The following is a 111,037-nucleotide window of genomic DNA, read 5'->3' on the forward strand; positions in this document are numbered from 1 at the left end:
ATCCCGGCGATCATCTGCTCGATCTCTGCCGTCGACTGCTGGGTCCGGTGGGCGAGGGCGCGCACCTCATCGGCCACCACGGCAAAGCCGCGACCAGCCTCACCAGCGCGAGCCGCTTCGATCGCCGCGTTGAGCGCCAGCAGGTTGGTCTGCCCGGCAATCGCGCCGATCACGTCCAGCACGCGGCTGATCTCGTTGGCGTTGCTGGCCAGTTGTTCGATCTCGGTCGAGGTGCCCGTCACGTCATTGACCAGATGCTGGATCGAGGCCAGGGCCTGGTTGACCTGATCACGGCCATCGCGGGTGTTCTGGTCGGCGCCTTTCGAGGCATCGGCCGTGCTGACCGCGTTGTTCGCCACTTCTTCCACCGCCGCGGTCATCTGGTTGACGGCGGTGGCGGCCTGGTCGATTTCCGCGCTCTGCTGGTGCAGGCCACGGCTGGTGTCTTCGGTGACGGTGTGCAGTTCTTCCGAAGCCGAGGCCAGTTGGTCGGAGGAGGCGGCGATCTTGCGGATGGTCTCGCGCAGGCTGTTCTGCATGCGGCTCAAGGCGCGCAGCAGCAGGGCCGGTTCGTCGCGGCCGACGACACGGATGTCCTGGGTCAGGTCGCCGGTAGCCACGCGCTCGGCCACGGCGACCGCATCGGCCAGCGGTACTACGATACTGCGGGTGAGTACGGTGGCGATGGTAGCCAGGGCGAGCATGATGATCACCAGCGAGACGATGATGGCGGTGAAAGCCTCGTCGGCGACATCGCTGCTGCGCTGCGAGGCATCCTCGGCACCTTTGCCGTTGTAGGCAATGAGCGCGACCATGGCCTTCATCATGCTATCGGCGTACTGGGTGAGCGGGCCGCTGATCTGCTGCTTGGCCTCGTCCATGCGACCGGCAGCGATGTCCTGCACTACCCGTGACTGCAGGTCGAGGTATTGCTGGTGGGCACCCTCGAAGGTGTTGAACAGAGTGCGGTCATCAGCGGCGATGATGGTGTCCTCGTAATCCTTGAGGCGATTTGCGAGCTGCTCGTTGATGCCCTTGAGCAGGTCGATGTTGCGCGCACGCTCGCTTGTGTTGTCATCCAGCGCGGCGCGCAGGGTGAGGGCGCGGGCACGGCCGAGGTTGGTGCTGATTTCACTGAGGGCAACCACGGCGGGCATCCAGGTGACACGGATTTCGTCCGTGGCCGCGTCCATCTGCCGGGTTTCATAGAGTGTGATAAGGCCCATGGCCAGAACCAATGCGCCCAGCAGGGCGAAAACGCTGGTAGCGCGGGTGCCGATCTTCATATTCCGTAACTGCATGGAATGCTCCTTGACGTTGGCGTGCAGGCGTCAAGAGCATGGTCGGATGGCCGGGCCACCAGGGAATGGCGCCAGGCTCTCGATGCGCTGCAGATTTAAGTGTGTGCCTCACCCTCTTGTATGTTTTTTTGATTGCGATGATGCCATATTGCCATCAATATTGACCAGGCATTCAATGTAACAACATCTTCTGAAATATCCGTCATTCTTTGACGGATCTGTCAGGAATTTGCAGTCAAAGGATCACCAGCAGCGGCGGGGGATTCCGCGCTACCAGGTCAGAATGTTCCAGCCTGTTGCCGCCGATAGGCCCCGGGCTGCACCCCCATGGCCTTGGCAAACGCCCGGGTAAAGGCCGCCACCGACTGGTACCCCACCTGCACCGCCACTTGTTCCACGGTATTGCCCGCCTTCAGCAACCGGCACGCATGGCGCATGCGCAGCGCCAACAGCACTTGCCCCGGCGACTGCCCGGCCAGCTCATTGAAGCGCTTGAAGAACGCCGAGCGCGACAACCCGGTGCAGGCCGCCATGCTCTCCAGCGTCCAGGCCTGCCCAGGCTGCTCGATCAACTGCTCCAGCAACCCGGCAAATGCCGGCTGGCGGGCGAGGGCGACCAGTCCGCCCAGCGATTGCCCCCCGTGCACCTGCTGGCGTAGCACATACAGAAACAGCAGTTGGGTCAGGCGCTCCAGCATGATTTGCGAGGGCGAGCGCTGGCACTCCTCCAGAATCAGCCCGAACAACGCCCGCGCCGCATGGCCGGCCGGCTCATCGGCGCGCAGCACGATCCAGTCGGCTAGCCCCTCGACGATCAATGACGACAACCCGGCGCGGAAGTCGAAAAACCCGCATACCAGGCCCACCCCATCGTTCGCCGTCGCATCCAGCGCCTGCATCTGCTGGCGTGGCTGGTCGCAGGCTGTGATCGGGTCCTGGTCGCTGGATAGCCGATAGCTCAGGTCGCGCAGCAGGAACACGGCATCGCCGGCCGCCAGGCGCACGGCCTCGGCGTGGCCATCGAGGTGCAACCAGCAATGCCCTTGCACCACCAGGTGAAAGCTGGCACGGCCCATGCCTTGGGTGCTGGCATGCCAGCCGCCGCAATAGCGGCCGACATGGAACAGGCTCGCGTCGAGTTCGAGGCCTTCTAATAACCAATCGACAAGATGGCTGGATGAAATCATCTAATGCAAAGACTCAGGAGCAAGGAAAGGCGACTGATGAATATGGAGGGTAATTCTTATAACCAACAGACTGTAGCGACACACATCAAAAGGAGACCACTCCATGTCCTCCCGCATTACTCTACACACTCTGCAGAGCGCCCCGGAAGCGGCCCGCCCATTCCTCGAAAACGCCCAGAAGAACTCCGGCTTCATTCCCAACCTGCTCGGCGTGCTGGCCAACGCCCCGGCAGCGCTGGAAACCTACGTCACTGTCTCGGCCCTGAACGGCAAATCCGAGCTGACCCTGGCCGAGCGTGAAGTGGTACAACTGATTGCCGCCACCAAACACGGTTGCGACTTCTGCGTCGCCGGCCATACCGCCGTGGCCCTGAACAAGGCCAAGCTGCCCGCCGAGGTGGTCGAGGCCCTGCGTGCCCGTGGCGAACTGCCGGATGCCCGCTACGAGACCCTGGCCGAATTCGCCCGTGAAGTCATAGCCACCCGCGGCAATGTCAGCGACGCCACCTACCAGGCCTTCCGCGCAGCCGGTTTCACCGAGGGCAACGCCCTGGAAGTGATTCTTGGCGTGAGTCTCGCAACCCTGTGCAACTTTGCTAATGTGTTCGCCCAGACGCCGCTCAACGACGAGCTGAGCAAGTACCGCTGGCAGCCAACTGCGTAATTGACGCCTGGCGCTGGTGGCGCCTGCGATTTCAAAAGGAGTAGGGACATGCTTGATGCTGCATTTCGTCAATGGCTGGATGCCAATGCCGAGGCAATCGACCAGGGCCAATGCGACCCGCAGCTGGTGCTGGCGCACATCGCCGAATCGCAACTGCTGCGCGTAGGCGTCGCCCCGGCACTGGGTGGCAGCGGGGGCGCGGTCACCCATGCGGTCGAAGCCATCGCCGCCATCGCCAGCCGCTCGCTGGCCGCAGCCTTTGTCTGCTGGGGCCAGCGCGCATTCATCGAGTACCTGCTGCAAAGCCCCAACCAGGCCTTGCGCGAGCGCTTGCTGCCCAGACTGCTGACTGGCGAGCTGGCCGGTGCCACCGGATTGTCCAACGCCATGAAGTTCCTTTCCGGGATCGAGGCGTTGCAGGTGCGTGGCCGCCCCGAGGCGGCGGGCTGGACGCTGGAAGGCCGCCTGCACTGGGTGACCAACCTGCGCAAGAGCGGCTTCGTCGTGGCGGCGGCCATCGAGGACGATGCCGGCGGCTCGCCTTTCGTGATGGCGATTCCCTCCGACAGCCAGGGCCTGGAGCGTTCTGACGACCTGGAACTGATGGGCCTGCAATCGAGCAACACGGCAGCGCTGGCGTTCCATCAGGTGGAATTGAGCCGCGACTGGCTGCTGCACGAAAACGCCCGCGAATTCCTGCCCAAGGTGCGCCCGGCGTTTCTCGCCCTGCAGTGCGGCATGGCCATCGGCCTGGCGCGGCGCTCGCTGCACGAAGTACACGAACATCTGCACGGGCGCCTGTCGTTCCTCGAAGAACACCGCCAGGTGCTCAAGGAACGCCTGGAAAACACCGTGGCCGAGCTCAAGCAAGGCCTGCTCGAAGGGCGCTTCCAGGGCCAGCCGGCGGCGCTGTTCAAACTGCGCATCACCCTTGCCGAAAGTGCGGCCGATGCCGTGCAGCTGGAGCTGCAGGCCAGCGGCGGCAAGGCCTACCTGGATGAGTTCGGTGCCGGCTTCGCCCGCCGCTGGCGCGAGTCGGCGTTCGTGCCGATCGTCACCCCAAGCCTGGTGCAACTGCGCGCCGAGCTGCATCGCCAGGCCGCCAGCGCATGAGCCAAGCGTTACTCGAAGCCCGCGAGATCAGCCTGGGCTACCCGCGCGCGGGCGGCTGGCAGGAGGTGCTGGCGCGCTTCGACCTGCAACTGGCGCCAGGCGAGGTGGTGACCATCCTCGGCCCCAGTGGTGTCGGCAAGTCCAGCCTGCTGCGGGTGCTGGCTGGCCTGCAGCAGCCACGTGGCGGCCGCGTGACCCTGCATGGCGAGCCATTGCAGGGTCCCCATCCGCGCCTGGCAGTGGCCTTCCAGGACCCGAGCCTGCTGCCCTGGCTGAGCCTGGAAAAGAACGTTGCCTTCGGCCTGGACTTCGCCCGCCAGCCCAAGCTGACCGCAGCCGAGCGCCGTGCGCGCATCGACCATGCCATCAGCTCGGTGGGCCTGGCCCATGCGCGCAACCAGTATCCGGCGCAGTTATCCGGTGGCATGGCCCAGCGCACCGCACTGGCCCGCTGCCTGGCGCGCCAGCCTGAAGTACTGCTGCTCGACGAGCCGTTCGGTGCGCTCGACGAAGTGACCCGCGCCGACATGCAGCAATTGCTGCTGCAACTGATTGCCACCCACAACACGGCGGCGGTGCTGATTACCCACGATATCGACGAAGCCCTGTTGTTGTCCGACCGAGTGCTGCTACTGGGCAACCACCCGGCGCACATCCTTGGCCAATGGCACATCGACCTGGCGCAACCGCGCACGCACCGGGTCGAGGAGCTGGGCGCACTGCGCATCGAGATCCTGAAAACCCTTCGGCGGGCAAGCCGCACGGCTGAACCTTCCCCTACCTCATTGCCTTCGGAGCCTGCACATGTGCATGGATGACTGCTGTTCCGCCACTTCGCGTCGTGATTTCCTCAAGCTCAGCGCCATGCTCACTGCCGCTGGGGCGATGCCATTGCTGTCCAGCCTGCAGGCCCGCGCAGCCGCCGAACCCGACGCGCCGGTGCGCATCGGCTACCTGCCGATCACCGACGCCACGCCGCTGCTGGTGGCGCACAACAATGGCCTGTTCGAAGCCGAAGGCATCAAGGCCGAGCGCCCGGTGCTGCTGCGTAGCTGGGCGCAGGTGATCGAGGCGTTCATCTCGGGCCAGGTCAACGTCATTCACCTGCTGTCGCCGATGACCGTGTGGGCACGTTATGGCAGCAAGGTGCCGGCGAAGGTGGTGGCCTGGAACCATGTCGGCGGTTCGGGCCTGACCGTGGCGCCGGACATTACCGACATGAAGCAGCTGGGCGGCAAGACCGTGGCCATCCCGTTCTGGTACTCGATCCACAACGTGGTGCTGCAGCAGATGCTCAACGACAACGGCCTGACCCCGGTGTCGAAGCCCTCCAATGCCCAGCTGGCGGCCAACGAAGTCAACCTGCTGGTGCTGCCGCCCTCGGACATGCCGCCGGCCCTGGCGAGCAAGCGCATCGCCGGCTACATCGTTGCCGAACCGTTCAACGCCCTGGCCGAGAACCTCAAGGTCGGCCGCGTGCAGCGCTTTACCGGCGATGTCTGGCGCAACCACGCCTGCTGCGTGGTGTTCATGCACGAGCACGACCTGAACAACCGTCCGGAATGGTCGCAGAAGGTGGTCAACGCCATCGTCAAGGCCCAGCACTGGACCCGCGAGCACCGTGCCGAAGCAGCGGCGCTGCTGTCCAAGGCGGGCCCCAACAAGTACACCCCGCATGAACCGGCAGTGCTGACCAAGGTACTGGCCCCGGCCGCCGAAGACCGCGCCAGCTACATTGCCAGTGGCGCGATCCAGCATCAACAGTGGGATGAAAAGCGCATCGACTTCCAGCCCTACCCATACCCCAGCTACACCGAGGAACTGGTCAAGCGCCTGAAGCACACCCTGATCGAGGGCGAAAGCGGCTTCCTCGCCGGCCTGGACCCAGCGCAAACGGCCCGCGACCTGGTCGACGACCGCTTCGTGCGCAACGCCATTGCGGCAGTCGGTGGCCCTTCGGTGTTCGGCATCGCCGAGAACTTCCAGCGTAGCGAGGAGTTCGCGGTCTGATGCGCAAGCACGTCGTCCATGCCGGCCTGGGTTTGGCCGGCCTGCTGGGGTTGCTCTTGCTGTGGTGGCTGGGGGTGCGGTTGTTCGGCGAGGCCGACGGCCTGTCGGCGCGCTTCTCGCCCCAGGCGACCCTGGCCAGCCTGGTCGAGCTGCTCGGCCAGGGCGAGGTCTACGGGCATGTCTGGGTCAGCCTCAAGCGCATTCTGGTTGGCCTGCTGCTGGCGCTGCTGATTGGCGTGCCGCTGGGGCTGCTGGTCGGCAGCTACCGGCATCTGGAGGCGGCGACCACGCCAGCGTTCCAGTTCCTGCGGATGATCTCGCCACTGTCGTGGATGCCGGTGGTGGTAATGCTGATGGGCGTAGGCGACCAGCCGATCTACTTCCTGCTGGCCTTCGCCGCGCTGTGGCCGATCCTGCTCAACACCGCCGCTGGCGTGCGCCAGCTCGACCCGCGCTGGCTGCAGCTGAGCCGCAGCCTCAGTGCCACGCGTTGGGAAACCTTGTGCAAGGTGATCCTCCCTGGGGTGATCGGCCATGTACTGACCGGTGTGCGCCTGGCCATTGGCATCCTGTGGATCGTGCTGGTGCCGTGCGAGATGCTCGGGGTGAGTGCGGGGCTGGGGTATTTCATTCTCGATACCCGCGATCGCCTGGCGTACTCGGAGCTGATGGCGATGGTGCTGCTGATCGGCGTGTTGGGGTTCATGCTCGATGCCCTGGCTCGCGGGCTGCATCGGCGTTGGGTGCATGCCTGACCGGCCAGTTCTGTCTCTTCGCGGGGCAAGCCCGCCCCTACAGGACGGTGCGTTCCTGTAGGAGCGGGCTTGCCCCGCGAAGAGGCCGCACGATCAATGCACCGACTTGCGCTCCCGCACACAGGCCTTCGCCTGGGCGGTCAAATCATCCAGCCATTCATCCCGCTGCTGCTCGGCATCGAGCATGGCATCCTCACCCTGCTGATTAAGCAGGTAAGTGTGAATCTGCAGCACCTCGGCAGTCTGGTAGATCGGCGCAATATCCAGCCGGCCGATCAGCGCACCACTGGCCTGGCCGGTACTGCTCATCAGCACCTGCGGCCCGCTGGCGGCGACCACCTGCATGCCCATGCTTTCGAACCAGGGCACCTGATGGGCAAAGGCATTCAGCTCGACGCTGGCATAGCGCGCCTGCGCATCACCCAGCAGGGCACGGGCAATGCCTTGGCGGCGGTGGCTGGGCGCCACGGCCAGAAACGCCAGGGCGCAGGCCTGGGGGTTGTCCTGGGCCGGCAAGGTCAAGGCGAAACCGAGCAACTGGTCTGGGGCGTCGGCATCCAGAGCCAGGGTCAACTGCACCGCCAGGCCACGGGTGCCGTCAATGGCCTGCAGATACTGGTGCACCTCCATGCCGACACCGTACTGGTACAGCGGATAGAGCGGGTTTTCGGCACGAATGGCGACGCTGCTCAGGTCGCCGACGTTGTGGATCACCAGCTCGCGGATCTGGTTCTGGAAGGACTCGGGCGGCACGCTGTCGAGGCGGCTCAGGATGAACATCGGTGGACGGGCTCCGGCTGCGGTTGGCTCACCGCGCCGGGTTGGCGCGGGGTGCACAGTCTAAACCCTTTTTAGCCGCGCATCGCGGCAAGCATCAGGTCGAGGTTCTGCACCGCTGCGCCCGAGGCTCCCTTGCCGAGGTTGTCAAATACCGCCGTCAGCACCACCTGGCCGTGCTCGGGGTTGGCGTACAGCGCCAGGCGCAGGTCGTTGCTGTCGTTCAGCGCCTCAGGGTCGAGCGGGGTGGCCGGACCTTGCTGGTGCAGGGGCATCACCTGCACATGGCGGGCGCCCTGATAGTGCTGTTCCAGGCAAGCTTGCAACTGTTCCGCGTCGGGCTGGCCAGGCAACAGGCGCAGTTGCAGCGGGATGCTCAGGACGATGCCCTGGCGATAGGCCGCGTAACCCGGCAGGAACATCGGCCGTGCCGACAGGCCAGCGTGCAGCTGGATCTCCGGCACGTGCTTGTGCGCCAGTTCCAGGCCATACAGCTGCAAGGTCGGGGCGTGTTCAGCACCCGGGGTCTCATGCCGCTCGACGGCTGCGCGGCCGCCGCCGGAATAGCCGGAGATGGCATGGATGCTCAGCGGGTAGTCGGCAGGTAGCAGGCCGGCCTGGACCAGCGGGCGCAGCAGGGCAATGGCGCCAGTGGGGTAGCAGCCAGGGTTGCTGACACGTTTGGCTTGGGCGATACGCTCGGCTTGTTGCCCATCCAGTTCTGGCAGGCCGTAGACCCAACCTGGCGTGGTGCGGTGCGCGGAGCTGGCATCGATGACCCGTACCGCCGGGTTTTCGATGGCCGCAACAGCCTCGCGGGCGGCGTCGTCGGGCAGGCACAGCAAGGCGATGTCGGCGCTGTTGATGGCGTCGCTGCGCCGCTGTGGGTCCTTGCGCTCGGCTTCGGGCAGGGTCAGCAGGCGCAGGTCGTTGCGACCTTGCAGGCGGGCGTGGATCTGCAGGCCGGTGGTGCCTTGGTCGCCGTCGATGAAGACAACTGGTTTGTGCATGGTCGGGAGTCCGGTCAGGGGAGGGGGTGGCCTATGCTCGCCTGTGGCCTTGAGAAAGAAAATTTGAATATCATGATGCTGAAATTCAGTTTTGATGAATCAAGGATCGCCGCCCATGCGCGAAATCAGCCTCGACCGCCTGCGCACCCTGGTAGTGATTGCCGACCTGGGCTCCTTTGCCGAAGCCGCCCGCCAGCTCAACCTGGCGCCGCCCACCATCAGCCTGCACGTGGCCGAGCTGGAAGCGCGGGTCGGCGCGCCGCTGCTGACCCGCAACCGCAACCAGGTGCGCCCCACGAGCATCGGCGAGACCTTGCTGGCACGCGCTCGTCGTTTGCTGGCCGATGCCGATCTGGCCCTGGACGAGGTGCGTCGCCAGGTCGAAGGTCTGACTGGGCGGGTGCGCCTGGGCGCCTCGACGGGGGCTATTGCCCATCTGCTGCCCAGGGCCCTCGAACACCTGCGGGTGGCGCACCCGGGCATCGACGTACAGGTTCAGGTGCTGACCTCCCAGGCTTCCCTGGCGCGCTTGCGCGAAGGCAACCTGGATATCGGCCTGGTAGCGCTGCCACAGGTGGCTGGCAAGGGCGTCAGGCTCACGCCCTGGCGGCGTGACCCGATCCTGGCGTATGTGCCGGCCGACTGGCAGCCGCCGGCAAAGGTCACCCCCGGCTGGCTGGCGCAGCGTGCGTTGATCCTCAATGACAACAGCACCCAGCTGTCGCGGGTGACGGGTGAGTGGTTCGCGGCGGCGGGTTTGTATCCCGAGCCGCGCATCGAACTGAACTACAACGATGCCATCAAGAGCCTGGTGGGCGCCGGCTATGGCGCGACCTTGTTGCCGCAGGAAGGTGAGGCCGCCGAACTGGACCGGCGCATTGCGCGCCGGCCGCTGCGGCCAGGGTTGTGGCGCCAGCTGGGAATTGCCTGCCGGGAGGGGCAGGTGGAGCGGGCCACCGGGTTCGTACTTGAGGCGCTGGAGCGGTTGCGGCAATAAGGGCAGCAAAGCCCACGCGGTACCTGTGGGAGCCGCGCTTGCCGGCCAAAGGGGAGCAAAGCGCCCCAGCGTTCAGCCCCGCTCTCGCAGGCGAACTGCCGTCACGGTCTCGCCGCCAACCCCCCAGTTGTCCGTCGGCACTTCCTCGATCACCACGAAGGTACTGGCCGGTGGCTTGCCCAGTACCTGTTCGAGCAACTGCGTGGTGCCCTCGATCAGCTGGCGCTTGTGTTGCTGGGTCACCCCCTCATCGGTCACCCGGATATGAACGTAAGGCATGGCTGTTCGCTCCTCGGTTCAGTGCCAGGTGCCGGCGGTGCTGCCACCGTCCACGGGCAGGATGACGCCGCTGACGAAGCGCGCATCGGTCAGGTACAGCACGGCATCCACCACATCCTGCGGCTTGCCTGTGCGACCGCTTGGTGACAGCCCGCCAAGCCCTTCGACGTTGCCGCTGTGCAGCGGTGTATCGATGATCCCCGGCGCCACCGCATTGACCTGCACACCGCTGGCGGCCAGTTCCAGAGCCAGGCCTTTGACCGCCTGGTTGAGCCCGCCCTTGACCAACACTGGCAATAGCGCCGGCACGCGGGTATCCGGCTGCAGGGCGATAGAGGCAGTGATGGCGATGATCTGCCCGTGGCCTTGTGCAGCCATGACCCTTGCCGCTGCCTGCGACGGATAGAAAAAGCCCTTGAGGTTGGTGCCCACCAGCGCGTCGACGTCAGCCTCGCTGTACTCGGTAAAGGGCTTGGGGATGAAAATCCCCGCGTTGTTGATCAGGATGTCGACGCCGCCGAAGGTCGCCTGTGCCGTGGCGATCAGGTGCTGGGCAGTCTTGGCTTCGGCGATGTCGCCGGCCACGCCGGCGAAGCGCTGCGGGTGACCGAGGCGGGCGGCGGCCTGCTCCAGGCGCGCTTGGCTGCGGGCATTGCCGACCACGTTGTCGCCGCGCTCGAGGAAGGCCTCGGCGAGGGCGAAGCCCAGGCCGCTGGAGGCCCCGGTGATGATGACGGTTCTTGGCGTGCTCATGGTTGCGTTCTCCGAAAGTGAGCCGGTTGGCTCGTGGTGGAGATCACTGTAGGGCGCAACGCCTGCTTGAAAAATGAGCCGGATGGCACTTCAATCGATACACCATGTAATTAATCGAGCCGCCATGACCCGCTACTTCGACGACTTGCAACTGGGCAGCCTGGAGTTGTTCTGCCTGGCAGCCGATACCGGCAGTTTCACTGCTGCGGCCGCCGAGGCCGGTGTCACCCCGGCAGCGGTGAGCCGCAGCGTGGCGCGTCTGGAGGAACGCCTGGGCGTGCGCCTGTTCGTACGGACCACCCGGCAGATGCGCCTGTCCGACGCCGGCCAGGCCTATTACCAGCAATGTCGACAGGCGCTCGGGCAGTTGGTCGAGGCGGAGCGCCAGGCCACCGGTGGCCAGGCCGTGCCCAGTGGCCGCCTGCGCATCAGCGCGCCCACCCCTTATGCGCATCACCGTCTGCTGCCGTTGTTGCCGGCGTTCCGTCAGCGCTATCCACAGGTGCAGGTAGACTTGCATGTCAGCAATCGCAACGTCGACTTCGCCGAAGAGCCCTTCGACCTCGCTATCCGTGGTCGCGAGCCAGCCGATTCGCGGCTGGTGGCGCGGCGTCTGGAGGATGCCGAATTGGTGGTGGTGGCGACCCCGGGCTACCTGGCCCGCATGGGTACGCCGCAGGTGCCGCAGGACCTGGCCGGGCATGAGTGCATTCAGTTCGAACTGGCCAGCAACGGCCGCCGTTCGCCATGGCGTTTTCGCATCGAAGGCCGCGAGGTTGAAATGGATACCGACGGTGGCTTCACCTGCCTGGGCGACTTCCTGGCAACCGCGACACTGGTGCGCCATGGGGGTGGCCTGATGCAGGCCTACCGCTTCACCGTGCAGGACGCGCTGGCGAGTGGCGAGCTGGTCGAGGTATTGGGCGCATACGGCGGCACCTCGCGTCCCTTCATGCTGATCTACCCCCAGGCCCGACACATGCCATTGCGGGTACGGGCGTTCATTGACTTCCTGTTTGCCGAGGGCGCTCGACCGCTGATCTGAACCGACACACTGGGCCTGCGCCGACTATGCTCTTTTCTGCGTCGAGCCATTGTCTCTCGATGATCATTCCGATTGCCCAGGAGAACGCTCCATGAAATCCATGAAATTCGTGCCTCTACTGGTGATTGCCTCAGTGTTGAGCTTTACCGCCCATGCCGACGCTAAAAGCAACTGCGCGGCCAAGATCAGTGAGCTGGAAAGTATCCATAAAGCCGATGGCCCGGGGCTGCATGGTGGTATGGCACACGACTACAAAGAGCACTTGAAAACAGCCAAGGACGCGCAGGCGAAGGGGGACTATACCCAATGCCAGGCCTCGGCTGACCAAGCCAAGACCATCTACAACAAGGCCCGCAGCAAATAGTTACATGGCTGTACGGCTTCTTCGCGGCGACGTACGTGAAGAAGCCGGCACAGGCATACCCATCCAGGCTGCCAGCTTTCAGCCAGACGAAATCCCCACCGGATCGAGCATCAGAACCAGCGGTCGTTCTTCTTCCGGCCGCGGGTCAGCGCCGGCAGGATCAGCCCCGCCAGCAGGCCAGCGCCGGCGATGCTGCCGCCGTACACCATGTAGCGCATCATCACCTGCTTGTTCTCGTCGCCCAGGCGTGCCTGTGTATCGCGCAGGCTCGATTGGCTCTGGTCGAGCTGTTCGTTGAGTGCCTGGTTACGGGCTTCCAGTTCATCAATGAGCTTCTTGCGCGAGTCGAGGGTTTCCTGCATGCCCTGCACGCGGTTCTTCCAGCTGTCATCGATGTTCTTGAGCTGCCCGGACAGCTCCGCCACCTGTGCGTCGAGCTGCGGCAGGCGCTCGTTCTGGCCCGGTACCGACTGCAGGTCGCTGGTGAGGATCCACACCAGGTCGCCATTTTGCCCACGCACCTGGCTGTAGTTGCCCTGGCTGCCGATCAGGGTGAGTTTCTGCCCGGACTTGAGCGTGCCGACGATGCGGTGGCCATCGGTCGGGCCACTGCGCACATAGGTGCTCAAACTGTCGCTGACCCAGCGCGCATCGCTGGCCGGCTCTTCGGCATGCGCGGGGACGGCAAGAGCCACCAAGGCGGCGAGCAGGCTGCCGCGCAGGGCAGGGAGGGCAAGGGAGGCTGGGCGGGATTCAGGCATTTTGGGTCTTCGCTGCAACAGGAAAAATAGGCCCGGTAACTGTAGATCAGCGACGGAGCCGGCGAACCGGTCGGTGAATTGACCGTCAGGGACAGACCGCATTTTTGTAAGCAGGTTCACTGCTGAATGTAGGAATTACCAACAGAATGTTGCAAGTGCCGGGCTAGAGGCGCTGCGTGCCCATGACACGATTGTAATGCTGCGATCACCTTGGCGTTATCCGCCAGGCCCCACTCTCCGACTCCGCCAACACAATAAAAAACCTCCCCAAGGAGCTTCGGATGACCCGAACCGCACCCCTGTCCCTGGCTGCATGCCTGGCGTTGTCTGGCGTCATTGCATCGGCAAGCGCCGCCCAAGAAGCTGGCGAAGGTTTCATCGAGGGCAGCACGCTCAACGTGCTCAACCGCAACTTCTACTTCAACCGCGACAACCGCGACGGGCCGGCCCCGGTGCACAACGCTACCAAGCCGGCCAGCAATGGTTATTCCGAAGCCTGGGCGCACGCCATCATCGCCCGTTACGAATCTGGCTTCACCCAGGGCACGGTGGGTTTCGGCCTGGACGCCTTCGCCATGCTCGGGCTCAAGCTGGACACCGGCAGTGGGCGCAACGGCGGGCGCAGTTCGTTCGATGTGCTGCCGGTGGACCACGACGGCCAGGCGCGTGGCGAGTACACCAAGCTTGGCGGTGCCGCCAAGGTGCGATTGTTCGATACCGTGCTCAAGGTGGGCGATGTGTTCCCGGCCAACCCGGTGGTGGCCGCGGGCGATTCACGTCTATTGCCGGAGAGCTTTCGCGGCGTGACCGTGGAGAACACCAGCCTCAAGGACCTGACCCTGCAGGCCGGCCGCCTGCACGCGATGAGCCAGCCGGTCTCCAGCGACATGCGCGAGAACTTCGTGACCTTCTACGGCGGCCCCGTGGACTCGCCCTGGATCGCCTATGGCGGTGGCGACTACGACCTCACCGAGCACATCAGCGTCAGCCTGTTCAGCAGCCGGCTCAAGGATGTGTGGAACCAATACTACGCTGGTACCAGTGCCAGCTGGCCGCTCGGTGAAGACGTCGCACTGATCGGTGGCCTTAATTACTACAAGGCCGTCGATGAAGGCCGGCAGCGCCTGGGCGTGTTCGACAACGATATCTGGAGCGCGAAAGTCGGGGTGCGCTTCGGCGCGCATACCGTGGCGCTGAGCCACCAGCGCAACAACGGTGACGATGACTTCGACTACCTGCGCCAGTCTGATTCGATCTTCCTCGACAACTCGATCCAGTACAGCGACTTCAACTCGCCCAAGGAGCGCTCGTGGATGCTGCGTTATGACCTGGACATGGCGGCCTATGGGGTGCCGGGGTTGTCGTTCATGACGCGATACGCAAAAGGTACCGATGCAGATTACTCCAACGCCAACGCCTTCTACATGCGCCGCGACGCGGACGGTAACCCGCTGACGGAACAGAAGCGCTGGGAGCGGGATATCGAGGTCAAGTATGTGGTGCAGAGCGGCGCGGCCAAGGACCTGTCATTGCGGGTGCGCCAGGCGACCAGCCGGGCCACGGCGTTCGAGTCGGACCTGGACGAAGTGCGGCTGATCGTCGAGTACCCGCTGTCGGTGCTGTGAATTCACCTTTGGAAGCGTTCAAGCTCCTTTGGTCAAGGTGGATGGTTTGGCGCCCCGGTCGGGGCGCCTTTTTTGATTTTTGCCCCATGCCAACCTTGCTATCCTCGTCGGCACTCACCGCAGCGAGCCGAGCATGCCAAGACCGAAGAAGCACGACCTCACCACCGTAGACAGCTGAGCAATGGCATCGACGACCAGTACTTCCGCCAGCTCGGCGAGGCCCGTGATACGGCTCACGCCCGCGAACTGGTTGCCGACCTGATTGACTTCGACGAGAAGACCGCGCGGGTGCTGGATGCGCTGATCGAAGGTTTCACCATCCACAATGCCCTGAGCAAGACCACGGTCAGCCGGGCCGACATACTGGCGTTGATCGAGGCGATTGCGTGAAGGCAGCGCTGCCATCGACAGCCGAGCCAATCACTCAACCTCCCGCTCTTGCTCTTGCTCTTGCTCTTGCTCTTGCTCTTGCTTTTGCTTTTGCTTTTGCTTCTACGCGCGCGATAGTCCAGGCGACGCAGAGTGCGACTTCAGGAGGCCGAACGCAGGCGTCTGGAGGGCCAGGGTGCGTAGCACCCCTTCGGCGTAGCCGAAGGCGCGAGATGTAGACTTGCGTAGCAAGTCGTAGGCCGCGCGGGCCCGGAAGACGCCGGAGTGAGGGGACCCCGGAGCGAAGCGCAGGGGCCGGATGATGGGAGCCGGGGTTTTTGGTTACTTTTTGCCCAGTCAAAAAGTGACCCGCCGTAAGGGCGGAAAGGTGACTCAGCGCCACCTTGGCAAATGAATGTTGACCCGATTCAAAGGCCCACTTCTCCAAAAAGCCAAAAAGCCAAAAAGCCAAAAAGCCAAAAAGCCAAAAGCTCGACTGCGGTGGTTTTGACTCAGTCGAGTACATTCATTTGCCATGGCGACGCACAGTCACCTTTCCGCCCTTACGGCGGGTCACTTTTTGTCAAACGCGACAAAAAGTAACCAAAAAACGCTGGCTCCCATCATCCGGCCCCTGCGCTGCGCTCCGGGGTCCCCTCGCTCCGGCGTCCTCCGGGCCCGCGCGGCCTACGACTTGCTACGCAAGTCTACATCTCGCGCCTTCGGCTACGCCGAAGGGGTGCTGCGCACCCTGGCCCTCCAGACGCCTGCGCTCGGCCTCCTGAAGTCGCATTCGGCGTTTGCTGAGCTACCGCGCACTTAGAAGCAAAAGCAAAAGCAAAAGCAAAAGAAAAAGCAAACAGCGCTAGCTAACGTGGTTACTGGCTGGAGTCTCTCCCTGCAGGCGATTGCGTTCCTGCAGCGATAAGGCCAGCACGTAGGCGACAGCCACCAGAGCCACTTCGGCTGGGGTCATGGCCATGCCGACCAGCGCGCCGTGCGGATGTACGGCAAAACCGTACGGGCGTACGAGGCACGGGTCAATGCCTGCTGCCGGTGGCGGCTAGGTCGCTACCAAGGTCCTGGCCAGGCAGTCCTTGCAATTGACGACGGTTTCCCGAGGCCCTGGCTGCACGTGTACCAGGTTCGACCCGCACATGGCGCAGAACAGTGTGCAGCCATGGGCATTCGCACTCCCTGGCAGTTCTGCGATGTAGTCGCTGACCTTGCGGCACAGGCCATGGTCATGCTGTTGCAACAGCACGTCGAACAGCGCCTGGCTGAAGCCTGAGCGCGGGGCATGAGTGTCGTAGCGCGATACCGTGAACTGCCAGTGCTCACGGATGGCGCGCTCGCTCAGCGAAAGCAGGCTCCCGGGAATGGTGTTGGCGGCATGAAGTTTGTTGACCTGGGCGCGAGCCACGAATGACAGGGCTCCACGAATGGCAGTGTTGGTCAGAGACCAGATGTGCCGTACGGGGTGCGCATCGAGCAGCTGCGCTGCGACTTCCGAGGCTTTCTTCCTGGCCTCGAAGGGCAGGCCGTGTTCTGCGCTGCGGGTGGCGATGTAGGCACAGACTTCTTCATTGCAAAGCAGCTTGATGGCCGCGACGAGCTCGTCATGCCATTGCGGCTGTGGGCCATTGGACACTGCCTTGTGCAGCGCGCGATACAAGGGGCCAAGGTCGGCCCGCTGCGGCTCATCCAGGCTGACATTGGCGATCCAGCGGACTTTGTTCTGCCAGGCCTTCGGCGTTGGGTCGTCGCTGAAAGCATCCAGCGGCGATTCGGGGTCGACCAGCAGGACCTGGTCTTCGTGCAGAGCAAGCAACATCGCCGAATCCATGCTCGGCGAAGGGCTGATGCGTGCGTCTGCGAGGGTCTTTTCCGCAGCCTGGATGCAACCCTTTTGCGCATCCATGCGTATTTCGAGCACGGCCAGCAACTGCAACTGGCGGGTGATCGACAGCGTGTGCAATGGCACTGGCAGGCGCTTTGCCAAGGACCAGTGCTCGTTGATGCGTTGGCGCCGCTCCACGGCCTTTGCCTGCCTGGCCCGTTCTCGCGCCGCCAGGCAGGGCTGGCAGGCGCAATCGCGTTTCCATGGGTTGCGCCCAGGGAAGTAATGGCGGTGGGCGCAGTTCGGGCAGTAGGCCAGGTTGTCGTTCCAGCTGTTGGCCGAGCGGCTTTTGCGCCGTTCGTACAGGCTGACTTCGCAGTAAGGGCACTCGAGTTCGGCGCAAGGTACCGGGGGAAAGGCCTTGATCAGGCTGCTGGGGGCGATGTCGATGGCGTAGCGTTCGAGCAGTACCGCGATCCTTTCACCGCCGATGTATTCGCTGTACAGCGCCTCGATCTGCTCAGCGCTGAGGTGCTGCAACTTTGATTTGAAGTCCGACAAACCTGTATCTCCCTGCGAATAGTCGCTTGTGAGGTTTTGTCGGCAATGATGCAGTGCTGTGAATCAGGTGGGTTGTGGGAAGCTTCTTTTGTGCTGGTAGGATTTTTCTGACTGTTGGTGTCACACCGAAAATCGGCCGTGTGTCCGTCGCCCCGGGGCCTGCCCAATGTCGCGACCAACGGTCGCTTGTGCGGCCCACGCCTGCAGCAGGCGCTTTGCGACCACCGTCAGCCCCACCCACGATCGACGGTGAGCGACCAGGCGCTGGCCGTGGCCATCGCCAGCCAGGGCTGAAGGGCTAGACTCAAGGCTTTCTGTTCTCCCATGGAGCCTTGCCATGACTGCCAAGAACACGATCTGCCTGTGGTTCGACAAGAATGCCGAAGAAGCGGCGAATTTCTATGCCAGGACCTTCCCCGACAGCAAGGTCATCGCGGTGCACCCGGCCCCTGGCGATTACCCTTCAGGCAAGGCTGGTGAAGTGATCACCGTCGAGTTCACCGTGATGGGCATTCCCTGCGTGGGGCTCAACGGTGGCGACACGTTCAAGCATTGCGAGGCCTTTTCGTTCCAGGTCAGCACCGAGGACCAGGCCGAAACCGACCGGCTCTGGCACGCTATCGTCAGCAACGGCGGCAGCGAGAGCGTTTGCGGCTGGTGCAAGGACAAGTGGGGCATCTCCTGGCAGATCACTCCGCGCATCCTCATCGAAGCCATCGCCAACCCCGACAAGGCCGCCGCCAAGCGGGCGTTCGACGCCATGATGAACATGGGCAAGATCGACGTAGCGAAAATCGAGGCGGCGCTTAAGGGATAGGGCCGCCTACCTTCGTCCCAGGCGCTAAAACCCTCAAGCCTGGCACCTCCAAGCACCTACCCCCGGGTCAGGCGTATGATCTGCCGCGCACAGAAGGCCCCGGTCAGAATCACCCCGAACAACCGCAATGTCTGCATCGCCAGCACCAACCCGACATCGGCATGGGTCTCGACGGCGATGATCGCCATCGCATCCAGCCCGCCCGGGCTGGTCGCCAAGTACATCGACAGAAAATCCGTGCCCATCGCCAGGGCCAGCACGTAGGCACACGCGGCGCATAACACGATCAACGCCACCGCCCCGGCGATCATGGTCGGCAGGCGTTTCCACACGTAGCGCACGGTCTGCCGGTCGAAACGCAGGCCGATGTAGCAGCCGATGGCACCGTAGGCAACCGCCAGCAAGGGCTCGGGCAAGCTGATGTTCAGCAGCCCACTGAGTTGCAGGGCGCCGCCGAGCAGCAGCGGTATCAGCAAGGCACCGGCAGGCAGGCGGTTACCGAGGGTGATGCCCACCAGCACCACGCCCAGGCTGAGCAAGCTGTCGATCAGGTGCGGGCCTTCCAGCGCCGCGGGTGCATGGGCCGCCGTACTTGCGCCTGGCGCGGCACCGAGCAGGTGACTGACCAGCGAGCCGATCATCACCACGCACACTACCCGCACATATTGCATGGTCGCCACCACGCGGCCGTCGGCGCCATTATCCTCGGCCATCGACACCATTGCCGACGCCGCCCCCGGCGCGGTGCCCCAGGCGGCGGTGCTGCCGGGGATGCCGCCGAAGCGTACCGTGCCGAGGCCGACCAAAGCGCTGAGCACCACCGTGATGAAAGTGGCAACCAGCATCAGGTGCCAGGACTGGGCCATCGACACCAGCACCGCCCAGGTCACCGAGTGGGCGACCAGCAGGCCGACGCAGCCCTGACCGAAGCGGAACACCTGGCGGTGCAGGTGCAGGTATGCGCCTGATACGCCGAAGACGATGGCCACCAGCATGGGGCCGAGGAACAACCCTGCCGGTACGGCCAAGGCATGCAGCAACTGGCCGAAGGCACCGGCGCAGATCAGCAGGGCGAGCCACTGGAAGAGGGTTCTGGAAGAAGCGGGTAGGGCGGTCTGCAACGTGGGTACTCCTTGCGCAGCGATAACGCGGGGCTGGCAGCGCCAGCGGAGAAAATTATCGACGGCGCAATCGATCAAGTCTATTTTCTACTTTCGATGAATCCATAACTGAAATTCATGAATCATGGACCTGCGTGACCTCACCTATTTCGAAACCATCGCCGAGCTGGGCCACCTGGGCCGGGCGGCGGAGAAGCTCAACCGCAGCCAGCCGGCGCTGAGCAAGAGTATCCAGCGCCTGGAGGAATCCCTGGGTACCCGGTTGTTCCAGCGCGATGGCCGCCGTATCAAGCTCACCGATGTCGGCAAGCTGCTGCTGGCGCGGGGCAAGCAGCTGCAACTGAACATCGCCGAGACCGAGCGCGAGGTGCGCGATTTCGCCAGCGGGCTGGTCGGCAACATCCGCCTGGGCTGCGCGGCGAGCATGGCCGATCATCTGCTGCCGCATCTGACCGCAGCGTTGCTGGAACGGGCACCGGAAGTGACCTTGAAGCTGTCCATCGCCCAGGACGATGTGCTCAAGGAATCCCTGCGCGCCGGGCGGCTGGATGTGATCATCTCACCGCAGATCGCCATGGACCCCGAGTTCACCACCTATCCCATCCTCGAAGATGAAGCGATCGTGGTGGCCAGTGCCGAGCACCCGATCTTCGCCGGCCCCATCACCCTGCAGTGCCTCTGCCAGTACCGCTGGGTGCTGGCGGGGCCGACAGTGACCGCCCGGCGCTGGATCGACAACGTGTTCATCGCCCACCAGCTGCCAGCGCCGCAGGTGCAGATCGAGACCAATGCCATCTCGCTGCTGCCGCGCCTGATTGCGCGCACTCAGTTGCTCAGCTTCGCTGCCCGGGAAACCCTCGAACATGGCTTGGGCATGTCCTGGCTGCGTGAGGTGCCGCTCAAGCAGACAACCATGCGCCGCACTGTCGCGGTGTCGGTGCGCACGGACGGCTACCTGTCGCCGGCGGCAGGGGCGCTGGTGACGCTGCTCAAGGAAAAGGGCAGCAGCTTCTTCGAACGTGACTAGGCCAAAGGCTCATTCACGGCCTGCTGGGCGATCAGTGCCAGGCAGCGTTGTACGATCGGGCTGCTGTCGCCCTTGCGCCGGCTGAGGATGATCGGGCTGACCGCGCTGCGGTCGAGCAAGCTGGCGTACTCGATATCGGTACGGTGCTGTTGTTGCACCGACTCCGGCACCAGGGTCACGCCCAGCCCGACGGCGACCAGGCCGATGGCGGTCTGCAGTTCGTTGGCCCACTGGCTGACCTTGAGGCTCATGCCGTGGTGGGCGAACAGCGCGAGGATGTGGTCGGCGTAGCTCGGCCGGGGGTTGGCCGGGTAGAGGATGAACGCTTCCCTGGCCAGTTGCTCGAGGGTCAGCGGCGCGCCAGCCAGGGCATGGCCCTTGGGCAATACCGCCACCAGCGGGTCTTCGCGCAGCACTTGCTGCTGGATCGCCGGGTCGTCGATGCGGATGCGGCCGAAGGCGATGTCGATGCGCCCGCTTTTCAGCGCCTCCACCTGCTGCAGGGTGGTCATCTCGCTCAGGCCCAGCTCCAGCTCGCTGTCCTTGCGCAATTCGCGGATCAGCTCCGGCAGTACCGTGTACAACGTGGAGGGGGCGAAACCGATGCCCAGCCATTGGCGCTGCCCCTGGCCGATGCGCCGGGTGTTGTCGCTGATGTTCTCCAGCTGCTGCAGCAAGGTGCAGGACTGCTCGTAGAAGAAGCGCCCGGCCTCGGTCAGGCGTAGCGGGCGCTCGCGCAGCACCAGCACGGTCCCGAGCTGCTCTTCCAGCTGGCTGATTTGCCGGCTCAGCGGCGGCTGGGCGATGTGCAGCAGTTCGGCGGCGCGGGTGAAGTTCAGGGTTTCGGCCAGGACCTTGAAGTAGCGAAGGTGGCGCAGCTCCATCAGACCTCCTGGGTATGGTGGGAGATTCATTTGATATTGGACGGCGCTCAGGGTCTCGCGCAATGCTTGAATAATCAAGTAAATGTAGTATCGGGTCTGAAGCTTGTGGCCTGATTTGACGGGACCTTCGAACCATGACAAACGCACTGATCGAGCGCATCGACGCGATCATCGTCGACCTGCCGACCATCCGCCCGCACAAGCTGGCGATGCACACGATGCAGCAGCAGACCCTGGTGGTGCTACGCCTGCGGCGCATCGCCGGGCACTACGCCAACTACAGCGTGTTCGACGTGCCCAGCGTCGAGGCATTGCACGACACGCTGATGCAGCTGCCGCTGTTCCCGTACATGGACATCGAGGTCGACGGCCTGTGCCGCCACCCGTCGTCGATCCACAGTGACGACCGCTGATTCACCTTTGAACCGCGACTACCTGACAAGAACAATTCGAGGTAAGCAGAAATGACCGTGAAGATCTCCCACACCGCCGATATCCAGGCCTTCTTCGAGCAAGTGGCCGGCCTGGGCCAGGCCGAGGGCAACCCGCGCTTCAAGCAGATCATCCTGCGCGTACTGCAGGACACCGCGCGCCTGATCGAAGACCTGGAGGTCAGCGAGGACGAGTTCTGGCATGCCGTCGCCTACCTCAACCGCCTCGGCGGGCGCAACGAGGCGGGCCTGCTGGCGGCAGGCCTGGGCATCGAGCACTTCCTCGACCTGCTGCAGGACGCCAAGGATGCCGAAGCCGGTTTGACCGGCGGCACCCCGCGCACCATCGAAGGCCCGCTGTACGTGGCCGGCGCACCGTTGTCGGAGGGTGAAGCGCGCATGGACGATGGCACCGACCCCGGCGTGGTGATGTTCCTCCAAGGCCAAGTGTTCGATGCCGATGGCCAGCCGCTGGCCGGCGCCACCGTCGATCTGTGGCACGCTAACACCCAGGGCACCTACTCGTACTTCGATTCCACCCAGTCCGACTACAACCTGCGCCGGCGCATCGTCACCGATGCCGAGGGCCGCTACCGTGCCCGCTCCATCGTGCCGTCCGGTTATGGCTGCGACCCGCAGGGCCCGACCCAGGAATGCCTGAACCTGCTCGGCCGCCACGGCCAGCGCCCGGCCCATGTGCACTTCTTCATCTCGGCGCCGGGCCACCGTCACCTGACCACGCAGATCAACTTCGCCGGCGACAAGTACCTGTGGGACGACTTCGCCTACGCCACCCGCGACGGCCTTATCGGCGACCTCCGGTTTGTCGATGACGCCGCGGCGGCGCGTGACCGCGGTGTGCAGGGCGAGCGCTTTGCCGAGCTGTCGTTCGACTTCCAGCTACAGGCCGCCAAGGCGCCAGAAGCCGAGGAACGCAGCCACCGGCCACGGGCGCTGCAAAACATCTGAGCCCTGACTCGACCTCTGTAGGAGCTGGCTTGTCCCGCGAAGCAGGCACCGAGGTGGATGGCACCGGCTTCGCCGGTGTTCGCGGGGCAAGCCCGCTCCTACAAAGGGGAGAGAACCGGCTGAAAATCAAGTAATCGCCATACACCATTCCAATAACAATAAAGGTCCTTGGTCATGCGTAATCCCGCCCTGCGTGCGCTCGCCTGTTACTGACAGGTCACTGCCTTGTAATCCCTTTCCAGGCTGTCCCTTCAGGAATTCGCGAGCATGAATACCCTCACTCAAGAGCAACACCTCAAGCAGCATAACAAGCGCTATTTCTACGAATGGTACGTGGTCATCCTGTGCATGGTGGCCTACATCTTCTCGTTCGTTGACCGGCAGATCCTGGCCCTGATGATCGAGCCGATCAAAGCCGACCTGCAGCTGAGCGACACCCAGTTCAGCCTGCTGCACGGCCTGGCCTTCTCGCTGTTCTATGCCTTCATGGGCATGCCCATCGCCTACCTGGCCGACCGTTTCTCGCGCCCGCGCATCATCGCCGTCGGGGTGATCTTCTGGAGCTTCGCCACCGCCGCCTGCGGCCTGAGCAAGAACTTCACCCAGATGTTCCTGGCGCGCATCGGCGTGGGTGTCGGCGAAGCGGCGCTGTCGCCGTCGGCCTACTCGATGTTCAGCGATATGTTCCCCAAGGAAAAGCTCGGCCGCGCCGTGGGCATCTACTCGATCGGCTCGTTTGTCGGCGGCGGCATCGCCTTCCTGGTCGGCGGCTACGTGATCACCTTGCTCAAGGATGCGCAGACCATCGAGGTGGCCTTGCTCGGTGCGATGAAGGCCTGGCAGCTGGCGTTCTTCATCGTCGGCCTGCCCGGGGTGATCGTCGGCCTGCTGGTCTGGCTGACCGTGCGCAACCCGCAGCGCAAGGGCGCGCAGCTGGATGCCGACGGTAACGTGCGCAAGGTCCGGCTCAGCGATGGCCTGCGCTTTATCGGCCGCCATCGGGCGACCTTCGCCTGCCATTACCTGGGCTTCTCGTTCTACGCCATGGCGCTGTTCTGCATGATGAGCTGGACCCCGGCGCTGTACATCCGCAAGTTCGGCATGAGCCCCGAACAGGCCGGCTTCATGCTCGGCACCATCCTGCTGCTGGCCAACACCACCGGCGTGGTGTTCGGCGGCTGGCTCACCGATCACCTGGCCAAGCGCGGGCGCAGCGATGCGGCCATGCGCACCGGGGTGATCGGCGCGGTGGGCATGATCGTGCCGGCGGTGCTGTATTCGCAGGTCGACCAGCTGTGGCTGTCGGTGACCTTGCTGGTGCCGGCGATGTTCTTCGCCTCGTTCCCGATGCCGGCCTCTACCGCAGCCATGCAGATCCTCTCGCCCAACCAGGTGCGCGCCCAGGTGTCGGCGGTGTTCCTGCTGATCAGCAACTTGCTCGCGCTGGGCCTGGGCACCACGCTGGTGGCGTTGATCACCGACCGCTACTTCGGCGCCCCGGCCGCGGTCGGTTCGTCGATGTCGATCGTCAGCTTCGGTGCCTCGCTGCTGGCCATCGTGCTGCTGGCCAAGGGCTGCAAGTGCTTCCGTGACAGCATGCGCCGCGAACACCCCGCCGAGGCCTGAGATGCTCGCGGACATCCAGCTGCTGGAGCGTTTTCCGCTGTTTCACTCGCAGGATGTGGCAGAAATGCAGGTGCAGCTGGCCCGCTATCTCTGCCCGCATCGGTTGCGAGTGCTGGACGATGCTGCGCCGCAACTGCAGGTCAACGGCGTCGAGTTTGCCGGCGTGCGCTTGCTGCAGTTGCACTACGACGCGCCTGTGGAAGTCAGCCTCGAGGGCACAGGTGCGCAGTACCTGTTCCGCACCACCTTGCAAGGGCAGTGCGAAGTCAGCCACGGCCAGACGCATGCGGCCGTGGCGGCGGGCGGGCTGAGTGTCAGCTCGCCGTTCGCCAGCAGCCGTATCGTGACCGGCGGCGCCTGCCGCAATGCGGTGCTGAGCATACCCCGCGAGGCGCTGGAGCTGCATTTGCAGCAGCTGCTGGGGCGCAGCCTGGGGCAGCCGCTGGCATTCGATGTGCCGCTCGCCGCCGACCACCCGGGCGTGCATGCGCTGAGCCTGACCCTGGATTACCTGTGCCGGCTGTTCGCCCTGCAACTGAGCCTGGCGCCCTTGCGCCAGGGCCTGGTGGATCACCTGGTGCAACTGCTCCTGACCCAGTTGCCGCACAACTATTCCGCCGCGCTGCTGCAACCGGCAGGGACCCCGCTGCCCAGCCATGTGCGCCGGGCGCGCGAGCATATCGAGGCCAGCCTCGACCAGCCGCTGGCGCTGGCCACCTTGTGCGCGCTCAGTGGCGTTTCGGTGCGCACGCTGCAGAACGGCTTTCGCCAGTTCCTCGGGCAGACCCCGGTCGAGTACATCCGCGACCGGCGCCTGCAGGCGGTGCACCAGGCGTTGCAGCAAGGCGAGGGCAGCGTGACCGAGGTACTGCTGCGCTTCGGCATCAACAGCCCGGCGCATTTCACACAGCAGTACCGGCAGCGCTTCGGGTGCCGACCCTCGGACACGCTCAGGGGCTGAAAGTTGCGCAATCGGTAGCCTGCCTGCGCGATCCGCAGCGCCGGGCAAACGCGTGATGGCTAGCATCGGCCTACCCTACACACGCGGAGCTCCACCCATGCAAATCACTGTTCTTGGCGGCGGTCACGGCTGCTATGCAGCGGCTGTCGAGATGGCCGAGCGCGGCCATGCCACTCGCCTGTGGCGCCGTGACGCTACGGCCCTGAAAACCCTGCAGGCGATTGGCAGCCTTACCGTGCGCGATTATCGCGGCACCCGCCAACTGGCCCTCGGCGACAACCTGCACCTGGTCGGCGACCTGGCCGAAGCGCTGCAGGGCGCGGACCTGGTGATCATCCCCTTGCCGTCGACCAGTCACCCGGCGCTTGCCGCCGAAGTCGCGCCATTGCTCGGCGCTGGCCAGGTGGTGTTCCTGCCGCCCGGGACCTTTGGCAGCTATGTGTTCGCCAAGGCCATGCGCGACTGTGGCAACCACGCCGAGGTGGCCTTTGCCGAAACCGGCACTTTGCCCTACCTGGTGCGCAAGCATGGCGCCGACCAGCTGGTGATCAGTGCTTACGCCACGCGCCTGCCGACCGGCGTGTTGCCCAGCCGCCTGTCGGCGCATGCCTTCAGCGTGCTGCGCGAGGCCTACCCCAGTGTCGAGCCGATCGAAGATGCCCTGAGTGGCGCATTGATGAACGCAGGGCCCGTCATTCATCCGCCGCTGATCCTGATGAATGCCGGGCCGCTGGAGCACTTCGAGTCGTGGGACATCCACAACGAAGGCACCCAGCCGTCGATCCGCCGGGTGACCAATGCGCTGGATGCCGAACGCATGCGCGTGCGCGAGGCGCTGGGCTACCCGGCGCCGCACTTCCCCTTGGCCGACCACTACAACACCGACCAGGGCGATGAGTGGATGTATGGCCGCGGCGCCCATGGCAAGCTCACCGACAGCGGCGACTGGCGCGAGATGATCGACCTGCAACAGCACCGCTACATGCTCGAAGACACCCGCCTGGGTCTGTCGCTGCTGGTCTCGGTCGGGCGCTGGGCCGGCGTGCCGACCCCCGTGGCGCAGGGCTTGCTGGCCTTGGCCTCGGCAGTGACCGGGCGTGACCTGTATGGCGAAGGCCGCACCTTGGAAAACCTCGGCCTGGCGGGGCTCGACCGCGAGCGGATGGCGGCCGTGCTGCGTGACGGTATCGCGCCATGAGCGGGCCATTGCGGCACATCGCTGTTGTCGGTGCCGGGCGGATGGGCGAGGGCATCGCCCTGGCCTTTGCCCAGGCCGGCGTCCAGGTCAGCCTGATCGACCTGAAGGCCCGGCAGGCGCAAGCTCAGGCCAGCTACTTCGAGGTGGTCAGGCGTAACCTTGGCGTCGAGGCGCAAAGCCTGGTGGCCCTCGAGCTGATCGGTACGCAGCAGGCCGAGCGGCTGTTGTCGCGGGTTCAACTGCTGACACGGGAGGAGGGCGGCCAGGCGCTGAAAAGTTGCCGGTTGGTGTTCGAGGCGGTGCCTGAAGTGCTCGAGGCCAAGCGCGAGGCGTTTGCCTGGATCGACCGGCAGGTTGCGGCCGACGCGATCATCGCCTCGACCACGTCGACTTTCCTGGTGACCGAGCTGGCCGACATGGTCAGCGCGTCCGGGCGCATGGTCAACGCCCACTGGCTCAACCCTGCACACCTGATGCCGCTGGTGGAAGTCTCGCGCAGCGCCGCAACCAGCGAAACGGTGGTCGCGGAGCTGCTGGCCACCTTGCAGGCCATCGGCAAGGTGCCGGTGTTGTGCAACGCCACCCCCGGCTTCATCGTGCCGCGCCTGCAGGCGCTGGTGATGAATGAGGCGGCACGCATGGTCGAGGAGGGCGTCGCCAGCGCCGAGCAGATCGACCAGGCCGTGCGTACCGGCTTTGGCCTGCGCTTCTCGGTATTGGGCCTGCTGGAGTTCATCGACTGGGGCGGTGGCGACATCCTGCACCACGCCTCAAGTTACCTCAGCCGCCACTTGGGCGAGCGCTACCAGGCGCCGGCGTCGGTGCTGGACAACATGGCCAGCGGGCGCAACGGCCTGCGCGATGGCGTGGGGTTCTACGACTACCGCGAGACCGACATCGACGCCTACCGCCATGGGCGCCTGGCGAGCCTGGTGCAGCGCCTGCACCAGGGCGGGCTGGCGCCGCGCTTTGCCTCAGGCCTTGAAGCGCTCGATCAGCCCCTGTTGCTCTGACGCCAGGTCGTTCAGCTGCTGGCTGATCGCCGAGCGCCGAGCGCTCGGCCTGGCCGGACAGCGTACTTCGTCGGCGACCACGGCAAAGCCAGCAGCCCGGCGGTGCTGACGATGGCGATATCGCCCTGGCCGTCGTACAACGCTGTGGCGGCTTTCTCGGCGTCGCGCCGTAGGGTCGCCAGGTCGATGTCCAGGCCGATCACCGCGACTACACGGCCTTGGTCGACCAGCGGCAGGGTCAGGCTGGTGACCAACCGCCAGCTGGCCGGGGAAGTCGGCATCCTTGCCGTCCAGCGCGTTGGGCTCGAAGGTGATGAACAGCCCCAGCAGGTCCGGCGGCGCTCGATCTCACAGGCGCCACAAAACCTAAGGCATGCAAAAAAGCCCGGACCCTCCCCGCACGGAAAGGCCCGGGCAAAACCGGAGCAAAACTAGCCTTTGGCCTGTGGCTTGATACTGATCACCGCCAGGGTGGTAATCGCCCCCATCACTACCAGCATCACCGATACCGGCCATGCATCCTTGTACAAACTGAACAACGCCGTCGCCGCCAATGGCGCCAATCCCCCGGAGAAGATCGAGGCAATCTCGTGCCCCATGGCCAACCCGGAATAGCGCACCTTGGGCGGGAACAGCTCACCCATCAACGCCGGCTGGGTGCCGATCATCGCGCCATGACAGAAGGCCATGCCCAGCAACGCCGCCAGGTACACCCACACAGGCGAGTGGGTATCGAGCATCCAGAAGAACGGAAAGGCCAGCACCATCAAACCGACCGAGCCGATGGCATACACCACCCGCCGGCCGATGATATCCGACAGCCAGCCCCAGAACACGATGGTGCCGGCCTCGACGATCATCGCCACCATCACGCTGGCCAGCACCAGTTGGGTGTCCAGCCCGGTGAACTTGGCGTAGGCGATGGTGAAGGCCAGGAACAGGTAGGCGCTGCCGTTCTCGGCAATGCGGATGCCCATCGCCTGCAGCACCGCCTTGGGGTGCTTGCGCAGCACTTCCATGGCCGGCATGTGCTCAGGCTTGTCCTGTTGCGCCTGTTCTTCGACGAATTCCTTGCTCTCCGGCAAGCGCCGGCGGATGTACACGCCAACCCCGAAGATCAGGATGCTGGCCAGGAACGGCACACGCCAGCCCCAGCTCATCATGGCTTCATCGGGTAGCATCTGCACCAGGTAGAAGGCTGCCGCCGACAGCACGAAGCCGCCCGACACGCCCAGCTGGCTCCAGGCCGCATAGAAACCGACGCGGTCCTTGGGGGCGTTCTCGCTGAGCAGCAGCACGCCGCCGCCCCATTCACCGCCCGAGGCTACACCCTGCAGAACGCGCAGGATCACCAGGCATGCCGGGGCCAGGTAACCGGCCTGCTCGAAGGTGGGCAGCAGGCCCATGGCGAAGGTTGCCGCGCCCATGATCGCCAGGGTCATCACCAGGGCCTTCTTGCGCCCGGCCTTGTCGCCGATGTGGCCGAAGATCAGGCCGCCCAGCGGGCGGGCGAGAAAGCCCACGGCAAAGCCTGCGAACGAGGCCAGGGTGCCGAGCACCGGGTCGGTGCCGGCGGGGAAGAACAGCGGGGCGAAGATCAGCGCCGCCGCCGTGCCATAGAGGAAGAAGTCGTACCATTCCAGGGCGTTGCCCAGCACCGAGGCGATGACGATGCGGCGCAGGGTGCGTGGGTCGGTATCACGGCTGATGCTGGTGTTGAGGTTAGTCATGAGTCATCTCCATGCGGGCCACTCACCAGAACTTCCAGGTGTAGGAAGTGATGAAACGGTATTCGGTGTAGTCGTTGCCGTACTTTTGCTGGGTACGCATGTTCTTCAGGTCGAACGACAGGTCCTTGAGCGGGCCGCTCTGGACCACGTAGCTGAGCATGATGTCGCGCTCGCTTTCCTGGTCGCGAGCAAGGCCCGGGCCGCGATCGACGTCGGTGCCCTTGATGTAGCGGGTGAATAGCTTGAGGCCGGGGATGCCGATGGCCACGAAGTTGTAGCCGTAGCGCACCGACCAGCTGCGCTCGTCCGGGCGGATGAAGGGGATGCTCGCCCAGTTCGGCAACCACAGTTGCGGCACGTAGCCGTTCAGGGTCGGGAACACCGTGTCGCCGGTCATACGCTGGTAGCTGGCCCCGATCATGTGGCCGCTCTTTTCCAGGGTCACCAGGCCGAAGTAGGCGCGGTTGTCCACCGGGCCGCTGCGCGCGGCGCCGTCTTCGCGGTTGTTGAAGTAACCCATGTCGGTTTTCAGCTGGTAGCCGTCGGCGAACTTCAGGGTGTGCTTGATGCCGCCGTAGTCCTGTTTGTAGATGTCGTTGAGCACGCCGTGGAAGTAGCTGCCTTGCAGGTCCGGGGTGAAGTTGTAGGTGGCACCGGCGAAGTCCAGGCCGTCGCTGTCCAGGCTGTCGTTGGTGCCATACCGGTACAGGCGCTCGTGGTTGGACGACTCGCGGGTGACGATCGACCAGAAGCGCCCGCCGACCAGGGTCAGGTTGTCGATGTCGCGGGATTCGATCACCGCGCCCTGGTAGATGGTGTCGAGCTGGCGGCTGGGGTCGTTGGAGGCGACCGGGTAGAACGGCTTCTGGTCGCCGACCTTCACCTGGGTCTTGGCGTATTTGAGTTTCAGTGTCGCGCCGCCACGGCTGTAGTCATCGGCGGCCTGCTGGCGGTGCTGGCTGAACGGCAGCGAGCCATCGTTGCCGGTGGAGTCCAGGCGAAAGGCATATTGGCCATTGAGATCAAGGCCGACGGCCAGCGGAGTATCGGTATAGCCCGACTCGAACTGCAGGTCGAAGCCCTGCGACCAGTTGCCGACCTTGGACACCGGTGCACTGGAGTTGGTGAAATTACGGTTCAGGTAGAGGTTACGGAAGTTCAGCGACAGGTGGCTGTCATCTACCACGTCGGCGAAGCTGGTCAGGGGTAACACGGTGCCCACACACAAGCACAACGTTTTCGCACGCAACGGCCATTTGAGTTCCATGGGGTAATCCTGGAAATGTGATCAGTACAAGGTCTGGGCAGTCGTTCAACTGGGCAGAGGTGCTCTGCAGGTCTGTGGCCCGCTTGCCTGTCACGTATTGTTTTTGTTGTTTTTAGATATCCAGTACCGGGCGCTTGCTACGCGCCCGGGAACAGCACAGGGTGAAAGCGTGACCTCAGAGGATGTAGCCGATGCCGGCGAGGGCATCGTCGCTGTTGATCAGGCTGATCACCTTGCGGTGGATCTTGAAGCCGCCTTCGGCACGGACCAGGGTGTAGGTCAGGTCAGCGGTGTAGTGCTTGAGGCTTTCCTTGCGGAACTCGCGGATGTTCTGCGCGGCACGCACGGTGACGTTGACGCCGTCGGCGTCGAACAGCGCCGGGTCGGTGTACAGGGAGGTATGGACGCGGTCGGGCTGCACCAGCTCGGCCGGGTCGACCGTCAGGTTGACGGCGGGGATCAGGTTGGTCACGGCATGGTCCTCGAATCAGGCGCGCTGGATGATCAGTTCGCGGCCGACACGGGCCTCGACCTTGGCGTAGCGCCACAGCTTGTACGGCCCCTCGCCCACGGCGGTGGTGCGGAACAGGTTGCAGGCGGCGTGCACGGTCTCGATGTCCGGCACGTCGGCCAGCAGGTAGGTGGTCCAGGGGAAGCCGTCGGACGGGCCGACCATGCTCTGGTCGTCATCCATATTGCCCAGCACGTCGACCCCCGCCAGGTCGTGGATGCCGTTCCACATCGCGCTGAACGCGGCCCACACCTGCAGTTGCTCCTCACGCGGGGCGTCGAAGAAGTTCTGGTTGATGCCCATGCAGAACAGCACGCGCAAGGCTTTCTTATCGCTCATGTCAGTAATCCCGAAAGTTACAGGTAGCCCGGCAGGGGCTGTTTGCCGAAGAACATCGCCCCGGCGTTCTGGTAGGTGACGTCGCCCATGAAGGCGTGCTGGGTGACCACTTGCGCGTCGTTGACGCAGCGGGCCAGCGGGCTTTCGTTGTAGATCCCGGTCATGCCCGAGAGCATCTGCGCGCTGCGCGCCACTTCGGCGGCCACACGTGCGGCATGGGTGGAAGACAGGCGCAGCAGGTTGGTGACCTCGACCGGTACCGGGTCGCCAGCCAGCACGTGTTCCCAGGCCTGCTCGATGGACTCGTAGAAGAACGCCCGCGCCGAACGCAGCGCCGCCTCGGCCTTGGCCACGTCGACCTGGGCCAGTGGGCGGTCGGCCAGCGCCGGGGCCCCGGTGACCGAGATGCGCCCGCTGGCCATGCCCGACAGCTCGTCCAGCGCGGCGCGGGCAATCCCCAGGCCGACCACCGAAAGCACCTGGGTGGCAAACGACAGCGACGGGTAGCGGAAGAATGGCTCGTCGAGGTTGGGCTTGCCGCCACGGACAAAGGTCCACTGCTCGCCGACCACCACGTCCTCGACCAGCAGGTCGTGGCTGCCGGTGCCGAGCAGGCCGACGGTGTCCCAGGTTTCCTCGATGCGCGCCTGGCTGCGCGGCAGCACCGCCAGGCGCGGCAGGTCGAGCTTGTCGCCGTTGCGCGGAGCGATGCCGACACCGACGATGTCGGCGCCCATGGAGCCGCTGGAGTACTTCCAACGGCCATTGACCTTGAAGCCGCCCGGCACGACCTCGGCCGGTTGTGGCGGGAAGATGCCACCGGCAAACACGGTGTCGGGGCTGTTGGCGTAGATCTCGGCGATGGTCTCCAGCGGCAGCGCCGCCAGGTACACCGGGCTCATGCCGAAGCTGGCGACCCAGCCGGCCGAGCCGTCGGCATGGGAAATGCGCTCGATCATTTCGCAGAAGGCACCCGGCGAGCATTCCAGCCCGCCAAAGCGTTTCGGTACCAGGGCGCGGTATACGCCGTGGGCCTTGAAGGCATCGATCACGTCGCGGGAAATGTGGCGCTGGCGATCGAACTCGCCCAGGCGGGCACGCTCACGCACCCCGTCAAGCAAGGCCTCGAAGGCAGGTCCAGAGGCGAGCGCCGACACAGGCGCGGCACGCAGGCAAAGCGAATCCATGGACATTCTCCGTCTCAGGCGCGTTTTTTGTGTTGTTTGGCAGGCGGCGAAATGGCCAGGCTCGGCGAAGACGAGCAGCGGCCACGCAGGGGGGCAAAGGCTGGGTCGGGCGGCATGGTTCTGTCTCTCTTGTTTTGGGTGCCGGTGACAAAAATTTGCGGTCGATTACGTGAATTGTCAATTGAATTTTCACGCTAAAGATCGTCACAACTGCCTCGTTTAGCATCCTGTAAATAAACAAAAATTCACTTAAATAATTGATTGATAACGATTTTTAGAGCCGTGGAGGGCCACGAGAAACCGACGAAAAAAACTAACCATCCACGCTGATATACCGAAAAATTTTTAGTCGACTTTTCACATGATTCCGGAGAGAAAAAAGCTGGTGTAGGATGGCCAGGCAAGGAGCGCCACAAGGCCGGCCACCAGAGCCGACCCCATAAAAACAACAGCAAGCGCCCCGCCAGGATCGATGGGGACATGCCAATGCCTGCCGTGATTACCCCGAGGTCGAGGCCATGCCCACCCGCCACATCGACTTGCAGGACCATCGCCTGCGCTATCTGCACCTGAGCCACGCCAAGGGCTCCATGCGCGCCGCCGCCGAAGCATTGGGCGTCGCCACCTCGTCGGTCAGCCGGCAGATCGCCCGGCTGGAAGAAGAACTGGACATCGAACTGGTCCGCCCCGGCACCCACCGCATCAGCCTGACGGCTGCCGGCGAGGCGGCCGTGGACTACTACGTCGAGCGCATCCGCCAGCACACCCAGCTGGTCAATCGCCTGGATCAGCTGCGCGGTCAGCAGCAGGCGTCGACCGTGATCGCCATTGGCGAAGGCCTGCTGGGTGCCCGGGCGATCAATTCGCTGCAGGGTTTTCTGCATGCCCATGGCGCGCACAAGGCCGAGATCATCAGTGCACCCTCGCTGGAAGTGCAGCGCCGGGTGCTGGCCGACGAGGCGCACCTGGGCGTGATCTTCGCCCCCAGCGCCACCGCCCGCCTGACCCGCCTGTACAGCCTGGCCCAGCCGTTGCGCATGATCGTGCACCGCGACAGCCGCCTGGCCGCGCGGACCACGGTCAGCCTGGAGGAAGTGGCGCGAGAGTCGCTGGTGCTGCCGGGCGCCGACTTCCGCGTGCGCGAACTGGCGGATGCGGCGTGCAAGGACCAGCCATTCGCCATCGTGCCCACGCTCACGTCCAACTCGCTGGCGGTGATTCTCGACTTCGTCCGCTCCGGCATGGGCGCCACCCTGCTGGCCGAACTGCCGATCATCGATGAGCTCAAGAACGGCACGTTCAAGGCACTGGCGATCGATTGCCCGGCGATGAATGCGACCGATATCCAGATCGTCACCCGCCGCGGGCGCACGCTGGATGGGTTGAGCCGCGAGCTGGCGACAGAGATGGCCAGGGCGGTGCGCATGGCGGCTAACACCTGACCGGAAGCTGGCGCGAAACCCTGTGGGAGCCGCGCTTGCCTTTTAGAGTTGTTGCACATAACGCAACGACATTGCCCGCGGCTGTCATTGAGCCCATCCCCCCTGCCCTTTACGTTGCTCCCATAAGAAATCGCCCTGCATAGGTGACCCCCGTGAGCAACCTGATCCCCGCCGTCAACCTGACGGTCGACCCGGCCGAGCTGGTGCAGCCCGACCGCGTCCATACCTCCCTGTACACCGACCCGGCGCTGTTCGACGCCGACGGCGTCAACGTCACCGTGCGTGCCGCGCAGAACATCCGCGAGTTCCGCAAGGAAAGCCTCAAGCACTACACCGCTGACCTGACCTACACCCTGGTCCGTGGCGAAGGCGGCTTCAAGATCCACCGCAAGGTGATCAGCCTGATCAACAGTGACGATGCCCTCGCCGGCATCGGCTACATCCTCTGAGGAGCACGCCATGAACCAAGTCGCATTGGTAACCGGCGCCGGCCAGGGACTGGGCCAGCGCTTCTGCTCCCGGCTGCTTGCCGCAGGCTTCGATGTGGTGGTCTCGGACCGTGACCTGGCGCTGGCCCAAGCCACCGCCAAACAGCTGGGTGGTCGTACCTTGGCAGTCAAGCTCGAAGTCGGCAGCAAGGCCGACTTCGAACAGGCATTGGCCCAGGTGCTGGAGCATTTCGGCGCCTTGCACGTTGTGGTCAACAACGCCGCCGTGACCAAGACCACACCGCTGATGCAGATCAGCCCCGAAGAGTTCGACGCCGTGGTATGCCTCAACCTGCGCAGCGTGTTCCTCGGCTGCCAGGTGCTCGGCGCGCATCTGGCCGAAGCCGGCTACGGGCGGATCATCAACATGGCCTCGCTGGCCGGGCAGAACGGCGGCACCGCCACCGGCGCGCACTACGCGGCGAGCAAGGGCGCAATCGTCACCCTGACCAAGATCTTCGCCAAGGAGTTCGCCGCCCGTGGCGTCACCGTCAATGCCATCGCCCCTGGCCCGATCGACTCGCCTGCGGTACACGCCGCAGTGCCGGCCGAGCGTATGCAGGGCCTGCTGGCGAACATCCCGGTGCAGTGCCTGGGCGATGCGGATTTTCTTGGCGACCTGATCGTGCAACTGGCGCGGCCCGAGGCCTACTTCACCACCGGGGCGACCTGGGACGTGAACGGCGGCCTGTTCATGCGTTGATATTTTCCGGGGCGCCCACGCGCCCCTCTGTTAGGCGGGACACCGGCCATGAATGAACAACTGTTGAACGTAGTCGTGCGCAAGCGCGAGATCCAAGGGGCCGACGTGGTCGTGCTCGACCTGGGCCGGGCCGATGGCGCGGCGCTGCCAGCCTTCGAGGCGGGCGCGCATGTGGACATCCATGTCGCCCCGGGCCTGGTGCGCCAGTATTCGCTGTGCAGCGACCCGGCCGATGCCTCGGTGTATCGCCTGGGCGTATTGAAAGACCCGGCCTCCCGCGGTGGCTCGGTGAGCGTGCACGACACCCTGCTGGAAGGGCACGCGGTGCAGATCAGCACCCCGCGCAACCTGTTCCCGCTGGCGGCCGATGCCCAACGCTCGATCCTGCTGGGTGGCGGCATCGGCATCACGCCGATGATCGCCATGGCCCATGCGCTGCATCAGCAGGGCGCTGAGTTCGAATTGCATTACTGCGGGCGCTCGCGCAGCCGCAGCGCCTTTCTCGATGCCTTGGCCAGCGCACCGTTCGCCGCCCGGGTGTTCACCCACTTCGACGACGAGGATGCGGCCCAGCGCCTGAACCTGGCGGATGTGCTCGGCAGCGGCACGCCCGGCACCCATATGTACACCTGCGGCCCTTCGGGCTTCATGGACTGGGTGATCGCCGGCGCGCGGCAGCAAGGCTACAGCGAAGAGCACATCCACAAGGAGTACTTCCAGGTCGAGGTCGACGCCAGCGGCGCCAGCTTCGAAGTGGTAGCCGCACGCAGCAACAAGACCGTGCAGGTCGCCGAGGGCCAGAGCATTCTCGATGCCCTGGCGCAGGTGGGGATCAAGATCGACATCTCGTGCGAGCAGGGCGTGTGTGGCACCTGCATGTGCGAAGTGCTCGAAGGCGAGCCGGACCACCGCGATGTGTACCTGACCGATGAAGAAAAGGCCGCGAACGACCAGATCCTGGTGTGCTGCTCGCGGGCCAAGTCGAACAAGCTGGTGCTGGATATCTGAGGAGCATGACCATGGTAGACGTATCGCAATTTCGCAACGCAATGGCGCTGCTCGGTGGCGCCGTATCGGTCATCACCACCGATGGCCCCGCCGGCCGCTTCGGCTTCACTGCCTCGGCAGTGTGCAGTGTGACCGACTCGCCGCCCACCTTGCTGGTGTGCATGAACCGCTCCTCGTATTCCAACGAGCAGTTCAAGGCCAATGGCGCGCTGTGCGTGAACGTGCTGGCGGGTACCCACCAAGAACTGTCGGGGGCGTTTGCCAACCGCAACCTGAACATGGACGAGCGTTTTGCCGTTACCGACTGGACAGTGCTGGAGAGTGGCGCACCGGTGATGCAGGAAGCCCTGGTGAACTTCGACTGCCGGATTGCCCAGGTGCATGAGGTGGGTTCGCACAGCATTTTCTACTGCGAGATCCAGGATATTCGCCACGGCGGAGCCGATGACGGACTGGTGTATTTCAACCGGGCCTATCACCGGGTGTGCGAGTCTTCAAAAGCTTGCTGAAAGCAGGGGCCGCTTGGCGGCCCCGGTAATCACAAGGTTTCGAGGTTGTGGAACACCACTTCCAGCATCTTGTTCAACCGCTGCACCTGCGCCTCGGTCAACCCCTTGAAGCTGCGCTGGAACAGCTCGCGGGTCACATCCTGCATGCGCTCGATGTTCTGCAGGCCGACCTCGGTGATGCGCACCTGGGTCACGCGCCCGTCTTCAGGGCTGGGCGCGGTGTCGACCAGGCCATCTTCCTTCATGCGGTAGACGATCTTGGTGATGGTCGACAGCTTGGCGATGGCGTGGGTGGAGATCTCGGAAATGCTCGATTCACCGTTCTCGTTGAGGATCCACAGCACGCGCCAGCGCGGCACGTCGAGGTCGACCTTCTTCAGCAGACGTTCCATGTTCTGGGTATAGCGGCCGTGCACACGGGCCAGCCAGTAGAAGGGGAAATCTTCCTTGCGAAATTCATCGCTGGCCGGGTCGTGATGGCTGTGGCCTTTGTTTTTCGAAGTGCTCATCGATTCACTACTTGTGCGGAAATAGTCGCGACATCATAGACCTTTCCGCGCATTTGACCACCGCAACCGTGCCAGGGATTACGGGAATGTTCAGTTGACATTTCCAGTAATTGATACGCATGTTCATGGCTGGGCCACGGTCCGGCATCCATTCTTGAAAAGGGCTCCACGAAAATGACAATCATAGTAGAAACCCTTGATCTGGGCGGCAGCGGCCCCCGGGTCGTGGTCAAGGACACCATCGACGTCGCTGGTACCGCGACCCGCGCCAGCAGCCAGGCGCTGGAGCACGCACCGCTGGCCGAACGGCATGCCGAAGTGGTCAGCCAGTTGCTGGTCAACGGCGCGCGCCTGACCGGCAAGGTCAGCCTGCATGAACTGGCGTTCGGCACTACCGGCATCAACCACTACACCGGCACGGCGGCCAACCCACGCTTCCCCGGGCGCATTCCGGGTGGCTCGTCCAGTGGCTCGGCAGCAGCGGTGGCTGCCGGCCTGGCTGACTTCAGCCTGGGTACGGACACCGGTGGCTCAGTGCGTGTACCGGCCTGCTGCTGCGGCGTGTTCGGCCTCAAGCCGACCTTTGGCCGGGTCAGCCGCAAAGGCGTAATGCCGGCACACACCAGCCTCGACTGCATCGGCCCGTTTGCCGCGAGCCTGCCAATGCTGGTGCGGGCGATGACCCTGATCGACCCGACCTTCACCCCGGCGCAGGTCCCGGCCAGGGCCCGTATCGGCGTGCTGCGGGTCACCGCCGAAGCGGCGATCCACAAAGTGGTGCAGGGTGCCCTGACGGCCAGCGGCCTGCCCCTGGGCAATGTCGAACTCAAGCATTTCGGTGCGGCCTACGAGGCTGGCATGGTGGTGATCAACCGCGAGACCTTCGCCGGCTGCGGCCACCTGCTGGAAACCGGCAAGGTCGGCGCCGATATCGCCGGGCGCCTGGCAGCAGCCGGGCAGACCACCGACACGGCGCTGGCCGAAGCCGAAGAAGTGCGCCGACGCTTCACTGCGGAAGTCGACCAGGCCCTGGCCAGATACGATGTGCTGGCGTTGCCGACCATGCCGGACTTCCCGCTGCGCCTGGAAGACGCCGCCGATACCCGTGCCGTGCTGGGCATGACCTCGCTGGTGCGGCCATTCAACCTGTCGGGGCACCCGGCCCTGAGCATCCCGCTGGGCAGCGAAGCCGGCCTGCCGGTCGGCCTGCAACTGGTGGCGGCCAAGGGCGCCGACGAGAAGCTGCTGGCCGTGGCCGAGCGTTTGCTGCTGAACCTGTACTGAGGTGGCGATGACCGATATCCATGAACTGCAGGCCCGCCTGCAACGCTTTGAAGACCAGCAGGCCATCCGCGTGTGCATCAACCGCTACATGGAACTGTGCGACCAGCTCGACGCCAGCACACCGCTGGACGAGCTGGCCGGCCTGTTCACCCGCGAGGCCCTGTGGGAAGGCAAGGGCGCCAAGTATGCCGCGAGCTTTGGCGGCTACCGGGGGCGTGAGGCGATCCGGGCGATGTTCGCCACCTACATGAAGACCCCGGCGCACTTTGCCTTGAACGTGCACTTCCTGACCAGTGAGGTAATCGAGGTGGACGGCGGGCAGGGGCTGGGGCGCTGGGTGATGCTGCAGACCAGCACCTTTGCCGATGGTACCTCGCACTTGAATGCGGCGCGCCTGACGGTGCGTTTCGCGCAGGAAGAAGGGCAGTGGCGGATGGCGCATTTCCAGACCGAGAACCTGTTCAGCCGGCCGGTGACGGCCTGGAACAGTGAGGCGCCGTTGCCGGTGCCTGAGCGGTCGGTGCGTTGACGCAGCCGGGTGTATGACTTGGGTTTTGTAGGGGGGCATAGATCGAGCGCCGCCCGCGCGGCGCATCGCGAGCTGCGCTCGCTCCTACGTTTGTTTCGGGCCAATATCTCCTGTGGATTTTGCGCGCGAACGCCTTGGCGCATGCCTCGATATCGCGTCGTACCAACAAGGCGGTCGCGCGCGCCTGCCACAGGCGTTACTGGCCAGAAACAAACGTAGGAGCGAGCGCAGCTCGCGATGCGCCGCGCGGGCGGCGCTCGATCTACGCCGCCCTACAACTCTCAAGCGCACACAAGCGAACAAGCCTCAGAAGGTACTGACGAACACCACCTGGCTGTAGAGATTGCGGTTGTCATTGCCAAGCTGCGTGCCACCTTGCTCGGCACTGTGATCCGGCTGGTACAGGCCCACCAGCGGCACGATCATCAGGTGATCATTGATTGTCCACTCCGCATACAGATCCACTTCATGCCCGTCGGCATTGCCCAGGCTGCGGTCGATGGTGTCGAAGTCGAAGCCCAGGATCCCGACCTTGAGCGACTGGGTCGGGCTCACCGTCAGCCCCACTTTCTGAATGCGCGCATTGCTGTTGAACGGCCCGGCATAGTTGCCGGCCACTTCACCCTGGAACCAGGTGCCCAGGCCGCGGCCCAGCCCGTAGAACAAGGTGTCATAGCCTTCGGAAAAGCGGCTGTAGCGGTAGCTGAGGTTCGGTTGCCACGGCACGTCGGCGAAGGTCCAGCCGGCTTCCAGGTACCAGGCATCCTCGGTGGCGGTGTGCGGTTTGTCCTGCTTGGCGTACTCGCCGGACAGGAACAGGTTCTCTACCCCGGCATTGCCCTGGCCTCGCAGGCTGTAGGTCTTCATGCCGTCGCGTTCCAGCTGCTGCGGCGAGGCAAACGCTTTATCTACGTGGGTGGTGTCGATGTAGGTCAGGCCGACCGTGCCGGCATCGGCCACGTGCTCCAGGGTGGCAACGTGCATTTCGGTCTTGGCCTGGGCGCGGTTGTCTGACTGCAGCCACATCAGGTCGCTGCGCCAGCCCTGCTTGCCGCCCAGGCGCAGCACGGCGGTCTTGTCGAAGCTCTTGCGCGCCGCCAGGTAGTAGGCGCCGCCGCGGTTGAACTGGCCATCGGCCAGGCCGTGGCCCACGTTGAGCGAGTCGCCCTGGATCAGGAAGCCATCACCGACCGCGACCGTTTGCTTGCCGAACGACAGGTCGATGCCGTCCTCGCCCAGCGCTGGCACCAGGTTGCCGGACTTCCAGCCCAGGTAGGCATCCTCGATCTTGGTGGTGCGTTCGCTGCCGTCACTGAAGCCGGCGGCGTCGCCATCGCCCCAGGTGCCGGAGCTGAGCAGGGCGAAGGCGCCATAAAGCGAGCCGTTGCCAGCCAGGCGCTGATCGCCGCTCAATCCGTATTTGATGTAGCCCTCGCGCCACGAGGTGGAGCCGGGCTGGTCGCGGGCGATGGCGTAGCTTTCTTCACTGTGGAACACACCGAACACGGCCTCCACATTGGCATTGAGGTGGCGCTCGTCATCGCCGTAGAGCTCCTGGGCTGACGCCTCCAGCGAGGCTCCCGCCAGGACTGCGGCGAGGACCGCGGCCAGGGTGAGACGGAACGGACGGTGGTGCATGGTCTGGCTTCCTTTGTTATGGGTTTGGCAGAAGTTCCGAAGACATGCCAAGGATCATGCAGGAAGCCCGGGGGCCGGCTTTTGTGCTGGCTGCCAGTTGGTTTGGGTGCTGTGCCAAGGTGACAGCAGGGCGCCAATGCAGGAGGCCCCGTTGCGGGGCCAGCTGTGTTTACTCGGTTTGTCAGTTGGCGTGGCGCTTGCGGTACTCGCCGGGAGTCATGCCGAAGCGGCCCTTGAACGCGGTGCTGAAGTAGCTGGAGTCGGAAAAGCCCCAGGCGTAGCCCAGTGACGAGACTTTCTGGTCCATGGCCGGGTTGCGCAGGCTCTCGGCGCAGAAGTCCAGGCGGCGGTTGCGGATGTACTGGGCGATGACCAGCTCGTGCTTGGCAAAGATGCGGTACAGGCTGCGCATCGAGATGCCCACTCCACGGGCGATGAACTCGGGGCAGAGGCCTTCGCAAGTGATGTTCTGGTCGATCAGTGCCAGGGCCTTGCGGAACATGCGCTCGTGGCTGCCCGGTATTGCGTCCTGGGCAATGGCGGGGCGCAACACGGTGACCAGGGCATCCAGCACCGCCTGGCTTTCGTGGTTGGCCATGTGCTGGGTGCGGCCGGCTTCGAGCATCATCAGCCGGGCGATGCTGGCCAGGGGCGTGGTGGCCTCGATCCGCCTGGCGCAGGCCACGCCGACGCCACGGGTGCCGCTTTGCACCTGGCTGCGCGGCAGGATCAGCGACAGCTGGCGCGAGCGCTGGTGGAAGTGCATGTCCAGCGGGGTGCTGGCATCGATCAGAGTCAGGTCGCCGGCCTGCAGTTCGATACAGGCGTCCTGGTGCTCGATGCGCGAGGTGCCGGCCATCTGCAGCACGGCATAGTAGTGGTCGGCACTGCTCGCGCGGATTTCCCGCTGGCCACGGAACAGGTTGACCTGGGTCATGTCGACGATGCTCATGGATATCTGGCCCACCTGGCACTTTTCCAGCTGGCCGATGAAACCGGGGTCGAGCTTGCGGCCGTTGAAATGGCCGCAGGCTTCATTGACCTGGCTCAGCCAGGCCTGGAAGTGGTCGTCGGAAATGCGGTTTGCAGGGGTCATGGATGCCTCACGCAGTAGAACTTGGCGCGGATCGCTCGGGCGAACTCTTGGTCTTAGGGCTTGCATTACAAATCACTTGAATATTCAAGCAAAAAGCAGGCCTGGAGACCTCCGCGATTATCCTGACTACGAGGTAAGGCATTGATAAAAATAGATTAATTGGTGCGTTTTGGTCGCTTGGAGCGCACCCGTCATGCGGCAAGCGCCCTGATGGCGCTTCGAAATGTAGCAATTTGAGACCGCAGTGTTTCCACCTGCGCCTCAGGTGTGTGGCACTGCCTTGGCCGCCGGCGTGCCGGCAAACTGAGGCTTCAGATGGCCCTGCTCATCGAGCAGATAGGCATCCATGACTTCGCGCACCACCGGCCCGGCAACGCGGCCGCCGGCCTCGCCGTTCTCGATCATCACCGCCACCACCATGCTCGGGTGGTCGGCCGGGGCGAAACCGACGAACAGGGCGTTGTCGCGGTGTCGCTCGAGGGTCTTGTTGCGGTTGTAGCGCTCACCTTGCTTGATCGCCACCACCTGCGCCGTGCCGCTCTTGCCGGCGATGCGGTACTGTGAGCCGGCCGCAGCGGCGCGGGCGATGCCGCGCGGGTCGTGCATGACCATCTGCATGCCGACGTTGACCTGGTCCCAGGCGTGCTTGTCGCGCAGCACGATGTCGGGCATCGGGTTGGGGTCGACCGGGGTTTCGCCACCCACGGTCATGGCCAGGTGCGGGCGATGCCATACGCCCTTGCTGGCCAGCAGGCTGGTGGCCTGAGCCAGCTGCAGCGGGGTGACCTGCATGTAGCCCTGGCCGATGCCGAGGATCAGCGTCTCGCCCGGGAACCAGGCCTGGCGGCGGGTAGCGCGCTTCCACGCTTGCGAAGGCATCAGCCCGGGCGCTTCCTCGAACATGTCCAGCGAGACCTTCTGGCCCAGGCCGAACTCGGCCATGTAGTCGTGCAGGCGGTCGATGCCGAGCTTGTGCGCCAGGTCGTAGAAGTAGGTGTCGTTGGAACGCATGATGGCGGTGTACATGTCCACCCAGCCATCGCCGCTGTGGTTCCAGTTGCGGTACTTGTGGTCGTAGTTGGGCAGCTCGTAGTAGCCCGGGTCGAACACCCGGCTGCCCGGGGTGATCACGCCACTGTCGAGGCCGGCAATGGCCACTTCCGGCTTGACCGTCGAGCCGGGTGCATACAGGCCGCGCAGCACGCGGTTGAACAGGGGGCGGTCGATAGAGTCGCGCAGTGCGGCGTACTGCTTGAAGCTGATGCCCTTGACGAACAGGTTGGGGTCGAAGCTCGGGTTGCTGACCATCGCCAGCACGTCGCCGTTGGCCGGGTCGAGCACCACCACCGAGCCACGGCGGTCGCCCAGGGCCTTTTCGGCGGCCACCTGCAGGTGCGAGTCAATGCTGAGGACGATGTCCTTGCCGGGGATCGGGTCCTTGTGGTTGAGCACGCGCATCACTCGGCCCTGGGCGTTGGTTTCCACTTCTTCGTAGCCGACGTGGCCGTGCAGCTGGGCTTCGTAGAAGTGCTCGATGCCGGTCTTGCCGATGGACTGGGTGCCACGGTATTCGGTGCTGTCGAGGGTCTTGGCTTCTTTTTCGTTGATGCGCCCGACGTAGCCGACCGAGTGGGCGAAGTGTTCGGCCAGCGGGTATTCGCGGATGAACTGCGGTTCGACGTCCAGGCCGGGCAGGCGGAACTGGTTGACCGCGATCAGGGCGATCTGCTCTTCGGTCAGGCCGACCATCAGGGTGACTGGCTCGAACGGTTTGCGGCCGCGGCGCAGGTCTTTGTCGAACTGCTTGCGGTCGTCTTCGCCGAGGCTGAGGATCTCGGCCAGGCTGTCGAGCACCTTGGCCGAGTCACCGGCGCGCTCGCGGGTCATGGTCAGGTCGAAGCTGGGCTTGTTGTCGGCCAGCACCACGCCGTTGCGGTCGTAGATCAGCCCGCGCTCTGGGGCGATGGGCAGGATATGCACGCGGTTGTTTTCCGAAACCGCGCTCTGCTGGTCGTGCTGCAGCACCTGCAGCACGTAAAGGCGGCCCACGAGGACGGCGCACAGGCTGAACACCAGGGCGGCGCAGGCCAGGAGCCGGCGGTTGACCAGGTGTTTTTCCTTTTCGTGGTCCTTGAGGGGGATCGGTTGCGGCATGGGGGCTCTGTGTAGGAGCGGGCTTGTCCCGCGATTGGGCCGCCTAGCGGCCCCAGGGCCGGCGATGCTACGCAACCCGGCCCCGCGCCTCAAGGCATGCGCGACCCGCCCACAGCCCCGGATGGCTGGAAGGGCGGGCTGGCGTTGTACCTCTATGCCTACCTGTTTTCCGTGGCCTACCTGCAGTTGGGGGCCGGCGTCGGTGCCCTGGTGCTGTTCGGTGCTGTACAGATCACCATGTTCGCCGTCGCCTGGCTCAGGGGCGAACGCCTCAGCGCACGTACCTTGCTGGGCATGCTCATCGCGTTTGCCGGCCTGGTCCTGCTGCTGTTGCCCGGTGCTGAAGCGCCCCCGCTGCTAAGTGCCCTGGTGATGGCGGCATCCGGCGTGGCCTGGGGCGCCTATTCGCTGCTGGGTAAAGGTTCGCCCAATCCGCTGGCCGACACCGCCGGCAACTTCGTCCGCAGTCTGCCCCTGCTACTGGTGCTTGGCGTGGTCATGCTGGCACTGGCGCGCACCCACGTCAGCCCGGCAGGGTTGTTGTATGCCCTGGCCTCTGGGGTGCTGGCCTCCGGCGCGGGATATGCGGTGTGGTACGGGGTGGTGAAGCAGGTCAGTGCCCAGCAGGCGGCGACGATGCAGCTCAGTGTGCCGGTCATCGCCGCGCTGGGCGGGGTGGTGCTGATCGGCGAGCCGATGTCGCTGCGCCTGCTGCTCGCCTCGCTGGTGGTGCTCGGTGGCGTGGCAATGGCGCTGCTACCAGTCAGGACACGTTAGAAGAAGCTGCGCTGGGCCTTGAGGGTGACCATGCTTTCGCAGTAGGTGTTGATGCCGGCATAGGCGTCGCAGCCGCTGCCGCTGAGGTCAGAGTTGCTGTATATCAGGTTGAGGTCGATGCCCAGCCATGGCCGCGACAGCTCCAGCGACCAGTCGGAAAACCCGTTGATCTGGCTGCCGTCACCGATGGTGAAGGGGGTGCCCAAGCGGTGGTGGGCGAGCTTGACGGTCAGGTCGACATCGAACAACGGCAATTGGCCAAAGTCGGCGAACAGCGTGCCGGTGCGGTTGTCCGGGTTGTCGCGCCAGGCGCCGCCGAAACGGCTGCCCAGTACCGAGATGCCGCCGTACAGGGCAAAGCTGTCGGCGCCGGCGATATTCGGCTGGCTGTAATGGATCAGGCCCACTTCGTAGCCCAGGGTGCTGTCGAAGTGGTGCTTGTAGCCGGTGTAGCTGTCCAGGCGCAGGGTCGAGTCGGGCGTCACGCCCATGCTCGGCGCGTACTGGCCGAGGTACCAGCCGTTGGGATGGCTGAGGTCGATGCCGCCGTGGAAGGTGCCCACCGCACTCGGCGAGATCAGCCCCTGGGCCATGCTGCGCGAGGGTGTGGTGCCGAGCTTGAAGTCGAAAGCGCCCAGTTGGCGCTGGATCTGTTGCGCGTGCAATGGCGGGCTCGCGAGGAGGGCCAGCGTCAGCAACAGCAAGGGCCTAGTCATGGTCACCGTCCTGGAAGGCTTGCGCTTGAGCAGCTGAGGATACCTGTGTTGGCCGCCAGGAGGCTACCGGCGGTGGCCATTACTCGACCATTGGTCAGGGCAGTTCATACCCCGAGTGGTTCGGCGATTTCGATCAGATTCAGGTCAGGGTCACGCACGTACACCGAGCGGATCGGGCCGGTTGCACCAGTGCGTGCAACAGGGCCTTCGATGATTGGCCACTGCACCTTCTGCAGGTGAGCGATCACCTGTTCCAGGCTTACCTGGCTGATGAAGCACAGATCCAGAGCGCCGGGTACCGGTAGATGTGCTTTGGGCTCGAACTCATGGCCGCGCACATGGATGTTGATTTTCTGGTTGCCGTAACGCAGCGCCAGGCGGTTATTGCCGAAAGTTTCCAGCTGCATGCCCAGCACACGCGTGTAGAAATCGGTGCAGGCTTCGACATCGGTGGTGGTGAGGACCAAATGGTCCAGGTGATCGATCATTGGCCAGCCTCGGTGACAGGGACTGAAGGCGATCAGTCCGGCCAGGGCCATGATAGTGCGCTGATCCGGTCTTTCAACTCAGCCTTTGATCGCAGGCTGAGCCTCGGCGACATCAGTGACCGCCTGCTGGCTGGTGGAGCGCTCGATGACGCGTTTGCGCAGCTCGTATTCGTCCAGTGACAGGCTCTGGCGCTGGATGGACTCGAGTTGCAGCTGGCGAGTTTCTTCGGCGGTGTAGGGGCGCAGTTCAGGGTGGCTGGCGCAACCGGTGAGCGCGGCGATCGCGGTGGCGCAGAGGGTAGCGAGCAGCAGGCGGGCCGTGGTGTTCATCGGGGGAAGCTCCAGGATTCGGGCGGTGGAAATCGATGGAGCCAGGTTATTGATTGCTGACGATGGGTAGAAATTGGTGTTGTCGATAGTGACTATCGAGGCTTCTGCAAGTCGCAGCGCAGTGGTTGAAAGCTGACCCTTTGCTACCCTTATCGCACGGCGTCGACTGCCCGCGTTGCAAGTCTTTCATTTCACGTATCTTGACCAGATGGGGAACTGCGATGCGCCTGCCATTGTTATGCGTCCTGTCGTTGGTGTTGTGCCTTGACGGTGTTACCAGCCTGGCGTTGGCCGACGACCCGCCAGCACCTGACCCGGCACCTGCCGAAGCCAAGCAGGCGGTGTTCAACCAGGAGCAGCTCGACCAGATGCTCGCACCGATTGCCCTGTATCCCGATGCGCTGTTGGCCCAGGTGCTGATGGCTTCGACTTATCCGGGCGAGGTGACCGAGGCGGTGGCCTGGTCCAAGGCCAACCCCAAGGCCCAGGGCGATGATGCGGTCAAGCAGGTGGCCAAGCAGACCTGGGACCCGAGCGTGCAGGCACTGGTGGCGTTCCCGCAGGTGCTGGTGGTGCTCGGCCAGGATCCGGTCTGGGTCCAGCGGTTGGGGGATGCCTTCCTGGCGCAACCCGATGACGTCATGGCCGGCGTACAGCGCTTGCGCCATCAAGCCCAGGCGGCTGGCAACCTGACCAGCAACCAGTACCAGAACGTCACGGTGCAGGCTGCGCCCGCAGCGGCTCCGGCTCCGGCCAACTCGGGCGGTTCGCAGGCCGCACCTGCCAGCAGCTCTTCAACCAGCACCATCATCATTCAGCCGGCCGACCCGCAGGTGGTGTACGTACCCACCTACAATCCGACCACCACTTACGGCACCTGGGCCTATCCGGCCTCGCCACCGGTGTATTACCCGCCGTCGCCGATGTACTACGCGGGCACCGCGCTGATGGCCGGGTTGGCGTTCGGCGCCGGTGTGGCAATCGTCAACTCGCTCTGGGGCGATTGCGACTGGGGGCACGGTGACGTCGATATCAACGTCAATCGCTACAACAACATCAACGCCAACAACCGCATCACCAACAACCAGAACAAGTGGCAGCACAATGCCGCACACCGTGATGGCGTCCCGTACCGCGATAACCGCAGCCGCCAGCAGTACGGTCGCCAGCTCGACGGAGCAACCCAGCGCGCCGCGTTCCGCGGCGATGATGCCCAGCGCACCCAGGCGCGTGACCGCGCCAGGGCCTCGATGGACCGTGCAGGTATCGAGCGCCCGGCCACCAGTAACCGCGAAGCCCTCAACAGTGCGCGCGAAGCCCGGGCCGAAGGCGGCGTGGGCAACCGCATGCAAGGCGGCGCGAACAACGTGCGCCCCGCCGATCGCCGCACAGAACCGCGCAATACCCGTGACAACCAGCAGGCGCGCAACCAGCTCGAGCAGCGCCGCCAGGGTGAAGGCCAGGCCAGGCAGGCCGTGCAGAACCGCTCGGGCAACAGTACAGGCAGGGCCCGCAACAATGCCTTCGACGGGGTACGTTCACCGTCGCGCACCGTGGCCCAGGCCAACCGTGGTCGTACCAGCCAGTCGTTCGCCCAGCGGCCCAACGCCTCGCGCGCAGCGGGGCATCAGATATCCCGGCCCAGTGCGCCGGCGCGTCGCGGTGGTGGAGGTGGCCGTCGATGAACAACAAGACAACGATTGCTGCGTTGCTGATCGGCCTGGGCCTGGCCTGGGCAAACTTGGTCACGGCGCAGGAAGCATTCCCGACCCCCGATAAAGCGGTCGAAGCGTTCGTCCAGGCGCTGGGCGTCGAGCATGCCGACGAAGCGCGCCTGGGGCAGTTGCTCGGTGATGACTGGCGCACCTACATACCACGTGGCGGTGTGCAACGCAGTGATGTCGATACCTTCCTGGCGCAGTACAAGGCCGAGCATCAGATCGACAAGCAGGGCGACAACAAGGCCATCCTCGCCGTGGGCCCCGATCACTGGACCTTGCCCATTCCGCTCACCAAGGCGACCAACGGCTGGCGCTTCGACCTCAAGGCCGGCAGTGCCGAAATCCGCGCCCGGCGCATCGGCCGCAACGAACTGGCCGCCTTGCAGTCGGTGCTCGCCTATCACGATGCACAGATGGACTACGCCTCGAAGGACCGCAACGGCAACGGCGCGCTGGAATATGCCCAGCAGATCTTCAGCACGCCCGGCAAGCATGACGGGCTGTTCTGGGAAGATGAAGAGGGCGGCGAAGTCAGCCCGCTGGGGCCGCTGTTCGGCAACGATGTGGTGGGTGATGCCTGGTACGGCTACCACTTCCACATCCTCGATGCCCAGGGCCCGTCGGCACCAGGTGGCGCCTATAGCTACCTGATCGGCAACCAGATGAGCCGTGGCTTCGCCCTGGTCGCCTGGCCGGCGAAATACAACGACAGTGGTGTCATGAGCTTCATGATCAGCCACGACGGCCAGGTGTTCGAAAAGGACCTGGGGCCGCAGGGCGACAAGATTGCCAAGGCCATGAAGCGCTTTGACCCGGATGACAGCTGGAAAGAAGTAGACGTCAACGCCAGCGAATGACGGCCAGCGCGCGCACCGCCGGCTGGGTGAAAACTACCCAGTGCTGTTCCGCTTTGGTGCGCGTGCGCCTCAAAACAGGTCTTGACGCACAGATTGCATTCTTCAAGTCGATAAAAAGTGTGCAGAGCGAACAGGGATGGTTGTGCCGGTTGCCCGCAAATTTTCCGTTTTTCGCGGTTAGCAAAAGCGGCTCGCATATTGCTCCCCCTAGTCGCAACGACAACCCGGAGCACCGTGCCATGAGCTCACCTACCGAATTTCCGCTATGCGAAGCCCCGCCATCGTCGCGCAAGGGGCTGCTGCCCATTGCCATGGTGCTGTTCAGCTTTACCTTCTTCACCGGCACCATGTTCGCTGGCGGCAAGCTGGGCATGGCCTTCAACTTCGTCGACATGCTGTGGGTCGCCGCCATCGGCAACACGCTGCTGGCGTTGTACGCTGCGGCCCTGGCCTTCATCGCCTCGCGCAGTGGCTTGAACACCGTACTGATGGGGCGCTTTTGTTTCGGCGAGGCGGGCAGCCGGCTTTCCGACTTTATCCTGGGCTTCGCCGAGCTGGGCTGGTACGCCTGGGGCACCGCGACCGTGGCGATCGTGTTAGTCAAGTTGCTGGGCTTGGCGGGCGGGTTCACCGTACCGCTGATGGTGCTTTTCGGCCTGGGCTTCAGCATCACCGCGATCATCGGCTTCAAGGGCCTGGACTTGCTGTCGCGGGTGTCGGTGCCGCTGATGTTCGCGCTGCTGCTGGTGTCGATGTACATCGCCACCGCCGATGCCGGGGGCTTTGCCGGCCTTGCGGCAGTGGTACCCCACGAAACCATGACCTTCTCGGCAGCGGTGACCATGGTTTTCGGCACCTTCGCCAGCGGGGCCACCCAGGCCACCAACTGGACCCGGCTGTCGCGCAGCGGGCGGGTGGCGGTAGTGGCCAGCATCGTTGCCTTTTTGCTCGGCAACGGCCTGATGGTCGTCGCCGGGGCATGGTGCGCGATGGTCTACCAGCAGGCCGACATCGTCGAAGTGATGATGCTGCAAGGCCTGTCGTTCGCGGCGGTGGTGATGCTCTGCCTGAACCTCTGGACCATTCAGGGGCCGACCATCTACAACGTCTCGGCAGCTGCCTGCCACTTGCTGCGCAGCGAGCGCCGACGCACCGCCACGCTGGTCGCGGCAGCCGTGGGTATCGTGCTGGCGATCGGCGGCATGTATGAAATGCTGATCCCGTTTCTGGTGCTGTTGGGCTCGATCATTCCGCCTGTGGGCGGGGTGATCATGGCCGACTTCTGGTATCGCCACCGCGGCAAGTACCCGGCGCTGGCCTCGGTGCAGCTGCCGCGCTACAACCTCCTGGGCCTTGGGGCCTATGCGCTGGGTGCGGTGCTGGCCTATGCCTCGCCGTGGGTCGCGCCACTGGTGGGTATTGGCGCCTCGGCCCTGTGCTACATCGTCCTGCTTGAAATCAGCGGCCGGCGCCGGGCGCTGGGCCAGGCGGGCGTCGAGCCGTGAGCCTGGCGCTGGACGAGATCCTGCACTTGCCGGGCCTGCAGGAGATGACCGTGCGCGCCGGTGCACGCAACCTGCAGCGGCGGGTGCGCTGGCCTTACGTGGCGGAGAACGAAGGCATCGCCGAGTGGGTAATGGGCGGCGAACTGGTGTTCGTCACCGGCATCAACCACCCGCGTGGCGAGGCCAACCTGCTGAGCCTGGTCGAGGACGGCGAGGCGGTGGGCATTGCCGGGATGGTGATCCTCACGGGCGGCACCTTCATCCAGACCATCCCGCCGGCAGTGATCGCCCGTGCCGAACAATTGGGCCTGCCATTGATCGAGCAGCCCTATGCCCTGAAGATGGTGATCGTTACTCACCTGATCGGCACGGCCCTGGTGCAGATGAGCCAGGTGCGCCGGTCGCGTAACGACATCCTCGGCCAGTTGCTCAGCGGCGACTACCCGAGCCTGGCCATTGTCCGCCAGCGTGCGGCGCACCTTGAACTGGCACTGGATGAGCCGCGTCGCGTGGTGGCGCTGCGTTTGCTGCACGTTGAGCCGTTGTTCGAGCGCCATGGCCTGGCCGAGGGCGAGCGCCTCTGGCAGGCTACCCGCCAGGCCCTGGAAGACCGGCTCGAGTCCTGGTGTCGCGAACGACCGGGGACGGTCACCGCGCAACTGCCAGGCGACCTGCAGGTGCTGCTGCTGGTGGATGCCGCCGACTTGCCGATGTGCTTGGCCACACTGCACCGACAACTGAGCGCGGTGGTGGGCGAGCTGGCGCTGTACATGGGCCTGTCGAGCCTGGCTGCCGATTGCGCACACTACCGCCAGGCGCTCAGCGAGGCGCGACAGGCCCTGGAGGTGGCGCAGCACCTGCACCCGGCCAACGGCTTCTGCGATTTCAGCGAGCTGGGTGTGCTGCGCCTGCTGCAAGGCATCGTCGACCGTTCGCTGATCGATGACTTTGTCGCCCAGACCCTGGGCCCGCTGATCACCCCTGGGCGCAAGCAGCCGCATGTACTGGTGCATACCCTCGACGCCCTGCTCAAGGAAAACGGCAACGGCCTCAAGGCAGCCCAGCGCCTGGGCCTGCACCGCAACACCATCAACCAGCGCATTCAACGTATCGAACAACTGAGCGGGCAGTCCCTCGACGACCCGCTGTTTCGCATGAACGCTTCTGTCGCCATGCTTGTGTGGCGCATGAACGAAGACCACGGTAAGGAGTAACGCCATGAACATCATCAACGCCCGCCTGCGTGGCAAGAACGGTCTGTTCCGCATCGAACTGGACGGCGAGCGCATCGCCGCCATCGCGCCACAGGCCGACCTGGCCGCGCCGGCCAGCCCGGAAGACCTGGACGCCCAGCAGAACCTGGTGGTGGCGCCCTTCGTCGAGCCGCACATCCACCTCGACGCCACCCTCACTGCCGGTGAGCCGAAGTGGAACATGAGCGGCACCTTGTTCGAAGGCATCGAGCGCTGGGCCGAACGCAAGGCAATCACCACCCACGACGACATCAAGACCCGCGCCAAGAAAACCATCGGCATGCTGGTGGATCATGGCATCCAGCACGTGCGCACCCATGTCGACGTCACCGACCCCAAGCTCATCGCGCTCAAGGCCATGGTCGAGGTGCGCGAGGAAGTGCGCCATCTGATCGACCTGCAGATCGTCGCCTTCCCCCAGGAGGGCATCGAGTCGTACGCCAATGGCCGGGCGTTGATGACCGAGGCGGTGGCCATGGGCGCCGACGTGGTCGGCGGCATTCCGCATTTCGAGAACACCCGCGACCAGGGCGTGTCGTCGATCAAGTTCCTGATGGACCTGGCCGAACGTACCGGCTGCCTGGTGGACGTGCATTGCGATGAAACCGACGACCCGCAGTCGCGCTTTCTCGAAGTGCTGGCCGAAGAGGCACGGGTGCGCGGCATGGGCGCACGGGTGACCGCCAGCCATACCACGGCCATGGGCTCGTACGACAATGCCTACTGCTCCAAGCTGTTCCGCCTGCTGAAGATGTCGGGCATCAACTTCGTCTCGTGCCCCACCGAAAGCATCCACCTGCAGGGTCGCTTCGACAGCTACCCCAAGCGCCGCGGGCTGACCCGCGTGGCCGAAATCGACCGCGCCGGGATGAACGTGTGCTTCGGCCAGGACTCCATCGTCGACCCGTGGTACCCGCTGGGCAATGGCAATATCCTGCGCATTCTCGAAGCCGGGCTGCACATCTGCCACATGCTCGGCTACGAAGACCTGCAACGCAGCCTGGACCTGATCACCGATAACAGTGCCCGCACCCTCAACCTTGGCGAGCGATATGGCATCGAGGTCGGCCGGCCGGCCAACCTGCTGCTGCTGTCGGCGCCGGATGACTACGAGATGGTCCGCAGCCAGGGCCATGCGCTGGTGTCGGTGCGCAACGGCAAGGTGTTGATGCGCCGCACGCCAGCGCAGGTCGAACGCTTTGCCTGACAGTTTGCGCGAGCGGCAATCAAGCACGCATTGGTGAAATACACGAGCGGCAAAGCCTGTGATAATGGAGGGGAATCACAAGGGCCACGCCATGCTGACCATCTCCAATAACGTGCATCTGCCCGATGCCGAAATCGAACTGAGCTACATCCGCGCGCAGGGCGCCGGTGGGCAGAATGTCAACAAGGTGTCCAGCGCCGTGCACCTGCGCTTCGACATTCCCGCTTCGTCGCTGCCCGCGTTCTACAAGGAGCGGCTGCTGGCGCTGCGGGACAGTCGCATCACCGCCGACGGCGTGTTGATCATCAAGGCCCAGCAGTATCGAACCCAGGAGCAGAACCGCGCTGACGCACTGGCGCGCCTTGCCGAGTTGATCATCACGGCCGGCAAGACCGAGAAGAAGCGCCGCCCCACCAAGCCGACCCTCGGCTCGAAGACCCGCCGCCTCGATGGCAAAGCCAGGCGCAGCACGGTCAAGGCGGGCCGGGGCAAGGTGGAGTTCTAGGCGCATCAGGAAAAATGCGGCGACCTCGCCTAGCGCCCCAGCAGCTGCCCCACCAGCCACTGCCCCGCGGGCCCCAGCGCCCGCTGGCGCGACCAGGCCACATCCATGGCCACCCGCCGCGGGTAACCGGCCATGGGCAACTCCACCAGGCCACTGCCGAAGCGCGCCACCAGCGCCTTGGGCAGTTCGGCCCAGCCGAAGCCGCGCACGGCGAACTCCAGCAAGGTCAGGTAGTCCGGCGCCGACCAGGCCTGGCCGTGGCCATGGGGCAGGCTCGGGGCGTAGGTCTTGATGTACAGCTGGCGTTCGTTTTCCAGGTGCTGCGGTTGCAACGCCGGCAGCTTCGCCAGCGGGTGTTCGCTGCTGACATAGAGGCAGAACTCCGCCTGCTCGGGCAGCCGCGCCACGCTGACATCTGCAGGGTAACGGTCCTGCGCGGCGAGGATGCCGATGTGCGCCAGGCCTTGCTGCACCAAGTCGATCACGTCGGCATCTTCGGACGGGCCGCAGCGCAGCTCGGTGTGCGGGTAGTGTTCGGCGAAGCGGCCCATCGCCGCGCCCTGGAAGGTCACGCTGTAGCTGTCGGACATCACCACTGACACCAGCGGTTCAACCTGGTCAGCCAGGCGCACGGCCAAGGCATCCAGTTTGGCGCTGGCATCGAGGATCGCCTCGACGTGGTTCAGCACCTGATGGCCGGCGGCATTGAGCGTCGGGTGACGACCGGCGCGGTCGAACAGGGGGCAACCGATGTCGGCCTCGAAGTTGGCGATGGCGATGCTGATGGTCGACTGGCTCTTGCGCAGTTTGCGTGCGGCAGCAGAGAACGAGCCGAGGGCGGCGGCTTCGACAAAGGCGACGAGGGCTTCGGGGGAGTAGCGCATGGGTATCGATAAAAACCATGGATGAATGGCCATGAGTATCGATCCGGTCAACGTGCGAGGCAAGCATGCGCTTGGCAGATGCCCACGTTCCCTGCGGAAGGTGGGCATCGCAGCGCTACGGCCAGGGCTTACTTTGCGCCTGCCACGCTAGCGGCTTCAGCCTGCTCGCGCTGGCGCTTGCGGCCGATCACCAGTACACCCATGGCGGCCAGGGTGCACAGTGTCGCCAGGGGCATCAATGCCAGGGCGTAGCTGTTGGTGGCGTCGTGGATGGCACCGTAGACGTTGACCATCAGGCCGCCGCCGATCAGGTTGGCCATGGCGCCGACGGCCGCCAGCCCGGCGGCTGCGGTGGACGAGGACAGCCAGCCGGAGACCAGTGCCCAGAAGGGGCCCTTCATCGAATAGGCACCCACCAGCACCATGGTCAGCATCACCACCGTGGCTGGCAGCGAAGAGGTGAACAGCGTCATCAGCAGGCCAGCGGCGATCAGCAGCATGGTCATCGCGGTGTGCCAGCGGCGCTCGCCGCTGCGGTCGGAGCTGCGCCCCCAGATGATCATCGCAACCGAGGCTACGCCATACGGGATGGCATTGACCAGGCCGATCTCCATGGCGCTGAGGCCGAAGGTTTTCAGCAGTTGCGGTGCCCAGACGCTCATGGTGCTACCGGCGGCGGAAGCCCCGGAGTAGATCAGCGCCAGTACCCAGATGTCCTTGTGGCGCAGCAACTTCCACAGCGAAATATGGCCGATGGCGGTCTTCTTGGCGGCCTCGGTCGCCAGGCGTTGGGTGAGCCAGCCGCGTTGCTCGTCGCTCAGCCACTTGGCCTGTTCTGGGCGGTCGGTCAGTACGAACAGGCAGGCGATGCCCAGCAGGACTGCCGGGATGCCTTCGAGGATGAACAGCCAGTGCCAGCCGCGCATGCCCATCCAGCCATCCAGGCTCAGCAGCAGGCCGGACAGTGGTGAGCCGATGAAGTTGGCGGCCGGGATCGCCACCATGAACAGCGCCACCATGCGTGCGCGGTAGGCAGACGGCAACCAGTAGGTGAGGTACAGCAGCACGCCGGGGAAGAAACCAGCTTCGGCAGCGCCAAGCAGGAAGCGCATCACGTACAGCGAGTTGGCGCCCTGGACGAACGCCGTGCCAGCTGAAATCAGTCCCCAGGTGATCATGATGCGGGCGATCCAGATCCGCGCGCCATACCGTTGCATGGCCAGGTTGCTGGGCACTTCAACCAGGAAGTAGGAGAAGAAGAACAGGCTGCTGGCGAAACCGAAGACCTTGGCCGAGAGTTCCAGGTCGTGGTTCATCTGCAGCGAAGCCATGCCGATGTTGCCGCGATCGATGATCGCGATCAGGTAGCAGACGATCAGAAAAGGTAGCAGGCGCCAGGCAACACGGCGCATGGTGCTGCGTTCGAGCTCGTCCGGCGTGGATGTCACTGAAGTCATGAGGCTCTCCAATTGTTTTTTTTCTGGAGTGACGCGTGGTGAAAGGCGCCCCCTCTCACGAAGCGGCGCGGGAGGGCTGCAATCAGCTGTCAATCAGGTGGCGGTTGACCACGCAACGAGGATCCAGGGCATTGCCCGCCAGGATATCCAGAACCTGCCTCACGCAGACCAGACCGACACGGTCTCGGGCTTCGGTGGTGTTGGCGCCGACGTGCGGCGTGGCGACCAGGGTCGGCAAGCCCCACAGCGGGCTGTCGGCCGGTGGTGGCTCTGGGTGGAAGGTGTCCAGGCCAGCACCGGCAAGGCGGCGCTCGCTCAGTGCTTGTACCAAGGCGTCCGTGTCGATCAGTTCACCGCGGGCAGTGTTGATCAGGATGGTGCCCGGGCGCATGCGCGCGAGTTGGTCAGCACCGATCAGACTGTGATTGGTCTCGGTCAGCGGGCAGTGCAGGCTGATGATATCGCTTTCGGCCAGCAGGCGATCAAAATCCTCTTCACGCTCGACATGGGCGCGCGCTGGCAGCTGCTTGAGGTAAGGGTCGAACACTTTGACCTTCATGCGTAGCGGCGCCACCAGGTCCATCAGAACGCTGCCGATCGATCCCAGGCCAATCAGGCCCAAGGTCTTGCCGGACAGCTCGATGCCGTTGGCCGAAGCCTTGTCCCAGTGACCTTCACGCATACGCGCATCGAGCAGGGCGGTCTGGCGGGCGACGCTGAACATCAGGGCAAAGGCATGCTCGGCCACCGACTGTGCGTTGGCACCTACCGCGATCGACACCGGTACCCCGCGCTCGGCGGCGGCCTGGATATCGATGGTGTTGAAGCCGACACCGTGCTTGGCGATCAGCTTCAGCTTCGCGCTGGCCTCGATCATGCCGCGGGTCAGGCTGCCTTGGCGAACCACGATGGCGTCGGGCTGCTCCGCGCGAATGATGGCTACCAGCTCTTCTTCCGGAAGGTAGGGCGTGGTGGGGACGACCCGGACGCCCTGGTCGGCGGCAAGTTTCATGGCCTCGGAGGCAAGTTCGGGGCCGGTAAGCAGAATGGTACGGGGCATCGTGAACACCTTTTTATTGTCAGGGCAGTCGCTGTAGCTCGGCGCCAGCGATGGTGTGACCCTATCATAATGAAACGTCGTTGCAAGGAAATAAATTTTCTCGCTCTTATACCTGGAGATAATCGGTAAAAAACCGATTGATAAATGATTATTGCAATGACATTCTAAAAACAGATTCGGCGGCCGCCGATGACACCGAATAAAATCAATAGAGGTATGTCACATGAGCATTGGCTTCCAAGTGCTTGAGCGCACGCGCAAAATTGGCGAAGAATGGGTTGGCCGCTACCGTGAGGTTCCGGTCGCTAACGTCAGCGACTCGATGAACCGCATGACCGCAGGCGGTGCCCGTCTGCGTCCCATGCATCGCGAAGGCGTGCTGTGTGGTCCGGCCCTCACCGTCAAGGCGCGTCCAGGTGACAACCTCATGCTGCACTACGCCCTGGACATCGCTCAGCCGGGCGATGTGATCGTGGTCGATGCCGGCGGCGACCTGACCAACGCCCTGATCGGCGAAATGATGGTGGCCTATGCAGTCAAGCGCGGTGTGGCGGGCATCGTCATCAATGGCGCCATCCGGGATGCGGCCAATATTGGTGCCGGTGACTTTCCGTTGTTCGCCGCCGGTGTGTCGCACCGTGGCCCCTACAAGGACGGCCCGGGCGAGATCAACGTGCCGATTGCCATTGATGGTATGGTGATCGAGCCGGGCGACCTGATGATCGGCGATGAGGATGGTTTGCTATGCATCCCGTACGACCAGGTTGCCGATGTCTATGCCCGTGCCACGGCCAAGCATGCTGCCGAAACTGCTCAGATGGAGCATATTGCCCAAGGCACCAACGACCGCTCCTGGGTCATTGAGTCCTTGAAGAAGAAAGGCTGCCTGCTGCCAGGTTGACCCCTTGACCTGCTGCGCACCTTGCGATGGGGTGCGCAGCGGGCGCTGGGCTGGCGCGGGTCTAATGAGGATTCGCAGACTTGACCGATTCAGCGTCGTCACATCGTAACCAGTGGCCGTCGGCCATCCGGGCGCTCGCCCACCGTAATTTCCAGATCTATTTCGTCGGCCAGGGTGTTTCCACCCTGGGCAAGTGGGTACAGCAGGTGGCGTTGGCCTGGCTGGCCTATCACCTCACGGGTTCGGCCGTGCTGCTGGGGCTGATCACCTTTCTTTCGCTGGCTCCGCAACTGCTGATCGGCCCGCTGGCCGGCGCCTGGATCGACCGGCATGACAAGCGTCGATTGCTGATCATCGTGCAAGTGATCCTGACCTTGCAGTCGTCGGTATTGGCGCTTTGTACCTGGTTGGGTTGGGTCGATGGCCCGGTTATCGCCGGCATGGCCTTGCTGCTGGGTTTGCTCAACGCCCTGGAAACACCGTTGCGTCAAGCCTTGATCGGCAGCTTCGTCGATGACCCGGCCGACCTGCCCAACGCCTTGGTGCTCAATGCCATGCTGATCAACGGGGCACGCTTTGTCGGCCCGCCATTGGCTGGGGCACTGATCGCGTTCGCCGGTGAGGCAACCTGCTTCGCGCTGACGGCCGTAGCCTTCCTGGCATTGCTGTTCGGCTTGCTGAAGGTGCGCGGTCACGCCAGCCCCAAGGCCAGTGGTTCGACTGCGCAGGTGTTTCGCGAGGGGCTGGCATACATGTGGCAGACCCGCCAAGTGCGCCAACTGCTGGTCAACGTGATCATGGTCAACCTGTTTGCCTCCTGCTATGCAGCGCTGCTGCCAATCCTGGCCAAGGCGGTGTTTGCCGGGGATGCGCGGGTACTGGGTTGGTTGTGGGGAGCGGCGGGGGCTGGTGCCTTCGTGGCGACCCTGGTGCTGGCATTCGGCGGTGCATTGCCTCGCCTGCGCCAGTTCACCGATGCCGGGGCGCTGCTGTGCGCGGCCGCTCTGGTCGGGCTATGGCTGGCCGGCGTGCTGCCGTTGGCGCTGCTGGCGCTGGCGTTGCTGGGTTTTGGCATCACCTTGAGCAATGTCAGCACCAACATGCAGTTGCAGAGTGGTGCGCCGGGCCACCTGCGTGGTCGGGTTATCGCTTTCTACATCGCCATGCGCTTTGGCTTCGAGGCCTTGGGCGGGATGATCGCCGGGCTGGTCGCAGCCCGCTGGGGGGCACCGGCGACCCTGGGGGTCGCCGGTGCAGTGCTGGTGCTGGGGTTGCTCGGGCAGTACGGCCTGCGTCGCCGCACCTGATCGCTCAAGCGGCCTGACCTTGGCCTTGGCCTTGGCCTTGCGGCGTTTGTTGCTTGGCCGGGTCGCCCAGCCAGAGCATCAGCCAGGTACCGATCAGCAGGATCGACGCTACGGCGAAGAACGGCAGGGTGAAGCTGTGCGTGGCATCCTTGATCAGGCCTATCAGGAACGGCCCGGTAAAGCCGCCGAGGTTGCCGATCGAGACGATCATCGCCAGGCCGCCCGCCGCGGCGCGGCCGGTGAGGAAGGTCGAGGGAATCGCCCAGAACGTGGCCTGGAACGACAGGATGCCGGCCACCGCCAGGCACAGGCTGGCAATCTTCAGCAGTGGCTGGTCGATCAGCGCCGCGCTCACCAGGGCCAGGGCAGCGAACGCCAGCGCGCTGACCACGTAGGGCAGACGGTGGCTGCTGCGGTTGGCCAGGCGCGCCCATAAGGTCATGGCCAAGGCGCCTAGCAGGTAAGGCAGCGCCACTACCAGGCCGACCACGCCACTGGAAATCCCCAGGCTCTTGATGATCTGCGGCAGCCACAGTCCGATGCCGATGGAGCCGACGATGCAGCAGAAGTTGATCGCCGCCAGGGTGAACACCTTGGGATTGGTCAGTGCGGCGCGCAGGGTGTTGCCGTGGGCGGCACCTATGGCCTGCTGCTCCTGGGACAGGCGCTGGGTCAGCCAGGCCTTTTCCCGTGGGTTCAGCCACTTCGCCTTGGCCGGGCTATCGACCAGCACGAACAGGCAGGCGATGCCAAGTAACACGGCAGGCATCGATTCGGTGACCAGCAGCAGTTGCCAGTTCTTCAGGCCCCAGACACCGTGCTGTTCCATCAGCCAGCCCGACAGCGGCGAGCCGACGATGTTGGCCACCGGGATGCCCAGCAGGAACGTTGCGGTAGCTTTGGCTCGCCATTTACCGGGGAACCAGTAGGTGAAATACAGGTACACCCCCGGTGTGAAGCCCGCTTCGGCAAGCCCCAGCAGGAAGCGCGCGATGCTGAAGCTGATGGGGCCGGTGGCGAACGCCGTGGCCATGGAGATCAGCCCCCAAGTGATCATGATCCGCGCTATCCACACCCGAGCACCGAAGCGCTGCATCAGCAGGTTGCTGGGGATCTCGAACATGAAATAGCCGAAGAAGAACAGGCCGGCCGCCCAACCGAACATCGTCGCGGTCAGGCCCAGGTCCTGGTTCATGCTGATGGCGGCGAAGCCGACGTTCGTGCGATCGAGGTAGCTGATCACGTAGCAGATGAAGATGAACGGCACCAGGCGCCACAGCACGCGGCGCATCAGGCGTTCGCCCTCGGCGTCGCTGAGCGGCGCCTGGGCAGCGGGGGTTTCTTGGGTCATATCGTCACTCTTTTGTATTTATTGTGTGCGCTGACAGGCGCGGCTTCAGCTGTGGGAAAACATCGTTAGCCCCGGCGCGCTGGTGCGAACCTGCAGGATGCTGCCGGTCTCGGATTCGGTGATGAACAAGGTTTGCCCGTCGTCGCCACCAAAGGCCAGGTTGGTGTTGCTGATACCGGCGCAGGAGACAATGCGTTGCAGCGGCTCGGCGACCTTCGACAGCTTCCACACCGAGCCGAAGCCGGTGTGGGCGATGTACAGGTTGCTCTGCGCATCCAGTGCCAGGCCGTCCGGCCCGCCCAGGCCGCCGTGCAGTTGGGCGAACACGCCAACCTTGCCGATGATCGAGCCGTTGCCCAGCGGGATGCGCCAGATCTGCTGGGCGCGCGTCACCGCCACCAGCAGGTGATTGAGGTGGGGGTCGTAGACGATGCCGTTGGGGCTGGGAATGGTGCCCAGCAGGCAGCTCAGGTTGCCGTTGGCGTCGAGCTTGTAGACCCGCCCCGTAGCGTCCTGCAGGCCGGTCTGGCCTTGGTCGGTGAAGTACAGGTCACCGTTCGGCGCAAACACCAGGTCATTGACGCCTTTGAAACCTTCGGAACCGGCCGAGTCCAGCAGTACCTCGATGGCGCCGGTCTGAGAGTCGAGCAGCAAGATCCCGCGCTTGTAGTCGGTAATGAAGATGCGCCCGTCCTGGTGAATCTTCAGGCCGTTGGGCCAGCCATCGTACTGACAGACCAGTTCCCATTCGCCCTGGGGCGAGATGCGGAAGATCCGCCCGTTGGGTATGTCGGTCACGTACAGGCGCCCCTGGCGATCGAACGCTGGCCCCTCAAGGAACGAATCGATTGCCCGGCCCTGCCGATTGGCGTTGGCCCAGGCCGTTGGGCGCGGGTCGCGGAAACGGTCGGGCAGGCGCGTGAAGACGGTGGTTTCGACGGTGGGTGGGGCAGCAAAAAAACTCATGATGGCTCCTGGCGGCAAGGGGCGCGTGAGCGTCCAGGTCACTAGTGTTTGTTTTGTATAATGAAATGAAATTGCAAAATAGCCCATTGCGTGACGAAAGACGATCAATTTCGTCGCCTTATTTCTGGATGTTGACGAGGGTAAGGATTTTGTGAGTTCCTATAAAGGAAATGGCGTTCCAAAATATCAGCGCCTGGAGTTTAGGCAGGGCTGATTCGGCGTTAATTCCAATAACAAGAAAACCGGCGCTCGGGTTCGGGTGCCCAGGGAGCTTTCGTCTTGAAATCCTTACCTTCCTTCTGTGGTCTTGCACTTGCCGCCAGTGGCGGCCTCATGGTGCTGCCTGCGCAAGCGGATTTTCTTTCCGGCAGCCATGCCAACCTGGCAATGCGCAACTTCTACTTCAGCAGTGATAACCGCGACGGTGCCGCCAAGCCCTCGAAGACCGAGGAATGGGCGCAGGGCTTCCTGCTCGATCTGCGTTCGGGTTACACCAGCGGAGTGATCGGTGTCGGGGTGGATGCCACCGCCATGCTGGGCGTCACCCTGGACAGCGGCCGTGGCCGGCACGCGGGCAGCACGATGATTCCCTCCGATGGCGAGCGTGCGGTGGATCAGTGGGGCAGTGCGGGCGCGACCCTGAAGCTGAAAGCGAGCAAGAGCGAGCTGCGGGCCGGCCAGTTGATGCCAAAGATGCCCGTATTGGTGGCCTCCGATGGTCGGCTGCTACCACAGTCTTTCCAGGGCGTGCAGCTGCAATCAAAGGAGTTCGACGACCTGATGCTGATCGGCGGCGCTCTGGACCGCGCCCGGGGTCGGGCTTCCACCGACCTGACCGGCATGGCCGTAAGTGGCGGCACCCAGGAAAGTGACCGTTTCTACTTTGCCGGTGCCGATTACCGTGCCACCGATGCGCTCCTGCTGCAGTACTACTTCGGTCAGTTGCAGGACTATTACCAGCAGCATTTCGCTGGCCTCAATCACACCCTGGCACTGACTGACGACAGCTCGCTGACAACCGACCTGCGCTACTTCCGCACCCGCTCGGACGGCGCCAACGGCAGCGCTTCGGGGCGCGCGCAGGGTTATACGGTAGGCGGCTATACCGCCGATGGAGACGGCGAGATCGACAGCGAACTGTGGAGCGCGGCGTTCACCTACCGCCTGGGCGGTCACTCGCTCATGCTGGGCTATCAGAGCGTTTCCGACGACAGCAACTTCGTGCAGATCAACCAGGGGTCGATCGACAAGGGTGCCGGTGGCAGCAGCCTGTACCTGTGGACCGACAAGATGCTGCTGAGCTTCACCCGTGCTGGCGAGCGCACCGGCTTTGCGCAGTATGGCTACGATTTCGCGGCTTTGGGTGTGCCTGGCCTCAAGGCCTCGGTGATGTACCTCAACGGTGATCACATCCAGACCGCGGGCGGTGCCGAGCAGTCGGAGTGGGAGCGAGACTTCTCCCTGGACTACGTCATCCAGAGCGGTACCTTCAAGGGGCTGGGCGTGGCTTGGCGCAATGGCATGTCCCGCAGCGAAGCGGCCCGCAATGGCGATCAGAATCGCGTGATCGTCAACTATACCGTGGCGTTGTTCTGAGCCAGCAGCAGGAGGATTGGAGGGCAATGAGCATGGCCCGGCGTTCAGGTGTGGGGCCATCTGGCCGGTGGGCGCGGTGAGCGGCCGGCTGGTCTTCTGTTCAGGCTACTTAACCGTCAACGATGATGGTGCCGCATCGGCTCTTGCTGGCATGATGGCGGTTGCCAGGGCATTGGCAGATAATGATTTTTCTGGGCCCTGACAAAGACTTGGGCAATTCAAAGGTGAGGATCTACTGATGGTTAATGTTCGGCCGCGTCCTGCGGTGAATGGCGTGGCTTCGGCTGATCGCGTGCTGACAGTGCTCTCTGCGTTCCAGGTGGGAGACACGTCTTTGACCCTTGTGGAGCTTGTCGAGCGTACCGGACTGATCAAAAGTACCATCATGCGTTTGATGGTCTCGCTGGAAAATCATGGTTTCGTCAATCGCATGGCAGATGGGCGCTACCAGCTGGCCAGCGAGGTCATGCGGCTTAATGCGGTGTATGAGGAAGGCATCGATCTGGAGCGTCACGTGATGCCCAGGCTGCATCTGTTGGCAGAGCGTACTGGCGAGACCGCCTCGTTCTACGTGCGTCACGGCGCTTACCGGATGTGCCAGTATCGAGTGAACTCACCTCATCGACTGCGGATGCACGTTCAGCCCGGCGACATGCGACCGATGGACGACGCTGCTGGCGCCCAGGCTTTGCGTACGCCGTTCGCGAACGGTATCGCCATGCAACGGCCGTTTTTCTCCATGGGGGCCACAGACCCGCATGCTGCATCAGTAGCCTTTCCCGTATACGGCGCTGGCGACGAGTTGGTCGGTGCGCTGGTGCTTTCCGGCCCTTCCAGCAGGCTCACCCCGGAATGTGCCGATGCCTTCAACGACATCTTCTTCGACGCTACTCGCGATCTGATGCGCAGCCTTGGCTGCAAGGCCGCGGATGGCAACGTCACGACCGCTGGATGAGGGAGATTGTGTGCCTCGTTCAGCAGTTGGAGGCGCACTCCATGAGCCAGTCAATCAATACCTGTAACCTTTTCGGCATCGGGTCGTGATGCGGATAGACCAGGAAGTAACCGTAGCTGGACGCATCCACAAAGTCGCCGAACGGCAGAACCAGCTCACCTCGCGCAATACGCTCTCTGACCAGTTGTTCCCGGCCAATGGCAATGCCGGCGTGATTCAGCGCAGCGAGCGTGCAAAGGTCTGAACGATCAAATGTGAGGAATCGGCGTGGGAGTTCAATGCCGGCACCTTTACTGCTGGCCCAGAGCTGCCATTCTGCATCGAATGCGGCGTTGTCCCAGGCCGCAACGTCATGCAATGCGGTGCACTGATCCACCTGGTGCGGGTCACCTGCCAATGCATGGGTTTCTGCATAATGGGGAGAGCACACCGGGGCGATCCGCTCATTCATCAAGTGGATGCTCTGCAACCCGGGATGGTGGCCATCCGAGTAGCAGAGGACCAGGTCGATCTTGCGTGTGCGGTAGTCGATGCTCTCGTTACCGACCCTGATATCCAGCTGGATATCAGGGTAGCGGGCGGTGAACTGAGCCAGCCGCGGCACCAGCCAGCACTGTGCTACGGATGGGCGTACATACAAGGTCAGTTGGCCGGCGACCTCGGCGTGGGCGCGCTCCTGCACGGCCTCGCCGAGTTCGTCCATGGTCCGCTGCATCACGGTGAACAGGCGCTCGCCGTCTTCGGTGAGGCTGACCTTGCGCGGCATGCGGTGAAACAGCTTGAACCCCAGCTCATCTTCCAGACGGTTGATGCGATGGCTCACGGCACTGGCCGTCAGGCACAGCTCATCGGCTGCGCGAGAGAAGCTCAGGTGCCGTGCGGCCACCAGGAAAACATGCAGGCTGCCCAGGTGCGAGCCGTTGAGTTTCACGGTGGTACCGCTGCCAGGTCTGTTCATTGACCAATCCTTCCGCGCAGTGCATCGACTGCTGTTACATCGTAGCCTGCAGGCTTCGTCCTTTCGCCAGGTAAGCGTTGAACTCATCGTCCGGCACCATGCTGCCACCCGTTCCCCAGACAAGGTGGGTAGTCTGCTGCAGCTGGGCCGGGGAGAGGCCCAGGCGAGCCAGATAGTCACTCGCCTGCAGCACCCGAACCATGCCGGGTACGCCGGCCAGCGCAGAGGGTTCCAGCTTGACCTTGTCCTGTTCGAAGGCAATCACCATCAGACGGTACAATTCTTCGTCGGTCACCGTGTAGTAGCCATCGATCAGCCGCTGCATGGCTTTGCCGACGAACCCGGACGGTCGCCCGACCGCCAGGCCGTCGGCGGCGGTGATGTTGTCGATGCCGAAGTCTTGCACGCTGGTTTCATCGTGCAGGCCGGTGTACACCCCCAGCAGCATGCAGGGTGAGTGGGTGGGCTCGGCGAAAACGCAGTGCACGGCATCGCCGAATACCAGCTTCAAGCCGAAGGCGACGCCGCCAGGGCCGCCGCCAACACCGCAGGGCAGGTAGACGAACAGTGGGTGATCGGCGTCCACCTTGATGCCGGCCTGGTCGAATTGCCGAGCCAGGCGCTCGGCGGCTACGGCATAGCCCAGAAAGAGTTGTGGGGAGTTTTCGTCGTCAACGAAATAGCAGCTGGGATCGGACGCTGCCTGCTGGCGGCCCTGTTCGACGGCAACGCTGTAGTCCGAGGCGTGTTCAACGACCGTTACACCGTTGGCGCGCAGCTTGTCTTTTTTCCACTGCCTGGCGTCGGATGACATGTGCACGCTCACCTGGAAGCCCAGCTTCGCGCTCATGATGCCGATCGACAAGCCCAGGTTACCGGTCGACCCCACGGCGATCTTGTACTGGCTGAAGAACGCCCGCGCCTGCTCGCTGGCCAATACGGCATAGTCATCGGAGGGTGTGATCAGGCCGGCGGCCAAGGCCAGGTCCTCAGCGTGCTTGAGCACTTCATGAATGCCGCCCCGGGCCTTGATGGAGCCTGAAATGGGCAGGTCACAGTCGGCTTTCAGCCACAGGCTACCCACATGCTGCAGTGATCCTTCTTCGATCAGCTGCTGGCGAAGCTGCGGCAGTGGGGCGATGTGCGACTCGATAACCCCACCGGTAGCGGCCGTTTCGGGGAACACAGTGGCGAGGTAGGGCGCGAACCTCTGCAGCCGCTCGCTCGTGGCTTGCACATCAGCAGCGGTCAGGCCCACGTCGTTCAACGCCTCTGACGCCTTGGCAATACCAGGGTTGAACCAGCTGGTTTCTTTCAGGGCGACCAGTTCGGCAATGATCGGGTGGCTTTGTTGCCAGGCTTGCAAGGTTTTTCCGTGAATCATGATTTCACCTGTAGCGCAGTCTTTGCACAGTAGATCAGACAATTTTCGAAAGCAGCAGGGTCAGGCACAGGGCAATCACCGAGGCCAGCACGGTCGCTGCGGTAAATTTCTTCAGCGCATCGCTCAGCGACAGGCCGAGGTATTCCTTCACTACCCAGAACGCCGAGTCGGTAATGTGCGTCCAGCCAATGGCCCCGGCACCGATGGCGATCACCAGGATTTCCCGGTTGTATTCGGGGTGTTGGCCAAGCATCGGCAGCACCATGCCGGCCGCGCTGATCATGGCCACCGTGGCCGAACCGACCGCAAAGTGCATGATCCCGGCGATCAGCCAGGCGAGTATGATCGGGTTGAGCTGCGTCTGGTTGAGCACGTCAGCCAGTGCCTTGCCGATGCCGCTGCCCACCAGCATGTCGTTGAAGGCGCCACCGGCACCGATGATCAGCAGAATGCCGGCCAGGGGAGGGAAGCAGCGCTGAGTCAGGCTGAGCAACTGCGCCATGTCCAGGCCGCGACGTAGGCCCAGCGCCCAGTAGGCGAACACCACCGACAGCGCCAGGGCGATCAGCGGATTGCCAATAAAGGCCACCCATTCGTACAGCGAGGTGCCTTTGGCCAGCACGGTGACGGCCAGGGTCTTGCCGACCATGAGCAGCAGCGGCAGCAGCACCGTGGCGAGCGTGATGCCAAAGGCCGGCAGCGGTTGGTCGTCGGCCTGGGCCTCGCTGCGTGCGGCAAGGAACGCCTGTTGTGCTGGCGTCGCGCCGCGCTTGCAGGCAAAGCGTACCCAGATCGGGCCGGCGAGGATGGCGGTGGGCAGACCCACGATCAGGCCGTAGAGGATGACCGTGCCGATATCGGCATTGAGCATGCCGGTAATTGCCGTGGCCGCCGGGTGCGGTGGCAGGATGCAGTGCACCACCATCAGCGAGGTGGCCAGCGGCACGCCGAGGTACAGCATGCTGATGCGGGTTTGCCGGGCGACCACGTAGATCAGCGGAATCAGCAACACGAAGCCGACTTCGAAGAACACCGGGATGCCGGCGATGAAGCCCACCAGCATCATTGCCCATGACGCGTTGTGTTCGCCCAGCAGGTTCAGCAGCGTGGTGGCGATGCGTTTCGCCCCGCCCGATTCTTCCAGCAGTTTGCCGAGGATGCTGCCCAGGCCGATGATACCGGCGAGAAAGCCGAGTGTGCTGCCCATGCCCTTTTCGAAAGCAGCAACCATGGCCGTAGGCGGCATGCCGGTGCCGATGCCTACCACCAGGCTTGCAGCCAGCAGGGCGAGGAAGGGGTGGACCTTGAGCTTGCTGATCATCACCACGATCAGGAGTATCGCGGTGCCCAGGACGATTAACGAGAACGTTGGAGTCATCTTGTAGTTATCTCTGTCGCTGATCGCTTCCGTGCGAGCTTCTTGTTGGTTTCCAACCATTAGATTTCAGCGATTTGATCGACTCAAACGATCACTTCTCAAGGCACAGGTGAACTCATGTCACCCATGGCATCGAGTTGGTATTCAGGAGGTAGTGGTTAGGGGGCGGACCAGGTCACGTACCTTCTCCCTTTATTCAGTTATTGTTCGTGGAATCTGCCAATACAGAGTTGAAGATCGTGACCGATACCCCTCGAACTGACCGAAATCCTTGGGCAGTTTTCTTGATCTTTCTGGGGACTGACCTCCTTTGGCGGTCCAATCGCTCACCTGGGGTACTTTCGAGACGAATTCGTGGTGCGCCGGAAGTGGTTGAGCGAGCGTAGTTATGCGGATCTTGTTGCGCTTTGCCAGTTTTTAGCAGGCCCTGCCAGTAGTCAGGCTGGCATCGCGCTGGGCCTTTGCCGCTCAGGCTACAGTGGTGCTCTAGCCGCTTGGATGGGGTTCACGTTACCCTCGGCGATTGTCCTGACACTCTTCGCGCTGAGCATCTCCAGCCATGGCGATGTCATGCCTCCAGGTGCGCTGCACGGATTGAAGGTAGTAGCAGTGGCACTGACCGCACGATGTTCTGGAGTTTGCCCCCATGGCTGGTGGTATTGGGCACTGGCGGCCTGGGCTGGCTGTTTGGCCTTATACCGTGACGCGGGCTTGGCATTTTCATGTCATCGATCGCAGCCACATCGCCCCGAGAATAGTGAGGTAGCCTCAGGGGGCCTTGTGTTCACTTTCACCGCCGCCCTGTTCGAGCGCCTTCAATGCAGGCATGTCGAGAATTTCCACCAGTCTGCCATGCAGGTTGAGGATACCCAGTGCGCGCAGGCGGGCGACGGATCGGCACACGGTTTCCAGGCGCAACCCCAGGTACGAGGCCATGTCTTCGCGTGACATGCGCAACAGGAAGCCATGAGCAGAGTAGCCGCGACTGACGAAGCGCCTGGATAGCCCCACCAGAAAACTGGCCAGACGCTGTTCGGCGGTCAGGTTGCACAGCATCAGCACGCGTTCATGTTCACGTACGATCTCGCGGCTCATCATGCGGTTCAGGCTTTGTTGCAAGATGGGAAAGTCGCGCGCCAGGGCTTGCAGGCGGCGATACGGTACGGGGCAGACTTCGCTGTCTTCCAAGGCTATGGCGTCGCAGACATGGTGTTCGGTGGCTATGGCATCGAGGCCTAGCACATCGCCCGGCATCCAGAAATTGATCACCACGCCTTGCCCCTCGGCGGTGTTCAGGTTGGTCTTGAAACTGCCACAACGCACGGCATAGAGGGTGGTCAGTGGATCGTTGGCATTGAACAGTGCGGTGCCCTTGCGAATGCGCATACGTGGGCCTATCAACGCGCCCAGGCAGCTTTCATCGTGGACGGGCAGGCCGGTGGGCAGGCACAAGCCATTGACACGGCAGTGACTGCAGAGGGTTGCCAGCGGTTTGAGGTGCACAAGTTTTGCCGTACGCGACAAGTCAGGCTGGTCGAGCAGCGTGACCTTCAATTGGCCGGACATCTTCAGGCCTCCTTCACGCATCGGCGATCGGTTTGGGCCGGTAAGACGGCGATGGCATTGCGCGCGTCGGCGACGCCAGTTCGGGGCGACCAGTCAGCCAGCATGTCAAGCGAGTGGGGCGCGTTCAGGCGGGTTGTGAGCCGCTCGGCAAACTGCTCGGCTTCGGCAGCTGTATTGAAACTCACCCGCCAGTCATCCATGCGGACCCACCAGCGATCCTGCTCGCTATTTTTCTCAATGAAGACGTTCATCAGAGCCTCCACAGCATGTAAGAGCGAGCATTGCACGATGAAGGCGTCCCTGCCGTCAGCGGGGTGATGCTCAGGGCGTGATCGCCACTTTCATCACACCATCGCGTTGGTGGGTGAACAACTGGGGTGGTAATGCGGACCAACGCATCCAGCACGATACGATTCTTGTCGACGAATACCGCTGCTTTCATGGGCGCCATGGCACGCCTCCAGAGCACGTAATTGTTGTTGATATGGGCTTAGGGTGCGCTGGCAAAGTCTGCAGGCATTGATCGGCATCAAGTTCCTGCGCCATCGACGATGCCGTTTGTCGGCAGTGACCTGCAGTTGATAAACATCAAATTCGCAAGACATGGGTGGCAGAAGCTATGGCAACGTATCGCTATTGCAGAGGTGTGCCATGGAAACTGTGCAAAGACTGCTGATGATCGCATCCCCCCTGATGCGTCGAACCCCGGTCTATGACCGTGCCGCGGCGCTGGCCAAGGCCAAGGGAATGGCGCTGCACATCGTGGCTTTCGACTATCTGGAAGGGCTTGCCACGGCGGGCCTGGTGAATGATCAGGCGCTGTCGGTCATGCGCGAGGGTTATGTGCAGCAACACCGTGAATGGCTGGAAAGCCAGGCGCTGCCGATGCGGCGCAATGGCGTCACGGTCACTACCGAAGTGGTGTGGGTGCAGCAGCCCTTGAATGAGATCCTGGTGCACCTGCGCGAGCAGCCGTTCGCCATGCTGATCAAGGAATTCGAGCATGAACCTTGGTGGATGCGAGCCATGTTTACTTCGCTCGATATCCAGTTGCTGCGCGAAACGCGAATCCCCTTGCACCTGGTGCACAAGGCCAGCCATGCGTTGCCACGTCGAATCCTTGCGGCCGTGGACCTGTCCCGGCCTGAAGATCAATTTGAAGGTTTCAACGACCGGATCATCAGCGAAGCGCTGAAACTGGCATTGCAATGCAATGCCCAGATCGAATTGTTATATGCCTATGATCTGGGTTCCATGTACCTGGACGCGGGCGGTAGCCGGGAACATTCGTTCCTGTTCGATTCGAACCTCGCCCAGACCCTGCACGAAGCCCAGAGCGACGCCTTCCAGCTGCTTGCCGAGCGAAACGGGATAGCCGTGGAGCGCCGTCACATGCGTATAGGCGATCCGGCCAAGGTTCTGGCATTGTTCATGGATAACAATGACATCGATGTGCTGGTCATGGGCAGTTATCACCACCACGACATCGGCTGGTTCATCGGCAGCACGGCGGAGCGGGTATTGCATCGTTTGTCCAACAGCGTGCTGGTGATTGCTCCGGAGCACTCCCAGGGGTAGGCACAAGGCCCGCAAGGGTCTTGTCCTTTCAAGGCAGCAGGTCAAGTTCGTGCAGGATCTCGCTGACGTCCCCGCCCAGGTAGCGTGCGGTAAAGCCCAGTGCCTTGGTCAGCCGGTGCATGGCGTAGTTGTTCGCCAAGTCCCGGGAGACCATGCACTGGTAGCCATTGCGTCGTGCTGCCACGATCAGGTGCTGCAGCAGGCGCCTGCCCAGGCCTTTGCGCTGCCAGTCCTCGCTCACCGCCACCGCACATTCGCAGCTCAGGCTGCCCGCTATGCTGGCATAGCGGCTGACACCGACCTGTTGCAGCTTGCCGTCCACATGGGCCAGCGCGACATAGGCCATGCGCTGGTGCTGATCGACCGGCATCCACTGCGGGTCGAGGCTGGGCATTGCGCCGCTGAGCCCGGCGATGAAGCGAAAGCGCCTGGTCTCGTAGGCGATCGTGCTCAAAAAGCGCTTGTCCCGTTCGTGGTCTTCCTCGCGCAGCGGGCGGATCAGCACGGCTGAACCGTCGTCTAGCGTTTCGACCCAGTGCTCACAAGCTTGCGCCTGTTCAATTTGCTGCCCGTTCATGGTGCCTCCCGGTGACCTGATCTGTACCTGGTGCAGCCGTTGTAACGCGGCCAACCCGTTCAGTTCTGACAATGGTCAAGTTCAGGGCGGATGGCCGTTTTTTCTGATCTGCATCAAGCGCCATTTAAGCGGTGCGCGGAATATCGCCTGCATCACACCCCAGTAGCGCAAGCCCGGAGGTTCATCATGGGTCAATACCGACAACTGCTGGTGCTGCTCACCGAGATCGATGCGCATTCAGCGGCGCTGCGCAGGGCCCTGGCCCTGGGGCATGTCAGCGGCGCCAGCGTGCATTTGCTGGGGCTGTTCGAACCGAGCGAGGAGCACCTGTTGCGCGAGGAGCGGCTCAATGAAGCCGACATCAAGCGCCAATACGAACACTATCGGGCAGGGCTGATAGCCTTGATCGAGCGGCATCGCGGCAGTGGCGTCTCGCTGACAGTCGACACCCTGGCTGCAGACGACATCCGCAGCATGGCCATCGACTACATCAGCGAACTGCAGCCCGACATGGTCATCAAGGACAGCGAAACCGCCTCGGCTCTGGCGCGGCTGTTCAGTACGCCGCTGGACTGTGCCTTGATGCGGGGGTTCAAGGGCATCACGCAGTTTGTGCCGAGATCCGCCGTCACGCTGCCCAGGCGCGTCCTGGTGGCCGTGGATACAGCGTTCAGCGAAACACCCGCTGTGCAGGAGCACTTCAATCGTGGGCTCATCCGCGCCGCCCAGGCACTGGCCCTGCAGTGTGATGCGCCGTTGCACCTGTTGTCGGCTTACAACCTGGCTGGCGTGTTCGCCGCGGACATGAATGTGACCCAGGCCTGGATCGACGAGATGCGCGAAGCGCTTCAGGAGCCATTCGACGCCTTGGCCGACGCCGAGGGCGTCGCGCCCGAGCGTCGGCACTTCATGGAAGGCGGCCCGGTACAGGTGATCCGCGAACAGGTGGCCGCACTGGATATCGATGCGCTGGTGATGGGCGTCGTGCAGCCCAAAGGGCTGGACAAGCTGCTGGGCGATACCACCGAGCGAATTGTCAGCCACCCGCCCTGCAGCGTCCTCGCAGTGCACCCTGACGTGGCCGAAACCTGGGAGCCATAGCCATGCAACTGACCTTTCTTGGCGGTACAGGCACCGTGACCGGCAGTAAATTCCTGTTGACCCGCGACAGCACCCGGGTGCTGGTCGACTGCGGGTTGTTCCAGGGCTTCAAGCAACTGCGCCTGCGCAACTGGGAGCCGCTGCCACCGGCCCTGCGCGCCCTGGATGCAGTGGTGCTGACCCACGCCCATCTCGACCACAGCGGTTATCTGCCGGTGCTGGCGCGGGAGGGGTACAGCGGGCCGATCTACGCCACACCGGCTACCTGTGCCCTGGCAGAGATCTTGCTGTTGGACAGTGCACGTTTGCAGGAGGAACAGGCCGAGCATGCCAACCGCCACGGCTACTCCAAGCACACGCCAGCGCGCCCGCTCTATACCGAGCAGGATGCGAAACGGGCCCTGGCACTGTTGCACCCTGTGGAGTTGCATCAGCCGTTGCCGATTGCCGAAGGCATGGAGCTGCTGATGCGTACCGCCGGGCATATTCTGGGCGCGGCAACGGTGCAGATCAGTGCCGAAGGTCAGACCGTGCTGTTCTCGGGTGATCTGGGCCGCCCTCAGGACCCGATCATGCGTGCACCTGAACTGGTCAGGACGGCGGACGTACTGCTGGTCGAGTCGACTTACGGTGATCGCCAGCACCCTGACGAGTCGACCGCCCAGTATTTGGCCAAGGTCATCAATGAAACACTGCTGCGCCATGGCATCACCCTGGTGCCATCGTTCGCCGTCGGCCGGGCCCAGCTGTTGATGTACTACCTGTATACGCTCAAGCGCGACCGGCTGATTCCGGATATCCCGGTCTACCTGAACAGCCCGATGGCCACCGACGCCACCGCACTTTACCAGCAGTTCCGCGGCGAACATCGGCTGTCGGAAGTCGAGTGCGCGGCGATGTGCCAAGGCACGCATATCGTACGAACGGTCGATGAGTCCAGGCATCTGGACCAGCTGCGCGAACCTGCGGTGATCATTGCCGCCAGTGGCATGGCCACGGGTGGCCGGGTGCTGCACCACCTCAAGGCGCTGGCCCCCAACCCACGCAACAGCATCCTGTTTTCCGGCTTTCAGGCCGGCGGCACGCGGGGTGCCGATATCGTCGCCGGTGCCCGCAGCGTGCGCTTGCAGGGTGAAGACGTGCCTATTAGGGCGCAGGTGCACGCCATGGAGAGTCTCTCCGCGCATGCCGACGCCGACGAAATCATGGAGTGGTTGCGTGGGTTTACCCGGCCGCCACGGCAGACCTACGTCATTCATGGCGAGCCGCACGCTGCCGACACCTTGCGACGGCGCATCAGCCTCGAGCTCGGCTGGCAGGTTTGCGTGCCGGACTATCAGGAAACCGTCGCAATCGACCCTGTGCGCTAACCGGGCGCGGGAGGTGAGTCATGAGTACGCAAGCAAGGGCGAAACTGCGAGCCTGGATGCACAGGCCCAAGGGTAGCCTGGGGTTGATCGTGGCCATTGTCGCCTTACTCGTCGCGGCGTCCGTCTATCGCGTCTTGAGCCCGAGCTGGCGCATGCCCATGCGCGATCCGGCAGTGCTCCTGAGCCTGCTGGCGTTGAGCGTCGCGCTGGGATGGGCAGTGCAGCGGGGCGTGAAACGCACGGTCGGCAAGGCCATTTTCAATGGCCAGGAGACGGGTTGGCAGGCCAGGCTGGCGTTGCTCCGTTCAATTACCCGCGAATCGAACAGGTTGATGAGCGTGTTGCTGCTCCTGCTCGTGCTCGGTGCTGGCACCGTGTGGCTGGCGGGGCGCTCCGTGGCGCAGATCGTGGAAAATTGCACGGCCAACCTGCAGGTCCAGGTGGGCGTGCCGGAGGATGAGAAGCTCGCTGCGCTGGTCGGCAAACCCGTATGCACCTGCCTGGCACAGACCTTTCTGGAGCGTAATGGGGTGATCCGCCTGGCCCTGTTCGAAACGCCCCTGCAGGAGGTGAGTGGCCTGAAGGCGTTGACCCCCGCTGATGAGCAGCGCTGCCTCGCGCAGTTTGACCTGCTGCCCGAGTAAGAGCGTGCAGTCACACCTTGAAGCCATCACCGGCCCCCATCGAAAGCTGAAATGCGTCAAGGTGCGGCGGCCCAGGCTCAGATCAGTGAGAGCCGGTGGATGACCTGGCTGGGATCATCCGGGTCAATAACGGTGGTGAACCCCGCCGCCTTGGCCAGGTCGCGCATCGCCTGGTTGGCTGCTGCGTCGATCGAATACATCTGCCGCAAGCCCTTGGCCCGGGCATGGTCGATCAGGTGCTTGAGCAGCAGGCGACCCAGGCCATGGTGCTGCCAGCTGTCCATGACGGTAACGGCGCATTCGCACTCGTCCTTGCCGCTACCGCTGGCGTAGCGGGAAATGCCCACTTCCTGCAACTCGCCATCCACGTGGGCGAGGGCGACGTAGGCCGCCTGGCGATCCTGGTCGACTTTCATCAACTGATCGAGCATGGCCTCTCCGGGCTCCCGGAGCTGGCACAGGAAGCGGAAATGCCGCGACTCGGGCGACAGCCGTTCGATGAAGGCTTTTTCGCGTTGTCGGTCTTTGGCTTGCAAGGGCCTGATCAATACGTGAACGCCATTCTCAAGGGCTTCGATCCAGTGTTCACCCGAAGGCTTGGGAAACGAAGGCGTTGTGTGTACTCGGGAAGTCTCGGCGGGTGTCATGGCAATGTCCTCTGTGTCGAATGAACAAGGAAGTCCAGTTTCGGCAACGGGCCCTGCGCTGACTTGACCGTTGTCAATTGCTTCACTCGTGCGTCCTACCCTTGGTCGGTCTTGCGGCCAACTTTTAGTGGAACCGCTAACTTGAATAGATGCCCGCCTGCAAAAAGCGGAGGCATCGCCATGTCAGGCTCTGCGGATATGGGGGCAAGGCCCCATGTGAAGTGTCTTGCGTGCTCGTTGAGCCGGCTTTGCCTGCCCGCCAGCCTCAGTGCCGACGAAGTGGACAAGCTGGAGCAAATCGTCCGCCGTAACCGTCCGTTGAAAAGGGGTGAGTACCTGTTCAAGGCCAATGAGCCCATGGAGCACGTGTTTGCCCTGCGCTCCGGGGCGATCAAGAATTTTCTGCTCGATGCCGAGGGCAACGAGCGGGTGAGCGGTTTCATCCTGCCGGGGGACATGCTGGGGCTGGACGCTATTGGTGCCAGTCATTACCGAAGCTTTGCGATGGCCCTGGAAGTCTCGCTGGTCTGCTCCATCAGGCTGGACCAGTTGGTGGACCTGTCCGGCCAGATTCCGGGGTTGCGCTATCAGTTGCTGCACATGCTCAGCCTGGGGATCCAGGGCAAGGACGAGCACCTGCGCTGCTGCCACGGGCGTGCCGAGCAGCGGCTGGCGATCTTCCTGTTGGGCATGTCGGCGCGTTACCAGGCGCGAGGGTTGCGGGCAGATGTGTTCAACCTGCCCATGTCCCGTGGTGATATCGCCAACTACCTGGACCTCACGCTGGAAACGGTCAGCCGGCTGTTCAGCCGCTTCGTCCATTCAGGTTTCCTGCAATGCGCCGGGCGTGAGGTCAGGCTCATCGACATGCAAGGCCTAATCAACCTGACCCGCCTGGAGGAGCCCACTTGAGTGCGGCAAGCACCCGGTCATAGCGTTGCACAGGCCAGCTTTCGGAGGGTGCAACCCCGATCGGGCGTGGCACATGATCCGTGCGTATCCAGATACGCTGCGGGGCTACGCCTGCTTGCCAGCACAACCGGGCCACCTGGCGCGCCACCTGTGGCGGTGCGCAACAGTACACCGTGTCCGGGCGGAAAGTTGTCAGCAAGTGCCTGGTTTGCAGCCAGCCGCTGTAGTCACGCGGCAATGGTGGCAGCGCCGACAGCCAGGTTCGACAATCGTCTGGCAGCAGTTCGGCCGCAATGCCGTCATGTGACAGCTTCAACTGTACCCAGGGTAGCCAGCAGCCAATCTCATCCAGCGCGCCCAGCAAGGGCAGCAGGCCATCGGCGCGACTGATGGCCAACAACTTCGCACTTTGCAGCGGAAGTGGCCAGGCACTGCCAAGCGGCCCGGAATAGTCGAACCGGTCCCCTGCGTGGCCCAAGGGCTGTGCATGGTGGGTACTGACAATGAATTGCCCGGCCACGCCAGGCAGGCTCACGTAGCTGCATGGCCAGCACTCGGTACGCTGGCTGAGTACGCAGTACTGGCCAGCCATTGCCTCGCTGCATGGCTGGCCGCAAAGGGCCAGGCGCAGGAATTGCTGGGTGCCCGGGCCCGGTAACGTTTGCAGCAAGCGGACGCTGGCACTGCCATCCCGGTTCATGGCTGCCTCGCAGGGTAACTATGTCTTGCTGATAACAGCCTAGGCCGTGGCCAGTCCGGCATTTTGATCAGGATCAAACCGGCTGGCGAAATGGGCCGCCACGCTGTTGATAAAGGTCAAACGGGGCTGCCCCTCGTCGCCACCCATGTCGGCGACCTGATACATGAATGATCACCACCAGTACCACCACCTGCATGTTGATCAGTGTCACAGAGAGCATGGCGGGTACCCTGGCCAGGATTGACGGTTCACTTCGTGGCATCGAGCAACACATAGGTGGCGGGCTCATTGGCCTGTGGTTGCAACGCCGGGAATTCTTCCGGGGTGATGGTCTCTTTGGCCAGCAACAGACGCGCGCCTGCATCCAGGTCGTTGCGGCGCTGCTCCAGCAAAGCCCCGGCGCGGCCATAGGCCTCTTCGAGCAAGCCACGGACAGCGAGGTCGATCTCGCGCGCGGTTTGCTCGGAGTAGTCCTTGCGCTCCTGGCGCAACACCGAGTCGCCCAGATAACCGGCTTGCTGGTGCTCAAGAACCGCTTGGCCCAGCACCGGGCTCATGCCGAAGCGGGTGACTAGCTGGCGGGCGATGTCGGTGGCGCGCCCGAGGTCGTCGGCGGCACCCGTGGAGACCTGGCCGAACACAAGATGTTCGGCGGCGCGCCCGGCCATTAGCACGACAAGGCGGTCGCGCAGCATCTGCGTGCTGATCAGGTAGCGGTCATCGGTTGGTCGTTGCAGGGTGTAGCCCAATGAGCCCGCGGCGCGGGGAATGATCGACACCTTGTGCACAGGGTCCATTGCCGGCAGGCTGCTGGCGGCCAGGGCATGACCCATTTCGTGGTACGCCACCACCTGGCGCTCGTCGCTGCGCAACACGCTGCCTTTGCGCTCGACACCCGCCACCAGGCGCTCGACCGCAGCGGTGAAATCCTGCAACTCGACCCACTGGCTGGAGCGCCGGGTAGCGACGATGGCCGCCTCGTTGACCAGGTTGGCCAGGTCGGCGCCCGTCAGGCCCGGGGTAATCTCGGCAATCCGCTCGCAGTCCAGGTCGTTCTTGTAAATGATCTTGTGCAGGTGGACTTTCAGGATCGCCAGGCGGCCCTTGCGGTCGGGCCGGTCGATGAGAATCTGCCGGTCGAAGCGCCCGGCACGCAGCAGCGCCGGGTCCAGGACTTCCGGGCGATTGGTCGCTGCCAGCAGCACCACGCCTTCACGCGGGTCGAAGCCGTCGAGTTCGGCCAGCAACTGATTGAGGGTTTGTTCCTTCTCGTCATTGCCGCCAAAGCTGCCGACGCCGCGCATCTTGCCCAGGGCATCCAGTTCGTCGATGAAAATGATGCAAGGTGCGGCCTGGCGTGCCTGGTTGAAGAGGTCACGCACCCGCGCGGCACCCACGCCGACGAACATCTCCACGAACTCCGAGCCGGAGATCGAGAAGAACGGCACCGCCGCTTCCCCGGCGATGGCCTTGGCGACCAAGGTCTTGCCGGTGCCGGGTGGGCCTACCAGCAACGTGCCCTTGGGCACATGGGCGCCAAGGCGCGCATACCACGCCTTGTTTTTCAGGAAGGACACGATCTCGGTCAGCTCGCCCTTGACGTCGTCGATACCGGCCACGTCGGCGAAGGTCACCTGGGTATCATGTTCGACATAGACCCGCGCGTGTGACGCCCCAGGCCATGAAACAGGAAGTACCACAGCACCAGCATCATCAACAGCGGCATCAACGCGCCCACCACGGTCGCCACGGTGCTGTCTTCGGCGACGCCAGTGAATGCCACGCTCGAGCGCCCCAGCTGCTCGCTCAGTGCCGGGTCGACGCGCACGGTGGAGAACACCGAATGGCCATCGATCGGTTCCTGCAGCCTGCCGAGGATACGGTCGTGCTCGATATGCAGGTCGCTTACCTTCTGCTGATCGAGCAATTGCAGGAACTGGCTGTAAGGGATGGCTTGCACGGCCGGCTGGTTGAACACGCCAAATTGCACGGCAGCGAGCACCGCCAGGCCGACTGCCAGGAAGTAGAGCCTCCAGGGCTGATCCTTGTTCATGGCCATCTCTCCTGTGCCTTGAGCCTTTGTTTCTACCCTTGTGCCGGCCAGTGCGATTGATAAAGGTCAAACCCGGTGAACAGGCCTTTCCGGGCCTTTGCGGCAAGCGGCGGCATGGCACCGGCGGCCAATCAACCGTGGATCGCCAGAATGCTCGAATGCACCTTGTGCAGGGTTTGCTCGGTGGTACTGCCGATGATCTTGGCCAAGCCTTCATGGTAAAGGGTGCCCATGACGACCACATCGAAGCCATGCTGGTTGGCGTATTCGCTGATGGCACTACGGGCAGCCCCGCGTATCAGGTGCAAGTGGTCCGGCTTGATGCCGTAGTGGCCGGCGAACCGGGTCAGGCGCTCCCGCGCTCTACCCGTCAAGTCTTCGATCACTTCGCGGGTCCATGCCACGGGTGCGGCGGCGTAGGCGATGAAGCTGGGGCTGGGTTCATAGGCCTGGAGCACATGCAGTTGTGCCCTGCAGCGCTGCGCCAGCACCTGTGCCGCTTGCAGGATACGGTCGTTGCACTTGTTCACTGCTGCGTCGTGTTCGACCAGGTCCACCGCCGCCAGCACTCGCGCAGGCAGTGCCGAGTCAGCCTGAGCTACCAGGTGCAACGGAATCGGGCAACGGCGCAGCAACTGCCAGTCCAGAGGTGTGAGCAGGGCACGGCTGACGACGGTTTCGTGGCGGATATCCTTAATCAGCATCTCCACACGGTGCAACTGCGCCAGGCGGATCAGGTCCTTGAGTGGATCATCGTCATCCAGCGCTTCGGCATAGGCGGTAATGCCCTGCTCGCCAAGCGCCTTTGCCTGCTCGTTCAGCCATGCCGCGCGGTGCTCGGCGTCTTGCTTGCGGGCACTGCTGCGCAGCACCTGGTCAAGGGTGGTCAGGCGTGACGGTAGTTGGCTCAGCACTACCAGGTGCAAGGTGGCGCCTGTGGCCTTGGCCAGCGCCTGCGCGCGCGCCAGGGCCGGCGAGGGGTGCAGGTCCGGGGGGCAGATCAGTAGCAGTCGCGTGAAAGCGTTCATGATGACCTCCGCAGCGATGGCCGCCGCAATGACGGTACACGGGCTCAGGCGTAGGGTGGCGCGCTAGCGCCTGGGGGCCTTGATTTTTATCAAGAACGAACCGGCAACTGCTTCGATAATGAAAAGCATACGCAAACCAACAGCCGCGCCTGGAGGTGCCCGATGAACCCCTATCGCCGGATTTTGCTGATCATGACCGAGGTCCAGGCCAATGCCGCACTGTCCCGGGCCATGGCCTTGGCTGCGGCGTCTGGTGCTGCCCTGCACGTGCTGGGTATCCATGAACCCGGCGAACTGCGTGTGCGCCACGAGTTGCAGGCCACCCCGCTGCCTTCCGTTTCCTTCGTGCACTTCAGCACAGAGCTCAAGGCGTTGCTCGACGAGCAGCTGACGAGGGGAGCACGCCCAGGTTTTGAGGCCGTGGAAACCACCGATCCCCGCGACCTGGTGCCGGCCTGCATTGCCCGCTACGCGCCTGACCTGGTGATCAAGGGCTGCTCCGGCTGTTCCCTGATCGATCAGCTGGCCCGGACCTCGCTTGATCAGGTGTTGCTGCATGCGAGCGAGGTGCCGTTGATGTTCGTGCCGGCCGATGCCCCGACCATGCCAGGTAACGTGCTGGTCGCGGTGGATGTCTCCCAACCCTCGCCGCTCAATGACGCGCTGGTCGTGGCCGGTCAGCAACTGGCGAAGCAATGCCAGGCCCAGCTGCAGCTACTTTCGGCTTACGACCTGCCAATCGCCATGCTGGCCAACCCAGACCTCGCCGGCCCTTGGGCGGACGAAGTGCGTGAATCACTGCAGTTGCCGTTCGATGCGTTGGCCGATGCCCATGGCATCGCCCACAGCCATCGGTTTTTCAGCGAAGGTGCGCCGTTGCGCGTCATCAAGTCCCATATCGCTACGTTGGGGGCCGATGTGGTGGTGGTCGGTGCCGTGCAGGCCAGGCGGTGGGCCAAGCTGATCGGCGATACCACCGAGCGGCTTATCAGTCATGCGCCATGCAGCATCCTGACCATCAAGCCCACACCCTACCGCTGAATGCCGGGTTATTTCCTTTGCACGGAAACCGTCACCCAAGCACAGCGTTAAGATGGAAGCGGTTCAATTCTTCGGTTCGAGAGGGGCGCTGAGATGTTTGTAGATATGTTTGCCTTCACGCCGTGGTCGGCATTGGCAGGTGGGGGACTGATCGGCTTGGCCGCCGGGCTGTTCGTGGTGGCGAACGGGCGCATTGCCGGTATCAGCGGTCTGCTCGGCTCGCTGTTGCAGCGCGTGGGAGAAGGGCGAGGCGAAAAACTGTTCTTCTTGCTGGGTATCATCGCCGCACCACTTCTGTGGCGGGTGTTCTCAGCGATGCCCCCGGTGCATTTCAGTACGGCCCCCTGGTTGCTCGTGGTCGCGGGGCTTCTGGTGGGCGTGGGTACCCGCTACGGCAGCGGCTGCACCAGTGGCCATGGGGTGTGCGGCCTGTCTCGCCTATCCCCGCGCTCGGCGGTGGCGACGTTGTGTTTCATGGCGGCCGGCTTTGCCACCGTATTCGTGGTTCGCCATCTTTACTCAGGAGCATGAAATGACCGGGATCAGCGCGTTCATCGCAGGGTTGCTGTTCGGCATGGGTTTGTTGCTGTCCGGTATGGCGAACCCCGCCAAAGTACTTGGGTTTCTTGATCTCGCCGGGCAGTGGGACCCGTCGCTGGCACTGGTCATGGTGGGCGCCATCGGAGCGGCTTTGCTACCCATGGCCTGGGCGCGTCGGCACCCTGTGGCCTTGTTCGGCGGCGCGATGCAGTTGCCGGCCCGGCGTGACATTGATCGCCGGCTGGTCGGTGGCAGCCTGACCTTCGGCATTGGTTGGGGGCTTGCCGGGGTGTGCCCGGGACCGGCCCTGGTGTTGTTGGGCGGCGGTTATTGGCAAGGCTGGCTGTTCGTGGCCGCCATGCTGGCTGGCATGGCGCTTTTCAACGGGCTGGAAGTCCTCGGCAAAAGCCGCCAGGTGTAAAGCGCGCCGCGACCAGGCCGAGCCAGTTGAGCGCTTTTTTGAAGTGCCAGGCCGCCCACGGGGCGTTACGCGCGCGCGGGCGGTTTCGGCTGGCGGGGACAGGCTATTGGGCGGGCATGGTGCCCGAGTCGCTGGGCTTGCCTTGAGACGGCGTCATGTGTTTTTTTTCATGAGACGTCGTGGGTTTTTTATGCTTTTCGTGTTCCTTATAGCTTTCATGGCCGGTGGTTTTGCCTGCTTTCGAGGCGGATGCGGCCGGTGGTGTCGTGGTACCGGTATCGGTGGCGGCCAGCAGGTAACCTGGAGCTACCAGTGACACCGCCAAAGCCATGGCAAACAGTTTTCGTGCGCTTTTCATGGACCGTACCTCGCAGAAAGAATCCAGATGTGGAAGAGCCGCTCCTTGCCATTAGCTGCCGGGTTTTCCGAGGCAGTGGTTCCATACAGGCACATTGAGCGTTGCGCGGACCCTGCGTTTGATTTTGATCAAATCACCGCATTAATTCGACAGCATCTTCAGGTGAACTGGCGCTTTTCACTCAGCTTCAGACTCCCTTCAGATTCGCCACGGATACTCGCCCTGACCAACCCAGTCGGGGGGAGCTTTATGAATCAAACCCTATGGAGCAGCCTGCTCCCATTGCCCATCGGCACCCATGCTGACCATCACGCCCACTTGTCCCTGCACGTTCATGACGATGAGGGTCGTGGTGAACTTGAACATTTCATTCATCAGTGTTTTGCCAATGTCCACCATGCAGATGTCCATCATTACCTGCCGGAATTGCTGGCCCTGCGGGACAGCCATGGGCGGCTGATCGCCGCGGTAGGGATGCGTACGGCCAGCAGCGGTCCGTTGTTTCTTGAGCGCTATCTGGATGAGCCCCTGGAAAGCGCGATTTCTCGGGTAGCAGGTGTGACGTTGGCACGCGAATGTATGGTTGAGGTCGGCAATCTTGCCTCGCTCAGTGCCGGAAGCGCCCGCGTCATGATCACCGCCGTGACCTGGCTGCTTGCTACGCGAGAGCTGCGGTGGGTGGCGTTCACCGGGGCCTCAACCCTGATCAACAGTTTCCAGCGCCTGGGCCTGGTGCCGACCGTGGTGGCGCGGGCCGATCCGAGCCGGCTGGACGAGCCAGCTGAGCATTGGGGTGGCTATTACGACCAGCATCCGCAAGTGTTCGTCGGCGATATCCGCCAGGGCTTCGAGCGCCTGGAGTCGGCAGGTGTGTTCCGGCGCCTGGGGCTGCCTGCGCTGAACGAGGAGGCCGGCCATGCTGCATGAACTGGAACGCTTCAAACAGCTGCTGCTTGCCCTTGGCCGTGAGCGCGGTGATGCCCTGGCCGTGGAAGGCGCCAACGAGCGGTTCACCTACAAGCAATTGCTGACCGAGGTCTGGCTGCGCGCCAAGGCCTTGAGCGAACAACGCGCCGGCGTGTTGATCCTGGCGCTGGATAATGGTCCGGAACTGCTGTTCTGGGACCTCGCGGCACTGGTCTCGGAGCGAGCTTGCGTGATCGTGCCAACGTTCTTCAGTACGGCGCAGGTGCACCACTGCATCGAGCAGTGCGGCGCAAGCCTGTTGCTTTGCCAGCATGCCTGGGAGGGCGTTTTCAGCCAGTTGGGCTTCGTGCAGCAGGAGGCATTCTGGACGCGCGATCTGGCAACACCGGTGGTGCTGCCTGAGGGCACTGCCAAGGTCACCTATACCTCTGGCAGCACGGGCACGCCCAAAGGCGTTTGCCTGGGCGCCGATGCCATGTTGCGCGTCGCTCATGAACTGGAGATGGCCAGCCGGCCTACCGAACCCCGGCGCTACCTGGCAGTTTTACCGCTGGGCGTACTGCTGGAAAACCTGGGTGTTTACGCCGCACTCATGGCAGGGGCCAGCGTGTTGCTCTACCCACAGGCGCAACTGGGTATGGGCGGCGCCAGCCAGGTCGATTTCAAGCGCTTGCTCGGGGCCATCGCCTTGAGCGGCGCACAGAGCCTGATCCTGGTGCCACAGCTGTTGATGGGCCTGGTCACGGCGATCGAGCAGGGCCTGATGCGGGTTGGCTCGCTACGCTTCGTCGCGGTCGGTGGGGCCCGGGTATCGCCCGGACTGCTGGCGCGGGCCGAGACCATCGGCTTGCCTGTTTTCGAAGGCTATGGGTTGTCGGAGTGTGCCTCGGTAGTGGCGCTCAACCGCCCGGGGGCGATGCGCCGGGGCAGCGTCGGCCGGCCGTTGCCTCATGTTCAGGTGCGAATCGCCGACGACGGCGAAGTGCTCGTCAGCGGCTCCGTTCTGCTTGGCTACCTTGGGGAGTTACCCACCTCGTCGGCCTGGTGGGCCACGGGGGACCTCGGTTACTTCGACGACGACGGTTACCTGTATCTGAACGGGCGCAAGAAACACCAGTTCATCACCAGCTTTGGTCGCAACGTCAATCCCGAATGGGTGGAAGCCGAGCTGACCCAGAGCGGTGTGATCGCCCAGGCGTTCGTGCACGGCGAAGGGCTTGCGCGCAACCTGGCATTGCTCTGGCCACTTGATCCGGCGGCCACCGACGAGGCCATCGAGCAGGCCGTGCAGCGTAGCAATGCCACCTTGCCCGACTACGCCAGAGTGCATGCCTGGCGGCGCCTGCCAGGCCCACTGACGCCTGGCGAAGACACCCTGACTGCCAATGGCCGCCCGCGACGTGAGGCGATCCTGCAGCGTTATCACACCCTGTTGTCCGACATTTTGTTGTGAGGTTCGTCATGTCATTTTTCGACACCCTGCAGTTGCAAACCAGCCACGAACGCCAGGTCCTGTTCGCGGTGCCGGTGATTCGTGAAGCCTTGGCCGGCCAGGTCAGCCGGGATAGCTATATCGCCTTCCTGACCCAGGCCTACTACCATGTGCGCCACACCGTGCCACTGATGATGGCCTGCGGCGCGCGTTTGCCCTCGCGCCTGGAATGGTTGCGCGGCGCCGTCTGCGAGTACATCGAGGAGGAATACGGCCACGAGCAGTGGATCCTCAACGATATCAAGGCCTGCGGCGGTGACTGGGAGGCGGTGCGTGACGGCCGGCCGGCATTGCCGATCGAGCTGATGGTCGCCTACCTGTACGACCTCATCGCCCGGGGAAATCCGGTGGGGCTGTTCGGCATGGTCAACGTCCTCGAGGGCACCAGCATCGCCCTGGCCACCCATGCCGCCGGTTCCATTCAGAGCAGCCTGGGGCTGCCGGACAGCGCGTTCAGCTACCTGAGCTCCCACGGCGCGCTGGACCAGGAGCACATGGTTACCTACAAGCGGCTGATGGACCGACTGGAGGAGGTCGATGACCATCAGGCGGTGATACACGCCGCCAAGGTGGTGTACCGGTTGTACACCGACATGTTCGAAGGCTTGCCGCGTGCGGGCCACGCGGAGGTGCAACATGCGCTTGTCTGAGTCGGTGGTTGTGCTGACCGGTGCCAGTGGCGGTATTGGGCTGGAACTGGCAGAGCAGCTTTGCGCAGCCGGGGCCAGGGTGCTGGCGGTGAGCCGGCACCTGGGCAAGCTGGCGGGCCTGATGAACCGCTATCCGGATCGCTTGCGTTGGCAGACGGCTGACCTGCGCACCCCGCACGGTCGTGAGCAGGTCATCAGTCGGGCCCGTGAGATGGGAGGGGTCAATGTGCTGATCAACGCCGCTGGCGTGAACCGGTTCGCCTTGCTTGATCAGCTGGACGAGCACGCCCTGGACGAGTTGCTGGACATCAACCTCAAGGCGCCACTGCAGTTGACCCGCGCCTGCCTGCCGCTGTTGCGCGAGCAACCCAAGGCGCTGGTGGTCAATGTCGGGTCCACCTATGGCTCGATTGGTTACCCTGGTTACGCCAGCTATTGCGCCAGCAAATTCGCCCTGCGGGGGTTCTCCGAAGCGCTGCGGCGCGAGTTGGCCGACACCACGGTGAATGTGCTGTATGCCGCGCCGCGGGCCACCCGCACAGCCATGAACAGCAGCGCCGCGACGGCGCTCAATCAGGCGCTGAAAGTCGGCATGGACGATCCCGCCGACGTCGCCCGCGCGGTGCTCCAGGCCGTGCAGTCAGAGCGCAGCGAACTCTACCTGGGTTGGCCAGAGAAGCTCTTCGTGCGCATCAATGGCATGTTGCCGGGTGTGGTCGACCGTGCGCTGCGCAAGCAACTGCCTGTTATTCGCCGCTACATCGGTAGCCATTCCAAGGAGTCGAGCAAATGAAGCGTCTGTTGATCGCCAGCTTACTGGCATTCGCCCCCTTCAGCTGGGCACTGGACCCGGCAGGCACGCAACACCTGAGCGATCTGCAACAGCGCTGGGCGCAGATCCAGTACCAGTTGCCCAAGGAAAAACGCGCCGACGCATTTGAAAAGCTGGCCAGCGATGCCACTGCCTTCGTTCATCAGTACCCCGGCACGCCTGAGCCGTTGATCTGGGAGGGCATCATCCACAGCAGCTGGGCGGGTGCCGTTGGTGGCCTTGGCGCGCTGGGCAAGGTCAAGGCCGCCAAAGCCAGCCTGGAGCAGGCCATGAAGCTGGACCCCAACGCCCTGCAAGGTTCGGCCTACACCAGTTTGGGCACGCTCTACGACCAGGTGCCAGGCTGGCCGATCGGTTTTGGAGACACTGAAATGGCCGACAAAATGCTGCGCAAAGCCCTGCAGATCAACCCCAACGGCATCGACAGCAACTACTTCTGGGCCGATCATCTGTATCGGCAAAAGCGCTACCCTGAAGCCACCGCCGCCTTGCAGAAAGCCTTGCAGGCGCCGCCACGGCCCGGGCGTGAACTCGCAGACCAGGGACGTCGCTCCGATATCGATGCTTTACTCAAGGCCATCAAGGACAAACAGGACTGAACATGCGGCTGCTGCTGGTTGAGGACGATATTGCGCTGGGTGAAGGTATCTGCGACGGCTTGCGTCAGGCGGGCTATACGCTCGACTGGCTGCGTGATGGCGTGAGTGGCTTGCATGCGTTGCAGCATGAGGCGTTCGACCTGGTGATCCTGGATCTCGGCTTGCCCCGCCTGGATGGTATCGAAGTGTTGCGGCGCGTGAGGGCCGGGGGCAACAGCCTGCCGGTGTTGATCCTCACCGCGCGGGATGCCCTCGATGATCGCATCAGCGGTCTGGATGCCGGTGCTGATGATTATCTGGTGAAGCCTTTCGACCTCAACGAATTGAAGGCCCGATTGCGTGCCCTGCTGCGACGAAGCGCCGGGCGTGCGACGGTGCTGATCGAACATGCCGGTGTCAGCCTCGATCCTGCCACCCAGCAAGTACGCTACAACGGCCTCGAAGTCATTCTGACCCCCAAGGAATACCGACTGTTGCATGAGTTGCTGGCACAACCCGGCAAGGTATTCACCCGTGAACGCCTGACCCAGCTGCTCTATGGCTGGGATGAGGAGCCCGAGAGCAATACGCTGGAGGTGAACATCTACCACTTGCGCAAGAAACTCTTCAATGGCCTGATTCGCACGGTCCGCGGCATTGGCTACCTGGTCGAGGTCAAGGCATGAGCTCGCTGCGTCAACGCACCCTGTGGCGGGTCATGTTGTTGATGTTGGTTGGCACTGGCCTGCTGGTGCTCTACAACTACCACGACAGCCGCCATGAGATTAACGAGGTGTATGACGCGCACCTCGCCCAGAACGCGCGTTTGCTGCAGGGTGTCTTGAGCATGCCTGTGCAGGAGGGGGCCCGCGATGCCATGTACCGTGCATTCGACGCAGCACTGGGGCAGGCTGGTCGTCACCGGGTTGGGCACCCTTACGAAAGCAAGCTGGCGTTTCAAGTCTGGGGGGAGGGTGGTGTGCTACTGGTGCATACACCGAGTGCACCCAGGCTTGATCCATTGCCCAGTACCCCAGGTTTCTACGACTTTTCAAGCGGCGACAAGCAATGGCGTGGCTTCGTTTTGCCGGTGCCGGAGAAAAACTGGGTGATCTGGGTCGGCGAGCGTGACGATGTCCGTTACGACTTGATAGACCGGATTGTTCGCCACACCTTGTTCCCGTTCCTGCTCGGTAGCCTGGCCTTGGTGCTGTTGGTCTGGGCGGCCATCGGTTGGGGGCTGCGGCCGTTGCAGAACATGGCCAATGTCATCCGCGGGCGGCACGCCGATTCGCTGGAGCCGCTGCAGTTGGTACCGCTGCCCTCAGAGCTTGAGCCCATGCAGGCAGCCATCAACCGCCTGTTGGCGCAGATCGAGGACTTGCTGCGGCGTGAGCATCGTTTCATTGCCGATGCCGCCCATGAGATGCGCACACCGCTGGCAGTGCTGCGATTGCACGCTCAGAACGCGCTGGAAGCCAGTCACGAGGCCGAGCGCCACAAGGCACTGGGTTTTCTCATTAGCGGCGTCGATCGGCTGACCCGGGTGGTCAATCAGCTGCTGACACTGGCCCGTGTCGAGCCTCGGCTAGGGCAACGCGCTACTGCCCAGGTCGACCTGGCCCAGGTCGTCACCGACACCTTGGCCGAACTGACTCCGTGGATACTCGACCGTGGCCTTGAGCCTTCGCTGGATATTGGCGAGGGAGACCACCATCTGGCCATTGATGCCGGTGCGTTGACGATTGCGCTGCAGAACCTGGTTTCCAACGCGGTAGAGCATTCGCCCCCGGGAGGGCGCATCACGGTGCTGCTCAGGCGCCTGGAAAAGCGTTTCGAGCTGATTGTCGAGGATGAGGGGCCGGGTATCGAAGCAGCTGAGCTATCACGCGTATTCGAACGTTTCTACAGCCGTAACAGCCCTAATGGTGCCGGCCTGGGGTTGTCCATCGTGGCTACCATCATTGACCGTCTTGGCGGGCGGGTGCATCTCGAGAACCGAGTCAGTGGTGGATTGGCAGCCACCCTGTCGTTGCCTCTGGCCTGAGGCAACCGTCTGTCTCACTTCAGACTTCCTTAAGCTTGAGTTGGCAACTTGGCGCTGTCCGGTTGCCGGCAGTGGCCTGCTCATTGAAGTCTCATGGCAACGGATATCTCTTTCAGTTATCTGAGGTCATGGATATGCAGCGCGCATCAAGAGTTGACCGCTATGGTCGCCTGTCCATCATCATGCATTGGAGCATGGTCATTCTGTTCGTCGGCGTTTATGCCTGTGTCGAACTGCGCGGGGCGTTACCCAAGGGGCACGCGCTCAAAGCTCCCCTGCTGGGTGGCCACGCAATGCTGGGGATTGCTGTATTCGTGCTGGTCTGGGTGCGCCTGCTGGGGCGGCTCATTCCTCGACCACCCATTGTGCCCAAGCCTCCCGTCTGGCAGGCGGCGATGGCCAGCGTCACTCACTTGGCACTCTATGGCTTGATGATCGCTACGCCGCTTTTGGCTTGGTTGATGCTGGCTGCTGCAGGCAAACCCCTGCCTTATTGGGGCATCAACCTGCCTTCGCCGTTGTCCGTGGATCCCGCGCTGGCGAGGACGCTGAAGGACTGGCATGAGCTGGTTGGCAATGCCGGCTATGCACTGATCGGGCTGCATGCTTGTGCAGGCCTGTTGCATCACTATTGGATCAAGGACAACACCCTCAAGCGTATGTTGCCGGGGTAAATATGCTCGCGGGCTGTCGCAGGGACCGTATGCGGCCTTGCGGCCGCATACGGTCAGGTGTTGTGGCTCACTTGATCAGCGGCACGCCACTGAGCTTCTGCAGCTCCTCAAAGTCGATGTCCGCGCAGATCTCTACCACTTTCAGGCCATCGGTGGTCACTTCCAGCACGGCCAGGTCGGTGTAGATGCGGCTGACGCAACCGATGCCGGTCAGCGGGTAGGTGCACTCGGGTACCAGCTTGCTTTCGCCCGACTTGGTCAGGTGGTCCATCATCACGAACACCTGGCGGGCGCCGGTGGCCAGGTCCATCGCACCGCCCACGGCGGGGATCGAACCTTCGGCGCCGGTGTGCCAGTTGGCCAGGTCGCCCTTGACCGATACCTGGAAGGCGCCCAGTACGGCGATGTCCAGGTGGCCGCCACGCATCATCGAGAACGAGTCGGCGTGGTGGAAGAAGGCCCCTCCGGTGAGCAGGGTCACGTGCTGCTTGCCGGCGTTGATCAGGTCATCGTCTTCCTCGCCCGGTGCCGGGCTTGGGCCCATGCCCAGCAGGCCGTTCTCGCTGTGCAGGAACACTTCCTTGTCGCCAAGGTAGTTGGCCACCAGGGTCGGGGCGCCGATGCCCAGGTTGACGTACGCGCCTTCCTGGATGTCTGCGGCCACGCGCTGGGCCATCTCGGTGCGGGAGAGCTTTTTGGTGATGGTCATGGCAGGCCTCAGACAGCTTTGGCGATCGAAGAAGCGGCAGCGCCCGAAACGGCGACCACACGCTGGACGAAAATACCCGGGGTGATGATGTGTTCCGGGTCCAGTTCACCGAGCTCGACGATCTGGTCGACCTGGGCGATGGCGGTCTTGGCCGCCATGGCCATGATCGGGCCGAAGTTGCGCGCGGCCTTGCGGTACACCAGGTTGCCCCAACGGTCACCCTTGTGCGCCTTGATCAGCGCGAAGTCGGCGTGCAGCGGCATTTCCAGCACGTACTGGCGGCCGTCGATCTCACGGGTTTCCTTGCCTTCGGCCAGCAGGGTGCCGTAGCCGGTCGGCGAGAAGAACGCACCGATGCCCGAGCCCGCTGCGCGGATACGTTCGGCCAGGTTGCCTTGCGGTACCACTTCCAGCTCGATCTTGCCGGCGCGGTACAGTTCGTCGAAGACGTAGGAGTCAGACTGGCGCGGGAAGGAACAGATGACCTTGCGCACGCTGCCGGCCATCAGCAGGGCGGCCAGGCCGATCTCGCCGTTGCCGGCGTTGTTGCTGATGATGGTCAGGTCGCGGGCACCGGTGGCGATCAGGCCATCGATGAGTTCGGACGGCATCCCGGCGGTGCCGAAGCCACCGACCATGATGGTCGAACCGTCGGTTATCCCTTCCACCGCGCTGGCGATGGACTCAAACGTTTTATTGATCACAGCGAGCTCCTGGTTCTTCCTGGAGTATGGATTGTCGACCTGGCCGCGTGTTGACGCGGTGGGGCCATTCAGCGCGTTGGCGTTGTGTGCTGACTTGTCCATAGCGTGCCGCAATACAGTGCAACAGTAGAGAGGGTGGAGAGGAATTTGTGCGATTACCGAACAATTGTGCGATTTATGACCGGCCCGGATGACGGGCGTTTACTCGGATGCAAACGACGGTCGTTCCGCGAACCAAGCCACCGCCAACGCCTTGAACGCTTCAGCCGAAGGCGTCAGCGGATAGCGCTGGTCGTGGGCCAGGACGATGCTGTGGGTTGGCAGTTTTTCCTCGGTCGGGCGACAGACCAGCGCTTGTCCATCGTAACTGCGATCACCAAATGGCCGGGTGTAGATCAGCGCCACGCCAAAGCCATTGGCGACCAGGCTGCGCTGCAATTCGAAGGTACGCACACGGTGCACAACGGCGGGTGAAAGGTCGTAAAAGCTGAACAGGTCCAGCACATGCTGCCAGCTTTGCGCCTGATCGGTGACCACCAGGGTGTATTCGGCCAGCGCCTTGAGGCTGACACGCGGCTCCTTGGCCAACGGGTGATCGGCCGCCAGCAGTACCTGAGCGGTCAGCTGGCACAGCTCGGTGGTTTGCGTATTCGGCGGCAAACCCAGGTCGTAGGTGATTGCCAATTCGATCGCCCCTTCACTGAGGCGCTTGCCCACGTAATCGAAGCTGCCATCGCGCATGTCGACGGTGACCCTTGGGCAGGACTCCTGCATCCGCCGCACGATTTGCGGCAGGCAGTAGGGCGCCAGGTCCTCAAAGCAGCCGACCACCAGTTCGCCGACGCACTCGCCGGCATTGGCGTGGATTTCGGCAAAGGTCTGAGCCTCTGCCAGCACGCGCCGGGCCTGGACCATGACGGTACGCCCGAACGGGGTCAGCGATATGCCCAGGCCCCGTTGGCGGATGAAAATCGCTTGCCCCAATACCTCCTCCAGCTCGGTGATGGCGGCCGAGATGGATGGTTGTGAAACATGAAGCTCCATGGCGGCAGTGGTCAGATTGCCGTGCTTGGCCGCTGCGAGTGCATAGCGAAGTTGTCGCAGGGTGAACTTCATAGGTTTTTCCGTTGTGATGCATCAGGACTTATTATTTTATCCTTTTTTTTTGTTGTGAAATATTTCTCCTGCGCAGTGATCATCATGTTTGGGAGCGTCACAATGACAATTACAAAGGCTCTGCTGACCACGACTCTTTCTTTCGGGCTGCTGGCGTCCGCTGGCGCCAGCCAGGCGGCCGGTTGGTGCGAGTCTGGCAAGCCGGTGAAATTCGCCGGTTTGAACTGGGAAAGCGGGATGCTGCTCACGGATGTGATGCAGTTCGTACTGAAAAATGGCTATGGCTGCGAAACCGACAGCCTGCCGGGCAACTCCATTTCCATGGAAAACGCCCTGAGCAGCAACGATATTCAGGTGTTTGCCGAAGAGTGGGTAGGGCGCAGCGAGGTCTGGAACAAGGCGGCGGCTGCCGGCAAGGTCGTCGGCGTCGGCTCGCCGGTGGTCGGCGCGGTCGAAGGCTGGTACGTACCGCGCTATGTGATCGAAGGCGATGCCAAGCGCAAGCTCGAAGCCAAGGCACCGAACCTCAAGAACATCGCCGACCTGGGCCAATACGCTCAGGTGTTCAAGGATCCGGAGGAACCGGACAAGGGCCGCTTCTATAACTGCCCGGCTGGCTGGACCTGCGAGCTGGACAACAGCGAAATGCTCAAGCGCTACGGCCTGGAAAACACCTACACCAACTTCCGCCCGGGCACCGGCCCGGCACTGGATGCCGCCGTGCTGTCGAGCTACAAGCGTGGCGAGCCGATCCTCTTCTACTACTGGTCGCCAACCCCGCTGATGGGTCAGGCCGACCTGGTCAAGCTGGACGAGAAACCCGGCGTGGACAAGTCCGTGACCATCAAGGTGGGCGTATCGAAGACCTTCCACGAGCAAGCGCCGGAGCTGGTGGCGGTGCTGGAAAAGGTCAACCTGCCGATCGACCTGCTGAACCAGAACCTGGGGCGCATGAGCAAGGAGCGTATCGAGTCGCCAGAGCTGGCCAAGCTGTTCCTCAAGGAGCACCCCGAAGTCTGGCACAGCTGGGTCAGCGAAGACGCAGCCAAAAAGGTAGACGCGGCACTCTGAGGGTGTGAGCGGGTCCGGCGGCTGCCGGGCACGCCATACAGCAGTCCGCTTCAAGCACTTGCTCGAGAGAACTTCATGTTTCCCAAGAACTTTACGTTTTCCATTGCCGACTGGGTCAATGGTTGGGTCGACGCATTGGTCACCAACTACGGTGACGTGTTCCGGCACATTTCCGACACCCTGCTGTGGGCCATCGTCAACCTAGAAGGCCTGCTGCGCGCAACCCCCTGGTGGCTGATGCTGGCTGTCGTCGGTGGTATTGCCTGGCACGCCACCCGCAAGATCGTACCCACGGCGGTGATCGTCGGCTTGCTGTTCCTGGTCGGGGCGGTAGGGCTCTGGGACAAGCTGATGCAGACCCTGGCACTGATGCTGGTGGCCACGCTGATATCGGTGCTGGTCGGGATTCCGCTGGGCATCCTGTCGGCGCGCAACGATCGCCTGCGGGCGGTGTTGATGCCGCTGCTCGACATCATGCAGACCATGCCCAGCTTCGTGTACCTGATTCCGGTGCTGATGCTGTTCGGCCTGGGCAAGGTGCCGGCGATCTTTGCCACCGTCATCTATGCTGCGCCGCCGCTGATTCGCCTGACCGACCTGGGCATTCGCCAGGTGGACGGCGAGGTCATGGAGGCGATCAATGCCTTTGGTGCCAATCGCCTGCAACAACTGTTCGGCGTGCAGCTGCCACTGGCGTTGCCGAGCATCATGGCCGGTATCAACCAGACCACCATGATGGCCCTGTCGATGGTGGTCATCGCCTCGATGATCGGTGCCCGTGGCCTGGGTGAAGACGTGCTGGTCGGCATCCAGACCCTGAACGTGGGCCGCGGCCTCGAAGCGGGCCTGGCCATCGTGATTCTGGCGGTTGTGATCGACCGCATTACCCAGGCCTATGGCCGGCCACGGCATGGGGTGGGCAAATGAGCGCCAAGCAGATGATGAACAAGATCGAAGTCAAGAACGTCTACAAGATTTTCGGGGCGCGCGCCGAGGATGCCCTGAAGCTGATCCGCGAGAAAAAACCCAAGGATCAGGTGCTGGCCGAAACCGGCTGCGTGGTCGGGGTCAACGACCTTTCGTTGTCCATCGGCAGCGGTGAGATCTTCGTGATCATGGGCCTGTCGGGCTCGGGCAAGTCGACCTTGGTGCGTCACTTCAACCGCCTGATCGATCCGACCAGCGGCGAGATCCTGGTCGATGGCGAAGACATCCTGCAGTACGACATGAACGCCCTGCGCGAATTCCGCCGGCACAAGATCAGCATGGTGTTCCAGAGCTTCGGCCTGTTGCCGCACCGCACCGTGCTGGACAACGTCGCCTATGGCTTGAAAGTCCGTGGCGAGAGCAAGGCCACCTGCACCGAGCGCGCCCTGCACTGGATCGCCACCGTGGGCCTCAAGGGTTACGAAAAATCGTACCCGCACCAGTTGTCGGGCGGCATGCGCCAGCGCGTTGGCCTCGCCCGCGCCCTGGCGGCCGACACCGACATCATCCTGATGGACGAAGCCTTCAGTGCGCTCGACCCGTTGATCCGCGCCGAAATGCAGGACCAGTTGCTGGAACTGCAAAAGACCCTGCACAAGACCATCGTCTTCATCACCCACGACCTGGACGAAGCGGTGCGCATCGGCAACCGAATCGCCATTCTCAAGGACGGTCGCCTGATCCAGGTCGGCACGCCGAAGGAAATCCTCTACCAGCCTGCGGACGACTACGTCGATCGATTCGTGCAGCGCCGCGTAGCTTCGCATTAAGGAACCGCGTGTATGTCGTTTGCCGAAAAAATCATCATCGCCGATACCCCCGTTCGCTGGCAGGACGTGGTGGCCGTAGCGCGGCACGGGGCAAAGCTTGAGCTGGCGCCATCGGCCTGGGCGCGGATCGACAACGCCCAGGCGATCGTCCAGCGCATTGTTGCCAGTGGCGAACGCGCCTATGGCGTCAACACCGGGCTGGGCGCCTTGTGCAATGTCTCGCTGCAGGACGAACAACTCAGCCAGCTGTCGCGCAATACCTTGCTCAGTCATGCCTGCGGCGTGGGGGCCGCGCTGTCGGACGAACAGACCCGGGCGATCATCTGCGCGGCGATCATCAATTTCTGCCAGGGCCGATCCGGCCTTCAGCGCAAGGTGGTCGAGGCGCTGCTGACCCTGCTCAACCGGCACATCACGCCGCAGGTGCCGAAGCAGGGGTCGGTGGGCTACCTGACCCACATGGCCCATATCAGCATCAGCTTGCTGGGTGTCGGCCAAGTCAGCTATCGCGGCGAGATCATGCCGGCGCAGCAAGCCCTGGACGAGGTTGGCCTGGCACCGGTCAAGCTGGGTGCCAAGGACGGGCTGTGCCTGGTCAACGGCACCCCGTGCATGACCGGCCTGAGCTGCCTGTCCCTGGACGACGCCACGCGCTTGAGCCAGTGGGCGGACGTGATCGGCGCCATGAGCTTCGAGGCCCTGCGTGGCCAGCTCGATGCCTTCGACCCTGAAATCATCGCGATGAAACCGCACCCCGGCATGCAGCGCGTGGGCAGCAACTTGCGGCGCCTGCTCGACGGCAGTGAAATCATTGCCAGCAGCCATGGCATTCGCACCCAGGACGCCTTGAGCATTCGCTCGATTCCGCAGGTTCATGGCGCCGCGCGTGATCAGTTGGCACACGCGGCGCGGCAGATCGAAACCGAGCTCAACTCGACGACCGACAACCCGATGTTGCTGGGTACACCCGCGTCGTACCGGGTGGTGTCCCAGGCCAATCCCCACGGCCAGTCGGTGGCCATGGCGGCCGACTTGCTGGCCATCGCGGTGGCCGAGATCGGGGCGATTGCCGAGCGTCGCCTGGATCGCCTGATCAACCCGTTGGTCAGCGGCTTGCCGGCGTTCCTGGTCAGCCAGCCGGGGGTGAATTCGGGCATGATGATCGTCCAGTACGTGGCCGCGTCACTGTGTGCGGAAAACCGCCAGTTGGCTCAACCGGCCGTTATCGACAACTACGTCACCTCCGGCCTGCAGGAGGATCACCTGAGCATGGGCACCAATGCCGGCTTGAAGCTGCACCGCGCCCTGGAGAATTGCACGCAGATCCTCGCCATCGAATACCTGTTGGCGGCCCAGGCATTCGAGTTCCTCAAGGAGCAGCGCTTCGGCGCCGGTACCGGGGTTGCCTGGCGGTTGTTGCGCGAACGGGTCCCCGCTTATGCCCAGGACCGTTGGCTGGCCCCGGACATCGAAAGCAGTGCAGCGCTGTTGAAAGACCCCGGCCTGCTTGGCTCAGCATTCCCCGACTTGCTATGACCACAAGCGGCGCGCTCATGGAGTCGGCTCTCGTCTCAGAGCACTTCGAACAGGCCGGCGGCGCCCATGCCACCGCCCACGCACATGGTCACCACCACGTAGCGCACCCCGCGGCGTTTGCCTTCGAGCAAGGCATGCCCGACCATCCGTGCGCCGCTCATGCCGTAGGGGTGGCCGATGGCGATGGCGCCGCCGTTGACGTTCAGCCGCATCGGGTCGATGCCCAGCGTGTCCCGGCAGTACAGCACCTGGCAGGCGAAGGCTTCGTTGAGTTCCCACAGGCCGATGTCGTCTACCTTCAACCCATGCTCCTTGAGCAGGCGCGGCACGGCGTACACCGGGCCGATGCCCATTTCCTCCGGGGCCAGGCCGGCCACCGCGATGCCCCGGTACAGGCCAATGGGCTGCAGGTTGCGTTGCTCGGCCAGGCGCGCGTCCATCAGCACGCAGGCACTGGCGCCGTCGGACAGCTGGCTGGCGTTGCCCGCAGTGATGCAGCCGCCTTCGAGCACCGGCTTCAAGCCGGTCAGGTCTTCCAGGCGGGTCTGGGGGCGATTGCCTTCGTCCTGGGCCAGGATCACCTCGCGGTAGCTGACCTCGCCGGTCTGCTTGTCCTTGATCAGTTGCTGGGCGGTCACCGGCACGATCTCGGCCTCGAACAACCCGTCGCGTTGGGCAAGGGCGGTGCGCAGCTGCGACTGCAGGGCGTAGGCGTCCTGGGCGTCACGGCTGATGCCGTAGCGCCTGGCCACATGCTCGGCGGTCTGCAGCATCGGCATGTAGGCATGGGGCACGCGCTGGATCACGTTGCTGTCCTGCTCGCCTAGCGCCCATTCCAGATTGCGCGCCTGCACCGCACTGATGTTTTCCTGGCCGGCGCCGATGGTCGCCTGCATGCCATCGACGATGATCTGCTTGGCAGCCGTGGCGATCGCCATCAGCCCGGAGGCGCACTGACGGTCCAGGGTCTGGCCGCTGACCGACACCGGCAGGCCGGCGGCCAGTGCACTCATGCGGCCCAGATTCCAGCCGGCGGTGCCGGAGGGCATCGCGGTGCCCATCACCAGGTCCTCGATTTCGTCCGCCTCGATGCCGGCGCGGGCCACCGCCGCCTGGATGGCGTACGCGGCCAGGCTCGGCGAGCGGGTGTTGTTCAGCGCGCCGCGAAAAGCCTTGCCGATCGGGGTGCGGGCGGTGGACAGAATGACAGCTTCTTTCATGGTCGATGCTCCTTGAAAACCCTGGGGTGAACCGTTCAGTTGCCTGGCGCGCGCTGCTTCGTGCTGCTGGCCAGGCGGCGCAGCAATGGGGCCGGTTGCAGCCACATGCGGCCATAGGCGCCGAGCTGCTCGCGCTGGTGCTCGATGCCGGCCAGCACCTGGTCCAGGCCCAGTTCGCGGGCGTAGTGCAGCGGGCCGCCACGCCAGGCCGGGAAGCCGTAGCCGTTGGTCCACACCAGGTCGATGTCGCCGCTGCGCAGGGCAATGCCTTCGTCGAGCAGCTGCAGGCCTTCGTTGATCAGCATGAACAGGCAGCGGTCGTGGATTTCCGCGTCGCTGATGGTGCGCCGGGTGATGCCCAGGTTGCCCGCCAGTTGCGCCGCGATCTGTTGCACTTCCGGGTCTTCGATGCGCTGGCGCCCCTCGTAGCGGTAGAAGCCGCGCCCGCTCTTCTGGCCATGGCGGCCCAGGCTGTAGAGCTCGTCGGCCAGGCGGAAGTAGCTCGGATCGTGGGCGATCTCGCTGCGCCGCGCCTGGCGCACCAGGTAGCCGACGTCGATGCCGGCCAGGTCGTACATGGCGAACACGCCCATGGCCAGGCCTAGGCCGGTGAGCACCTTGTCCACCTGGGCGGGGGAGGCGCCTTCGAGCACCAGACGGTGGGCTTCGCGGGCATAGGGCTCGAGCATGCGGTTGCCGATGAAGCCGAAGCAGACACCCGACACCACCGGCAACTTGCCGATGCGCTTGGCAATCTTCAGCGTGGTGGCCAGCACGTCGGGGGCGGTGAGCCGGCCGCGCACCACTTCGAGCAGGCGCATGACGTTGGCCGGGCTGAAGAAGTGCAGGCCGAGCACATCCTGCGGGCGTTGCGTGCAGGCGGCGATGCGGTCGACGTCCAGCGTCGAGGTGTTGCTGGCGAGGATCGCACCCGGCTTGCACACACGGTCGAGGGTGCGGAACACCGACTGCTTGATTGACAGGTCCTCGAACACCGCCTCGATCACCAGGTCGGCGTCGGCGAGGTCGGCATAGTCGAGGGTGCCTTGCAGCAGGGCCATGCGTTGTTCGAGCTGCTCGGCACTGAGCTTGCCGCGCTTGATGCTGTGCTCGTATAGCTTGCGAATCTGCGCCAGGCCCCGGTCCAGGGCTTCGGGCTTGAGCTCCAGCAGGCGCACCGGGATACCGACGTTGATGAAGTTCATGGCGATGCCGGCGCCCATGGTCCCCGCGCCGATCACTGCCACTTGGGCAATCGGGCGCAGCGCCGTGCTGGCGTCGATGCCGGGCACTCGCAGGGCTTCGCGCTCGGCGAAGAACTGCTGGCGCAGGGCGGTCGCCTGGGGGTCTTGCAGGGCTTCGCGGAACAGCGCCTGCTCGCGGGCCAGGCCCTCGGCCAAGGGCAGCTCGCAGGCGGCGCGCACGGCGGCGAGCACCCGCAGCGGTGCGCGCTGGCCGGGGTTGCGGGCCAGCAGTTGCGCCTCGCGGTTGGCAAAGAAGTCGCTTTCCAGCCCGTCCATCAAGGCAGCAGCCGTGGCACGCGGCGCGGCAGGTTGGGCCAGCAGCTCACGGGCGAAGCTGCAGGCGGCGTCGAGCAGCTCCTGGCCGGGTTCGACGAGGCGGTCGATCAGGCCCAGGACGAGGCCCTGGCGGGCATCGATCGAGTCACCGCTGAGCATCATTTCCAGGGCCGGGGCCACACCGATCAGGCGTGGCAGGCGCTGGGTACCACCGGCGCCGGGCAGCAGGCCCAGGCGCACTTCGGGCAGGCCCAGGCGTGCGCCGGTGGTGGCCAGCCGGTGACTGCAGGCCAGGGTCAGTTCCAGGCCGCCGCCCAGGGCCACGCCGTCGATGGCGGCCAGCACAGGCTTGCCGAGGCGAGCCAGGGTTTCGAGCAATTGCGGCAGGGCTGGTTCCTCCCAGGCCTGCGGGCTGCCGAACTCGTTGATGTCGGCGCCGGCGCTGAACGGTAGCTGTTGCCCGTGCAGGATGATGGCCTGCACCTCGGGGTCGGCGGCGGCCTGGCTGCAGGCCTGCAGCAGCGCCTGGCGCAGGCCGTGGCCAAGGGCGTTGACTGGCGCGTGGTGCAGGCCGATCAAGGCCAGTTGGTGGTCGCGGCGATAGTCGATCAGCGGCATGGGCGGGAACCTTCTTGTTATTGGGCCGGGGCAGGCGTCGTGCACCTCGCCCTGGCCAGGACGGATGGAAAAACCAGGTGGCGGCCCGGAGCGCGTGCCGCCACCCGAAAAACCGCGGCCCGGAGGGTGCAGGCCGTGGTAACCAGCGCGGGTGCATCAGCGGGCGAACGCGGCTTCGCTGAGGGTCATCAGGTTGTCGCTGCCCGTGCGGATCAGCGTTTCATGCAGGTGGGCGCGGGGCAGCAGGCGCTGCAGGTAGAAGCGCGCGGTCTCGCGCTTGCCCTGGTAGAACGCCACGTCATCGCTGCCCGCCGCCAGGGCGCGCTCGGCCACGCAGGCGGCGCGCAGCCACAGGTAGCCCACCAGGGTGTAGCCGCTGAGCATCAGGTAGTCGTAAGCGCTGGCGCCGATCAGGTTGGCGTCGGTTGCGCTGGCGTCACGCAGCCAGACGCTGACTTCACGCCAGGCACTCACCTGCTTGAGCAGCGCCTGGGCCAACTGGGCCGGGGCGCTGGTACCCTGGGTGAAGTCTTCGATTTCGCCTAGCAGTTCGGCCAGGGCCTCGCCGCCATCGGCCAGCACCTTGCGGTTCAGCAGGTCGAGGCCCTGGATGGTGTTGGTGCCTTCGTAGATCGCGGTGATACGCACGTCGCGGGCGATCTGCTCCATGCCCCACTCGCGGATGTAGCCGTGGCCGCCGAATACCTGGATGCCCAGTTGCGCGGCTTCGTTGCCGGTTTCACTGAGGAAGCCTTTGGCAATCGGCGTGAGCAGCGCCAGGCGGCGCGCGGCGGCCTCACGCACATCGGTGCTGGCGCCGTGGTGCAACTGGTCGACGCCCTTGGCGCAGGTGTAGGCGAGCATGCGGCCGCCTTCGGCGCAGGCCTTCTGGGTCAGCAGCATGCGCCGCACATCGGCGTGGCCGATGATCGGGTCGGCGGGCTGTTCGTTGCGCAGGCGCGGACTGGCGCGCATCTGCACGCGTTCACGGGCATAGGCCAGGGCGCCCTGGAAGGACGCTTCGGCGTGGGCCTGGGCCTGCTGGGCAACCGCCAGGCGCGATTCGTTGATGTAGGTGAACATGGCGTTCAGGCCACGGTTGGCCTCGCCCAGCAGGTAGCCGCTGGCGCCGTCGAAGTTGAGCACACAGGTAGCGTTGCCGTGGATGCCCATCTTGTGCTCGATGGACCCGCAGCTTACGCCGTTGGCGGCGCCGAGCTGGCCATGGGCATCGACCTGGATCTTCGGCACGGCGAACAGCGAAATGCCCTTGACCCCGGCCGGTGCGCCTTCGATACGCGCCAGCACCAGGTGGATGATGTTCTCGGTCATGTCGTGTTCACCGGCAGAGATGAACATCTTGCTGCCGCTGATCTGGTAGCTGCCGTCGGCCTGGGGCTTGGCGCTGGTGCGCAGCAGGCCGAGGTCCGAGCCGCAGTGGGCTTCGGTGAGGCACATGGTGCCGCCCCAGCGGCCGGCGATCATCGGCGGCAGGAAGCGCTGCTGCAGGGTTTGCTCGGCATGCTCGCTGAGGGTGCTGATGGCGCCGCCGGCGAGGTTGCCGTACATGCCCCAGGCGTGGTTGGCGCTGCACACCATCTCGTAGTTGACGAAACCCAGCGACGGCGGCAGGCCCTGGCCGCCGAAGGCCGGAGGTTTGTCCAGACCCAGCCAGCCGTTGTCGGCGAAGCGCTGGTAGGCCTCGCTGAAGCCGGGCGGGGTGGTGACCTTGCCGTCCTGCCACTGGCAGCCGTGCTGGTCGCCCACGGCGTTGAGCGGGGCCAGTTGCTGTTCGGCGAACTTGGCACCTTCCTCGACGATGGCAGCGAAGGTGGCCTCGTCCGGGGCTTCACAACCTGACAGTTGCTGGTAGTGGCGGCTCAGGTCGAGCAGCTCCTGGGCAACGAAGGTGATATCGCGCAACGGGGCGGTGTAGCTGGGCATGCCGAACTCCTGTCTGGGTGGACTCGGCATGTTGTAGCAGGCAGGCTTCGGCGCCGCGTCCACCCCCCGGGTGGAATGGCGGGTGGAATCGTCGTCGGGGCCAGGTGGAGGTCAGCCCAGCAGTTGCAGTTCGTGCGCCGAACACAGGGCGCTGTCGCGGTCGGCTACGTCGAGCTTGCGGAACAGGTTGTTGATGTGGGTCTTGACCGTGCTCAGGCTGATGAACATAGCCTCGGCGATCTGCCCGTTGTTCTGCCCGCGGGCCATGCGCTGCAGCACTTCCAGCTCACGGCGCGAGAGCGGCACGATCAGCGCGCTTGCGGCGTGCTCCTTGCTGGCCAGCAGGGGCCGGAACAGAGCATTGAGCTGCTCGCGCGAAGGCGTCGGGGCCTTCAGGCCCAGGCGCTCGCGCACGCTCGGTAGCAGCAGTTGACGCAGGGCCTCGAGGCACGCATCGCCCTCGTACTGCAGCAGTTGCCCGAAGCCGTGCGCGCAAGCAAGTTGCAGCGCCTGGTCGAGGCTGCGCAGGGCGTGGTCATGGTCATGCTGCAGCGCGGCATCCAGCAACAGCGCGTCGAGCAGCAGGCGGCGGTTGCCTTGCGCCTGGGCCTGGGCTTGCAGGTTTTGCTGGATCTGCCGGGCCTTGTCGCGCTGGCCAAGGTGGCGTTGCATCCAGGCATAGGCGAGCCACTCTTCGGGCAACCGTTGTTCGCCATACTGGCGTCGGCACCAGTGCCACTGATCGAGCCAGTCGGGCAGGTAGTCCTGGTCGTTGTCGCGCAGGGCCAGGCGCGCCAGCCAAGCCCCGGCCGTGCGGTAGAGGGTGAACAGGCGGTACTGCCGGGTCAGCCGGCGCACCTCGGTCCAGCGTGCCTTGGCCTGGGCTGTTTCACCCAACGCCCAGTGCAGGCATGCCTGGTGGTGGAACACCCAGGGCAGCGCGGCGCTGTGGGGGAAGCCCAGGGCCAGCACTTCGGCCTGGGCCAGCGCCTGGCGCGCCTGGGCCAGCCGGTTGCCCTGCAGCAGCGCGAGACCCTGGCCCAGGTGGCGGAACAGTTCATAGAAACGCCCCGAGCTGCCGGTGTCGGGCTGGTCGGCCATGCCTTGCAGGCGTGCCCAGGCCGCGTCGCTTGCGCCCTGGGCCAATTCGATCTGGGCCAGCAGCAGTTGCAGCAGGTTGGTGTAGCCATTCAGGCCGAAGCCCTGCAGTTCGCACAGGGCGCGGCTGCCTTCGGCGTGAGCCTGTTGCAACTGGCCGAGCGCGGCCAGGCAGTTGGCGCGGTCGAAATACAGTACCGAGCGCGCCGCGTTGTGCTGGGGAAACCCTTGCAGTGCCCGCGCCGTCAGGGTCAGGGCGTGCTCCAGGTTGCCGCCCAGGTAGGCCAGGCGGCTGCGCAGGAACATCACCGTCTGCTGCACCCGCTCGGGGTTGCGCGGCACCCCCTGGCGGCGCTGCAGAGCATAGAGCTGGTGCAGGCATTGGCAGGCCTGGGCGATATCGTTGGTGACCATCACGGTGGAGGCTTCGGTCACCGCCAGGGTGAAGCTGTCGTTGCCGCCGTGGCCGGCGACCTCGTCGAGCACATCGACCAGGGTGTTGACCTTGCCCTCGCGCAGCAGCTCGAAACCATGCCGGTCGACGATGCTCAGCACCGCGTCCAGGTCGCGGGCGCGACCGAACTGGTAGATCGCCTCGGTGAAGCGGCGTTGGGCCAGCAGCCAGTGGGCCGCCTGGCGATGCAATTGGCGCAGCTGCTGGGGGGCGCGTTGCTCCAGACGCTGGTAGAGGCCGTTGCGCAGGGCCGGGTGGTAGCGGTACTCGGCGTGGCTGCCCTGGGGCACCTCGATGATCAGGTCCAGGCGTTGCAGCTGGCGCAGCGCGGCAGGGACATCGGCGTTGACGGCCAGCTCGCTGGCAAGGCCGGCATCGAACACCTGGGCCACGGCGGTGTGTTCGAGGAACGTGCGTAATGGCAAGGGCAGCTGCTGCAGGCGTTCTTCTTCGAGAAACTGCCGGGCATGGGCATAGGCCTGGCGGGTAATCGGACGCAGGTCGGCGGGCGCCTCGCCGGTGCTGTGCAGCGCCTTGCGGTAAGCCTCAAGCCAGAACAGCACGCCACTGGGCCAGCCTTCGCTGCCAGCGCGCAGTTGATAGAGGGCATCGCTGCCCAGGTTGACCTCACGGGCGCGCGCCAGCTGGTGCGTTTCTTCGCTGTCCAGGGCCAGGTCGCGGGCGCCCAGCACGCTAAGCCGGCCATCGCGGCGCAGGTGGGCCAGGGGCAGGGCGGGTGGGCCTTCGCTGGCGGCGACCAGGCGCAGCCCAGGCGGCGGGTAGTGTAACAGCGTGTCCAGGTACTGCCAGGCGGATGCGGCGGTGAGCAGGTGCAATTCGTCGAGCAGCAGCGTCAACGGGTGTTGCCGGGCTTCCAGGTCGGCCAGGATCAGGCTCCACAGTTGCTCGGCAGAGAGCGTGTCGCGTTGCTCGGCGGGCAATTGCAACGCCGCGTGCAGGTGCAGCAGCAGTGCCAGTGGCTGGTTCTCGGCGCGGGTCAGGCGTAGCCAGGCCCAGGGCGTGGACAACTGGCGGGTGAACTGGCCGAGCAGGGTGCTCTTGCCATATCCCAGCGGTGCTTGCAGGAGCACCACGCCGCCCTCGTCCAGGGCTGCGGCCAGTTGTTAAAGCAGCCGCGCACGCACCAGACCCTTCGCCGGCTCGGCAGGCGGGCGCAACTGGTTCGGTTTGAGCGCAGGAGGATGCATGGCGGGCAGGTTCCATCGGTTCGGCCAGACATCCTAGCCGAGCCCGCCACCCGCGCGGGCAAATTTTGCAGAGGGAACGTGCCGCTGTCGGTAAACGGCGTGGCCCAGGCCCAAGCGTTGAGCCAGGTGCTGGCACCGGTGCACTTCGACCGCGCTGTATGCTCGGGCTACCCGCGTACCCGGCAGACCCTCGACCAGTTGCTGAGCGGCCGCGCCCTGGCAGTGGAGGAGCGCGCCGCGCTGCGCGAGATCCGCGCCGGCCGCCTGCGGGAAATCCCCCGCGAATGCCTGCACCGCGAGGTGGCCCAGGCCTATCAGCTTGCCGACCGCCCCGAGGCGACCTTCTTGCGCGGCGAGTCGTGGCTGGCGTTCCAGCAACGCGTACTGGGCAGCTTCCAGCAATTGCTCGAAGAACCGGACTGGAACGCGCTGCTGCTGGTCAGCCACGACGCGGTCAACCGCATTCTCCTGGCCTGGGCCTGCGGCGCCGGGCTCGGCGCCCTGGCGGCCTTCGAGCAGGACCCGGCCTGCCTGAACATCGTCGACATCGATATGGCCGGCCCGCAAGTGCTGCGCACCTACATCCGCACCCTCAACTACTCAGCGTACGACCCAGGCAAGACAACCATCGACCAGACCGTTATGGCGCAGGTGCATGCCTCCATCGACCCACGCCGCCTGCACGCCTGAGCGGATTACTGAGCCAGTGCCAGCGGCACCCCGGCGGGCAAACCGGGGTGCTGTCATGAACTGAAAAACCGTTGTCGTCCGATGATAAGCGGCCCCTTGCACAACGGCCTACATTGCCCTTCTACACGAAAGTTTCTGTACAGCTACGCCCGATAGCCTGCACGCAATAACAACAAAAAACCCAGATATCCGAGGAGGCAGCATGGCCACCTATCACGCCAGTGCGGCACAACCTGGCACTGATACTTCGCTCGGCATTCCACGGCGCTACGCCTGGATCGTCTTCGCCCTGACATTCGGCCTGTTGATTTCCGACTACATGTCACGCCAGGTGCTCAACGCCGTGTTCCCGCTGCTGAAACAGGAGTGGCTGCTCAGCGACAGCCAGCTCGGCCTGCTCAGCGGCATCGTCGCGCTGATGGTCGGCCTGCTGACCTTCCCGCTGTCGCTGCTCGCCGACCGCATCGGCCGGATCAAGAGCCTGACCGCCATGGCCGTGATATGGAGCCTGGCGACCCTGGGCTGCGGCCTGGCGGACAACTACCAGGAAATGTTCATCGCACGCTTCATGGTCGGCGTCGGCGAGGCGGCCTACGGCAGCGTCGGCATCGCCGTGGTGGTGGCGGTGTTCCCGCGCGAAATGCGCGCCACGCTGGCCGGCTCGTTCATGGCCGGAGGCATGTTCGGCTCGGTACTGGGCATGGCCCTGGGTGGGGTGATGGCCCAGCACCTGGGCTGGCGCTGGGCGTTCGCCGGCATGGCCTTGTTCGGCCTGGTGCTGGCGCTACTTTACCCGCTGATCGTGCGCGAAGCGCGCATTGCGCCCAACGGCGTTGAGGCCAAGCCCGACAAGGCGGCGCTCAAGGCCCTGCGCCCTCTGCGTACCCTGTATTCAAGCCGCTCGGTGATCTGCGCCTATGTCGGCAGCGGCCTGCAGCTGTTCGTCGGCGGCACGGTGATCGTCTGGTTCCCCAGTTACCTGAACCGCTACTACGCCATGGGCACTGAGCGTGCCGGTGCCGTGGCAGCGATCATCGTGCTGTGCAGCGGCATCGGCATCGTCCTGTGCGGCATGCTCTGCGACCGCATGGGGCGCCACTGCCCGGACCGCAAGATCAGCCTCGCCATCGCCTACTGCCTGGGCAGTTGCCTGCTGCTGTCGATGGCGTTTGCCATACCGCCAGGGGTGGCGCAGCTGGTGCTGATCTGCCTGGGCATGATGATTGCCGCCGGCACCAATGGCCCGTCCAGTGCCATGGTCGCCAACCTGACCCACTACTCGGTGCACGGCACCGCGTTCGCCACTCTGACCTTGAGCAACAACCTGTTGGGGCTGGCCACCGGCCCGCTGATCACCGGCAAGGTGTCCGACCTGATCGGCCTGCAGTCGGCCTTCCAGCTGGTGCCGTTGATCAGCATCGGCGCTGCTGCGGTGTTCTTCTACGCCAAGCGTTACTACCACCTTGACATGGCGCGCCTGCAGCCCGGTGAAACCGCGCAAGCGCCCGTGCAGCACACCCTGGAGGCCCGCCCGTGAAGCGTTCGTTGTCGATTGATGTGTACTTCGATTTCATCTGCCCTTGGTGCCTGATCGGCCGCCGGCAGTTGCAAGCTGCGTTGGCGCAGTTCAAGGCGGCGCAGCCGGAGGTCGAGGTCAACCTGGCCTGGCAGGGCGTGCAGCTGCTGCCGGAGCTGCCGTTCGACGGCCAGCCGTTCGCCGAGTTCTACCGCAGGCGCCTGGGCAGCGACCAGGCCGTGCGCCAGCGCCAGGCCCAGGTGCGCGAAGCCGCCAGCGCCGTGGATGAGCAGATCGACTTCAGCCGCATCCAGCGCATGCCCAACACGGCCGACGCCCATCGCTTGTTGTTGCATGCCAGCGAACTGGGCAGCGAAGCGCAGGTCGAGGCGCTGCTGGAGCGGCTGCTGGCCGCGTACTTCAAGCACGGCGAAGACCTGGGTGATCGCGCTACGCTGCTACGCATCGCCGATCAGTGCGGCTTTGCTGCACATAGCCTGGCGGGCAGTTTGCGCGGGGATGGCCTGCCATTCGTCAGTGCCAGCGCCGACATTGCCAGCCGCGGCGTGCCTTGCTTCGTCTTCGACGATCGCCTGCAGGTGGTCGGTGCGCAACCGGCCGAGGCATTGCTCGAAGCCATGCACGCGGCGGTTTCGCGCATGGCGCAGGTGAGGGCATGAGCACGCTGGCACTTGCCCAGGTCAACCACCGCGTGCGCGAACTCGCGCCCGGGCTGATCGTCAGCCTGATCGCGGCAGGTGCGGCAAGCTTCCTGGCCGAGCATTACGGCGCACCGGTGATGCTGTTCGCCCTGCTGCTGGGGCTGGCACTGAACTTCCTCAGCGCAGACGGCACGTGCAAGGCCGGCATCGAGTTCACCGCGCGCACCGTGCTGCGCCTGGGCGTGGCCTTGCTGGGCATGCGTATCACCCTTGAGCAGATGGCCGGCCTGGGCTGGAAAGCCGTGGCGCTGGTGGTGATCCTGGTGGTGGTGACCATCAGTGTGTCGATGGTTGCGGCCAAGGCCTTGGGCTTCCAACGCCTGTTCGGCATGCTCACCGGCGGCGCCACGGCGATCTGCGGCGCCTCGGCGGCACTGGCGCTGGCCGCAGCATTGCCCAGCCACCCGCAGAAGGAACGCGCCACGCTGTTCACCGTGATCGGGGTGTCGGCGCTGTCGACCCTGGCGATGATCCTCTACCCGATGATCGCCAATGCTCTGGGCCTGTCGCCGCAAGCGGCCGGGGTGTTCCTTGGCGCCACCATCCATGATGTGGCACAAGTGGTGGGGGCGGGCTACAGCATGTCCACCGAAACCGGCGACACCGCCACGGTGGTCAAGCTCATGCGTGTGGCCATGCTGGTCCCGGTGATCGTCGCCGCGGCCATGATCGGCCGTCGCCAGGGCATCGACAGCAGCGGCAAGCGCCCGCCGTTGTTGCCGTGGTTCGCGGTCGGCTTCCTGGTCCTGGCCTGTGTCAACAGCACCGGCTGGGTGCCGCTGGTGGTGCAGGGCAGCATCAACGAACTGTCGCGCTGGTGCCTGGTGGTGTCGATTGCCGCCCTCGGCATGAAGACCCAGCTCAAGGAACTGGCCGCCGTGGGCATCAAGCCGATCCTGCTGATGGTGGGCGAAACGGTGTTCCTGGTGCTGCTGGTGCTGGGGTTGCTGCGCGTCGGCCTGTAACCCGCAGGCCCAGGGCCGTCAGCGGGCGCTGACGGCAGCCTGGGCAGCGCTGCGACTGCGTTTCGGTTGCGTCTGCGGTTCATGCTGCGCGCGCCAGGCCGCTGGTGGTTGGCCGAACTGGCTGATGAACCAGCGGGTGAACGAGCTGTGCATGGAATAGCCGAGCATGTCGGCGATGCGCCCCAGCGAATAGCCGGGGCTTGCCAGGTAGCGCACCACCAGGTCGCGGCGCACGCCGTTGACCAGCTCGCTGAAGGTCGCACCTTCTTCTTCCAGGCGCCGCTGCAAGGTGCGCACGTTCATGCCCTGGGTCTGGGCGATGTGTTCGATGGTGGCGCGGCCCATGGGCATCAGCAGGAAGATCGCCTTGCGCACTTCCAGCATCAGCGACGGCAGGTTCTCATCCTGCAGCACCCCCACATAACGCTGCGCCAGGCGCGCCATGCCGGCATTCGCCTGAGGGTTGGTGGTGTCGAGGTCGGACGCCGAACACACGATGCCGTTGAAGTCGCTGTTGAACTCCAGCTTGCAACCGAAGATGCGCCGGTGCGTGGACAGGTCGGCGGGGGCGGCGTGGGTGAAGTTGGCGCTGATCGGGTGCCAGTGCGGCCCCAACAGCACCGAGCAGAAGCGGTGCATCACGCCGATGGCCATCTCGATGGCCTGGCGGCTGTGCATCGGCTGGTCGGTGATGACCTCCTCGCGGATGATCACGGTCTTGCCGATTTCCTCGATGTGAATGGCCAGCGCGTTGTTGAGCACGTGGCGGTACTGCACGATCACCTGCAGGGCATCGCGCAGCGAGTGCTGATGGTTGATCAGCAGGCTGACCTCGCCGAAGTCCGACAACTGGCGCAGCTCGGCCATCCGCAGGCCGAAGGCTTCACAGCCGCTCAGCCGCGCCGACTCCTCCAGCACGTTGATGGCAGCGGCTACGGGGATGCGTTGGTCAGGGGTTTCCAGCAGCGAGGCACTGAGGCCGGCCTGGGCCAGCAAGCCATGGCCGTTGAGGCCCAGATGGCGTGAAACTTCGAGGTAATTGGTCAAGGTTGCAGCACGGGCGAGCACGGTCATTTTATTGTTTTCCACGTGATCTTGATGAGCTCCCGCTGCGCTGGCGGGAAGCTTCTTATAGCGGTTGTGTCGTCAGATGAAAAGCCATTTCCGAGCGGCGGAGCCTGCTGCTGCGCGCCACGGTTTTCGTGTCATCAACTGAAAAGTGCGTGACGCGCAATGTAAAGCGCCTGGCAGGGCGACTCTTTACTCTGGCCCCAAGCAGTCGGCAATTGACCGAGCTGACCAGAGCAAGGGCCCTGACGTGGAAAAACTGCAAACCACCGCAACCGTGCTGATCGTGCCCGGCTTACGCGACCATGTAGCCGAACATTGGCAAACCCTGTTGCAAGCGCGCCTGGGCAAGGTGCGCTCGGTACCCCCGCTGGAAACCGACAAGCTCAGCTGCAGCGCCCGGGTCGAAGCGATCGAGCGTGAACTGGCCAGCATCGAAGGCCCGGTGATCCTGGTGGCGCACAGCGCCGGTGTGCTGATGGTGGCGCACTGGGCCGCCCGTTACCAACGCCCGATCCAGGGCGCCTTGCTGGCCGCGCCACCGGACCTGGAAACCGAATGGCCGGCCAGTTACCCCACCCCCGACAGCCTGCGCGCCAATGGCTGGGCGCCGCTGCCGAGTGGCCGTCTGCCATTCCCGAGCATCGTGGCCGCCAGCAGCAACGACCATCTGGCGAGCTTCGAAGCGGTCGCTCGCATGGCCGACGAGTGGGGCGGCGAACTGCTCGAACTCGGCGCCGTCGGCCACCTCAACCCTGCCTCGGGCTTTGGCCCATGGCCCCAAGCCGAGGCGCTGATCCGTCAACTCGATCGCTGAACCTCAAGGCAGGCCAGCGCCCGATCGCTGCTGGCACCTTGCACATTCCAAGCAGAGACATCGCATGAACAACAATAAGAACGTTCTCTTCTGCCTTCACCGCCACAAACTGATGGCCACCCTGTTGCTGGTTGCCGGCGCGCCGGCTGCCCAGGCATTCCAGCTTGATCTCGCCGACCCAGACTGGAGCGTGCGCTTCGACAACACTGCCAAGCTCAGCTATGGCCAGCGGGTCGAAGGCGAAAATGCGAAGATCGCACGTACCTCCAACCTCAACGACGGTGACAAGAACTTCAGCGTCGGCAGCGCGGTGACCCAGCGTCTCGACCTGCTGACCGAGCTGGATGTGGTGTACCAGGGCAACATGGGCATGCGCGTGAGTGCCGCCAGCTGGTACGACCACGCCTATGACGACGTGGGTTCCAACTCCAACCCGTTCCCGGGCCAGGCCGGCAATGCCGGCAACTTGGTACTGGCGCGCCCGGCCGGTGCACTGCCAGCGGGTACCGTGCTGCAGGGTGGCCCCGCCAGGCATCATGGCCTGAGCAATTATTCCGACCGTTACTACAACGGCCCGTCTGGCGAATTCCTCGATGCCTTCGTGTTCTACAACACCGAAGTCGGCGACGAATCGATGTTGAGCGGCAAGCTCGGCTGGCACTCGGTGTACTGGGGCGAGACGTTGTTCAACGCCGCTAACGGCATCAACTATGGCCAGTCGGCCCTGGACCTGGCCAAGCTGTACAACGTGCCCGGTACCGAAACCAAAGAGCTGTTCCTGCCGCGCAAGCAGCTGTCGCTGAGCTACACGGTCAACCCCGAGCTGACCCTCGCGGCGCAGTACTTCCTTGAATTCGACAACTCGCGCCTGCCTGAAGGGGGCACCTATATGGGTGCCTACGACATGCTGGGCGACGGCGCCGACATCTTCTGGCTGCCAGTGCCCAACGCGGTCGGCGGTGCCGGTGCCTTCTATGGTGCCCCCCGCGGGCATGACATCCGCCCGCGCAACTCGGGCGACTTCGGCGTGATGGCCAAGTGGAGCCCGGAATGGCTCGACGGCACTCTGGGCTTCTACTACCGCAACACCTCCGACCCGACCCCGGCAGTGCTGATCAACGCCCCCAACCTGCACAAGGGCAGCCTGGAAGGCACCAGCT

107 protein-coding genes and 7 pseudogenes (2 of these 114 running past the window's edge) are annotated in these 111,037 nt (G+C 64.0%); 65 read left to right on the plus strand and 49 right to left on the minus strand.

What is annotated here, in order from left to right; all coding sequences use genetic code 11:
- Both BGP85_RS09330 and BGP85_RS09335 read right to left on the minus strand, forming a co-directional pair.
- On the minus strand, window positions 1-1,301 hold the 5' portion of the coding sequence (locus tag BGP85_RS09330) for a methyl-accepting chemotaxis protein (RefSeq protein WP_103446891.1). Its footprint begins 325 nt before the window's first position; only the first 1,301 of its 1,626 coding nucleotides appear in the window; it begins with the start codon at window positions 1,299-1,301; the stop codon falls past the left edge of the window.
- A 278-nt stretch (window positions 1,302-1,579) separates the two neighbouring features.
- Window positions 1,580-2,488: an AraC family transcriptional regulator gene (locus BGP85_RS09335; protein ID WP_103446892.1), complete on the minus strand. Its 909-nt coding sequence runs from the start codon at window positions 2,486-2,488 to the stop codon at window positions 1,580-1,582.
- Window positions 2,489-2,591: 103 nt separating this feature from the next.
- On the opposite strand from BGP85_RS09335, the gene BGP85_RS09340 reads away from it, so the two are divergent.
- Genes BGP85_RS09340 through BGP85_RS09360 form a run of 5 tightly spaced genes read left to right on the plus strand, consistent with a single transcriptional unit; the run spans window position 2,592 to window position 7,030 of the window.
- Window positions 2,592-3,152: a carboxymuconolactone decarboxylase family protein gene (locus BGP85_RS09340; RefSeq protein ID WP_103446893.1), complete on the plus strand. Its 561-nt coding sequence runs from the start codon at window positions 2,592-2,594 to the stop codon at window positions 3,150-3,152.
- Window positions 3,153-3,200: 48 nt separating this feature from the next.
- The gene (locus BGP85_RS09345) at window positions 3,201-4,265 is read left to right on the plus strand and encodes an acyl-CoA dehydrogenase family protein (protein ID WP_103446894.1); all 1,065 of its coding nucleotides are present in this window, start codon (window positions 3,201-3,203) and stop codon (window positions 4,263-4,265) included.
- Window positions 4,262-5,083 (plus strand): ABC transporter ATP-binding protein, encoded by an 822-nt coding sequence (locus BGP85_RS09350; protein ID WP_103446895.1) that lies wholly within the window; start codon window positions 4,262-4,264, stop codon window positions 5,081-5,083. The genes BGP85_RS09345 and BGP85_RS09350 overlap by 4 nt, the downstream gene beginning before the upstream one ends.
- Window positions 5,070-6,275 carry an ABC transporter substrate-binding protein gene (locus BGP85_RS09355; RefSeq protein ID WP_103446896.1) on the plus strand — a complete coding sequence of 402 codons (1,206 nt, stop codon included), beginning with the start codon at window positions 5,070-5,072 and terminating at the stop codon, window positions 6,273-6,275. Before BGP85_RS09350 ends, BGP85_RS09355 begins: the two co-directional genes overlap by 14 nt.
- Window positions 6,275-7,030, plus strand: a complete 756-nt coding sequence (locus BGP85_RS09360) for an ABC transporter permease (RefSeq protein ID WP_103446897.1) — start codon at window positions 6,275-6,277, stop codon at window positions 7,028-7,030. The genes BGP85_RS09355 and BGP85_RS09360 overlap by 1 nt, the downstream gene beginning before the upstream one ends.
- Window positions 7,031-7,123: 93 nt before the next feature.
- On the opposite strand, the gene BGP85_RS09365 is transcribed toward BGP85_RS09360, so the two are convergent.
- Both BGP85_RS09365 and argC read right to left on the minus strand, forming a co-directional pair.
- The gene (locus BGP85_RS09365; protein WP_103446898.1) at window positions 7,124-7,810 is read right to left on the minus strand and encodes a GNAT family N-acetyltransferase; all 687 of its coding nucleotides are present in this window, start codon (window positions 7,808-7,810) and stop codon (window positions 7,124-7,126) included.
- A 71-nt stretch (window positions 7,811-7,881) separates the two neighbouring features.
- Window positions 7,882-8,817, minus strand: a complete 936-nt coding sequence (argC, locus tag BGP85_RS09370; RefSeq protein WP_103446899.1) for an N-acetyl-gamma-glutamyl-phosphate reductase — start codon at window positions 8,815-8,817, stop codon at window positions 7,882-7,884.
- A gap of 115 nt (window positions 8,818-8,932) precedes the next feature.
- Here argC and BGP85_RS09375 point away from each other — a divergent pair, with 115 nt between their 5' ends.
- Window positions 8,933-9,814 (plus strand): LysR family transcriptional regulator, encoded by an 882-nt coding sequence (locus BGP85_RS09375; protein ID WP_103446900.1) that lies wholly within the window; start codon window positions 8,933-8,935, stop codon window positions 9,812-9,814.
- A gap of 72 nt (window positions 9,815-9,886) precedes the next feature.
- Here the strand turns inward: BGP85_RS09375 and BGP85_RS09380 are convergent, their stop codons facing one another.
- Complete coding sequence (locus tag BGP85_RS09380; RefSeq protein WP_103446901.1) at window positions 9,887-10,093, minus strand: tautomerase family protein; 207 nt, start codon at window positions 10,091-10,093, stop codon at window positions 9,887-9,889.
- An 18-nt stretch (window positions 10,094-10,111) separates the two neighbouring features.
- On the minus strand, window positions 10,112-10,846 hold the full coding sequence (locus BGP85_RS09385; RefSeq protein WP_103446902.1) for an SDR family NAD(P)-dependent oxidoreductase: 735 nt from the start codon (window positions 10,844-10,846) through the stop codon (window positions 10,112-10,114).
- 124 nt (window positions 10,847-10,970) lie between these two features.
- Between BGP85_RS09385 and BGP85_RS09390 the strand changes: the two genes are divergently transcribed.
- Both BGP85_RS09390 and BGP85_RS09395 read left to right on the plus strand, forming a co-directional pair.
- Window positions 10,971-11,891: a LysR family transcriptional regulator gene (locus tag BGP85_RS09390; RefSeq protein ID WP_103446903.1), complete on the plus strand. Its 921-nt coding sequence runs from the start codon at window positions 10,971-10,973 to the stop codon at window positions 11,889-11,891.
- A 91-nt stretch (window positions 11,892-11,982) separates the two neighbouring features.
- Entirely contained in the window at window positions 11,983-12,255 is a 273-nt protein-coding gene (locus BGP85_RS09395; protein ID WP_103446904.1) for a hypothetical protein, read from the plus strand.
- Window positions 12,256-12,365: 110 nt separating this feature from the next.
- Here the strand turns inward: BGP85_RS09395 and BGP85_RS09400 are convergent, their stop codons facing one another.
- Complete coding sequence (locus BGP85_RS09400) at window positions 12,366-13,016, minus strand: TIGR04211 family SH3 domain-containing protein (protein ID WP_103446905.1); 651 nt, start codon at window positions 13,014-13,016, stop codon at window positions 12,366-12,368.
- A gap of 281 nt (window positions 13,017-13,297) precedes the next feature.
- On the opposite strand from BGP85_RS09400, the gene BGP85_RS09405 reads away from it, so the two are divergent.
- Both BGP85_RS09405 and BGP85_RS09410 read left to right on the plus strand, forming a co-directional pair.
- Window positions 13,298-14,641, plus strand: a complete 1,344-nt coding sequence (locus tag BGP85_RS09405) for an OprD family porin (protein WP_103446906.1) — start codon at window positions 13,298-13,300, stop codon at window positions 14,639-14,641.
- 72 nt (window positions 14,642-14,713) lie between these two features.
- A complete protein-coding gene (locus BGP85_RS09410) occupies window positions 14,714-15,031 on the plus strand; it encodes a hypothetical protein (RefSeq protein WP_103446907.1) in 318 nt (105 codons plus the stop codon).
- A 1,042-nt stretch (window positions 15,032-16,073) separates the two neighbouring features.
- Here BGP85_RS09410 and BGP85_RS09415 read toward each other — a convergent pair.
- Window positions 16,074-17,411, minus strand: coding sequence for a hypothetical protein (locus tag BGP85_RS09415; RefSeq protein WP_181004473.1), 1,338 nt, complete (start codon window positions 17,409-17,411; stop codon window positions 16,074-16,076).
- Window positions 17,412-17,549: 138 nt separating this feature from the next.
- Between BGP85_RS09415 and BGP85_RS28675 the strand changes: the two genes are divergently transcribed.
- Window positions 17,550-17,705, plus strand: coding sequence for a DUF2388 domain-containing protein (locus tag BGP85_RS28675; RefSeq protein WP_181004474.1), 156 nt, complete (start codon window positions 17,550-17,552; stop codon window positions 17,703-17,705).
- Between the two features lie 43 nt (window positions 17,706-17,748).
- Window positions 17,749-18,228 (plus strand): VOC family protein, encoded by a 480-nt coding sequence (locus BGP85_RS09420; RefSeq protein WP_103446908.1) that lies wholly within the window; start codon window positions 17,749-17,751, stop codon window positions 18,226-18,228.
- Window positions 18,229-18,284: 56 nt separating this feature from the next.
- On the opposite strand, the gene BGP85_RS09425 is transcribed toward BGP85_RS09420, so the two are convergent.
- Complete coding sequence (locus tag BGP85_RS09425; protein WP_103446909.1) at window positions 18,285-19,349, minus strand: AbrB family transcriptional regulator; 1,065 nt, start codon at window positions 19,347-19,349, stop codon at window positions 18,285-18,287.
- A gap of 124 nt (window positions 19,350-19,473) precedes the next feature.
- Here BGP85_RS09425 and BGP85_RS09430 point away from each other — a divergent pair, with 124 nt between their 5' ends.
- Complete coding sequence (locus tag BGP85_RS09430) at window positions 19,474-20,376, plus strand: LysR family transcriptional regulator (RefSeq protein WP_103446910.1); 903 nt, start codon at window positions 19,474-19,476, stop codon at window positions 20,374-20,376.
- Here the strand turns inward: BGP85_RS09430 and BGP85_RS09435 are convergent.
- Entirely contained in the window at window positions 20,373-21,260 is an 888-nt protein-coding gene (locus BGP85_RS09435; protein ID WP_103446911.1) for a LysR family transcriptional regulator, read from the minus strand. The genes BGP85_RS09430 and BGP85_RS09435 overlap by 4 nt on opposite strands.
- Before the next feature lie 134 nt (window positions 21,261-21,394).
- Here BGP85_RS09435 and BGP85_RS29050 point away from each other — a divergent pair.
- From BGP85_RS29050 to BGP85_RS09465, 7 genes and pseudogenes are all read left to right on the plus strand, one after another.
- Window positions 21,395-21,505, plus strand: a pseudogene (locus BGP85_RS29050) (hypothetical protein); the annotation flags it as partial.
- 3 nt (window positions 21,506-21,508) lie between these two features.
- Window positions 21,509-21,673, plus strand: a pseudogene (locus BGP85_RS29055) (muconolactone Delta-isomerase family protein); the annotation flags it as partial.
- A gap of 51 nt (window positions 21,674-21,724) precedes the next feature.
- Window positions 21,725-22,660 (plus strand): catechol 1,2-dioxygenase, encoded by a 936-nt coding sequence (gene catA, locus BGP85_RS09445; RefSeq protein WP_103446913.1) that lies wholly within the window; start codon window positions 21,725-21,727, stop codon window positions 22,658-22,660.
- 267 nt (window positions 22,661-22,927) lie between these two features.
- Window positions 22,928-24,286: a spinster family MFS transporter gene (locus BGP85_RS09450; RefSeq protein WP_103446914.1), complete on the plus strand. Its 1,359-nt coding sequence runs from the start codon at window positions 22,928-22,930 to the stop codon at window positions 24,284-24,286.
- A gap of 1 nt (window position 24,287) precedes the next feature.
- Window positions 24,288-25,247 (plus strand): helix-turn-helix transcriptional regulator, encoded by a 960-nt coding sequence (locus BGP85_RS09455; RefSeq protein ID WP_103446915.1) that lies wholly within the window; start codon window positions 24,288-24,290, stop codon window positions 25,245-25,247.
- Between the two features lie 97 nt (window positions 25,248-25,344).
- Window positions 25,345-26,445: an NAD/NADP-dependent octopine/nopaline dehydrogenase family protein gene (locus BGP85_RS09460; RefSeq protein ID WP_103446916.1), complete on the plus strand. Its 1,101-nt coding sequence runs from the start codon at window positions 25,345-25,347 to the stop codon at window positions 26,443-26,445.
- Entirely contained in the window at window positions 26,442-27,458 is a 1,017-nt protein-coding gene (locus tag BGP85_RS09465) for a 3-hydroxybutyryl-CoA dehydrogenase (protein WP_103446917.1), read from the plus strand. Before BGP85_RS09460 ends, BGP85_RS09465 begins: the two co-directional genes overlap by 4 nt.
- Before the next feature lie 11 nt (window positions 27,459-27,469).
- Here BGP85_RS09465 and BGP85_RS09470 read toward each other — a convergent pair whose 3' ends face one another.
- From BGP85_RS09470 to iacA, 7 genes and pseudogenes are all read right to left on the minus strand, one after another.
- Complete coding sequence (locus tag BGP85_RS09470) at window positions 27,470-27,739, minus strand: hypothetical protein (protein ID WP_103446918.1); 270 nt, start codon at window positions 27,737-27,739, stop codon at window positions 27,470-27,472.
- Window positions 27,708-27,800: pseudogene (locus BGP85_RS29795) on the minus strand (hypothetical protein); the annotation flags it as partial. The pseudogene BGP85_RS29795 and the gene BGP85_RS09470, both read right to left, overlap by 32 nt.
- An 89-nt stretch (window positions 27,801-27,889) precedes the next feature.
- Window positions 27,890-29,188, minus strand: coding sequence for an MFS transporter (locus BGP85_RS09475; RefSeq protein ID WP_103446919.1), 1,299 nt, complete (start codon window positions 29,186-29,188; stop codon window positions 27,890-27,892).
- Between the two features lie 22 nt (window positions 29,189-29,210).
- Window positions 29,211-30,455, minus strand: a complete 1,245-nt coding sequence (locus BGP85_RS09480) for an OprD family outer membrane porin (protein WP_103446920.1) — start codon at window positions 30,453-30,455, stop codon at window positions 29,211-29,213.
- 175 nt (window positions 30,456-30,630) lie between these two features.
- Window positions 30,631-30,819, minus strand: a pseudogene (locus BGP85_RS09485) (aromatic-ring-hydroxylating dioxygenase subunit beta); the annotation flags it as partial.
- Window positions 30,820-30,942: 123 nt separating this feature from the next.
- Window positions 30,943-31,305 (minus strand): hypothetical protein, encoded by a 363-nt coding sequence (locus BGP85_RS09490; RefSeq protein ID WP_060513271.1) that lies wholly within the window; start codon window positions 31,303-31,305, stop codon window positions 30,943-30,945.
- Between the two features lie 17 nt (window positions 31,306-31,322).
- On the minus strand, window positions 31,323-32,492 hold the full coding sequence (gene iacA, locus BGP85_RS09495) for an indole-3-acetate monooxygenase (protein WP_103446922.1): 1,170 nt from the start codon (window positions 32,490-32,492) through the stop codon (window positions 31,323-31,325).
- Window positions 32,493-33,010: 518 nt separating this feature from the next.
- On the opposite strand from iacA, the gene BGP85_RS09500 reads away from it, so the two are divergent.
- From BGP85_RS09500 to BGP85_RS09520, 5 genes and pseudogenes are all read left to right on the plus strand, one after another.
- A complete protein-coding gene (locus BGP85_RS09500; protein ID WP_103446923.1) occupies window positions 33,011-33,934 on the plus strand; it encodes a LysR family transcriptional regulator in 924 nt (307 codons plus the stop codon).
- 260 nt (window positions 33,935-34,194) lie between these two features.
- A pseudogene (locus BGP85_RS09505) lies at window positions 34,195-34,383 on the plus strand (aromatic-ring-hydroxylating dioxygenase subunit beta); the annotation flags it as partial.
- Between the two features lie 10 nt (window positions 34,384-34,393).
- The gene (locus BGP85_RS09510) at window positions 34,394-35,125 is read left to right on the plus strand and encodes an SDR family NAD(P)-dependent oxidoreductase (protein ID WP_103446924.1); all 732 of its coding nucleotides are present in this window, start codon (window positions 34,394-34,396) and stop codon (window positions 35,123-35,125) included.
- A gap of 48 nt (window positions 35,126-35,173) precedes the next feature.
- Complete coding sequence (locus tag BGP85_RS09515; protein ID WP_103446925.1) at window positions 35,174-36,133, plus strand: PDR/VanB family oxidoreductase; 960 nt, start codon at window positions 35,174-35,176, stop codon at window positions 36,131-36,133.
- Between the two features lie 11 nt (window positions 36,134-36,144).
- Window positions 36,145-36,642 carry a flavin reductase gene (locus BGP85_RS09520; protein WP_103446926.1) on the plus strand — a complete coding sequence of 166 codons (498 nt, stop codon included), beginning with the start codon at window positions 36,145-36,147 and terminating at the stop codon, window positions 36,640-36,642.
- A gap of 29 nt (window positions 36,643-36,671) precedes the next feature.
- Here the strand turns inward: BGP85_RS09520 and BGP85_RS09525 are convergent, their stop codons facing one another.
- Window positions 36,672-37,151, minus strand: a complete 480-nt coding sequence (locus tag BGP85_RS09525; RefSeq protein ID WP_079228674.1) for a MarR family winged helix-turn-helix transcriptional regulator — start codon at window positions 37,149-37,151, stop codon at window positions 36,672-36,674.
- Between the two features lie 174 nt (window positions 37,152-37,325).
- On the opposite strand from BGP85_RS09525, the gene BGP85_RS09530 reads away from it, so the two are divergent.
- A complete protein-coding gene (locus tag BGP85_RS09530) occupies window positions 37,326-38,435 on the plus strand; it encodes an amidase (protein WP_103446927.1) in 1,110 nt (369 codons plus the stop codon).
- Window positions 38,436-38,442: 7 nt separating this feature from the next.
- The gene (locus BGP85_RS09535; protein ID WP_103446928.1) at window positions 38,443-38,964 is read left to right on the plus strand and encodes a nuclear transport factor 2 family protein; all 522 of its coding nucleotides are present in this window, start codon (window positions 38,443-38,445) and stop codon (window positions 38,962-38,964) included.
- A gap of 306 nt (window positions 38,965-39,270) precedes the next feature.
- Here BGP85_RS09535 and BGP85_RS09540 read toward each other — a convergent pair whose 3' ends face one another.
- The 3 genes from BGP85_RS09540 to mrdA form a co-directional block, all read right to left on the minus strand.
- Complete coding sequence (locus BGP85_RS09540; protein ID WP_258035849.1) at window positions 39,271-40,602, minus strand: alginate export family protein; 1,332 nt, start codon at window positions 40,600-40,602, stop codon at window positions 39,271-39,273.
- Window positions 40,603-40,783: 181 nt separating this feature from the next.
- Window positions 40,784-41,698 (minus strand): transcriptional regulator FeaR, encoded by a 915-nt coding sequence (feaR, locus tag BGP85_RS09545; protein WP_103446929.1) that lies wholly within the window; start codon window positions 41,696-41,698, stop codon window positions 40,784-40,786.
- 261 nt (window positions 41,699-41,959) lie between these two features.
- Window positions 41,960-43,852, minus strand: a complete 1,893-nt coding sequence (mrdA, locus tag BGP85_RS09550; RefSeq protein WP_103446930.1) for a penicillin-binding protein 2 — start codon at window positions 43,850-43,852, stop codon at window positions 41,960-41,962.
- Window positions 43,853-43,948: 96 nt separating this feature from the next.
- Between mrdA and BGP85_RS09555 the strand changes: the two genes are divergently transcribed.
- On the plus strand, window positions 43,949-44,629 hold the full coding sequence (locus tag BGP85_RS09555) for a DMT family transporter (protein ID WP_103466456.1): 681 nt from the start codon (window positions 43,949-43,951) through the stop codon (window positions 44,627-44,629).
- Here the strand turns inward: BGP85_RS09555 and BGP85_RS09560 are convergent.
- The 3 genes from BGP85_RS09560 to BGP85_RS09570 all read right to left on the minus strand — a co-directional run bounded on the left by BGP85_RS09560 (window position 44,626) and on the right by BGP85_RS09570 (window position 46,163).
- Window positions 44,626-45,345: a TorF family putative porin gene (locus BGP85_RS09560; RefSeq protein WP_103446932.1), complete on the minus strand. Its 720-nt coding sequence runs from the start codon at window positions 45,343-45,345 to the stop codon at window positions 44,626-44,628. The genes BGP85_RS09555 and BGP85_RS09560 overlap by 4 nt on opposite strands.
- A gap of 104 nt (window positions 45,346-45,449) precedes the next feature.
- Window positions 45,450-45,833, minus strand: a complete 384-nt coding sequence (locus BGP85_RS09565) for a VOC family protein (RefSeq protein WP_103446933.1) — start codon at window positions 45,831-45,833, stop codon at window positions 45,450-45,452.
- A gap of 78 nt (window positions 45,834-45,911) precedes the next feature.
- The gene (locus tag BGP85_RS09570; RefSeq protein WP_103446934.1) at window positions 45,912-46,163 is read right to left on the minus strand and encodes a hypothetical protein; all 252 of its coding nucleotides are present in this window, start codon (window positions 46,161-46,163) and stop codon (window positions 45,912-45,914) included.
- Between the two features lie 221 nt (window positions 46,164-46,384).
- Here BGP85_RS09570 and BGP85_RS09575 point away from each other — a divergent pair, with 221 nt between their 5' ends.
- From BGP85_RS09575 to arfB, 6 genes are all read left to right on the plus strand, one after another.
- Window positions 46,385-47,848, plus strand: a complete 1,464-nt coding sequence (locus BGP85_RS09575; protein WP_103446935.1) for a DUF3300 domain-containing protein — start codon at window positions 46,385-46,387, stop codon at window positions 47,846-47,848.
- Entirely contained in the window at window positions 47,845-48,741 is an 897-nt protein-coding gene (locus BGP85_RS09580) for a DUF2950 domain-containing protein (RefSeq protein ID WP_103446936.1), read from the plus strand. The genes BGP85_RS09575 and BGP85_RS09580 overlap by 4 nt, the downstream gene beginning before the upstream one ends.
- 239 nt (window positions 48,742-48,980) lie before the next feature.
- Window positions 48,981-50,246, plus strand: a complete 1,266-nt coding sequence (codB, locus tag BGP85_RS09585) for a cytosine permease (protein ID WP_103446937.1) — start codon at window positions 48,981-48,983, stop codon at window positions 50,244-50,246.
- Complete coding sequence (locus BGP85_RS09590; RefSeq protein WP_103446938.1) at window positions 50,243-51,460, plus strand: PucR family transcriptional regulator; 1,218 nt, start codon at window positions 50,243-50,245, stop codon at window positions 51,458-51,460. Before codB ends, BGP85_RS09590 begins: the two co-directional genes overlap by 4 nt.
- 4 nt (window positions 51,461-51,464) lie before the next feature.
- Complete coding sequence (gene codA / locus BGP85_RS09595) at window positions 51,465-52,706, plus strand: cytosine deaminase (protein WP_103446939.1); 1,242 nt, start codon at window positions 51,465-51,467, stop codon at window positions 52,704-52,706.
- A 91-nt stretch (window positions 52,707-52,797) separates the two neighbouring features.
- Window positions 52,798-53,211: an alternative ribosome rescue aminoacyl-tRNA hydrolase ArfB gene (gene arfB, locus BGP85_RS09600; RefSeq protein WP_103446940.1), complete on the plus strand. Its 414-nt coding sequence runs from the start codon at window positions 52,798-52,800 to the stop codon at window positions 53,209-53,211.
- 29 nt (window positions 53,212-53,240) lie between these two features.
- On the opposite strand, the gene BGP85_RS09605 is transcribed toward arfB, so the two are convergent.
- The 3 genes from BGP85_RS09605 to BGP85_RS09615 all read right to left on the minus strand — a co-directional run bounded on the left by BGP85_RS09605 (window position 53,241) and on the right by BGP85_RS09615 (window position 56,612).
- On the minus strand, window positions 53,241-54,095 hold the full coding sequence (locus BGP85_RS09605; protein WP_103446941.1) for a LysR family transcriptional regulator: 855 nt from the start codon (window positions 54,093-54,095) through the stop codon (window positions 53,241-53,243).
- Window positions 54,096-54,223: 128 nt separating this feature from the next.
- The gene (locus tag BGP85_RS09610; RefSeq protein WP_103446942.1) at window positions 54,224-55,552 is read right to left on the minus strand and encodes an MFS transporter; all 1,329 of its coding nucleotides are present in this window, start codon (window positions 55,550-55,552) and stop codon (window positions 54,224-54,226) included.
- 82 nt (window positions 55,553-55,634) lie between these two features.
- Window positions 55,635-56,612 carry a hydroxyacid dehydrogenase gene (locus tag BGP85_RS09615; RefSeq protein WP_103446943.1) on the minus strand — a complete coding sequence of 326 codons (978 nt, stop codon included), beginning with the start codon at window positions 56,610-56,612 and terminating at the stop codon, window positions 55,635-55,637.
- Window positions 56,613-56,835: 223 nt separating this feature from the next.
- On the opposite strand from BGP85_RS09615, the gene BGP85_RS09620 reads away from it, so the two are divergent.
- Together BGP85_RS09620 and BGP85_RS09625 are read left to right on the plus strand one after the other, a co-directional pair.
- Entirely contained in the window at window positions 56,836-57,513 is a 678-nt protein-coding gene (locus tag BGP85_RS09620; protein WP_103446944.1) for an RraA family protein, read from the plus strand.
- A gap of 80 nt (window positions 57,514-57,593) precedes the next feature.
- A complete protein-coding gene (locus tag BGP85_RS09625; RefSeq protein WP_374755299.1) occupies window positions 57,594-58,820 on the plus strand; it encodes an MFS transporter in 1,227 nt (408 codons plus the stop codon).
- 4 nt (window positions 58,821-58,824) lie between these two features.
- On the opposite strand, the gene BGP85_RS09630 is transcribed toward BGP85_RS09625, so the two are convergent.
- The gene (locus tag BGP85_RS09630; protein WP_103446945.1) at window positions 58,825-60,171 is read right to left on the minus strand and encodes an MFS transporter; all 1,347 of its coding nucleotides are present in this window, start codon (window positions 60,169-60,171) and stop codon (window positions 58,825-58,827) included.
- Between the two features lie 45 nt (window positions 60,172-60,216).
- Window positions 60,217-61,137, minus strand: a complete 921-nt coding sequence (locus BGP85_RS09635) for an SMP-30/gluconolactonase/LRE family protein (RefSeq protein WP_103446946.1) — start codon at window positions 61,135-61,137, stop codon at window positions 60,217-60,219.
- Window positions 61,138-61,470: 333 nt separating this feature from the next.
- On the opposite strand from BGP85_RS09635, the gene BGP85_RS09640 reads away from it, so the two are divergent.
- Complete coding sequence (locus tag BGP85_RS09640) at window positions 61,471-62,733, plus strand: OprD family porin (protein WP_181004517.1); 1,263 nt, start codon at window positions 61,471-61,473, stop codon at window positions 62,731-62,733.
- Between the two features lie 238 nt (window positions 62,734-62,971).
- Complete coding sequence (locus BGP85_RS09645) at window positions 62,972-63,688, plus strand: IclR family transcriptional regulator (protein ID WP_103446948.1); 717 nt, start codon at window positions 62,972-62,974, stop codon at window positions 63,686-63,688.
- Between the two features lie 19 nt (window positions 63,689-63,707).
- Here BGP85_RS09645 and dsdC read toward each other — a convergent pair whose 3' ends face one another.
- Genes dsdC through BGP85_RS09660 form a run of 3 tightly spaced genes read right to left on the minus strand, consistent with a single transcriptional unit; the run spans window position 63,708 to window position 67,408 of the window.
- A complete protein-coding gene (gene dsdC / locus BGP85_RS09650) occupies window positions 63,708-64,646 on the minus strand; it encodes a DNA-binding transcriptional regulator DsdC (RefSeq protein ID WP_103446949.1) in 939 nt (312 codons plus the stop codon).
- A gap of 34 nt (window positions 64,647-64,680) precedes the next feature.
- Window positions 64,681-66,030 (minus strand): D-serine ammonia-lyase, encoded by a 1,350-nt coding sequence (locus BGP85_RS09655; RefSeq protein WP_103446950.1) that lies wholly within the window; start codon window positions 66,028-66,030, stop codon window positions 64,681-64,683.
- A gap of 34 nt (window positions 66,031-66,064) precedes the next feature.
- Window positions 66,065-67,408: a GntT/GntP/DsdX family permease gene (locus tag BGP85_RS09660; RefSeq protein ID WP_103446951.1), complete on the minus strand. Its 1,344-nt coding sequence runs from the start codon at window positions 67,406-67,408 to the stop codon at window positions 66,065-66,067.
- Window positions 67,409-67,647: 239 nt separating this feature from the next.
- Here BGP85_RS09660 and BGP85_RS09665 point away from each other — a divergent pair.
- Window positions 67,648-68,035, plus strand: a pseudogene (locus BGP85_RS09665) (chromate transporter); the annotation flags it as partial.
- Between the two features lie 141 nt (window positions 68,036-68,176).
- On the opposite strand, the gene BGP85_RS09670 reads toward BGP85_RS09665, so the two are convergent.
- Together BGP85_RS09670 and BGP85_RS09675 are read right to left on the minus strand one after the other, a co-directional pair.
- A complete protein-coding gene (locus BGP85_RS09670; protein WP_103446952.1) occupies window positions 68,177-68,974 on the minus strand; it encodes a helix-turn-helix domain-containing protein in 798 nt (265 codons plus the stop codon).
- Between the two features lie 2 nt (window positions 68,975-68,976).
- A complete protein-coding gene (locus BGP85_RS09675; RefSeq protein WP_103446953.1) occupies window positions 68,977-69,225 on the minus strand; it encodes a hypothetical protein in 249 nt (82 codons plus the stop codon).
- A 400-nt stretch (window positions 69,226-69,625) separates the two neighbouring features.
- On the opposite strand from BGP85_RS09675, the gene BGP85_RS09680 reads away from it, so the two are divergent.
- Window positions 69,626-70,552 (plus strand): universal stress protein, encoded by a 927-nt coding sequence (locus tag BGP85_RS09680; RefSeq protein WP_103446954.1) that lies wholly within the window; start codon window positions 69,626-69,628, stop codon window positions 70,550-70,552.
- Between the two features lie 28 nt (window positions 70,553-70,580).
- Here BGP85_RS09680 and BGP85_RS09685 read toward each other — a convergent pair whose 3' ends face one another.
- Complete coding sequence (locus tag BGP85_RS09685) at window positions 70,581-71,129, minus strand: GNAT family N-acetyltransferase (protein ID WP_103446955.1); 549 nt, start codon at window positions 71,127-71,129, stop codon at window positions 70,581-70,583.
- 186 nt (window positions 71,130-71,315) lie between these two features.
- Here BGP85_RS09685 and BGP85_RS09690 point away from each other — a divergent pair, with 186 nt between their 5' ends.
- Genes BGP85_RS09690 through BGP85_RS09700 form a run of 3 tightly spaced genes read left to right on the plus strand, consistent with a single transcriptional unit; the run spans window position 71,316 to window position 74,244 of the window.
- Window positions 71,316-72,230 (plus strand): universal stress protein, encoded by a 915-nt coding sequence (locus tag BGP85_RS09690; RefSeq protein ID WP_103446956.1) that lies wholly within the window; start codon window positions 71,316-71,318, stop codon window positions 72,228-72,230.
- 2 nt (window positions 72,231-72,232) lie between these two features.
- The gene (locus BGP85_RS09695; protein WP_103446957.1) at window positions 72,233-73,600 is read left to right on the plus strand and encodes an MBL fold metallo-hydrolase RNA specificity domain-containing protein; all 1,368 of its coding nucleotides are present in this window, start codon (window positions 72,233-72,235) and stop codon (window positions 73,598-73,600) included.
- A 56-nt stretch (window positions 73,601-73,656) separates the two neighbouring features.
- Window positions 73,657-74,244, plus strand: a complete 588-nt coding sequence (locus BGP85_RS09700; protein ID WP_258035883.1) for a hypothetical protein — start codon at window positions 73,657-73,659, stop codon at window positions 74,242-74,244.
- Window positions 74,245-74,321: 77 nt separating this feature from the next.
- On the opposite strand, the gene BGP85_RS09705 is transcribed toward BGP85_RS09700, so the two are convergent.
- Complete coding sequence (locus tag BGP85_RS09705; protein ID WP_103446959.1) at window positions 74,322-74,891, minus strand: GNAT family N-acetyltransferase; 570 nt, start codon at window positions 74,889-74,891, stop codon at window positions 74,322-74,324.
- Between the two features lie 180 nt (window positions 74,892-75,071).
- Between BGP85_RS09705 and fnrB the strand changes: the two genes are divergently transcribed.
- Entirely contained in the window at window positions 75,072-75,803 is a 732-nt protein-coding gene (fnrB, locus tag BGP85_RS09710; protein WP_103446960.1) for a Crp/Fnr family transcriptional regulator FnrB, read from the plus strand.
- Here fnrB and BGP85_RS09715 read toward each other — a convergent pair.
- The 4 genes and pseudogenes from BGP85_RS09715 to BGP85_RS09730 all read right to left on the minus strand — a co-directional run bounded on the left by BGP85_RS09715 (window position 75,772) and on the right by BGP85_RS09730 (window position 79,584).
- Window positions 75,772-76,503 (minus strand): hypothetical protein, encoded by a 732-nt coding sequence (locus BGP85_RS09715; RefSeq protein WP_103446961.1) that lies wholly within the window; start codon window positions 76,501-76,503, stop codon window positions 75,772-75,774. The genes fnrB and BGP85_RS09715 overlap by 32 nt on opposite strands.
- Before the next feature lie 39 nt (window positions 76,504-76,542).
- On the minus strand, window positions 76,543-76,668 hold the full coding sequence (locus BGP85_RS29200; RefSeq protein WP_258035851.1) for a hypothetical protein: 126 nt from the start codon (window positions 76,666-76,668) through the stop codon (window positions 76,543-76,545).
- Window positions 76,669-76,751: 83 nt separating this feature from the next.
- Window positions 76,752-78,556 (minus strand): annotated as a pseudogene (gene ftsH / locus BGP85_RS09725) (ATP-dependent zinc metalloprotease FtsH).
- Window positions 78,557-78,687: 131 nt separating this feature from the next.
- Window positions 78,688-79,584, minus strand: coding sequence for a universal stress protein (locus tag BGP85_RS09730; RefSeq protein WP_103446963.1), 897 nt, complete (start codon window positions 79,582-79,584; stop codon window positions 78,688-78,690).
- Window positions 79,585-79,746: 162 nt separating this feature from the next.
- Between BGP85_RS09730 and BGP85_RS09735 the strand changes: the two genes are divergently transcribed.
- The 3 genes from BGP85_RS09735 (at window position 79,747) to BGP85_RS09745 (ending at window position 81,586) form a co-directional block, all read left to right on the plus strand.
- Window positions 79,747-80,625 (plus strand): universal stress protein, encoded by an 879-nt coding sequence (locus BGP85_RS09735; RefSeq protein ID WP_103446964.1) that lies wholly within the window; start codon window positions 79,747-79,749, stop codon window positions 80,623-80,625.
- Window positions 80,626-80,718: 93 nt separating this feature from the next.
- Window positions 80,719-81,156 (plus strand): YeeE/YedE family protein, encoded by a 438-nt coding sequence (locus BGP85_RS09740; protein ID WP_103446965.1) that lies wholly within the window; start codon window positions 80,719-80,721, stop codon window positions 81,154-81,156.
- Window position 81,157: 1 nt separating this feature from the next.
- Complete coding sequence (locus BGP85_RS09745; protein WP_103446966.1) at window positions 81,158-81,586, plus strand: DUF6691 family protein; 429 nt, start codon at window positions 81,158-81,160, stop codon at window positions 81,584-81,586.
- Between the two features lie 103 nt (window positions 81,587-81,689).
- On the opposite strand, the gene BGP85_RS28680 is transcribed toward BGP85_RS09745, so the two are convergent.
- Window positions 81,690-81,944: a hypothetical protein gene (locus BGP85_RS28680; protein ID WP_146048972.1), complete on the minus strand. Its 255-nt coding sequence runs from the start codon at window positions 81,942-81,944 to the stop codon at window positions 81,690-81,692.
- A 249-nt stretch (window positions 81,945-82,193) separates the two neighbouring features.
- Between BGP85_RS28680 and BGP85_RS09750 the strand changes: the two genes are divergently transcribed.
- The 8 genes from BGP85_RS09750 to BGP85_RS09785 all read left to right on the plus strand — a co-directional run bounded on the left by BGP85_RS09750 (window position 82,194) and on the right by BGP85_RS09785 (window position 89,144).
- A complete protein-coding gene (locus tag BGP85_RS09750) occupies window positions 82,194-82,871 on the plus strand; it encodes a thermostable hemolysin (protein WP_103446967.1) in 678 nt (225 codons plus the stop codon).
- The gene (locus tag BGP85_RS09755) at window positions 82,861-84,324 is read left to right on the plus strand and encodes an AMP-binding protein (protein ID WP_103446968.1); all 1,464 of its coding nucleotides are present in this window, start codon (window positions 82,861-82,863) and stop codon (window positions 84,322-84,324) included. Before BGP85_RS09750 ends, BGP85_RS09755 begins: the two co-directional genes overlap by 11 nt.
- Before the next feature lie 8 nt (window positions 84,325-84,332).
- Window positions 84,333-85,013, plus strand: coding sequence for a TenA family transcriptional regulator (locus tag BGP85_RS09760; protein WP_103446969.1), 681 nt, complete (start codon window positions 84,333-84,335; stop codon window positions 85,011-85,013).
- Window positions 85,000-85,806, plus strand: coding sequence for an SDR family oxidoreductase (locus tag BGP85_RS09765; protein ID WP_103446970.1), 807 nt, complete (start codon window positions 85,000-85,002; stop codon window positions 85,804-85,806). Before BGP85_RS09760 ends, BGP85_RS09765 begins: the two co-directional genes overlap by 14 nt.
- A complete protein-coding gene (locus tag BGP85_RS09770) occupies window positions 85,803-86,444 on the plus strand; it encodes a tetratricopeptide repeat protein (RefSeq protein ID WP_103446971.1) in 642 nt (213 codons plus the stop codon). Before BGP85_RS09765 ends, BGP85_RS09770 begins: the two co-directional genes overlap by 4 nt.
- A gap of 2 nt (window positions 86,445-86,446) precedes the next feature.
- A complete protein-coding gene (locus tag BGP85_RS09775; protein WP_103446972.1) occupies window positions 86,447-87,109 on the plus strand; it encodes a response regulator in 663 nt (220 codons plus the stop codon).
- Complete coding sequence (locus BGP85_RS09780) at window positions 87,106-88,470, plus strand: sensor histidine kinase (protein WP_103446973.1); 1,365 nt, start codon at window positions 87,106-87,108, stop codon at window positions 88,468-88,470. Before BGP85_RS09775 ends, BGP85_RS09780 begins: the two co-directional genes overlap by 4 nt.
- A gap of 134 nt (window positions 88,471-88,604) precedes the next feature.
- A complete protein-coding gene (locus BGP85_RS09785) occupies window positions 88,605-89,144 on the plus strand; it encodes a cytochrome b (RefSeq protein ID WP_103446974.1) in 540 nt (179 codons plus the stop codon).
- A 67-nt stretch (window positions 89,145-89,211) separates the two neighbouring features.
- Here BGP85_RS09785 and BGP85_RS09790 read toward each other — a convergent pair whose 3' ends face one another.
- From BGP85_RS09790 to BGP85_RS09800, 3 genes are all read right to left on the minus strand, one after another.
- On the minus strand, window positions 89,212-89,853 hold the full coding sequence (locus BGP85_RS09790; RefSeq protein ID WP_103446975.1) for a 3-oxoacid CoA-transferase subunit B: 642 nt from the start codon (window positions 89,851-89,853) through the stop codon (window positions 89,212-89,214).
- A gap of 8 nt (window positions 89,854-89,861) precedes the next feature.
- Window positions 89,862-90,557 carry a 3-oxoacid CoA-transferase subunit A gene (locus BGP85_RS09795; protein WP_103446976.1) on the minus strand — a complete coding sequence of 232 codons (696 nt, stop codon included), beginning with the start codon at window positions 90,555-90,557 and terminating at the stop codon, window positions 89,862-89,864.
- Window positions 90,558-90,758: 201 nt separating this feature from the next.
- Window positions 90,759-91,673: a LysR family transcriptional regulator gene (locus BGP85_RS09800; RefSeq protein ID WP_103446977.1), complete on the minus strand. Its 915-nt coding sequence runs from the start codon at window positions 91,671-91,673 to the stop codon at window positions 90,759-90,761.
- 102 nt (window positions 91,674-91,775) lie between these two features.
- Between BGP85_RS09800 and BGP85_RS09805 the strand changes: the two genes are divergently transcribed.
- From BGP85_RS09805 to hutH, 4 genes are all read left to right on the plus strand, one after another.
- Window positions 91,776-92,744 carry an ABC transporter substrate-binding protein gene (locus BGP85_RS09805; protein WP_103446978.1) on the plus strand — a complete coding sequence of 323 codons (969 nt, stop codon included), beginning with the start codon at window positions 91,776-91,778 and terminating at the stop codon, window positions 92,742-92,744.
- A 75-nt stretch (window positions 92,745-92,819) separates the two neighbouring features.
- On the plus strand, window positions 92,820-93,671 hold the full coding sequence (locus BGP85_RS09810) for an ABC transporter permease (RefSeq protein ID WP_103446979.1): 852 nt from the start codon (window positions 92,820-92,822) through the stop codon (window positions 93,669-93,671).
- A gap of 11 nt (window positions 93,672-93,682) precedes the next feature.
- Window positions 93,683-94,501 (plus strand): quaternary amine ABC transporter ATP-binding protein, encoded by an 819-nt coding sequence (locus tag BGP85_RS09815; protein ID WP_374755314.1) that lies wholly within the window; start codon window positions 93,683-93,685, stop codon window positions 94,499-94,501.
- Between the two features lie 12 nt (window positions 94,502-94,513).
- Window positions 94,514-96,037, plus strand: a complete 1,524-nt coding sequence (hutH, locus tag BGP85_RS09820) for a histidine ammonia-lyase (RefSeq protein ID WP_103446981.1) — start codon at window positions 94,514-94,516, stop codon at window positions 96,035-96,037.
- 35 nt (window positions 96,038-96,072) lie between these two features.
- On the opposite strand, the gene BGP85_RS09825 is transcribed toward hutH, so the two are convergent.
- The 4 genes from BGP85_RS09825 to BGP85_RS09840 form a co-directional block, all read right to left on the minus strand.
- Window positions 96,073-97,257: an acetyl-CoA C-acyltransferase gene (locus BGP85_RS09825; protein ID WP_103446982.1), complete on the minus strand. Its 1,185-nt coding sequence runs from the start codon at window positions 97,255-97,257 to the stop codon at window positions 96,073-96,075.
- 35 nt (window positions 97,258-97,292) lie between these two features.
- Entirely contained in the window at window positions 97,293-99,395 is a 2,103-nt protein-coding gene (locus BGP85_RS09830; RefSeq protein WP_103446983.1) for a 3-hydroxyacyl-CoA dehydrogenase NAD-binding domain-containing protein, read from the minus strand.
- 156 nt (window positions 99,396-99,551) lie between these two features.
- Entirely contained in the window at window positions 99,552-101,339 is a 1,788-nt protein-coding gene (locus BGP85_RS09835; protein WP_103446984.1) for an acyl-CoA dehydrogenase C-terminal domain-containing protein, read from the minus strand.
- A 111-nt stretch (window positions 101,340-101,450) separates the two neighbouring features.
- Window positions 101,451-103,985, minus strand: a complete 2,535-nt coding sequence (locus BGP85_RS09840) for a LuxR C-terminal-related transcriptional regulator (RefSeq protein WP_181004475.1) — start codon at window positions 103,983-103,985, stop codon at window positions 101,451-101,453.
- A 192-nt stretch (window positions 103,986-104,177) separates the two neighbouring features.
- On the opposite strand from BGP85_RS09840, the gene BGP85_RS09845 reads away from it, so the two are divergent.
- The 4 genes from BGP85_RS09845 to BGP85_RS09860 all read left to right on the plus strand — a co-directional run bounded on the left by BGP85_RS09845 (window position 104,178) and on the right by BGP85_RS09860 (window position 107,992).
- Window positions 104,178-104,789 carry a histidine phosphatase family protein gene (locus tag BGP85_RS09845; RefSeq protein WP_258035852.1) on the plus strand — a complete coding sequence of 204 codons (612 nt, stop codon included), beginning with the start codon at window positions 104,178-104,180 and terminating at the stop codon, window positions 104,787-104,789.
- A 202-nt stretch (window positions 104,790-104,991) separates the two neighbouring features.
- Complete coding sequence (locus tag BGP85_RS09850) at window positions 104,992-106,326, plus strand: MFS transporter (protein ID WP_103446986.1); 1,335 nt, start codon at window positions 104,992-104,994, stop codon at window positions 106,324-106,326.
- Window positions 106,323-106,985 carry a DsbA family oxidoreductase gene (locus BGP85_RS09855; RefSeq protein ID WP_103446987.1) on the plus strand — a complete coding sequence of 221 codons (663 nt, stop codon included), beginning with the start codon at window positions 106,323-106,325 and terminating at the stop codon, window positions 106,983-106,985. Before BGP85_RS09850 ends, BGP85_RS09855 begins: the two co-directional genes overlap by 4 nt.
- A complete protein-coding gene (locus BGP85_RS09860) occupies window positions 106,982-107,992 on the plus strand; it encodes a YeiH family protein (protein ID WP_103446988.1) in 1,011 nt (336 codons plus the stop codon). Before BGP85_RS09855 ends, BGP85_RS09860 begins: the two co-directional genes overlap by 4 nt.
- 18 nt (window positions 107,993-108,010) lie before the next feature.
- On the opposite strand, the gene BGP85_RS09865 is transcribed toward BGP85_RS09860, so the two are convergent.
- On the minus strand, window positions 108,011-109,066 hold the full coding sequence (locus tag BGP85_RS09865; RefSeq protein WP_103446989.1) for an AraC family transcriptional regulator: 1,056 nt from the start codon (window positions 109,064-109,066) through the stop codon (window positions 108,011-108,013).
- Between the two features lie 244 nt (window positions 109,067-109,310).
- On the opposite strand from BGP85_RS09865, the gene BGP85_RS09870 reads away from it, so the two are divergent.
- Both BGP85_RS09870 and BGP85_RS09875 read left to right on the plus strand, forming a co-directional pair.
- Window positions 109,311-109,877, plus strand: coding sequence for an RBBP9/YdeN family alpha/beta hydrolase (locus BGP85_RS09870; protein WP_103446990.1), 567 nt, complete (start codon window positions 109,311-109,313; stop codon window positions 109,875-109,877).
- Between the two features lie 64 nt (window positions 109,878-109,941).
- Window positions 109,942-111,037: the 5' portion of a DUF1302 domain-containing protein gene (locus tag BGP85_RS09875; RefSeq protein WP_103446991.1), read on the plus strand. Its footprint extends 770 nt past the window's final position; 1,096 of the gene's 1,866 nt are visible here — the first part of the coding sequence; the start codon lies at window positions 109,942-109,944; its stop codon lies off the right edge, out of view.

The sequence above is a fragment of the Pseudomonas putida genome (assembly GCF_002906855.1).
Taxonomy (GTDB): Bacteria; Pseudomonadota; Gammaproteobacteria; order Pseudomonadales; family Pseudomonadaceae; genus Aquipseudomonas; species Aquipseudomonas putida_N.

Bases quoted from the DNA above. Each gene is read 5' to 3' on its own strand.
- BGP85_RS09335 (WP_103446892.1), bottom strand. From the start codon at position 2,488: ATGATTTCATCCAGCCATCTTGTCGATTGGTTATTAGAAGGCCTCGAA.
- BGP85_RS09340 (WP_103446893.1), top strand. From the start codon at position 2,592: ATGTCCTCCCGCATTACTCTACACACTCTGCAGAGCGCCCCGGAAGCG.
- BGP85_RS09345 (WP_103446894.1), top strand. From the start codon at position 3,201: ATGCTTGATGCTGCATTTCGTCAATGGCTGGATGCCAATGCCGAGGCA.
- BGP85_RS09350 (WP_103446895.1), top strand. From the start codon at position 4,262: ATGAGCCAAGCGTTACTCGAAGCCCGCGAGATCAGCCTGGGCTACCCG.
- BGP85_RS09355 (WP_103446896.1), top strand. From the start codon at position 5,070: ATGTGCATGGATGACTGCTGTTCCGCCACTTCGCGTCGTGATTTCCTC.
- BGP85_RS09360 (WP_103446897.1), top strand. From the start codon at position 6,275: ATGCGCAAGCACGTCGTCCATGCCGGCCTGGGTTTGGCCGGCCTGCTG.
- BGP85_RS09365 (WP_103446898.1), bottom strand. From the start codon at position 7,810: ATGTTCATCCTGAGCCGCCTCGACAGCGTGCCGCCCGAGTCCTTCCAG.
- argC (WP_103446899.1), bottom strand. From the start codon at position 8,817: ATGCACAAACCAGTTGTCTTCATCGACGGCGACCAAGGCACCACCGGC.
- BGP85_RS09375 (WP_103446900.1), top strand. From the start codon at position 8,933: ATGCGCGAAATCAGCCTCGACCGCCTGCGCACCCTGGTAGTGATTGCC.
- BGP85_RS09380 (WP_103446901.1), bottom strand. From the start codon at position 10,093: ATGCCTTACGTTCATATCCGGGTGACCGATGAGGGGGTGACCCAGCAA.
- BGP85_RS09385 (WP_103446902.1), bottom strand. From the start codon at position 10,846: ATGAGCACGCCAAGAACCGTCATCATCACCGGGGCCTCCAGCGGCCTG.
- BGP85_RS09390 (WP_103446903.1), top strand. From the start codon at position 10,971: ATGACCCGCTACTTCGACGACTTGCAACTGGGCAGCCTGGAGTTGTTC.
- BGP85_RS09395 (WP_103446904.1), top strand. From the start codon at position 11,983: ATGAAATCCATGAAATTCGTGCCTCTACTGGTGATTGCCTCAGTGTTG.
- BGP85_RS09400 (WP_103446905.1), bottom strand. From the start codon at position 13,016: ATGCCTGAATCCCGCCCAGCCTCCCTTGCCCTCCCTGCCCTGCGCGGC.
- BGP85_RS09405 (WP_103446906.1), top strand. From the start codon at position 13,298: ATGACCCGAACCGCACCCCTGTCCCTGGCTGCATGCCTGGCGTTGTCT.
- BGP85_RS09420 (WP_103446908.1), top strand. From the start codon at position 17,749: ATGACTGCCAAGAACACGATCTGCCTGTGGTTCGACAAGAATGCCGAA.
- BGP85_RS09430 (WP_103446910.1), top strand. From the start codon at position 19,474: ATGGACCTGCGTGACCTCACCTATTTCGAAACCATCGCCGAGCTGGGC.
- BGP85_RS09435 (WP_103446911.1), bottom strand. From the start codon at position 21,260: ATGGAGCTGCGCCACCTTCGCTACTTCAAGGTCCTGGCCGAAACCCTG.
- catA (WP_103446913.1), top strand. From the start codon at position 21,725: ATGACCGTGAAGATCTCCCACACCGCCGATATCCAGGCCTTCTTCGAG.
- BGP85_RS09450 (WP_103446914.1), top strand. From the start codon at position 22,928: ATGAATACCCTCACTCAAGAGCAACACCTCAAGCAGCATAACAAGCGC.
- BGP85_RS09455 (WP_103446915.1), top strand. From the start codon at position 24,288: ATGCTCGCGGACATCCAGCTGCTGGAGCGTTTTCCGCTGTTTCACTCG.
- BGP85_RS09460 (WP_103446916.1), top strand. From the start codon at position 25,345: ATGCAAATCACTGTTCTTGGCGGCGGTCACGGCTGCTATGCAGCGGCT.
- BGP85_RS09465 (WP_103446917.1), top strand. From the start codon at position 26,442: ATGAGCGGGCCATTGCGGCACATCGCTGTTGTCGGTGCCGGGCGGATG.
- BGP85_RS09470 (WP_103446918.1), bottom strand. From the start codon at position 27,739: ATGCCGACTTCCCCGGCCAGCTGGCGGTTGGTCACCAGCCTGACCCTG.
- BGP85_RS09475 (WP_103446919.1), bottom strand. From the start codon at position 29,188: ATGACTAACCTCAACACCAGCATCAGCCGTGATACCGACCCACGCACC.
- BGP85_RS09480 (WP_103446920.1), bottom strand. From the start codon at position 30,455: ATGGAACTCAAATGGCCGTTGCGTGCGAAAACGTTGTGCTTGTGTGTG.
- BGP85_RS09490 (WP_060513271.1), bottom strand. From the start codon at position 31,305: ATGAGCGATAAGAAAGCCTTGCGCGTGCTGTTCTGCATGGGCATCAAC.
- iacA (WP_103446922.1), bottom strand. From the start codon at position 32,492: ATGGATTCGCTTTGCCTGCGTGCCGCGCCTGTGTCGGCGCTCGCCTCT.
- BGP85_RS09500 (WP_103446923.1), top strand. From the start codon at position 33,011: ATGCCCACCCGCCACATCGACTTGCAGGACCATCGCCTGCGCTATCTG.
- BGP85_RS09510 (WP_103446924.1), top strand. From the start codon at position 34,394: ATGAACCAAGTCGCATTGGTAACCGGCGCCGGCCAGGGACTGGGCCAG.
- BGP85_RS09515 (WP_103446925.1), top strand. From the start codon at position 35,174: ATGAATGAACAACTGTTGAACGTAGTCGTGCGCAAGCGCGAGATCCAA.
- BGP85_RS09520 (WP_103446926.1), top strand. From the start codon at position 36,145: ATGGTAGACGTATCGCAATTTCGCAACGCAATGGCGCTGCTCGGTGGC.
- BGP85_RS09525 (WP_079228674.1), bottom strand. From the start codon at position 37,151: ATGAGCACTTCGAAAAACAAAGGCCACAGCCATCACGACCCGGCCAGC.
- BGP85_RS09530 (WP_103446927.1), top strand. From the start codon at position 37,326: ATGACAATCATAGTAGAAACCCTTGATCTGGGCGGCAGCGGCCCCCGG.
- BGP85_RS09535 (WP_103446928.1), top strand. From the start codon at position 38,443: ATGACCGATATCCATGAACTGCAGGCCCGCCTGCAACGCTTTGAAGAC.
- BGP85_RS09540 (WP_258035849.1), bottom strand. From the start codon at position 40,602: ATGCACCACCGTCCGTTCCGTCTCACCCTGGCCGCGGTCCTCGCCGCA.
- feaR (WP_103446929.1), bottom strand. From the start codon at position 41,698: ATGACCCCTGCAAACCGCATTTCCGACGACCACTTCCAGGCCTGGCTG.
- mrdA (WP_103446930.1), bottom strand. From the start codon at position 43,852: ATGCCGCAACCGATCCCCCTCAAGGACCACGAAAAGGAAAAACACCTG.
- BGP85_RS09555 (WP_103466456.1), top strand. From the start codon at position 43,949: ATGCGCGACCCGCCCACAGCCCCGGATGGCTGGAAGGGCGGGCTGGCG.
- BGP85_RS09560 (WP_103446932.1), bottom strand. From the start codon at position 45,345: ATGACTAGGCCCTTGCTGTTGCTGACGCTGGCCCTCCTCGCGAGCCCG.
- BGP85_RS09565 (WP_103446933.1), bottom strand. From the start codon at position 45,833: ATGATCGATCACCTGGACCATTTGGTCCTCACCACCACCGATGTCGAA.
- BGP85_RS09570 (WP_103446934.1), bottom strand. From the start codon at position 46,163: ATGAACACCACGGCCCGCCTGCTGCTCGCTACCCTCTGCGCCACCGCG.
- BGP85_RS09575 (WP_103446935.1), top strand. From the start codon at position 46,385: ATGCGCCTGCCATTGTTATGCGTCCTGTCGTTGGTGTTGTGCCTTGAC.
- BGP85_RS09580 (WP_103446936.1), top strand. From the start codon at position 47,845: ATGAACAACAAGACAACGATTGCTGCGTTGCTGATCGGCCTGGGCCTG.
- codB (WP_103446937.1), top strand. From the start codon at position 48,981: ATGAGCTCACCTACCGAATTTCCGCTATGCGAAGCCCCGCCATCGTCG.
- codA (WP_103446939.1), top strand. From the start codon at position 51,465: ATGAACATCATCAACGCCCGCCTGCGTGGCAAGAACGGTCTGTTCCGC.
- arfB (WP_103446940.1), top strand. From the start codon at position 52,798: ATGCTGACCATCTCCAATAACGTGCATCTGCCCGATGCCGAAATCGAA.
- BGP85_RS09605 (WP_103446941.1), bottom strand. From the start codon at position 54,095: ATGCGCTACTCCCCCGAAGCCCTCGTCGCCTTTGTCGAAGCCGCCGCC.
- BGP85_RS09610 (WP_103446942.1), bottom strand. From the start codon at position 55,552: ATGACTTCAGTGACATCCACGCCGGACGAGCTCGAACGCAGCACCATG.
- BGP85_RS09615 (WP_103446943.1), bottom strand. From the start codon at position 56,612: ATGCCCCGTACCATTCTGCTTACCGGCCCCGAACTTGCCTCCGAGGCC.
- BGP85_RS09620 (WP_103446944.1), top strand. From the start codon at position 56,836: ATGAGCATTGGCTTCCAAGTGCTTGAGCGCACGCGCAAAATTGGCGAA.
- BGP85_RS09630 (WP_103446945.1), bottom strand. From the start codon at position 60,171: ATGACCCAAGAAACCCCCGCTGCCCAGGCGCCGCTCAGCGACGCCGAG.
- BGP85_RS09635 (WP_103446946.1), bottom strand. From the start codon at position 61,137: ATGAGTTTTTTTGCTGCCCCACCCACCGTCGAAACCACCGTCTTCACG.
- BGP85_RS09640 (WP_181004517.1), top strand. From the start codon at position 61,471: ATGGTGCTGCCTGCGCAAGCGGATTTTCTTTCCGGCAGCCATGCCAAC.
- BGP85_RS09645 (WP_103446948.1), top strand. From the start codon at position 62,972: ATGGTTAATGTTCGGCCGCGTCCTGCGGTGAATGGCGTGGCTTCGGCT.
- dsdC (WP_103446949.1), bottom strand. From the start codon at position 64,646: ATGAACAGACCTGGCAGCGGTACCACCGTGAAACTCAACGGCTCGCAC.
- BGP85_RS09655 (WP_103446950.1), bottom strand. From the start codon at position 66,030: ATGATTCACGGAAAAACCTTGCAAGCCTGGCAACAAAGCCACCCGATC.
- BGP85_RS09660 (WP_103446951.1), bottom strand. From the start codon at position 67,408: ATGACTCCAACGTTCTCGTTAATCGTCCTGGGCACCGCGATACTCCTG.
- BGP85_RS09670 (WP_103446952.1), bottom strand. From the start codon at position 68,974: ATGTCCGGCCAATTGAAGGTCACGCTGCTCGACCAGCCTGACTTGTCG.
- BGP85_RS09675 (WP_103446953.1), bottom strand. From the start codon at position 69,225: ATGAACGTCTTCATTGAGAAAAATAGCGAGCAGGATCGCTGGTGGGTC.
- BGP85_RS09680 (WP_103446954.1), top strand. From the start codon at position 69,626: ATGGAAACTGTGCAAAGACTGCTGATGATCGCATCCCCCCTGATGCGT.
- BGP85_RS09685 (WP_103446955.1), bottom strand. From the start codon at position 71,129: ATGAACGGGCAGCAAATTGAACAGGCGCAAGCTTGTGAGCACTGGGTC.
- BGP85_RS09690 (WP_103446956.1), top strand. From the start codon at position 71,316: ATGGGTCAATACCGACAACTGCTGGTGCTGCTCACCGAGATCGATGCG.
- BGP85_RS09695 (WP_103446957.1), top strand. From the start codon at position 72,233: ATGCAACTGACCTTTCTTGGCGGTACAGGCACCGTGACCGGCAGTAAA.
- BGP85_RS09700 (WP_258035883.1), top strand. From the start codon at position 73,657: ATGCACAGGCCCAAGGGTAGCCTGGGGTTGATCGTGGCCATTGTCGCC.
- BGP85_RS09705 (WP_103446959.1), bottom strand. From the start codon at position 74,891: ATGACACCCGCCGAGACTTCCCGAGTACACACAACGCCTTCGTTTCCC.
- fnrB (WP_103446960.1), top strand. From the start codon at position 75,072: ATGTCAGGCTCTGCGGATATGGGGGCAAGGCCCCATGTGAAGTGTCTT.
- BGP85_RS09715 (WP_103446961.1), bottom strand. From the start codon at position 76,503: ATGAACCGGGATGGCAGTGCCAGCGTCCGCTTGCTGCAAACGTTACCG.
- BGP85_RS29200 (WP_258035851.1), bottom strand. From the start codon at position 76,668: ATGTATCAGGTCGCCGACATGGGTGGCGACGAGGGGCAGCCCCGTTTG.
- BGP85_RS09730 (WP_103446963.1), bottom strand. From the start codon at position 79,584: ATGAACGCTTTCACGCGACTGCTACTGATCTGCCCCCCGGACCTGCAC.
- BGP85_RS09735 (WP_103446964.1), top strand. From the start codon at position 79,747: ATGAACCCCTATCGCCGGATTTTGCTGATCATGACCGAGGTCCAGGCC.
- BGP85_RS09740 (WP_103446965.1), top strand. From the start codon at position 80,719: ATGTTTGTAGATATGTTTGCCTTCACGCCGTGGTCGGCATTGGCAGGT.
- BGP85_RS09745 (WP_103446966.1), top strand. From the start codon at position 81,158: ATGACCGGGATCAGCGCGTTCATCGCAGGGTTGCTGTTCGGCATGGGT.
- BGP85_RS28680 (WP_146048972.1), bottom strand. From the start codon at position 81,944: ATGAAAAGCGCACGAAAACTGTTTGCCATGGCTTTGGCGGTGTCACTG.
- BGP85_RS09750 (WP_103446967.1), top strand. From the start codon at position 82,194: ATGAATCAAACCCTATGGAGCAGCCTGCTCCCATTGCCCATCGGCACC.
- BGP85_RS09755 (WP_103446968.1), top strand. From the start codon at position 82,861: ATGCTGCATGAACTGGAACGCTTCAAACAGCTGCTGCTTGCCCTTGGC.
- BGP85_RS09760 (WP_103446969.1), top strand. From the start codon at position 84,333: ATGTCATTTTTCGACACCCTGCAGTTGCAAACCAGCCACGAACGCCAG.
- BGP85_RS09765 (WP_103446970.1), top strand. From the start codon at position 85,000: ATGCGCTTGTCTGAGTCGGTGGTTGTGCTGACCGGTGCCAGTGGCGGT.
- BGP85_RS09770 (WP_103446971.1), top strand. From the start codon at position 85,803: ATGAAGCGTCTGTTGATCGCCAGCTTACTGGCATTCGCCCCCTTCAGC.
- BGP85_RS09775 (WP_103446972.1), top strand. From the start codon at position 86,447: ATGCGGCTGCTGCTGGTTGAGGACGATATTGCGCTGGGTGAAGGTATC.
- BGP85_RS09780 (WP_103446973.1), top strand. From the start codon at position 87,106: ATGAGCTCGCTGCGTCAACGCACCCTGTGGCGGGTCATGTTGTTGATG.
- BGP85_RS09785 (WP_103446974.1), top strand. From the start codon at position 88,605: ATGCAGCGCGCATCAAGAGTTGACCGCTATGGTCGCCTGTCCATCATC.
- BGP85_RS09790 (WP_103446975.1), bottom strand. From the start codon at position 89,853: ATGACCATCACCAAAAAGCTCTCCCGCACCGAGATGGCCCAGCGCGTG.
- BGP85_RS09800 (WP_103446977.1), bottom strand. From the start codon at position 91,673: ATGAAGTTCACCCTGCGACAACTTCGCTATGCACTCGCAGCGGCCAAG.
- BGP85_RS09805 (WP_103446978.1), top strand. From the start codon at position 91,776: ATGACAATTACAAAGGCTCTGCTGACCACGACTCTTTCTTTCGGGCTG.
- BGP85_RS09810 (WP_103446979.1), top strand. From the start codon at position 92,820: ATGTTTCCCAAGAACTTTACGTTTTCCATTGCCGACTGGGTCAATGGT.
- BGP85_RS09815 (WP_374755314.1), top strand. From the start codon at position 93,683: ATGATGAACAAGATCGAAGTCAAGAACGTCTACAAGATTTTCGGGGCG.
- hutH (WP_103446981.1), top strand. From the start codon at position 94,514: ATGTCGTTTGCCGAAAAAATCATCATCGCCGATACCCCCGTTCGCTGG.
- BGP85_RS09825 (WP_103446982.1), bottom strand. From the start codon at position 97,257: ATGAAAGAAGCTGTCATTCTGTCCACCGCCCGCACCCCGATCGGCAAG.
- BGP85_RS09830 (WP_103446983.1), bottom strand. From the start codon at position 99,395: ATGCCGCTGATCGACTATCGCCGCGACCACCAACTGGCCTTGATCGGC.
- BGP85_RS09835 (WP_103446984.1), bottom strand. From the start codon at position 101,339: ATGCCCAGCTACACCGCCCCGTTGCGCGATATCACCTTCGTTGCCCAG.
- BGP85_RS09850 (WP_103446986.1), top strand. From the start codon at position 104,992: ATGGCCACCTATCACGCCAGTGCGGCACAACCTGGCACTGATACTTCG.
- BGP85_RS09860 (WP_103446988.1), top strand. From the start codon at position 106,982: ATGAGCACGCTGGCACTTGCCCAGGTCAACCACCGCGTGCGCGAACTC.
- BGP85_RS09865 (WP_103446989.1), bottom strand. From the start codon at position 109,066: ATGACCGTGCTCGCCCGTGCTGCAACCTTGACCAATTACCTCGAAGTT.